Source organism: Streptomyces sp. NPDC111507, from assembly GCF_055638955.1.
The window spans coordinates 113960-227196 of record NZ_JBVKBU010000013.1; the positions used below are offsets into that span (position 1 = coordinate 113960).

Consider the following 113237-nt stretch of genomic DNA (forward strand, 5'->3'; position numbering starts at 1 on the left):
GCACGGTCGTCCTCAACGGGCGGGACGCCGACCGGCTCACCAAGGCCGCGTCGGAACTGCCGGGCGACGTCCACACCGCGGTCTTCGACGTCACGGACGGCCCCTCGGTGGCCGCCGGAATAGCCGACGTCGAGGACCGGGTGGGCCCGCTCGACATCCTCGTCAACAACGCGGGCATGCAACTGCGGGCGCCGCTCCTGGAGTTCACGGACACCGACTGGCACCGGATCCTGAACACCAACCTGACCAGCGCGTTCCTGGTCGGCCGCGAAGCGGCGCGGCGGATGACGGAACGCGGCCACGGCAAGATCGTCAACATCTGCTCGTTGCAGAGCGAGGTCGTCCGTCCGGGCATCGCCCCGTACGCGGCCACCAAGGGCGCGCTGAAGATGCTCACCAAGGGCATGTGCGCGGACTGGGGGCAGTACGGGGTGCAGGTGAACGGGCTCGGCCCCGGTTACATCGAGACGGAGCTGACCCAGCCCCTCGTCGAGGACGAGGAGTTCAGCGCCTGGGTGCGGCGGCGCACCCCGGCCGGCCGGTGGGGCCGTACGGAGGACCTGGTCGGCGGGGTGCTCTTCCTCGCCTCGCCCGCGGCGGACTTCGTGAGCGGGCAGGTGCTGTACGTCGACGGCGGTATGACGAGTGTGCTGTGAAGCGGACCGACCGGTGAACGCGGTGAGAGGGGCCTGACGATGCTCGGCTGTGTGATTCACGGGCAGGGTGACCTGCGGGTCGACGAACTGCCGGTCCCCTCCGCCGGGCCCGGCGAGGCACTCGTCGCCGTCCGGTACGGCGGGGTGTGCGGGTCGGACCTCCACTACTGGCGCCGCGGCGGCGTCGGGGACTTCCGGCTGCGCGAGCCGATGGTGCTGGGCCACGAGGTCGTGGGGACGGTGCTGTCGTACGGCGACGGGGCCACCGGTCCCGCGCCGGGTACGGCCGTGGCGGTGCACCCGGCGACCCCGTGCGGGGTGTGCCCGGAGTGCGCCGACGGGCGGGCGAACGTCTGCCGGGACACCCGCTACCTGGGCAGCGCGGCGCGCACCCCGCATGTGCAGGGCGGGTTCGCCGCCCGAGTGGTGGTGCCCGCCCGGCAGTTGCGGGAGCTGCCCGCGGGGCTCCCGCTGCGGCGGGCGGCGCTCGCCGAGCCGCTGTCGGTGGCGCTGCACGCCGTCCGACGGGCCGGTGCGGTGAAGGACCGGCATGTCCTGGTGACGGGGGCCGGGCCCATCGGCTGTCTCGTGGTGGCCGCCGCGAAGGCCGCGGGCGCGGCCCGGGTGACCGTGACGGACCTGCTGCCGCAGGCGTTGTCGTACGCCGTCGCGGCGGGCGCGGACGCGGTGGTACTGGCCGACGATCCCGCCGATCCCGGGTGGCCGACCGAGGTCGACGTGGCCGTCGAGGCGTCCGGGGTGGCCGCGGGCCTCGACACCTGCCTGCGCCTGGTGCGGCGCGGCGGGGTCGTCGTCCAGCTCGGCATGCTGCCGCCGGGCCAGAGCCCGTTCGCTGGGAACCTGGTGGTGAGCCGGGAGATCGAGCTGCGGGGCGCGTTCCGCTTCGACGAGGAGTTCGACGACGCGCTGGTCCTGCTCGCGGCCGAACCGCGCTTCGACTCCCTGGTCAGCGCGGTGGTCCCGCTCGCTGCGGCGGAGTCGGCGTTCACCCTGGCCGCGGACCGCAGCCGCTCGTGCAAGGTGCTCCTGGACTTCGAGGTCGAGCAGGGCCAGGCGGTGTGCCGGGGGCCGCAGCAGTCCCCCGGCACACCCGACAGGGCCTAGGCCCTGTCGTCACATTCCCGTCTGCCCTGCGACGACAGGGCCTAGGGCCGCCAGAGGGGATGCTCGCGCTCCGCCCACTCCCGGCTCACCGAGCCCGTGCGCAGGCCGCGGCGGGCCTCCGGGTCGCCGAGGGCCATGCCGATGTGGCCCGCGAGGACGACACCGATCGTGAGCGCCAGCCAGTCGTGGACGAAGGTCGCCGAGGTGCGCCACATCAGGGGGGTGAGATGGGTGAACCACATCAGCAGCCCCGTGGCGAGCATGACCAGGGTCGCGCCGGCGATCCAGGCGGCGTAGGTCTTCTGGCCCGCGTTGAACTTGGCCGCGGGTCGGGACGAGGGGCGCCGGTCCCGTCGTAGCGCCGCGCGCAGCCATGTACGGTCGTGCGGGCCCCAGCGGTTGAGGCGGCCGAGGTCCGCGCGGAAGGCGCGGGAGACCAGGCCCGCCAGGACCGGTACCGGGAGCATCAGGCCGGCCCACTCGTGGATCCTGACCACCAGCTCACGGCGGCCGACGAGCTCGGCGAACATCGGCAGGTACAGGCACGCCGCCGTCGCCACGCAGATCCCCATCAGCAGGGCGGTCACGCGGTGCACCCAGCGTTCGGCGTGGCTGAAGCGCCGTACGCGCGGCGCGGGCGCGGCGAGGGTCGGGGTGTCGTCAACTCGTGGGTGCATCGTCGCGTCCGTTCGAGCGGCCGACCCACGCGTCCACGTCGTAGCCACGGTCCTCCCAGTACCCGGGACGGACGTCCTCGGTGACGGTGATGCCGGAGAGCCACTTGGCGGACTTGTAGAAGTACATGGGGGCGACGTAGAGGCGGACCGGGCCGCCGTGGTTGTGGCCGAGGGGTTTGTCCTGCATGCGGTGGGCCACGAGGATGTCGGGGCGCAGGGCCTGCTGGAGCGTGAGGCTCTCGGTGTACGCCCCGTCGAAGCAGGTGAAGCGGATCGCTCGGCCCTTGGTCTGGACCCCGGCGGCGTCCAGGAGATGGGACAGCCGTACGCCTTCGAAGGGGGTACCGGGCACCCGCCAGCCCGTGACGCACTGGACGTCGTGCACGATCCGGGTCTGCGGCAGGGCCTTGAGGTCGGCCAGGGTGTAGCTGCGGGGGTGGTCGACCAGGCCGTCGATGGTGAGGCGGTAGTTCGACGCGTCCTTGTGCGGGACGGAGGAGGTCACCGAGTAGTAGCGGAAACCGCCGCCGTTGGGGAGCAGGCCGGTCAGCCCCGTGGGGTCGTCGGCGAAGAGGGACTCCAGGCCGCGCTGCAGGGTGGGCGCGGCCAGCACGCCGAAGGCGCCGAGTCCGAGCGTGCCGAGCAGGAGCCGGCGGCCGATGGGCGCGCCGGAGGCTTCCGGGTCCTCCGCCGGGCGTTCCCGGGACCGGTCCGGTCCCCGCCGTGGGGGCTGTTCAGGGTTCACACACCCATACGAGCACCCGCGACCCCCTTGAGGCCAGCGGCAGCGGGTGCTCGTCAGACTTCCGTAACCACTTCTCACACACTTCTCAGAACAGGAGTCCCGGATCGGGGCTCCGAATCGGGGCTCCGGATCAGGCGGTGGACTCCGCCGCCTTGTCCAGCTGGAACGCCTCGTTGCCCAGGCCGATACGGGCGTGCGCCTCAGGTTTGCGGGAGCGCAGCACCAGGCCCTGCACCAGGCCGACGACCAGGGCGGCCGCGATCAGGGCGGGCAGCAGCCAGCTGAGCGTGGAGTCCGGACCGGCCCCGACCAGGATGTCGAAGTCCTTGACCGTGTAGCCCGCGATCACGAGGAGGGCGACTGCCGCGATCGCCGAGGTGGCCAGGCGCCAGGCCTGGGCGCGGGCGGCGCCGCGGCGGGCGAAGAAGACGATCACGGAGAGCGAGGCCGCCGCCATCAGCAGGATGACGCCGAGCGCGCCGACGTTGCCGGCCCAGGTGAACAGGTGCAGCACGGGCGCGGTCGGGTCGCCGGTGGGCTTGTCGTCGGTCACGGCGAACGCGATCAGCACGATCGCGGAGACGCCGGTCTGCAGCAGCGAGCCGGTGCCGGGCGCGCCGCTGGAGCCGGTGGTCCGGCCGAAGGCGGAGGGCAGCAGTCCTTCCCTGCCCATGGCGAAGGCGTACCGCGCGACGACGTTGTGGAAGCTGAGCAGCGCCGCGAACATGCCGGTCACGAAGAGGACGTGCAGGACGTCGGTGAAGGTGCCCCCGAGCCGCGACTCGGTGAGGAAGAACAGCAGTCCGGCGCTCTGCTTCTGCGCCGCCCCGACGATCCCGGAGGGGCCCGCGGCGACGGTCAGCGCCCAGGAGCTGAGCGCGAAGAAGACAGCGACGAAGCCGATCGCCAGGAACATCACGCGCGGGACGAGGATGTGCGGGCGGCTGGTCTCCTCGGCGTACACCGGTGCCTGTTCGAAGCCGGTGAACGCCGCGATGCAGAAGCACAGCGCGGTGCCGACGCCCGCCCCGGTGAGCGTGTCCGGGTTGAAGGCGTGCAGGGAGAGGCCCTCCTTGGCGGGGTCGGCGACGGCGGCGATGTCGAAGATGACGACGAGCGCCACCTCGACGACCAGGAGGACGCCGAGTACCCGCGCGTTGACGTCGATCTTCAGCCAGGAGAGCGCGCCGACGGCGAGGACGGCGATCAGCGCCGGTATCCACCAGGCGACCTCGACGTCGGCGTAGGTGGCGAACAGCCCGGAGACCTCGAAGCCGAAGATGCCGTAGATGCCGAACTGCAGGGCGCTGTAGGCGACGAGCGCGACCGCGGCGGCGCCGGCGCCCGCGGTGCCGCCGAGACCGCGGGCGACGTAGGCGTAGAAGGCGCCCGCGTTGTGGACGTGGCGGCTCATCTCGGCGTACCCGACGCTGAAGAGCACCAGCACCACGCCGAGGATGACGAAGAGCAGCGGCTGTCCGACGATGCCCATCACCGCGAATGTGGTGGGCATGACACCCGCGACCACCATGAGGGGCGCGGTCGCCGCGAGGACGGAGAGCAGCAGGCCTCCCGTACCGAGCCGGCCCGCGTGCAGGGCGCGGTCCTGGCCCTTGAAGGTGCTGATGGCGCCACCGGCCGTGGCGGGTCTACCCGTGTTCGAACTGCTCGAGGTGCTCGAACTGCCCGTCGTCATCGCGGGGCCGTCCTTTCGGGTTTCTCGACTTCTTGTGGGTGGGGTCACACCGTGCCGAGGGCGCTGTCGCGGGCGGCACGGAAGGCTTGGTACGGCTCGCGGTCCGGGTACGACCACGGCTCCGGGGTGGCGTGCGGGCCGATGCGGTGGAACAGGGCGGCGGCCTCGGCGCCCCGGCCCTCGCAGAACTTGGCGTGGGCGAGGAAGTTGAGGTCGAGATGGCGGCGGGGATGGTCCTCGCGCTCCCACTCGAGCCACCAGTCGAAGGCGGCCTTCATCACCTGTCGGGCCCGGCGTCCGACCCAGTGCCCGGAGGCGGCCGGGTCGGTGGACTCGCTGCCGGCGCCGGCCAGCACGCGATAGCGCTCGGCGTGCGCGACGACGGGCAGCATCGCGAGCGGAGAGTCGGCGGGCGCCTGTTCGGCCGCCCAGTTCGCGAAGTCGTAGACCTCGTGGAGGGGGTCCTGGCCGGCCTCGGCGCGGCGCTCGGCGAGGCGGGCGACCATCAGGTGGTGGGCGTGGTGGTGCTCGGGGTAGCGGTGGCGCACCTCGTCGAAGAGCCGCACCACGTCGCCCTCGCTGCCGCGCGCACGCTCCAGTATCAGCAGGCCCAGCCAGGGGGTCGGGTCGGCGGGCGCGAGCGCGGCGGCGGTGTCGCAGGCCTCGCGGGCCCGCTCCGGGCGGTCCTTGCCGTGCAGGGCGCGCTGGACGGTGGCGCAGGCGAGGAGCACGGCGGCGTCGGCGGACTCGGGTTCCGCGAGCTGCCAGTCACGGGCCCAGGCGAGGGCGGCGGGCTCCTGGGCGAGGACGGTGACGCGGTGTCCGCGGCGGTCCCAGTCGTCGCCGGTGGCGGCGAGCAGTGTGCGGACCGCGGTCCATCGTCCCTGGGCCAACGAGGCGCGCGCGGCGACGAGTTCGGAGTCGTCGAGCGCGGCGTCGAAGGCGTGGACCGCGCGTTTGCGGCCACGGCCGAGGGGAGGAGGGGGTGGCGGGGGTGGCGACACCGCGGGGCTTCCTCACAGACGCGGCTAGTCAAGGGGAGATCACGCACAGCAAACCCTTGGCTGAGGGTTTACGTCAAGGCCCGATCAGTCCGCTGCACGCTACAACTACCCGTGAATGGCGCAGAGTTGATGTTCCCTCGCATGCACTCCGGGACGGGAACGGGCTGGTGGGACGGCTCTCTCCGGGGGCGAGCTCGACTCCCCGCGGGGGCCGGGCCGCGCCCGTGCCCCGGCTCCCCGCGATCCGGGGCACGGCTGAAACCCGACCACGGAACGGTCCCCTGCGGAGCCGGGCCCACCGGAGCGGAACGCGGGCACACCTCCGAGGGTCAGCTCACCGCCTCGGCGGCCGCTCGTCCCGCTGTGCGGCCGGAGAAGAGGCAGCCCCCGAGGAAGGTGCCCTCCAGGGAGCGGTAGCCGTGGACCCCGCCACCGCCGAAGCCGGCCGCCTCACCTGCCGCGTACACACCGGAGAGCGGGTCGCCGCCCTCCGTCAGTACGCGCGAGGACAGGTCGGTCTCCAGGCCGCCCAGGCTCTTGCGGGTGAGGATGTGGAGGCGGACGGCGATGAGCGGACCCGCCTTGGGGTCCAGGATGCGGTGCGGGGTGGCCGTACGGATCAGCTTGTCCCCGAGGTAGTTGCGGGCGCCGCGGATCGACGTCACCTGGAGGTCCTTGGTGAACGGGTTCGCGATCTCCCGGTCGCGGGCGACGATCTCGCGGCGCAGTGCGGCCTCGTCGATCAGCGGCTCCTTGGTGAGAGCGTTCATGCCGCGCACCAGGGCGCCCAGATCCTTCTCGACGACGAAGTCCGCGCCGTTGTCCATGAACGCCTTGACGGGGCCCGGTACGTCGGCGCGTGCCCGGCCGATCACGTCCCTGATCGACTTGCCGGTCAGGTCCGGGTTCTGTTCCGAACCGGAGAGCGCGAACTCCTTGCCGATGATCTTCTGGTCGAGCACGAACCACGTGTACTCGTATCCGGTCTTCATGATGTGTTCGAGCGTGCCGAGGGTGTCGAAGCCGGGGAAGAGCGGTACCGGAAGCCGGTTCCCGCGGGCGTCCAGCCAGAGGGAGGACGGGCCCGGCAGGATGCGGATGCCGTGGTTCTCCCAGATGGGGTTCCAGTTCTGGATGCCCTCGGTGTAGTGCCACATGCGGTCGCGGTTGATGAGGCGCGCGCCCGTCTCCTCGGCTATCGCGAGCATCTTGCCGTCGACGTGCGCGGGGACGCCCGCGACCATCTTCTCGGGCGGCGTACCGAGCCGCTCGGGCCAGTTCGCGCGGACCAGGTCGTGATTGCCGCCGATGCCGCCCGAGGTGACGATCACCGCCTGCGCCTTGAGCTCGAACGCCCCGGCGACCGTACGGCTGCTGGCCTGCCCGCGTGCGATGCCGGACGGCTCCAGGATCTCCCCGGTGACCGTGTCGACGGTTCCCGCGCTGCGGGACAGCCCGGTCACCCGGTGGCGGAACTTGAGCTGGACGAGCCCCCGGGCGACCCCGGCGCGTACCCGCCGCTCGAAGGGCTCGACCACTCCGGGCCCGGTCCCCCACGTGATGTGGAAGCGCGGCACGGAGTTCCCGTGGCCGTTGGCGTCGTAGCCGCCGCGCTCCGCCCAGCCGACCACCGGGAAGAAGCGGACCCCCTGCTGGTGCAGCCAGGACCGCTTCTCACCGGCCGCGAAGTCCACGTACGCCTCGGCCCAGCGGCGCGGCCAGTGGTCCTCGGCCCGGTCGAAGCCGGCCGTGCCCGTCCAGTCCTGGAGGGCGAGCGCGTGACTGTCCTTGATCCGCATCCGGCGCTGCTCGGGCGAGTTCACGAAGAAGAGTCCGCCGAAGGACCAGTGGGCCTGGCCGCCGATCGACTGTTCCGGCTCCTGGTCGAGGAGAATCACCTTGCGGCCCGCGTCGACGAGCTCCGCGGTCGCGGCGAGCCCCGCGAGGCCCGCTCCGATCACGATCACATCTGCGTCGTAGGCCATGGGCCCGTCCTCTCGGCCTGCCGACGTTTCCGGTCGGCTTCTGTCGGCTTCGTCACGAGCCGGCGGCATCGTCGTTGGTTGATGAGACAGTGGTACGGAAGACATCAGGCACCGGTACCGGTCGAACTGGCAGGGACGCCGCTCGACCAGCCGTTGTTACTGATCGGTCAGATCCTTCGGCAAGAAGAGTGACCGAGTCAACTGCCCGGTTCCGGTTACTCCCGTGGGCAGGGCACGGTCGATGGCACTACAGTCGGCGGCAATACGCGCCCGTGACCCGTGCTCACCCGAACGTATCGAGGTACCCAGCGTGTCGGTTCTCGTTCTGATCCTCTCGGTGAGCGCGGCCTGCTGTCTGGGCTTCGGTTTCGTGCTCCAGCAGAACGCCGCCTCGCACGCCCCGCTGAGCGACTTCCTCTCCCCGCGCCTGCTGCTCGACCTCATCCGGGTGCCCCGCTGGCTGGGCGGCATCGGACTCATGGTGTGCGGCATGATCCTCGGCGCGGTCGCCCTCGGCAAGGGCGAGATCTCCCAGGTGGAACCCCTCCTCGCGACCAACCTGCTCTTCGCGCTCGCGCTCACCCGCCACCAGACCAAGCACCCCCTGGGCCGCCAGGGCTGGGCGGGCCTCGTCCTGCTCGCGGGCGGGGTCACGGCGTTCATCGTGGCGGGCAAGCCCAAGGGCGGCGACTCGGTGACCGATCCGCTGCGGCACTGGCTGATCATCGGGATCATGATCGGGCTCGCGCTGCTGCTCACCACCTACGCCAAGCGTTCCCGGATGACCGCGGCGCCCGTCCTGCTCGCGCTGGCCGCGGGGCTGCTCTACGGCGTGCAGGACGCGCTCACCCGGGTCAGCGGGGAGCGGTTCGGAGCCGGCGGCTGGAATGAGCTGCTGACCGGCTGGCAGCCGTACGGGGTGCTCGCGCTCGGGGTGACGGGCCTCGTACTGGTGCAGAGCGCCTTCGAGACGGCGGAGCTGCGGATGTCGCTGCCCGCGCTCACCGCCGCCCAGCCGCTCGCCGGAATCGTGTGCGGCGTGGGTTTCCTCGGGGACAAGCTGCACACGGACGTGGGGGCACTCACCTGGGAAGCGGCGGGGCTCGCGGCGATCGTGGCGGGAATCGTCCTGCTGGGCATGCACCCCGCGATGCCGACGGGCACCCCCAGGACCGAGTCGGTACGGGACCTCCAGCCGCATTGAGGGCGTACGGCGGCGCCGGGCCGCACGGACGGCACGCACCGCACCCGGTGCCGACGGCTGCTTGGATGGGGCCATGAGCGCCGCTGACGAGATCCTCGACATCGTGGACGAGAACGACGTGGTCGTCGGGCAGTCCCCGCGCGGCGAGGCGTACGCGCGCGGTCTACGCCACCGCTGCGTGTTCATCCAGGCCCGGGACGCCCGGGGCCGCCTCTTCGTCCACCGCCGCACGCCCACCAAGCTCGTCTTCCCCTCCCTGTACGACATGTTCGTCGGCGGGGTCGTGGGCGCGGGCGAGTCCTACGACCGCGCGGCCCTGCGCGAGGCCGAGGAGGAACTCGGGGTCTGCGGACTCCCTCAGCCCGTCCCCCTCTTCAAGTTCCTCTACGCCGACGGCTCCGCCCGGACCTGGTGGTCGGCCGTCTACGAGGTCCGCTGTGAGCTCCCGGTGAACCCCCAGGCGGAGGAGGTCGCCTGGCACGACTTCCTCACCGAGGAGGAGGTCGAGCGGCGCCTGACGGACTGGACGTGGGTGCCGGACGGCCTGGCGGCGTACGAGCGCCTGAAGGACTACCGGGCGACGGGCACCGACTGAGCCCCCGCCGGGCCCCCGGTAGGGTCGATGGCGTGATCGAATTCGTGCGGAACGTCCGGCTGTGGTTCGCACCCGAGGAGGTCCGGCAGGAGGGCGTCACGCCCGACTACCGGTTCTCGCTGGCGAACGAGCGGACCTTCCTGGCCTGGCTGCGCACCGCGCTGGCGCTGATCGGCGGCGGCTTCGCCGTGGATCAGTTCCTGCCGGACCTGCGCTGGGGCTGGCGGGTCGGCCTCGCGCTGGCCCTGCTGGCGGCGGGCGTGCTCTGCTCGCTGCGCGCCGTCAATCACTGGGTGCGCTGCGAGCGCGCGATGCGCCGCGGGGAGGACCTTCCCGTGTCGCGCTTCCCGGCACTGCTGAGCATCGCCGTCGCGATCGTGGCCGTCGCGATGGTCGTCGTCGTCCTCGTCGGCTGGGAAGGGTGACCGTGCCCGGCCCCCAGCACCGTCCCGAGCGGGACCCGGGGCTGCAGCCGGAGCGTACGCGGCTCGCGTGGCGGCGTACGACCCTGTCGAGCACCGTCGCCGCGGTCCTCGCGGCGAAGGCGGCGCTGCACGGCGGTCCGTCGGCGATCGATGTGACGGCCTGCGCCCTGTGCTGCGCGCTGTGGCTGGGCTTCCTGGCGCTCGCGCACCGGCGCATCCGGGTGCTCGCGACACCCGGCCCCGGCGGTCCGCCCGCGCTTGCACCGCGGCACGCGACGGCGGCGACCCTGTGCACGGTCGCCCTGGCCGTGTGTGCGGTAGCACTGGTGTTCTGATCAGGATCAAATGGGGCGTAAGGGTGCAAATGACGATGAATGCGGTTCTTTCTGGCGCTAGCCTGAGCCGTCATTTCACGCCACTCACGAAGGCGAGCACCATGACCACCCTTCACGTGGAGCATCCGACCCACGCGCACACGCACGGCCCGGACTGCGGGCACACCGCCGTGCCGCACGGGGACCACGTCGACTACGCGCACGACGGACATCTGCACCGGGAGCACTCCGGTCACTGGGACGAGTGCGAGCCGAGCGGCCACACGGCGCACGGCGAGCACGGCCACCGGCACGGCGAGGGCTGCGGGCACCCGGCGGTCGCGCACGGCGACCACGTCGACTACCTGCACGACGGTCACCGCCACGCCGAGCACGACGGCCACTGGGACGACCACTAGGGCCCGTCCGGGACAGCCACCGGACGCAAGCGCGCCCCGGCGTCTCCCCCCGGCTCCCGGAGGGAGACGCCGATCACGTTTCGTCCGGGCGCTGGACGACATACCGACTGGTCGGCATCATGGTCACGTCCCGATTTCCCGGCGTGCAGGAGAAGTGATGAGTCCCGACCACCCGCCAGGTCTCGACCTCGACCGACTGCGCGGCCTGCTCGACGGCGAGCGGCCCGGTCTGGTGCACGGCCCGCTGACCGGCCGGCTGATCGAGGGCGGACGGTCGAACCTCACGTACGCGGTCACGGACGGCACCACGAGCTGGGTCGTCCGACGGCCCCCGCTCGGGCACGTACTGGCCACCGCGCACGACATGAAGCGCGAGCACCGCGTCATCAGCGCGCTGCACCCGACCGCCGTCCCCGTACCGCGTCCGGTGCTGCTGTGCGAGGACGAGGAGGTGCTGGGCGCGCCCTTCTACGTCATGGAGTTCGTGGTCGGCACCCCGTACCGCACCGCCGAGCAGCTCGCCCCGCTTGGCCCGGAGCGCACCCGGGACGCGGTGCTCGGGCTCGTCGACACACTCGTCGAACTGCACGCCGTCGACCCCGCAGCCGTGGGCCTCGCGGACTTCGGGCGCCCCGAGGGTTTCCTCGACCGGCAACTGCGCCGCTGGGGCAAGCAGCTGGACGCCTCCAGGAACCGTGAGCTCGCCGGGATCGACGAACTGCACGCCGCCCTCGGCCGTGAGCTGCCGCACTCCCCCGCGCCCTCCGTCGTGCACGGCGACTACCGGCTCGACAACGTGTTGATCGGTGAGGACGACCGGATCAAGGCGATTCTGGACTGGGAGATGTCCACGCTCGGCGATCCGCTCACCGACCTGGGCCTCCTGGTGATGTACAGCGCGCCGTTGGACCTGCCCGACTCCCCCATCAGCACGACCGCCTCGGCCGCCGGGCACCCGGACCCGGCCGAGATCATCGAACGGTACGCCGCGCGCTCGGGGCGCGACGTGTCCGACGTCGCCTGGTACACGGCGTTCGCCTGGTTCAAGCTCGCCGTGATCCTGGAGGGCATCCACTACCGCTACACGCTCGGCCAGACGGTCGGCGCCGGCTTCGACCGCATCGGTGAACTGGTCCCGTTCTTCATCGAGCACGGTCTGACCACTCTTCAGGAAGGCTGATCCGAGATGGACTTCGCATTCGACGCGCGTACCGAGGAACTGCGCGGGAAGCTGCTCGCCTTCATGGACGAGTACGTCTACCCGGCGGAGGCGGTGGCGGAGGAGCAGCGCGCCCGGCTGGCCTCTCCGTGGGACACGCCCGCCGTGGTCGGGGAGTTGAAGGCGGAGGCCCGCAGGCAGGGCCTGTGGAACCTCTTCCTGCCCGACGCGGAGTACGGCGCCGGGCTGACCAACCTCCAGTACGCGCCGCTCGCCGAGATCACCGGCCGCAGCCCGCACTTGGCACCCACCGCGCTGAACTGCGCCGCGCCGGACACCGGCAACATGGAGGTGCTCGCGCAGTTCGGCGACGAGCAGCAGAAGAAGCAGTGGCTGGAGCCGCTGCTCGCCGGTGAGATCCGCTCGGCGTTCGCGATGACCGAGCCGGAGGTGGCCTCCTCCGACGCCACCAACATCACCACGCTCATCGAACGCGACGGTGACGACTACGTCATCACCGGCCGCAAGTGGTACATCTCCGGGGCGATGAACCCCGACTGCAAGATCTTCATCGTGATGGGCAAGACGGAGCCGGACGGGCCGGACATCCGCCGCCAGCAGTCCATGGTCCTGGTCCCGCGCGACACCCCGGGGCTCGAAGTCAGGCGCGCCATGCAGGTGTACGGCTACGAGGACCACTCCCACGGCGGGCACGCGGAGGTCGTCTTCGACCATGTCCGCGTCCCGGTGAGCAACCTCGTCGGCGAGGAGGGCGGCGGTTTCGCCATCGCCCAGGCGCGGCTCGGCCCGGGCCGCATCCACCACTGCATGCGGCTGATCGGCATGGCCGAGCGGGCGATCGAGCTGATGTGCCGTCGGGCCGTGTCCCGTACGGCCTTCGGTAAGCCGCTCGCCCAGCAGGGCGTGGTCCAGAACTGGATCGCGGACGCGCGCGTCGCCGTCGAACAGCTGCGTCTGCTGGTCCTGAAGACCGCCTGGATGATGGACACCGTCGGCAACAGGGGCGCCCACACCGAGATCCAGGCCATCAAGATCGCCACCCCGCGCACGGTCGTGGACATCCTCGACAAGGCGGTCCAGCTGCACGGCGCGGGCGGTGTCAGCCAGGACTTCCCGCTGGCCGAGCTGTGGGCGAGCGCGCGGACGCTGAAGCTCGCGGACGGCCCGGACGAGGTGCACCAGCGGTCGCTGGCGCGACGGGAGATCAAGAAGTACGTGTGACCGTCCGGTCCGGTGGGGCGGTGACGGGCTCTTTCGCCCCCACCGCCCCTACCCGTTCCCGTCCCCTGGGGGCTGCGCCCCCAGACCCCCGCAGAAGATCGCGCGGTTCCCTCCCCGCGCCCCTGAAAGGGACTACGGCCGCAGCGCGCGCAGCAGCAGGTCGGCCAGGTGGTCGGCGACCTCCTGGGGGGTGAGGGGGCCGTCGGGGCGGTACCAGGTCGACAGGTGGTGCACCGAGCCGAAGTGGTAGTCGACGACCAGGTCGGCCGGGGTGGCGGTGGAGAAGACGCCCTTCTTCTGGCCCTCCTCCACGAGCGCGCGGAATCGTTCGTGGTAGCGGCGGCGCTCGGCGCGCACCTGCTTGTCCTTCTCGGGGCTGAGGTGGTGCATGGAGCGGAAGAAGATCGCCGCGTCGTCGAGGTTGTCGATCGTGGTGACGACGACGTCGGCGGCGGCACCCCGCAACCGCTCCTCGACCGGCGCGTCGGCATCGGCGAACGCGTCCAGCCGCTCCTGCTGAAGCCGCAGCACACGCGCGTACACCTCGTGCAGGAGGTCGTCCTTGGAGCCGAAGTAGTGGTACAGCGCGCCTTTGGTGACGCCCGCCGCCTCCACGATCTCCTGCACGGATGTGCGGTCGTAGCCCTGCTCGGCGAAGAGCCTGGTGGCGGCGGCCAAGAGCCGCTGCGGGACGGGCGTACCGTCTCCGTCCGTCGTCCTGGGCACTGCCGCCACCTGCCTTTCGAGCGTTGTCCGGTGAAACGCGTCGTCTACTGAGAGTCCTGGGGACGGGAACGCAGTTCCCGACGGAGGATCTTGCCACTCGCCGTCTTCGGCAGCTCGGGCAGGATCTCCACATGCCGCGGATATTTGTAGGCGGCCAGTCTCTCCTTGCAGTACGCGGCGAGCGCGTCGGGGTCCTCGTCCGCGCCGGGCCGCAGGCTGATGTAGGCCTTCACGGTCTCACCGCGGTAGCCGTCGGGGATGCCGACGACGGCCGCCTCCCGGACCGAGGGGTGCGTGTAGAGCACGTCCTCGACCTCGCGGGGCCACACCTTGAAGCCGGACGCGTTGATCATGTCCTTCTTGCGGTCGACTACGTAGAGCCAGCCTTCGGGGTCCATGAATCCGATGTCGCCGGTGCGCAGCTCACCGTCCGGGAAGGTCTCGGCGGTGGCCTCGGGGCGACGCCAGTAGCCGGGCACGACCTGGGGGCCTCGTACGAGGATCTCGCCCTGTTCGCCGAAGGGCACCTCCTGGCCCTGGTCGTCGACGATGCGTACGACCGTGTCGGGGCCCGGCACACCGACGGCCAGCGTGCCCGAGACCGGGTCGACGGGAGCCTCCCGGCCCGGCGGTACGGAGGCGCAGGGCGCGGTGCACTCGGTGAGTCCGTAGCCGTTGCGGATGTAGGGCCCGAAGCCGGCCCGGAACTTCTCCACCAGAGCCGGCGGCAGTGGCGCGCCGCCCGAGGAGATGTTCACGAAGGAGGCGAAGTGGTCGGGCGTGACCGCCGGATGCGCCGCGAGTGCCATGAAGGCGGTCGACGGGCCGACCGTGTACAGCGGCCTGTGCTCGGCGAACGCGTCGAGGACGACCCCCGCCTCGAAGCGGTAGGCGAGGACGAGCGTGCCCACACTGTCGAGGCAGGCGGCGAGCTGGCAGACCATCCCCGTGATGTGGAACAGGGGCGCCATCGCGAAGTAGACGGGCGCCTCCGGCAGCCCGAGGCCCGTCCGCTGCCGCTCGGCGTTGTACATGATGTTGCCGTGCGTGTTGGTGGCCCCCTTGGGGGTGCCGCTCGTCCCCGAGGTGTAGCTGATCAGCGCGATGTCGGAGGGCTCCGCGTCACGCCCCGCGGGGGCCTTGTGGCCCGCCCGGGCGACCGCCACCAGATCGTCGGCGTCCGCGGCCTGCGGCAGCCGCTCGAAGGTCAGCACTCGCGCGTCGCCCCGAGTCTGGAAATCCAACTCGCATGCCGTGAGGACGACGCTCACGGCCGAGTCGGCGGCCGTCTCGCGCAGATACGACTCCCACGCGCGGTCGGAGCACACCAGGGCGCGTACGTCCGCGTCGTGCAGGACGTGGCGCACCTCGCCGGACTTGTACATCGGGTTGACCGGCACGACGGTCGCGCCCGCCTTCCAGGCGCCGAGCAGCGCGAGCACGAAGTGCGGGGAGTTCTGGAGCAGGATCGCGACGCGGTCGCCGCGCTCCAGACCGCGGGCGGCGAGATGCCCGGCGACGGAGTCGCTCAGCTCGTCCACCTCGCGGTAGCTCAGCCGCCCGTCGAAGTAGGCGAGCGCGGCGCGGTCCGGAGCGTCCGCCACGGCGCCGCGCAGGGCGTGCACCAGGGAGTCGGCCGGGCTCACCGGGCCACTCTGGGCGTCATTGAGGAGGGCCACCCAGGGCCGGTCGGCGTAGGTGGTCACCGGGTCGCCTCCCACTTCTGCTGGAGGTGGTTCATGTTCGTCAGCCAGCGGTCCGGTTCGGCGGCCCGCACCTGGTAGTACCCGGCGACCTCGGGGTGCGGCAGGATCAGGAAGCGGTCCTCCTCGATCCCCGCGAACAGCGCGTCGGCGACGGCCTCGGGCTCGATGGCGGTGGGCTGCAGGACCAGGTCGCCCGCGCTGCCGGTGGCGTCGAGCATGTCGGTGCGCACGCCCTGCGGACAGATCGCGTGCACCTTCACGCCGCGGTGGCGGTACGTCAGCGACAGCCACTCGGCGAAGGCGTACGCGCCGTGCTTGGTGACGCTGTAGGGCGCGGCGCCGATCATGGTGAGCAGTCCGGCGGCGGAGACGGTGGAGACGAACCGGCCGCTGCCGCGCTCCAGCCAGGCCGGGAGCAGCTCCTGGGCCGCCCGGACGTGCGCCATCACGTTGACGTCCCAGGCGAGCGCCCAGACCTTCTCGTCGGCCGACTCACTGCCGGCCGAGGGGAGGCCCGCGTTGGCGCAGTAGACGTCGATGGTGCCCCCGAGGGCGTCCCGGGCCTCGGCCACGATCGCGGACGCGTCGCCGGGAACCGCGATCGCCCCGATCTCCTCGGCCACGGCCTTCGCCTTGGCGGCGTCCAGGTCGTTGACGACGACCCGGGCCCCCTCGGCGGCGAAACGACGGGCCAGCGCGGCTCCGATACCGCCTCCGGCCCCGGTGACGACCACTCCCGCATCCTGCACGGCTTCCACCATCGGTCTCCTTCGACACGACGCGACGCAACACGGCTCAGCTGCGACCCCAGACTAACCAGTCGGTATGTAGTGAGGGAAGGGGCGCCCTCACGGGGGCGCGGGGCCGTGCCGTGTATGCGGCTCCGCCGCGTGGGCGCGACCGGCCACATACGGCCCGCCGCTTACGAACTCTCCGCGGGAGCGCCTAACGTGCCGGTGCCAGCCTTCCGCGATCACGGAGGTCCCCCCATGCGCCCTTCCCGCCGAGCCCTCCTCACCGCCACCGCCACGGCCACCGCCACCGCCGCCTTCGCGGCGACCCCCACCACCCGCACCACCCCCACCAGGACGACATCCCATACCGACCCCCTCCGTACCGGCTTCGAGCAGCTCCAGGCGTCCGGCTACGCCGCCCTCCACGGCCGGCGTGTCGGCGTCGTCACGAACCCCACCGGTGTCACCAGAGACGTTCGCCACATCGTCGACGTGATGCACGCCGACCCCCGCGTCGAGCTGACCGCCGTCTTCGGCCCGGAACACGGTTTCCGCGGCACCGCGCAGGCCGGCGGCTCCGAGGGCCGCTACGACGACCCGGCGACCGGACTCCCGGTCTACGACACGTACCTCAAGAGCGGCAAGCCTCTCGCCGACGTCTTCACCGCCTCCGGCGTGGACACCGTCGTCTTCGACATCCAGGACGTGGGCGCGCGTTTCTACACGTACATCTGGACGCTGTACGACTGCATGGAGGCGGCCCGGCTCGCGGGCAAGCGCTTTGTGGTGCTGGACCGGCCGAACCCGGTGACCGGACGGGCCGCCCAGGGCCCGGTGCTGCACAAGGAGTTCGCGACGTTCGTCGGGCGGCAGCCCATCGCGCAGGCGCACGGGATGACGGTGGCGGAGCTCGCGCGGCTGTTCAACGGGGAGTTCCTGGCGGCGCCGGTGGAGCTGACCACCGTACTGATGTCGGGCTGGAAGCGGTCGGACTTCTACGACGCCTCCGGCCTGCCGTGGGTGCCTCCGAGCCCGAACATGCCGACGGCCGACACCGCCCTGGTGTACTCCGGAACGTGTCTCTTCGAGGGGACGAACCTGTCGGAGGGGCGCGGCACGACCCGTCCGTTCGAGCTGCTGGGCGCGGAGGGCATCGACGGCCGATGGGCTCTGGAGGCGAACCGACTCAAGGTCCCGGGCGTGCGCTTCAGGGAGGCGTACTTCGCTCCGACCTTCTCCAAGTTCCAGGGAAAGACGATCGGCGGCGTACAGATCCATGTGCACGACCGGGCCGCGTACGACCCCGTCCGCACCGGAATCGCCCTCCTGGTGACCGCCAAGAAGGTCTGGAGCGGCTTCGCCTGGCGCTCGGACAACTGGATCGACAAGCTGACCGGCTCCGCCAGGGTGCGCACGATGATCGACGCGGGGGCGACGACCGACGAGGTCGTGGCCGCCTGGCAGGACGAGCTGAAGGCCTTCCAAAAGATCCGGAAGGAATATCTTCTCTACGGATGAGCGGAAAGAATTTCTTTTCCGCGGTTGAGTCGTGACGTATGGCCAATCCTCGCCCCCGGTAGGACGATGCGCCCACATCGCACCGCCTTCGGGGGACGAGGGGGCTTGCCATGGCGGATCCGGCAGTCAGTGTTTCTCCCTACTGGGAGCTGACCTTCGACGCGGACGGGGACGTGGACGGCCGGGAAAGGGACCGGCTGCTCGCGGAGGTGCCCGGGCGCGCAGTGCGTGACCTGATCGTCTTCGCGCACGGCTGGAACAACGACCGCTCCGGCGCGACGCGCCTCTACAGCCAGTTCTTCGCGCCCGTGCCGGGTCTCGCGCCGCACGCGCGTCTGGGCTACGTCGGTGTGGTGTGGCCCTCGATGCGGTTCTCGGACGAGCCGATCCCCGGCTTTCCCCGGTCGGTGGCCGCCGACGTGCCCGCGGCCGCCCGCACCGCGCTCGACAAGGACACCCGGCACGCGCTCCTGGAGGTGTTCCCCGGCCGGGCGACGGTCGTCGAGCAGATCGCGCGCCTGCTGGACCAACAGCCGGACGAGGGAGCCTCGTTGGAGGAGTTCGGGCGCCTGGTGCGGCTGCTGGTGGAGGTGCCACCCCAGGGACCGCAGGCCGCTTTCGCCGCGGACACGCTCGCGGAGGGCGGCCCGCAGGGCGACCCGGCGATGCTCTTCGGGGACACGGCCACGGTGTGCGGCGAGTTCGCCGAGGCGCTGGCCGGGATGACGGCCTCCGGCGAGACCTTCTCCCTGCCGCGGCCCTGGGACGGGGCGCGTGAACTGCTGCGCCAGGCCACCTACTACGCCATGAAGCGGCGCGCAGGCACGGTGGGCGAGCGTGGGCTCGGGCGCGCGCTCGGGCGGCTCGCGGCCGCCGCGCCCGGGGTGCGGGTGCACCTGGTCGGACACAGCTTCGGCGGACGGCTGGTCTCCTTCGCGCTGCGCGGACTGCCCGAGGGCGTACGCACGGTGAAGTCCGTGACGCTGCTCCAAGGGGCCTTCTCGCACTACGCGTTCGCCGCGCAACTGCCCGGCGACCCGGGGGCGAGCGGTGCGCTGCGCGGTCTGCAGAGCCGCGTCGACGGCCCCCTGGTGTGCTGCTACTCCCACTTCGACACGGCGCTCGGCACGATCTATCCGCTGGCCTCCCGGATGGCGGACGACGACCGTTCGGTGCTGGGTGTCGACCTCGACCCCGGGCACCTCCTGGGTGCCCGCTGGGGCGCGATGGGACACGACGGGGTGCAGGCGGTGGAGGGCACGAAGTCGTTCACGCTCGCCGACGCGCTGCGCGGGCAGCTGCCGGTGTCGGGGTGCGTGAACGTCGACGCGTGCGCGGTGGTGAACCGCGGCGGGCCCCCGAGCGGGGCCCACAGCGACATCTGCCACCGGGAGCTGGCCCAGGTGGTGCTGGCGGCGGGCCGTGTTCGATGACCCGCCGCCGGGGGTCCGCGGCGCGCTCCGGGGTCACCGGTGCGACGTGTACTCCACCACCTGCTGGTAGGTCGGCCGGTTCTGCCAGGTGATCTTGCCGTGCTTGATACCGCCGAGCGTCCGCTGGACGATCGAGTCGGCACACCACTGGTCGCCCGCCGAGCACTGGTCGTCGCCCGGGTAGACCTGGGCGGCGGTCAGGGCGGCCGCCGTCTTGAGTGTGCTGATCAGGGCGTCCCGGCAGGCGCTGAGGGTGCCGCCGCCGCAGTACTTCTGCGACAGTCCGCCCTGCACCGACTCACCGAGGACCGCCCGGATGTCCTTGTCGACATAGCTCCACCAGCCGTACTGGAAGGAGCTTCCGGCGTGCGCGCCGGTCGGGCCGTGCGCGGCCGACGGGGACTCGTCGATGGGCAGGTTGTTGGAGAAGGCCGTGTACAGGTCGGTGCCGAGGCCGGGTTCGAACTCGGCCTTCACCAGCAGCGGCCACCAGGCGTCCAGGATGCGGATCGCGTCGGCGTTGGCGTAGGCCTTCGAACCGGCCGAGGTCTCCTTGCGCTTGGCGCCGGCCGTCACCCAGTCGGACAGTTTGGTCACCGCCGCCGCGGCCGTGGTGTCCGTGACCGTCGAACTGTTGATGACCTTCAGCAGCTTCGGCAGCACGTCCTCGGCCCGCAGATCGGCCAGCGCGGCGTCGGCCATCGCCTTGGTGAGCGAGGACCTGGTCACCCCGCCCGCGGCGACCAGCTTCTTCACCCGGTCCTCCAGGAGGTTCCCGCGGTGCACGGAACCGTCTCCCCAGGGGGCCGTGGTGTAGTCCTTGGCCTGCTTGTTGTTCCAGGAGATGTAGTAGTCCTGGTCGATGGAGTTGGGGTGCGCGGACGGCGGGGTGTACGAGGCGGTGTTCGTCGTCGGGTCCCAGTTCCGCCACTCGTACGCGGCCTGCGCCCAGACAGGGAACTCGGCGTCGACGCCGGCCGCCCGCACCGGGTTGTCACCGCTGTTGTAGTACGCGGTGTGCGAGGAGTCGGCGTAGAACCAGTTGAAGGTGTAGTTGATGTGCTGCACCGCGCCCTGGAACGTCTGCGGGCTCTTCACGTAGTCCGGATCGTTGAGCATCTGGAAGCCGATGATCGAGTCGGCCTCGTGCATGTAGGAGGAGCGCAGGGTCGTGTACGCGACCTTCTTGCCGCCGACCGTCGCGCGGTACTCCACGGGACCGTACTTGGTCCGGTAGACCTGCATGCGGTACGAGCCCGCCGCGGTGCCGTCGGCCGTGGTGGGCTTCCAGGAGTTGGTCCGCTCGACCTTGTCCATGGCGGTGCAGGTGCCGTGGTACAGGTAGTGGTAGTCGTCCTGGCACAGCTCGACGGCGTACGTGTCGATGATGTCCTGGCCGGAGGTCGTCGCGCTCCAGGAGTAGTCCTGGCCGCGCCCGAGTTCGACGTACATGCTCAGGCCCGCGAAGGAGGCGCCGCGCGCGCTGAGGCCCGGCCCCTGGATCTCCTGGAGCATGAGGAGCTGTGGCGCGAAGTAGCCGGTCTGCGGCCCGAAGACGGCGATGGGGTGGCCGCTGGCGGTGTACTTGCCGCTCACCACGAGGGCGTTGGACATCCCGCGCTTCGCGGAGGTGAGGGTGGTGGCGGCCGCCGTCGCCGAGGCACCGGTGGCGGTGGCGGTGGCCGCGCTGCCGGTGCGGTCGTAGACCAGGGGCTCCTGGGTCACCGAGCCGGCGTCGGGCAGGGCCTCGCCCTGCGCGGTGTCGGGCTTCGAGGCGTACGGGAAGCTCTCGCCGTTGTGGACGGTGAGCACCGCCTCGGGGTCGTTGCGCTCGCGGAAGGACTCCCAGACCTTGGTGCCCTCGGTCACGCCGTACTTGGACTGGGCGGCCAGCAGCGAGAGGGCGTTGTTGACCTCGCCGCCGCCTCCGGAGCCGAAGAGCGAGCCGATGACGGAGGCCAGCGCGACCAGGTCGGTGATCTTGAAGTGGTCGATGGTGCCGGCGTTGGTGATGGAGTCCTTGTGGCCGGTCAGGACGTACTCACCGGGGAAGTAGCGGCCGCTGTCGGAGGCGTCGATGTAGGCGTTGATGCCGTCGATGTAGGCGTTGGCGTCGGCGAGGGCCTGCTGGCCGCGGGCACCGTTGTTCGCGATGGCGTTGTCGATCTGGGCCTGCAGATCGGCCTCGGTGTAGGGCGCGTTGCGCCAGAACTCCTGCTCCAGACCCTGGTTGGAGGAGGCCCCGCCGGCGAAGGAGGTCAGCTGGCCGCGGCCGACGTGCCGGAAGACGTCCATCAGCCACAGCCGGTCCTGGGCGGCGGCGTACCCGGCGCCGTACTCGGTGCCGTAGCGGGTGGTGCCGGTGATGTGCGGCACACCGGTCTTCTTGTCGCGGACGATCGTCACGTCGGTGCGTCCGCCGGGCGCGGTGGCGGAGGCGACCTGATCGGAGGCGACCCCGAAGGACGCGTCGTTGAAGAAGTCGTTGATCTTGGCGTCGGTGAGCGTGGCGGCACCCGAGGCCAGGTTGCTGTACGAGCCGAGCTGGTCCTCGGCATGGTCGGGCTGGACGCCGAAGGCCTGGTTGAGCAGGATCTGGGCGAGGGTGGCGTTGCCGTTCTGACCGGGCGGAAGGATGTCGGAACACTGGCCGCCGCAGTAGTCGTTGGCGGCGAGCGCGGTCGTGGTGTCGGCGGCCGCCGCCTGGGTCAGCGGGGACAGCAGGGCGGCTATGAGAGCACAGATGGATGCCGCCCCCAGGAACTTGGGGAATCTGCGGGGAGTTCTCTGTCTGTCGAGTGCGGTGCGTGGGGTGCGCCGTGGCATGGCTGCTCCTACCGACGGGGGTGGGCCGGACGTTACCGCCGGTATCCCCGAGTTGGAAGATGAACATGCGTCAACTTTTCAACGATCACTGAGCAGTTCGGACGTCACGAGCCGTTTAGAGATCGACGGGCCATGCGGATCCGGCGACACCCCACTCATCCCGGCCCACAGGCTTTTCAACAGGTCGCTGACAGCGAGGGGAGGTAGGCCGGAGGTAGTTCGGCCGGTGACTTATGGCGCTCATCGGAAATTGGATGGAGCCGAATCGCGTGTCGATACGTCTACTCGGCGACGTCCCTGGGACGGCAACGCCGAAGTGACCGAAGTACAGGTGCAGGTGTGACGGAGGTGCAGGGCGATGGCGGGTTTTCGGAGTCTGGCGAGACAGGTGCGAGATCCGAGGAATGATCTGGCACTGCGACGCTATTCACTGCGCAAGTGCCTGGAGAGGTTCGCCCCTTACGGGCATCGGGCTACCTGGGACCATCTCTGCTCCCGGGCCGGGTTCGGCCCCGAGGACCGGTCCCCCGATCCAGCGCGGCTCGTGGCCGCACTGGACGAGTTGGAAGAGGCCCGCTCCGTCTGGCTCGCCTACGAGGTCGAGTTCGCCGAGCGCCGCAAGAAGGAGAAGCACGACGGGCTGCGCCGGCCGGGCAGCGTGGACGACTGGCATCGGCTGACCTGGGGCGGATTCGGCGTCGCGTGGTGCGACGATCCGCGGATCCACCCCCGTGAACCACTGGCCGAGGTGCTGCGCCGGCTGATCGCCGCGCTGGAGCGCGAGCCGGGCACGGTCTGCCCGGTCTGCACCGGTGAGCGCCTCACCTGGAAGTACGACCTGGCCCACGAACCGTCGTCGGGTCCCGTCTGCACGGATTGCGGAATCGTCGTACCGCGGCCCGTCCTCACGCCCGAGGCACTGGTGGAGGCCAGGCGCGGGCGGTTGCTCGTCTCCGCGTGAGCGCTCCGCCGGGTTGAACGGGGGGCAGGGGGTCGGCGGTCGGCGGTCGGCGGTCGGGGTCGGCCGGGTTACGGGGACTGCGGGTGAGTCGTCGGCTGCGGGATCGTCCGTGGCTGGGCGCGCAGTTCCCCGCGCCCCTTGGGGGCGCCGACCTCGGCGGGGGCGCAACCGAAGACACCCGGTGGGCCGACGCTAGCAGGCGCAAATCCGCTCGCTCCACCGCTTTCTCCTCGGGACAGTTGGGCTCGATGAATCCCCGATGAGGTACCCGCGCTCCCCGCGGAACCCGAGGAGTCCCGATGTCGACGCTGCGCGTCACCGCCGAAGTGCTGACCGTCCACGAGCATCCGAACGCCGACGCGCTCGAACTGGCCCAGGTGGGCCTGTACCGAGCCGTCGTCGCCAAGGGTGCCTACCGCACCGGCGAGAGTGCCGTCTACATCCCCGAGCAGTCCGTGCTCCCCACCACGCTCATCGAGGAGCTGGGCCTGACCGGACGCCTCGCGGGCCCCGGCTCGGACCGCGTCAGGGCCGTACGCCTGCGCGGTGAGCTGTCGCAGGGCATCGTCTGCCGCCCGAAGGCGCTGGCCGACGTCGACCTGGCGCGGGCCGCCGCGGACGGCACCGACTTCGCCGAGGCGCTCGGCATCGTCAAGTGGGTGCCGCCGATCCCGCCCACCATGAACGGCGACGTCGAGTCCGCGCCCGATCTGCTGCCCTGGGTCGACATCGAGAACATCCAGCGGTACCCGGACATCTTCGCGCCGGGCGAGAACGTCGTCCTGACGGAGAAGCTGCACGGCTCGGCCTGCCTGCTGACCCACCTCGCCGACCAGGACCGCGTGTACGTCTCCTCCAAGGGCTTCGGCGCCAAGTCCCTCGCCCTCAAGGAGGATTCCCGCAATCTGTACTGGCGTGCCGTCCACGCCCACGGCGTCGCGGCGGCCGCGGCCCGGCTCGCCGAACGGCTCGGCGCCCGCCGGGTCGGCATCTTCGGCGAGGTGTACGGGGCGGGCGTGCAGGACCTGTCGTACGGCGCCGACGGCCGCCGCGCGTCCCTCGGCTACGCCGTGTTCGACGTGTCCGCGGAGATCGCCGGCGAGGTCCGCTGGCTGGACGCTGCCGTGCTCCTCGACGGCGAACTGCCGCTGGTGCCACGGCTGTACGAGGGCCCGTACGACATCGACCGCGTCCTGGAGGTCGCCTCGGGCCGGGAGACCGTGTCCGGGCGCGCACTGCATCTGCGGGAGGGCGTCGTGATACGCCCTGCCGTCGAGCGCTACAGCCCCGTGACCGGCGGCCGGGCCATCGCGAAGGCGGTCAGCCCGGCGTATCTGACGCGCAAGGGCGGCACGGAGTACGAGTGACGGTGCGTGCGGTCGCGGAGCGGGCCGGGCAGTGCCCTCAGCAGCACTCTTCGGCCGCGCGCGGCGACTCCTGCGCCCCCTGTGACCGCTGCGGCTCCGGCCGCGCGGTGACGCGCTCCACCATGAGCCGGGAGCCCGTCTGACGCTCACCGAAGACGTCGTCCGGGTTGGACAGCACACAGTTCTCCAGGGACAGACAACCGCACCCGATGCAGTCGGTCAGGTGATCCCGGAGTCGGCTCAACTGTTTGATCCGCTCGTCGAGTTCAGAACGCCAGGCCTCCGACAACCGGGCCCAGTCCTCGCGCGTCGGGGTGCGCTCCTCGGGGAGTTCGGCGAGCGCCTCGCGGATGGTGGCGAGGGGGATGCCGACGCGCTGGGCGGCCCGGACGAAGGCGACACGACGCAGGGCGTCACGGTGGTAGCGGCGCTGGTTGCCGGTGGTGCGACGGCTGCTGATCAGGCCCTTGGACTCGTAGAAGTGCAGGGCGGAGACGGCGGCGCCACTGCGGGCCGACAGCTGGCCGACGGTCAGCTCGTGGATCTTCTCAGGGATCTGGGGCACCCCTCCAACCCTACCTACTTCGTCATCCGCCCTACCGCCTTCGTCACACGCCCGGTCCGTTGACATGCGCCCCGTACCCGACCATGCTAAGCAGTTGCTTAGACATGGAGACGTGGGAGGTCGGGAAGATGGCAGAGCCGAGGACGTTCGCGACGGTCGACGAACTGCGGGCCGCGGTGGGCGAACAGCTGGGGTACAGCGACTGGGTCGAGATCGAGCAGAAGCGGATCGATCTCTTCGCGGAGGCGACCGGCGACCACCAGTGGATCCACGTCGACCCCGAGAAGGCCGCGAGCGGCCCCTTCGGCACGACGATCGCGCACGGCTACCTCACCCTGTCGCTGCTCCCGCTCTTCGGCCCGCAGCTGATCAAGGTCGAAGGCGTGAAGATGGGCGTCAACTACGGGACGAACAAGGTCCGTTTCCCCGCCCCCGTACCGGTCGGCTCACGACTGCGCGCCACCGCGAAGATCACCGGCGTCGAGGACGTACCCGGCGGTGTCCAGGTGTCCGTGGCCTTCACCGTGGAGCGCGAGGGCGGCGACAAGCCGGTGTGCGTCGCCGAGTCGGTGTCGCGCTACTACGTCTGAGCACCCCGCACACACCCCGGGGCCGCTACTCCTTGGCCCCGACCATGCGCAGCACGAGGTCGGCGTAGAGCGCGCCGACCTCGTCGGGCGTACGGGGTCCGTCGACGTTGAACCAGCGGGCCACGTCGATGCAGAGGGAGAGCACGGCGAGCGTGGTGCCCGGCACGTCCGGCACGTCGAAGTCGCCCGCCGCCACGCCGTCCGCGATGATGCCGCGCACGGCCGCGTCGGTCTGCCGTCGCAACGCGACGATCTCCGCCCGCGCCTCGGGCCCGAGAGCTTCCAGTTCGTACTGCACGACCCGCGCGGTGGTGTGCTGCCCGGCGTGCCACCGTACGAAGGACCGCACGGCGTCGGTGAGCCGCTCGGCGGCGCTGCCGCCACCCTGCGCCGCGCTGCGCACGATGTCGAGCGCCTTGTCGTGCCCGATCCGGCTGATGCGGTGAAGCAGCTCTTCCTTGGTCTTGTAGTGGATGTAGAGCGCTGCGGGGCTCATGCCCGCGCGGCCCGCGATGTCCCGGGTCGTCGTCGCGTGGTATCCGCGCTCGGCGAAGGCCTCCACGGCGGCGACGAGCAGCCGCCGGGCCGCGTCCGGGGTGACCTCGGCCCACGGCTGCATCTCGCCGCCGGCCGTCTCCTCCGCCGTACTCATCGCTGGTTCGCCCCTCTCGCTGACAGGAGGTACACCATACCGCCGAAGCTGAGCGGGCGCTTAGCGTGCCCGCTCAGCGCCCGCGTCCTGACGGTCCCGGATCACCTTGGCCAGCGTGAAGGACGACGTCACCAGGTAGAGGACGGCGATGGCGAGAAAGGCTCGCACCCAGGCGTCGGCGTGCAGCCTGTAGATACCGACGGCGGTCGCCACCATGGCGACGGAGAAGGAGGCCACGGCCTGCCCGTAGAAGGCCGCCGTGTTCTGATGCTTGACGGGTGTCTCACTCATGGGAACAAGGGTCGGCGGACGCGACCGACGCCGCATCCGCCCCCGTACTCAAGTCCGCGTGCCGGCGTACTCAGAAGGCGGAGACCCCCGTCAGCGCCCGCCCGATGACCAGCTTCTGTATCTGGCTGGTGCCTTCGTAGAGGGTCATCACGCGGGCGTCGCGCAGCAGCTTGCCCGCCGGGTACTCGTCGATGTAGCCGTAGCCGCCGAAGACCTGGAGCGCGTTGTTCGCGGCGCGCACGGCCGCCTCGGAGGCGAAGAGCTTGGCCTTCGACGACTCCGTGGCGAAGGGCAGTCCGCGGTCGACGAGATCGGCGACCCGCCAGGTCAGCAGCCGTGCCGCGTCCACGTCGACGGCGATGTCGCTGATCAGTTCCTGGACGAGCTGGTGGTGCGCGATGGTCTTCCCGAACTGCTCCCGCTCGGTCGCGTACCGCACGGCGACGTCCAGGGCCGCCTGGGCGATGCCGACACACCCGGCGGCGACCGACATCCGCCCCTTGGCCAGGGCGGACATGGCCACGGAGAACCCCTTGCCCTCGGGCGCCAGCATGGCGCTCGCGGGTACGCGCACGTCTTCCAGAACGAGTTCGGCGGTGGCCTGGCCGCGCAGGCCGAGCTTGCCGTGGATGGTGCGGCGGGTCAGGCCGGGGGTGTCGGTCGGCACGAGGAAGGCGGAGACGCCCTTGTGGCCGGGCGCGTCGGTGGAGCGGGCGAAGAGCAGGACGACGTCGGCCCAGGTCCCGTTGGTGATGAACATCTTGGTGCCGTTGATGACGTAGTCGTCGCCGTCGCGTACGGCCTTCGTCGTCAGGTTGCCCGCGTCCGAGCCGGTGCCGGGCTCGGTGAGGCCGAAGCACCCCACGTAGGCGCCGGAGGTCAGTCCCGGCAGCCACTGCCGCTTCTGCTCCTCGCTCCCCCATGACGCGATCGTCTTGGCCACGAGACCGAGCGAGACGGAGACGATGCCGCGTACGGAGGAGTCACCGCGGCCCAGTTCCTCCGTCACGAGGCAGTACGCGAGGTGGTCGCCGCCGCTGCCGCCGTACTCCTCGTCGACGGTGAGCCCGAGGAAGCCGACCTCGCCGAGCTTCTTCACGAGCGAGCGGTCGACCTCCTCCGCCCGGTCCCACTCGACGACGTGTGGGGCGATCTCGCGGTCCACGAAGTCCTTGGCGAGTTGCCGGACGGCGGTCTGCTCCTCGCTGAGCTCCAGGTTCATGACGGTCACCCCATGTGAAAGCTGTACATTCGAAAAGCTAAATTAGCACTGCTAGTTTAAGTCCGCAGCCCTACTATGTGCGCCATGGCCCGACCGCGCAAGCCCCTCCTGAGCACCGACCGGATCGTCGACACGGCACGGGCCCTGGTGGACGCGGAGGGTCTGGCCGCCGTCTCCACACGGCGGCTGGCCGCCGAACTGGGTGTGAGCGGGCCCTCCCTCTACAACCACTTCCGCACCAAGGACCAGATCCTGGAAGCGGTCGCGGACTCCGTGAGCGCGCAGGTCGACCTGTCGATGTTCGAGGACGGGCGGGACTGGCGTACCGCCCTGCACGACTGGGCCGTGTCCTACCGGGCGGCGCTGCGCGACCACCCGAACATCGTCCCGGTCCTCGCCCGCGGTCCCGGGCGCCGACCCGCCGGGCTGCGCCTCGCGGACGCCGTCTTCGGCGCGATGGTCGACGCCGGCTGGCCACCGGCCCAGGCCACGTCGATCGGCGCTCTGATGCGCTACTTCATCATGGGCTCCGCCCTCGGGTCCTTCGCCGGGGGCTTCGTCGACGACGAGAGCGCGTACGATCCCGCCGACTATCCCCACCTCGGCCAGGCCCACCTGCTCGCCGAGCAGCAGGAGAAGGTGGACGAGCGGGCCTTCGAGGTGGGACTCGGAGCGTTGCTGGACGGGCTGACGGAGCAGTTCGGGAGGGCGACGGGCGAGGACTGACGGCGCCGAGGCGATGAGCCCCCGGGCGGGTTCGTTGACTGCGGGTGGGTGGGGGCTTGGCGCGCAGTTCCCCGCGCCCCTGGGGCACGGGGCTGCGCCCCGGCGCCCCATCGCTTCGGCCCCATGGGGTTCGTCCTCGCACGCCGGACGCACTGGAGGACTTGAGGGGCGCGGGGAACTGCGCGACCAGCCCCCACCCACCCGCAGCCCAAGATCCCCCCTCGGCCCGGACCGTTCGGCTGGGGCCGAAATGTCGAGGGCGGATGATGAAAGGCATGACGAGGTCGACGAATCCGGTCGCACCGGGACTCGCCACGCTGGCGGCGATGTTCGCGGACGAGACCCGCGCCACCTTCCTGCTCACCCTGCTCGACGGCCGCGCCTGGACCGCGGGAGAACTGGCCAGGCACGCCCACGTCGCCCCCTCGACGGCCAGCGAACACCTGGGCAAGCTCGTCGCCGGCGGCCTGCTCACCGAGGAACGACAGGGCCGACACCGCTACGTACGGCTCGCGGACCCCCACGTCGCCCAACTCGTCGAGGACCTCGCCTCCCAGGTCGCACCCGACACCACCCGACGCCCCCGCACCCTGCGGGAAGCCGACACGGGCTGCGCGATGGCCCGCGCCCGCACGTGCTACGACCACCTCGCGGGCCGCCTCGGCATCACCCTCACCGACGCCCTCACCCACCGCGGCCTGCTCCGCCAGGACACCGGGTTCGCACTCACGGACGCGGGCCTGCGATGGTTCGACGAGGCAGGCATCGACCTGAACCGCACCGGCCGCCGCCCCCTCACCCGCGGCTGCCTCGACTGGACCGAACGCCGCCCCCACCTCGCGGGGATCGCCGGCGCGGCCCTGTGCCGCCACGCCCTGGACGCCCGCTGGTGCGTACGCATCGGCTCGGAGCGCGCGGTCAGGGTCACGCCCGACGGCGAGCGGGCCTTCGCGCAACTCCTGGGCATCGAGGCGACGGCACTCCTCTGACCGGCCATGTCCCACCGCGGTGTCCGAAAGCCGCGAGCACCCTGCCCCGTACCCCACCTAGCCTCGGGACCATGATGAACGCCACCTCCCCCGCTTCCGCCCGCCGCGCGGACCTGCTCGCCGCGGGCGCCGCGACCGTCACCATCGTGCTGTGGGCCTCCGCCTTCGTGTCGATCCGCAGCGCCGGCGCGGCGTACTCGCCGGGCGCGCTGGCACTGGGGCGGCTGCTGGCGGGATCCGTCGCGCTGGGCGCCCTCTGTCTCGTACGCCGCGAGGGGTGGCCGCCGCGCGCCGCCTGGCGCGGGATCGCGATATCCGGCCTGCTCTGGTTCGGCTTCTACATGGTGGTGCTCAACTGGGGTGAGCAGCAGGTGGACGCCGGCACGGCGGCGCTGGTCGTGAACATCGGCCCGATCCTCATCGCACTCCTCGGCTCCCGGCTCCTCGGCGACGCGATGCCGCCGCGGCTGCTCGCGGGCATGGCGGTGTCGTTCGCGGGGGCGGTCGCGGTGGGGCTGTCGATGTCCGGCGGGGGCGGGTCCTCGGTGCTGGGAGTGGTCCTGTGTCTGCTCGCCGCCGTCGGCTACGCGGCGGGGGTCGTCGCGCAGAAGCCGGCGCTCGGGCGGGCGAGCGCTCTCCAGGTGACCACGTTCGGATGTCTGGTCGGGACGGTGGCGTGCCTGCCGTTCGCGGGGCAACTCGTCCACGACGTGGCGAACGCGCCCGCCACCGCCACCCTCAACGTGCTCTACCTGGGCGTCTTCCCGACCGCGCTGGCGTTCACGACCTGGGCGTACGCGCTGGCCCGGACCACCGCGAGCCGGATGGGCGCGACGACCTACGCGGTGCCCGCGCTCGTCGTCGCGATGTCCTGGCTGTTCCTCGACGAAGTACCGGCGCTGCTCACGCTCGCGGGCGGCGCACTGTGCCTGGCAGGCGTCGCGGTGTCCCGCTCCCGCCCCCGGTCCACAGCTTTCCGGGACACGGAGAACCCCGCGACCAACCCCCACACACCCGCCGACAGCCAAGCCACCCGGGGCTAGAACACCACCAGCGCTCGTCCGCCCTTCCCCGCCACCATGTTCTCGAACGCCCCCGCGATCCCGTCCAGCCCGATCCGCTCGGTCACCAGCATCCCCAGATCCAGACGCCCCGCGCGCACATGCTCCGCCAGCACCGGCAGGTCCCGCGCAGGGTCGGAGTTGCCGTACACGCAGCCGGAGAGCGTACGTCCCCAGTGGAAGATCTCCAACGCGTTGAAGGTGACCTGCTGGTCCTTGCCACCGATGCCGACGACCGTCGTACGCCCGCCGCGGCGGGTGGAGTCCCAGGCCGCGCGAATGGTCACGGCACGGCCCACACACTCGACGGCGACGTCGACACCCTGCTTGCCGGTGAGGGAGCGGATCTCGCGGGCGGTGGTGTCGGAGGCGACGACGTAGTGCGTGGCACCGGCCTCGCGTGCCAGTTTCTCCTTCTCGGGAGAGATGTCCACCGCGATGACCTGCGACGCGCCCGCGATCCGCGCCGCCTGGAGCGCCGCGAGCCCGACCCCGCCCACCCCGAACACGGCGACGGTCTCACCGGCACGCACCCGCGCCGAGTGGTGGACGGCGCCGTACCCGGTGAGGACGGCGCAGCCGAGGAGGGCGGCGTCGGTGAGGGGGACGCCGTCCGGGACGGGCAGGACGCAGCCGGCGGCCACGACGGTCTCCTCGGCGAACGCGGCGACGTTCAGGCCGGGATGGAGGTCGCTCCCGTCGGAGGCGCGCCGCGCGTACACGTCGCCCGCGCCGGTCAGCGCGTTGGCGCACAGCCACACCTCCCCCAGCGAGCAGGCATGGCAACTTCCGCAGGAGGGCGCCCAGTTGAGGACGACTCCGTCGCCGGGCGCAACACCTGTGACGCCCTCCCCGACGGAGACGACGGTTCCGGCACCCTCGTGCCCGAGGACGGCGGGGACGGGCACCCGCATGGTGCCGTCGGACAGCGAGAGGTCGGAGTGACAGACCCCGGCGGCGGCCAGCCGGACACGGACCTGACCGGGACCGGGCGCCGGGAGGTCGATCTCAACGATCTCCAGGGGGGCGCCCACGGCGGGAAGTACGGCAGCGCGAACCACGTAAAAGCTCCTCGGCCCAGAACTCTGGAACTGACTGGAATGGAGTGGAACGGAGTGGAGTGGAGTGGAGTGGAGCGGGCTAGAACTGGAGGGACTTCGTCTGGAGGTACTCGGACAGGCCGTGCGCGCCCAGTTCCCGTCCGACCCCGGACTGCTTGTAACCGCCGAACGGGGCACTGGGGTTGAACCGGCCGCCGTTGATGTCGACCTGCCCGGTGTCGAGCCGTCGCGCGAAGGCGACCGCCTCGGCCTCGTCACCCGCCCACACCGCGCCCGCGAGCCCGTACACCGTCCCGTTGGCGATCCGGACGGCGTCCTCCTCGTCCTCGTACGGGATCACCGCAAGCACCGGGCCGAAGATCTCCTCCTGCGCGATCGTCATCTCCGGGGTGACGTCCGCGAAGACGGTCGGCTGGACGAAATACCCCTGCTCGCGCGGGGATTCGGGGCCGCCCGCGACGAGCCGGGCGCCCTCGGCGACGCCCTTGCCGATGTAACCGCGAACCCGTGCCTGCTGCTTGGCGTTGACGACCGGGCCGATGCGGTCTGCGTACTTCGCCGCGGCGGTCGCGGCGAGTGCGACCGCCTGCTCGTACTGGGCGGCGTGCACGAGCATGCGGGTCCAGGCGCTGCACGTCTGGCCGGAGTTGGACATCACGTTGGCGACGCCGACGTTGACGGCCTTGGCGAGGTCGGCGCTCGGCAGGATGACGTTGGCGGACTTGCCGCCGAGTTCGAGGGCGACCCGCTTGATGGCGGCACCGGCCGTCGCTCCGATCCGCCGCCCCACCGCCGTGGAGCCCGTGAAGGAGACCAGGTCCACGTCCGGGTGTTCGGCGAGGGCCTGGCCCGCGACCGGGCCGAGGCCGGTGACGAGGTTGAAGACGCCGGCCGGCACGCCCGCCTCCTCGACCGCCTCGGCGAACAGCTGGGCGGTGAGCGGGGTGTCCTCGGCGGGCTTCAGGACGACCGTGCAGCCCGCCGCGAGCGCGGGGGCGACCTTGGCGACGATCTGGTGCAGCGGGTAGTTCCAGGGCGTGATCGCGCCGACCACACCGATCGGTTCCTGGTAGACGGTCGAGTTGCCGACCTTCTCCTCGAAGGCAAAGGTGGCCGCCAGTTCGGCGTACGAGCCCGCGACCATGATCGGTACGGCCGCGTGGACCGCCTGCGAGAAGGACAGCGGGGAGCCGAGCTCCGCCGTGACCGTCTCGGCGATCTCGTCCTTGCGTGCGGTGAGGACGTCGCGCAGGGCAGCGAGCCGCGCGGCCCGCTCGGCGGGCGGGGTCGCGGCCCAGGCGGGGAAGGCGGCGCGGGCGGCCCGTACCGCGGTGTCGACGTCCTCGGCCGTGCCCGCCGGAACCCGGCCGAGAACCTGTTCGTCCACCGGGTTCACGACCTCGATCGTCTCCGTCCCGGCGGCGGGGCGCCAGGCACCGTCGATGTACATGCCGTCATGTGCCTTCATCGTGTTCCTCCCGGGCGGGGGCGTACCGTCCGCCTCGCGGCGTCGTCCGACCCACAAACTAGCGGTGTTAGTTTTCAGGCGCCAGACGTCTTCCCGCGACTCACCCTGCTCAGCTCACTCGTCCAGGTCCGGCAGCCGCGCCGGAGCGGGGCAGATGCGTTCGCCGTGCCGGTCGAAGACGAACAGATGGGCGAGGTCGACGAGGAGGGGCACCTGCATGCCGTGACGGAGGTCGAAGTCGGGGGTGGTGCGGACCACCAGGTCGCCGGGGAGCCGGCCCTCCGGCGGTGTCTCGTCGTCGCGCGCGGGACCCACGTCGGCGGGGTCGCCGAGGTCGACCACCGGGCCGGCCCGCAGACCGGTGCGGCGGTCCCGGAGACGGTCGAGGAGCGAGCCCTCGCGACGGCGGCGCCTGACCGGGCGGACCGGGCGCGGTGCCTCCAGATCCGGGACGAACGCGGGCCGCGAGCCGGTGTTGAAGTGGACGAGCACCTCGTGCCCCTGGAACTCCACATGCTCGACGAGACCGCTGATCGCCACCTCGCCGGGCCGGGCCTCCGACGGCTTGGCCAGGCGGACGGCCTCGGAACGCAGCCCGACGATGACCTCGCGGCCCTGCTGCACCCGCAGCAACCGCTGATCCACCGACCAGGGCTCGCGCAGCGGCAGATACTGCTTGCCGAGGCTGATCGTCATGGCCCCGTCGAGCGGGGCCCGGACCAGGCCGCGCAGCAGATTGATGCGCGGGGTGCCGATGAAGGCGGCGACGAAGACGTTCGCGGGCAGCGCGTAGACCGTACGGGGTGTGCCCACTTGCTGGAGGACGCCGCCCCGCAGGATGGCGACCCGGTCGCCGAGCGACAGCGCCTCGGCCTGGTCGTGGGTGACGTACACCGTGGTGACACCCAACTTCCTGGTGAGCGAGGCGATCTCGGCGCGCAGGTGGTTGCGGAGCTTGGCGTCGAGGTTGGAGAGCGGCTCGTCCATCAGGAAGGCGGAAGGGTGGCGGGCGATCGCTCGGCCCATCGCCACGCGCTGGCGCTCGCCGCCCGACAACTGGTGAGGGAAACGTTCGAGGAGGTCCTCGATGCCGAGCATCCGGGCGGTGGCGTCGACACGCGGACGCGGGTCCTCGCCGGGGGCCTCGATGCGCAACGGGAAGCCGATGTTGTCGCGGCCCGTCATGCTCGGGTAGAGGGCGAAGTTCTGGAAGACCATCGCCATGTCCCGCTCGGACGGCGGCAGATCGCCCGCGTCCTCACCGTCGAGACGTACCTCGCCCTCAGTGGCGTTCTCCAGGCCGGCGATCATCCTGAGCACGGTCGACTTGCCGCAGCCGGAGGGACCGAGCAGGACGAGGAACTCGCCCGGCCGGATGTCCAGCGACAGCCGCTCCACCACGCGGACCCCGCGCGTATACGACTTGCTGACCTGGTGCAGGGAGATGGCGCGTGTCATGAAGGGTGCCCCCGGGGGCTCAAAGGGCGCTGTCGCTCCGCGGTCGAGACGCCCCGAGCGGGCCGCAAGGGACGTATGAGTCACGGAAGTTAACGGACCGCGACCACCCGGGGGAAGACACCCGGCGGGATCCGGCGTGTCGGTTCCCGCCCCTGTTCGGGCGCGGCGGAAACGGACGATCGCCTACCGGCCCGACGGACACGTCGCGGCACCCTCGTCGGGCCGGCCGGGAAGGTCAGATGTCGCTCTTGCGACGCAGGGGCACTCCGGCCCGTACCGGCTCGGCACGGCCTGCCGGCGCCTTCCTCGGCGAGCGCAGCGCGACCCCCGAGGACAGCACCAGCAGCGCGCCCAGCATCACGAACGGCGCGGCCACACCGGCGACCCCGGCGACCAGCCCCGCCGCGGCCGGGGCGGCCACCTGCCCGAGACGGTTGCCGGTAAGCCGCAGGGCCAGAGCCGTGGAGCGGGCCTCGACCGGGGCGGCCTGCACGACCGTCGTCATGGACAGCGGCTGGCCGACACCCAGACAGAAGCCGAGGACCAGCAACATCGCGGCCAGCACCCACACCGGCACGGGCAGCGCGAGACCCGCGCACAGCACACCCGCCACCAGACAGGTCACGGTGAGCAGCGCCGCCCTGCCCAGCAGTCGCAGCATCGGCGTCATGACCAGTCGGCAGGCGATGGTCGCCGCCGCACGCAGACTGAGCAGCAGACCGATCACGGACGGCGCGATGCCCCGGTGCTCGCCGACCACGGGCAGATACGCGGTCAGGATGTCCGTCGCGGACAGCACGGAGAGGCTGATGAGGATTCCGGCGGGTACGCCCCGGGCCCGCAGAATGCGGTGCACGGGCACACGGTCGCCCTGAGCCGTACGGGACTCGGCGGGCGTACGGTGCTCGATGCGCCAGAGCGAGGTGAACGACACCGCGGCGAGCGCACCCGCCACGAGCAGGGCCTGCGCGCTGCTGCCCGCCCTGTCCGGGCCCCCGATCAGAAGGCCCGCGACGATCGGCCCGACCAGTTGGCCCAAGGAGGCGCCGATGGTGAAATGGCCGAAGTTGCGGTCCTGTTCGTGCGGCGCGGACTGCCGGGCCACGATCGACTGGGCACCGATGACGAAGCAGAGGTGCCCCAGGCCCATCACCCCGCTCCAGGCAGCCATCGCCCCCAGCGAGTCCGCCGTACCGCTGAGCGCACAACCGCCCGCGATGAGGATGACCCCGACGGGCAGCAGCGGCGCACACCGTCCGTGGTCGGTACGGCGGCCCAGCGGTACGGCGGCGAAGAGGGGCAACAGGGCGTACACACCGGCGATCACACCGATGGCGCGTTCGTCGGCGCCCAGGGCAAGGGCCCGGTAGGAGACGGCGGGCCGGGCCATCGACACCGCCCCCTGCGCGAAGCCGAAGGCGATGACGAGGCGCAGCAGCCAGCCGCGGTTCCGACCGGGCCCCACGGGGACACCCCTCCATCCGATGACGGATTACAGATGACGGATTGCAGAGAACAGTTGGCAGATGACGGGTATCGACTGGCCGCTATCGACCGACAGATAACAGATGACGGTTTTCAGATAACAGATAACAGAAACTGTCAGTCGTCATCCGCCCGTCAGATGATGCCGAACAGGATCCCCGCCCCCAACACCACCAGCGAAGTCAGCGCCGCCCACTTCACCACGAACCTCGTGTGGTCTCCGAATTCGACCTTCGCCATGCCGACAAGGACGTATACGGCGGGCACCAGCGGGCTGGACATGTGCAGCGGCTGGCCGACGAGCGAGGCGCGGGCGATCTCCAGGGACGAGACTCCGTGTGCCTGGCCCGCTTCGGCGAGGACCGGGAGGACGCCGAAGTAGAAGCCGTCGTTCGACATGAAGTAGGTGAGCGGGATGCTGAGGACACCGGTGACGAGGGCCATGTGCGGGCCCATCCCGTCGGGGATGTTGGAGACCAGCCACTTGGACATGTGGTCGACCATGCCGGTGCCCTGGAGGACGCCGGTGAAGACGGCGGCGGCGAAGACCATGCCGGAGACGTTGAGGACGTTCTCGGCGTGGGCGCCGAGGCGGGCCTTCTGGTCGGGCATGTGGGGGAAGTTGACGGTGAGCGCGAGTGCGGCGCCGAGCAGGAAGAGGACCGGGATCGGCAGCCACTCCATGATCATGGCGGTGAGCAGCGTGACCGTGAGGAGCGCGTTGAACCAGTAGAGCTTGGGGCGCAGGGTGGCGCGGTGGGGGTCGAGACCCTGGAAGTCGTCGTCCTCTTCGGGCAGATCGGCGCCGGTTCCGGTGCCGGAGCCCGAACCACCCGTGCGCGCCGCCTTCTTCGTGAGGGTGGTGGCGCCGTCGCCGGAGGCGCCCGCACCCGTGCCGACGAGCACCGTCTCGGTCTCCGGCTCCAGGACCTCGTCCAGCGTCAGCACGCCGAGCCGCTTGCGCTCGCGGCGTCCGAGGACGTACGAGAGGGCGAAGACGCCGAGCAGGCCGACGGCGAGGGCCGGGATCATCGGGACGAAGATGTCGCTGGCGTCGAGTTTCAGCGCGGTCGCGGCGCGGGCCGTAGGGCCGCCCCAGGGGAGCGTGTTCATGACGCCGTTGGCCATGGCGGCGACGCCGGTCATCACGACCAGGCTCATCTTGAGGCGCTTGTACAGCGGGTACATCGCCGAGACCGTGATCATGAAGGTGGTCGAGCCGTCGCCGTCGAGGGAGACGATCGCGGCGAGGACCGCCGTGCCGACCACGATCCGCAGCGGGTCGGCCTTGCAGAACTTGAGGATCCCCCGGACGATCGGGTCGAAGAGACCGACGTCGATCATCACACCGAAGTAGACGATCGCGAACATCAGCATCGCCGCCGTGGGGGCGAGGCTGGTGACGCCGTCGATGACGTAGTCACCGAGCTTGGCGCCCTTTCCGACGAAGACACAGAAGAGTGCCGGGATCAGCACGAGCGCCGCGATCGGCGACATCTTCTTCAGCATGATCAGGACCAGGAAGGTCGCGATCATGGTGAAGCCGAGGATGGTCAGCATGAGTTGGATTACCTAACGTTCGCCCTTGAACTCCCACCAGGGACGGCGGTGCGATGACGTTAGGTCGCGCAAGATTGCGTTAACAAGATGTTGACACGCGAGCAATAAGCGCAAAACTCCAGGTCACAGGCTTGTCTCGGTGAGCGGAGGCCCGCTACGGGCACGCCGCGAGCTCCACCGGCACCCCGTTGAGCACCGCCGTACCCGACAGCGGGTCGAGGAGCGAGCCGTCGAGGAGCTGGTTGACGTTGACGCCCGGGTCGAGGGCCGCATGGCTCATCCGGGTGCCTGGGCGGTCGTGTCCCCAGCCGTGCGGCAGGCTCACCACCCCGCGTCGTACGGTGTCCGTGACCTCGGCCGCGGCGATCACTTCTCCCCCGGCGCCCTTGACGCGCACGGCCGCTCCGTCGGCGAGGCCGAGGCGTGCCGCGTCCTCGGGGTGGATGTGCAGGGTGCAGCGGTTGGTGCCGCCGGTGAGGGCCGGGACGTTGTGCATCCAGCTGTTGTTGGAGCGCAGATGGCGGCGGCCGACGAGGACGATCGCCGCCGGGCGCTCGCGCAGGGCGGCGCGCAGCCGGGGAAGATCGTCGACGATCGGTGCGGGCAGCAGCTCAATCCTTCCGCTGCGCGTCTTCAGTGGCCGCGGCAGACGCGGGCGCAGCGGTCCGAGGTCGATGCCGTGCGGGTGGGCAAGCAGTTTCTCCAGGCTCAGGCCGTCGGGCCGGGCGCCGAAGCCCTCGCCGTAAGGGCCGAGGCGCAGCATCATGTCGAGCCTGCGTTCGGGTCCGCTCTCGCCGGTGAGCCGCGTGGCGAGTTCCTTCGGGTCGCGTTCGTGGACGGGTCCGTGCGGGTCCTGGACGGCCTTGCCGAGGGTGGAGTCGATGACCATGGCGTCCACTGCGGACGGGTCGGCGCCGTGCATGCCGGTGACGGCGAGCACCAGCCGGGCGAGGATCTCGGTCTCGGCCATGCGGCCCGGTTCGAGGGGGACGGCGGGGCGGTTGTAGCGGACCTGGTTGCGTACCGCGAGGGTGTTGAAGGCGAAGTCGTGGTGGGCGCTCTGGGAGGGCGGGGGCGGCGGCAGCACGACGTCGGCGTGGCGTGCGGTCTCGTTCAGGTACGGGTCGACGCTGACCATGAAGTCGAGGGAGTCGAGGGCCTTGTCGAGGCGGTTGCCGTCGGGTGCCGACAGTACGGGGTTGGCGGCGATGGCGATGAGGGCGCGGACGGGGCTGCCCTCGGGTGTGGCGGTGTCGATCTCCTCGGCGAGTGCGGCGAGCGGGAGTTCGCCCTTGGCTTCGGGGTGGCGGCTCACCCGGCTGTGCCAGCGGCCGAGCGCGAAGCCGTGGCCGGGTCCGGCGGGGCGGGGGGTCTTGTCGGTGGCGGCCTGCGGGAAGAGGGCGCCGCCGGGGCGGTCGAGGTTGCCGGTGAGGATGTTGAGGACGTCGACGAGCCAGCTGGCGAGGGTGCCGTGCGGGACGGTGCAGCTGCCGATGCGGCCGTAGACGGCGGCGGTGGGGGCGGCGGCGAGTTCGCGGGCGAGCGCGCGGATGGTGTCGGCGTCCACGTCGCAGGCCTCGCCGGCAGCCTCGGGGGTGAAGTCCTGTACGGCGATGGCAAGTTCTTCGACGTCCTGGACGTGCGGGGCGAGGTCGCGCAGGTCGACGAGTTCCTCCTCGAAGAGGACGTACGTCATCGCGGCGAGCAGCAGGGCGTCGGTGCCGGGGCGGATGGTCACGTGGCGGTCGGCGAGTTTGGCGGTACGGGTGGTGCGCGGGTCGATGACCGTCAGGGTGCCGCCGCGGGCGCGCAGGGCCTTGAGCTTGCCGGGGAAGTCGGGGGCGGTGCACAGACTTCCGTTGGATTCCAGGGGGTTGGCGCCGATGAGGAGGAGGTGGTCGGTGTGGTCGAGGTCCGGGACCGGGATCGCGTTGGCGTCGCCGTAGAGCAGGCCGCTGGAGACGTGTTTGGGCATCTGGTCGAGCGTGGAGGCGGTGAAGACGTTGTGGGTGCGCAGTGCGGTGAGCAGGACGGGCGGGTAGAGGGCGCCGGCCATGGTGTGCACGTTCGGGTTGCCGAGGACGATGCCGAGGGCGTGTGGGCCGTGCTGCTCGACGATCGGGCCGAGGCCCGCCGCGATCGCGTCGAAGGCCTCTTGCCAGGTGGCCTCGCGCAGTTCGCCGTCCGTGCGGACGAGGGGGGTGCGCAGCCGGTCGGGGTCGCCGTCGGCCGCACCGAAGGAGGCGCCCTTGGGGCAGATGAACCCCTTGCTGAAGACGTCGTCGCGGTCGCCGCGGGCGCCGGTGACCCGGGTGCCCTCGATGGTGAGGGTCAGCCCGCAGGTGGCCTCGCAGAGGGGGCAGACGCGCAGGGCGGTGCGGGCGTCGGGGGTGGCGCCGGAGGTGCGGGACACGGGTCCTCCCGGAGGGCGGTGGCGGCGGTGGCACACGGACCGGGCCGAGCATACCGACCGGTACGGATGGGAGGGAGTGCTTTGCGGGGGTGAGGTCGGGAAATCGCGTGCCTCTCCCCCGGGTCCGCGCGCTTCGGCGGTGGAGCATGAGAGCGGTGGAGCGGTTCAGTCCAGAACCCTGGCCAGATACGCGCGCAGCAGCTCCCGCGCCTCCACGATGATCCGGTCGTCCCCCTCCGGGGCGATCCGGAAGGCCAGGTGGACCAGGCTGTCGGCGGCCTCCACAGCGACCAGGAAGGTGCGCCGGAGGTCCTCGTCGGGGGTGCGGTCGAGGTAGTCGGAGAGGAGGTCGGTGAGGCGGTCGGCGACGCGGGTGTTGGGCTCGGCGTCGCGGGTGCCGACAGGTATCTGGTTGCCGAAGTCGACGAGGGAGAAGCCGGGGGCGGTGCGCTTCATGGCGAGGTACTCGTCGAGTACGGCGTCCATGGCGGCGCGCCAGCCCTGTGCGCCTGTCGCGCGGAGGCGTTCGATGACGCGTTCGGTGTAGCGCTCGAGGTTGCGCTGGGCGAGTGCGTCGGCCATGGCGCGCTTGTTGCCGAAGAAGCGGTAGACGGAGCCGATGGGGACGCCCGCGCGCTGGGCCACGGCCCGGGTGCTCAGGGCGTCGTAGCCGACCTCGTCGAGGAGGTCGGCACAGGCGTCGAGGATCCTGGTCAGTCGTTCGGCGCTGCGCCGCTGAACGGGCGCGCGGCGCAGCGAGGTCGCTTGGGGCACAGGCTTCATGATGCCTTTCCGCCGGGATCCGGTGAACCTCCGGTGCCGGTACGGCCCGCGACGTCGTTTCCGTTCGGTGTCGATGTCGGTGTGGAGGCGGGGGTCGACGGGCTCGACGGGGGCGGCGAGGCGGCCGTCGACGGCTGGGCCGATGCGGCGGCCCCGGAGGCGGTGATGTCCGCCGTGCTCTCGACGGGCTTGCCGTGGACGGCCCACGCCGTGCGGTCGTCGGCGTACAGGCGCGCGGTGACGTGGTGGGTGCCGCGTGGGACCAGGATGTCGGCGAGGTGGTACTCGGCGGTGCGCAGGGTGGCGAGGGTCCGGCCGTCCAGGGACAGCAGCGCGACGCCGCGGCCGGCCACGGCTTCCGCCTTGGCGGCGGCGGGCGAGAAGCGGAAGCGGTGGACGGTCAGGCGGACGTCCCAGCCGTCGTCGGAGGCCGGTTGGACCTCGATGGCGACCTCGGGTGCGCTCTTCTTGTCGACCTCACGGTAGTGCCGTCCTTCTTTGTCCGTATCGTCCAGGATTTTGCCCACGGGTGAGGGCGACACCGCGTCCCTCCGCTCGTGTGCGGCGCCGGTGCCGCAGCCCGCCGATCCGCCGAGCAGGGCGCAGACCGCGAGCGCGGCGAGCACTCCACGCTTCCACGACATGCCGGGGACATTAGAACAACGCTCTGACAGGCGGATCCCCCTGGAGTCGGGTTCTTGGGCCGTACCGCCGGCCCTGGGATGTACTCCGCACGGAGGTTCCGTCGCCGCGCGTTCGTCGGCCACGCGCCTCGGTGTACCTCTTGCGCGCGAAAAAACTGAATCCTACGGTGAAGCATAGGAATCAGGCGCAAGGGAGCGATCATGAGCGGGGACGCGAGGAAGACGGCCGAGGGGCTGACCTACCTCACCGGATTCGGCAACGAACACAGCTCGGAGGCGCTCCCCGGGGCGCTGCCGCACGGCCGCAACGCGCCCCAGCGCGCCCCTCTCGGGCTGTACGCGGAGCAGCTGAGCGGTACGGCGTTCACGGAGCCGAGGGCGCACAACCGGCGTTCGTGGCTGTACCGGATCCGTCCCTCGGCCGCGCACCCCGCGTTCACGCGGACGGACAACGGGGCGCTGCGCTCGGCGCCCTTCACGGAGACCGAGCCCGACCCGAACAGGCTGCGCTGGAACCCGCTGCCGGAGCCGGCGCGGGGCACCGATTTCCTCGCGGGCCTGTGGACGCTGGGCGGCAACGGCGACGCGACCCAGCGCACCGGCATGGCCGTGCACCTGTATCACGCCGACTCCTCGATGGACCGCGTCTTCAGTGACGCCGACGGGGAGCTGCTGATCGTGCCGGAGCGGGGCGGGCTGCTGCTGCGAACCGAGTTCGGGCTGCTGCACGTGGAGCCGGGCGGGGTGGCGCTGATTCCCCGTGGGGTCCGCTTCCGGGTGGAGCTGCTGGACGCCGCGTCCGAGGGCGGGCAGAGCCCGGCGGCCCGCGGCTATGTGTGCGAGAACTACGGGGCGCCCTTCCAGTTGCCCGACCTCGGCCCGATCGGCGCCAACGGACTCGCCAACGCGCGGGACTTCCTCGCTCCCGTCGCCGCGTACGAGGATGTCGAGGGCCCGGTGGAGGTGGTCAACAAGTTCTGCGGCAACCTCTGGACGGCGACGTACGACCACTCGCCGCTGGATGTCGTCGCCTGGCACGGCAACCATGTGCCGTACGTCTACGACCTGCGCCGTTTCAATGTGATCGGCACGATCAGCTACGACCACCCGGATCCGTCGATCTTCACGGTGCTGACCTCGCCGAGCGACACCCCGGGCCTCGCCGGGGTCGACTTCGTGGTGTTCGCGCCGCGCTGGCTGGTGGGCGAGGACACCTTCCGGCCGCCGTACTTCCACCGGAACGTGATGAGCGAGTACATGGGGCTCATCGAGGGGGCGTACGACGCGAAGACCTCCGGTCCAGGGGGTTTCGTTCCGGGGGGCGGTTCGCTGCACAACATGATGTCGGCGCACGGGCCGGACCGGGAGACCTTCGACCGGGCCAGCGCCGCCGAGCTGCGGCCGCAGAAGATCGACGACGGGCTGGCGTTCATGTTCGAGACCCGGTGGCCGGTGACCGCCACGGCGCAGGCGGCGCACGCGGATCATCTGCAGCGCGGGTACGACGACGTGTGGCGGGGCCTCCAGCGGCATTTCGGCCCGTTGCACTGAGCGTCGGCGACCGGTACGGATATCCCTCGTGACCTCCTTCGCCCCGGACTCGATCGTCCTGAACCGCAAACTCCCGCTCTGGTACCAGGTGTCGCAGTCCCTGCGCGCCTCGATACTCGGGCGCTCGCCCCAGGAACCGCTGCGCCTGCCGACCGAGGAGCGGTTGGCGGGCCACTACGGGGTGAGTGTGCTCACCATGCGGCAGGCGCTCAAGGAGCTGGAGGACGAGGGACTGATCACCCGCCATCGGCGGCGGGGCACGTTCATCGAGCCGAGCGCGCAACGGGGCGCTCCGGTGCGGTTGCTGGGCTCGGTGGACACGATCGTCGCTCAGCAGTCGGGCATGACGACCGAGCTGCTGGACCACGGGAGCGTGCCGGTGCCGGCCGAACTCGCCGAGTACTTCCCGGATCTGGCCGAGGTGGGGACGTACCACCGGCTGCGCGGCGACGAGAAGACCGGTGAGCCGACGAACCACGCGCGCAACTACGTCCGTCCCGAACTGGCCGCGCGGATCGACCCGCAGGACCTGGTGCGCTGGCCCATGACCAAGGTGCTGCGGGACGTGGTGGGTGTGCGCATCAGCCGGATCACCGACACGGTGGAGGCGCGGCTCGCGGATCCGGAGACGGCCCGGCTGCTCCAGGTGCCGCTGCTCAGCCCGATCCTGCACTACACGGGCATCGTGCACGGCGAGGACGGCCGCGCCCTGGACGTGGCCCGCATCCACTACCGCGGTGACCGCTTCTCCTTCACGGTCACCCTCGACGCCCACTGACGATGGCGTACGAGACCGGTGCGCGGCGCCCACGTCGTACGATGCCGGGCGTGACGCACGACGACGCTCCGCTGCTCGCGGACCTCATGCCGTGGTCCGTCGCACCGCCGAGGCTGGGCCGGGGGTGGCCGACGGCGCCCGACGCGGCGTCCCTGAAGGCGCGCTGGGACACGCTGATGAAGGCCGAGGGGCCGGCCCGCGAGGCCTTGTTCGGCCCGACGCGCTCGCGCACCACGCACTCGGCCGTCGGACAGCTGCCGGGGCAGGCCGGCGGGACGGCCCGGCTGGAGCGGGAGTCGGGACCCTGTCCGGAGCCGGTCCGCGTCCTGCACGGCCCCTTCGACGAGCAGTGGCTGATCCCGGACCACCGGCTGATCGACGCGGCGCGCCCCGAGTTGTGGCGGGTGGCCGACGAGCGGCAGATGTTCGTGGTGGAGCAGACGGCGGTGCCGGACACGTCGGGGCCGGTGCTGCTGGTCGCGTCCGTGCTGCCGCTGAGCGCCGGTCGTGGCGGCCGTGTCCGCCCCCTCCACCGGCGCCCCGGGGGCCGCGAACCGAATCTGGCGCCCGGCCTGTTGGAGCACCTCGGCACTCGCCTCGGCCACTCCCCCGACCCCGTCGACGTCCTCGCCTGGACGGTCGCGGTCGCTCGGTCGGGCCGTGACGGGTGTGCCGTCCCGCTCACCGCGGACCCGCAGGCGTGGGCACACGGCGTCGGGCTGGGGCGCCGGATGCTGTGGCTGATGCGCCGCGACGGCGAGCGCCCCAAGCTCCCCGGGGGCCGCCGCCCCTACGTCCGCGCCCCGCTCCCGTCGCGCCCCGTCGACGTGCGCTACGACCGCGACGAGGAGGCCCTCCTCCTCGACGAGGGCCGCATCTCGCCCGTGCCGCCGGAGGCCTGGGACTTCGAGGTGGGCGGAGTGCGCGTCCTGGAGCAGTGGTTCGCGGCCAGGACCGACGCGGTGGAACCACCCGAGCCGGGCACTCTGGAGGCGATCCGGACCGTTGGCTGGCCGCAGGCCTGGACGTCCGAGCTGCTGGAAATCGTCACGGTACTGACACTGCTCGCGGAACTCCGCCCCCAGCCTGCCGAGTTGACGACCGGCACGCCGATCACGCGGACCGAGCTGCGCGAGGCGGGCGTGCTGCCGGTTCCGAAGGCGGCGCACCGGCCCGCGTCCGTCCTCGATCATCACGAAGAGGGCCCAGAAGGGCAGTTCGCGCTCATCTGACCCCGTAGGTCCGACAGCCGCGTAGATCTACCCCTTCGGTTCGAACGCGTCCAGCATCCGTCTCAGCGCCCGCTCGAACACCGCCTCCAGGTCGATCGGGCCCGCGTCCTCGGTGAAGGCGGCCGCCATCCGCGGATACGCGCCGGTCGCGATCCGGCTGCCGAGGTAGGCGCTCCGCATCGCCTGCTCCTGCTCCGCGGACCAGGGCAGCGAGCGGGTGCGCTCGGCGGTGGCCAGTTCGTTGCCGACGTACGTCGTCACCACGCCGTTGAGCATCGCGATCAGCTCCATCTTCGTGCCGTACGACGCGTCCAGCGGGTCGAGGCAGACGAGGCAGTGCTCCAGGTAGCGCAGGGCGTTGGGGCTGAAGCCGTAGACCGGGGACATCAGGCGCGGCAGCCACGGGTGGCGGTGCATGAGGGCACGGGTCTGATGGGCGACCCGGAGCATGTCGGCGCGCCAGTCGCCCGTCGGCTCCCAGGAGTCGTGCTCACCGCTGATGGCGTCAACCATCAGCTCGTACAGGTCCTCCTTGCGCGGGACGTAGTTGTACAGCGACATCGTGCCGCAGCCCAGCTCGGTGGCCACATGCCGCATCGAGACCGCGTCGAGCCCGTCCGCGTCCGCGATCCGCACCGCGGCGGACGCGATGTCCGCCCGGCTGTAGGCCGCCCGCGGACCACGACCCGCGCGCTCGGGGCGGGCCCAGATCACTTCGGGTACGGCACTGCGCCCTGTCATGTCGTCGATCACCTCGCCACCATCCTAGTTACGTACAGCGTACGTAGTGCGCTATGGTCGCCCCATGACAACTACGTACGCCGTACTTAGTGAAGGTCTGGAGAAGAGCTTCGCCACCAAGGGGGAGGTCGTCCACGCGGTGCGCGGGCTCGATCTCGCGGTGGCCGAGGGCACCGTCTGCGGGGTGCTCGGACCGAACGGCACGGGCAAGACCACGGCGGTGCGCCTGCTCACCACGCTGCTGCGACCCGACGCGGGGTCCGCGCGGGTCGCCGGGCACGACCTCGTACGGGAGGCGGCCGCGGTGCGCGGCGCCATCGGGGTCACCGGGCAGTACGCCTCCGTCGACGGCGACCTCACCGGCCGGGAGAACCTGCGGCTGTTCGCGCGGCTGCACCGGATGCGGGACGCCGCGGCACGCGCCGGTGAACTCCTCGAACGCTTCGGGCTCGCCGAGGCCGCCGACCGGCCCGCGTCCACCTACTCGGGCGGTATGCGGCGCCGCCTCGACCTCGCGGCGAGCCTGATCCGCCGCCCCGAGGTGCTCTTCCTCGACGAACCCACCACCGGGCTCGATCCGGCCAGCCGCAACCAGATCTGGGAGGCCGTGCGCGCCCTGCGGGGCGAGGGCACGACCGTGGTGCTGACCACGCAGTACCTGGAGGAGGCCGACCGGCTCGCCGACGACATCGCGCTCGTGGACCACGGCCGGGTCGCGCACACCGGATCACCCGCCGAACTCAAGGCGCTCATCGGCTCGTACGCGGAGGTCGTCGTCGCGCACACCGACGCGATGCCCGGCGCGGCGGCCGTGCTCGACCGGCTCACCGGCTCCGAACCGGCGTTCGCCCCGGAGCGGCACGCGGTCGGGGCGGTGACCACCGATCCGACACTGACCCTGCCCCGGCTCGTCCGTGAACTCGACGCCGCGGGGGTGCCACTGCTCGACGCGAGCCTGCGCCCGCCGACGCTCGACGACGTCTTCCTGCGCCTCACCGGAGGCCGCACCGACCGCAAGGAGCTTGTGACATGAGCACGTTGGCGTACGACGGGACCGCGATGCTGGGGCGCCACCTGCGGCGGATCCGGCACAATCCCGGGCTGCTGATCCTCACCCAGTCCATGCCGATCACGATGCTGCTGTTCTTCGGCTATGTCTTCGGCAGCGCCCTCGCGACACCCGGACAGGAGTACCGCGCCTTCCTGCTGCCGGGACTGCTGGTGGCGACCGCCGCCAACGGAATCATGACCGGCATGTTCCAGGCCGCCCAGGACTCGCACCGGGGCGTGATGGACCGCTTCCGCACCCTGCCGATGAGCCGGGCCGCCGTGCCGCTCGGACAGGCGCTCGCGGACCTCGTGGTCACCGCCGTGGGCACGGTGCCGCTGATGCTGGTCGGGCTGGCCGTGGGCTGGCGGATCGAGGGGTCGGCGCTCCGGGCGGTGGCCGGCGTCGGACTCCTGCTGCTCTTCCGGTTCGCGACGACATGGATCGGCATCGTGCTGGGGCTCGCCTCACAGAGCGAGGAGGCGGCCGGGCAACTGGGCGGCGCGACATTCATCCTGCCGCTGCTGTCGAACGCGTACATCCCCACCGACAACCTGCCCGGCTGGCTGCGCACGGTGGCCGAGTGGAATCCCATCAGCGCGGTGACCACGGCACTGCGGGACCTCTTCGGGAACGCACCGGTGCCGGACGAGGGGGCCTGGCCGGTGACGCATCCGGTGGCCGGGGCGCTGACCTGGTGCGCCGTCATTCTCGCGGTGTTCGTGCCGCTCGCCGTGCGCCGGTACGCGACCGGGGCGCGATGAACCCCAACGGGGGCTCGGACATCCGGGGTTGACGACGACCGAGGGCCGGGAGGAGGGGAAGACGAGAGCCATCGCGCGCCGCCGGGTGGGAACGAGGCGCACGAAATGACGAACGGGGGTGCACCCGCGCTCCGGGAACACACCGGGGCGGCGCTGCGTGCCGTGGGGACGACGGGCGGCGAGAACGCAGCGCTTACGCCGGGGCGGTGTGGTCGCCCGAGCGCGGGTTCGAGTACCGCGCGACCGTACTAGTGGCCGCCGAACAGCGAACGACGCAGCCGCTTCAGGGGGGCGAAGAGCGAGACCCGCCGTACGCGCGCGCCCCTCCCGCTGCTGTCGCGCGCGGTGTCACGCGCGGTGAGCTCACGCATCAGCGAAGTCGCCTCGGCCGTCTCGCGCTGCGGGACGGCAGGGCCGCCCAGCACCGCCAGATGGCGGTCGAGGCGCGAACTGGTCGCGCTGCTCCCGCAGGTGATCGCAGGGACACGTGCCCTGCTGCGCACTGTTATCTGTTCCATGTCTCTCCCCACCCGTACGAGTCCACCCGGCCCGGGCAGGCTAACCCTATCGCTCCCGCGTGGCACTCGTGTATCACGGTGGCAGGATTCACCTTCCCCGTAAGGGTGTTGACGGTTACTCTCCGAATCCAACCGATTTCAGGGCGAGTTGCGCAACTGGCGTGGTGGTGGGCTGTGCCGAGCCCCCCTGCGGCTCGACGGTGACAGCGAGTGACGTGGCGTTGGTGTTCAGTCCGTCGGCGATCAAGGGCGTGTCGCCCTCGAAGAGCCCGAGGGAGCGCGGTTGCACGTTGGGGCGCATGAGCCACAACTGGTGCACGCGCCCCCCTGACGGAGTGGCAAGTCCGCTCAAGGTCACGACGGCGCGCCGCTCCGATGCGGAGGCGACCACTCCGATTCCGCGGCCCTGTGCATCCCGGTCGCTCGTCGCCCGGGCGTCGGGGGCCGCCAGAACGTGGGCGATCTCACGTGCCTGGGCCCGCTCCTGGTCCAGCTTGTCCTGGGTCTGTGTCGCCTGCACCGCGAAGAGGGACGCCACGACGAGCGCCGCGGCGGCGGTGGCGGTGGCGAGCGGGGCGAGCAGCGACCGGAAGCGCGGAGTCCGGCCGCGCGCCGCGGGCCCGTGCGCCGCGGGCCCGTGCGCCGCGCGCCCACGGGGCACTCCGTTCGGCAACGCCTGCGACGGGTGGGCGGGGTGCGACGGGTCCGGCGCCTCTTGAGGAGTCGTGCGTACGGCGGTCAGGACCCGGTCGCGCAGGGCGGCCGGGGCGGGTGCCGTGGTGGACCAGGCGAGCCGGACCGCGTCCTCGCCCAGCTCCCGCACCTCGGCCGCGCACCGGGGGCAGCCCTGCAGATGACGCTCGAACCGACGGCGTTCGTCGGGTTCCAGCGCGTCGAGGGCGTAGGGGGCGGCGAGCGAGTGCAGATCGCGGCGCAGCAGACGGTCGAGGACGCTCATACGACGCCTCCCTGGGGGTGCGGGGCGCGGCTGGGCAGTTCCAGGGCGCGGATACGGGGGTGTCGGGAGCCGGGGGAAAGGCGCCGCGGGTGTGGAGCACGGCCCTGGCGAGCGAACTCGGGGTCCGGCACGGCAGGCCGGGAGATGAACTCTTGATCCGGCGCGGCCGACTGACGGGCGAACTCTTGAACCAGCGCCGCAGACCGATGGGCGAACTCTCGATCCGGCGCCGCAGGCTGACGGGCCGGCACGCCGTCCCCGTGGCGCGGTGTTCGACGCGCGCTCATGCCACACCCCCCAGGCAGTGGCGCAACCGTGTCAGTCCGTCGCGCATCCGTGTCTTGACCGTGCCGAGCGGCAGGGAGAGGCGTTCGGCGACTTCGCGATAGGTGTAGCCGTCGTAGTAGGCGAGGGTGACGGACTGCCGTTGCAAAGTGGTCAGCCGCTCCAGGCAGCGGCGCACCCACTCGCGTTCGAGCCCGGCCTCCACCTCCTCGGCGACCTGGTCGAAGGCGGGATGATGGGCGCGCTGCCCCTCGCGCTGCTCGCGTTCGGTGGCCGCGCGGGCGCTGCGGACCCGGTCGACGGCCCGGCGGTGCGCGAGGGTGAGGATCCAGGACAGGGCACTGCCCCGGCCGGGGTCGAACCGCGCGGCGGAGCGCCAGAGTTCGAGCAACACCTCCTGGGCCACCTCCTCCGACTGGGCCGCGTCCCGCACCACACGGCGTACGAGTCCGAACACGGGCCCGGACACCTGTCCGTACAGCTCCTCGAATGCCTTCTGGTCGCCTCCGGCCACGAGCACCAGAAGTTCGTCCGCCTCCACTCGTTCCCCCCTCTCCGGCCGCGCGCGGCCTGTCCCTGCACCTACATGTTCGCAGCGCGAGCGCCTCCGGATGGGTTACGGATCACGACAGTCAAAACGCGGGTCGGTTGCCAAAGAGTGATGAGGGGTCTCTGAGAACGCCGTGAAAGAAACCGGCCCGACGATGAAACGAGCCGCGAAACCCGCCGTAAGAACGTTTGGGATTCGACCAATCCACCCCGGCGACCGCTCCGAATGGCGTGCGTCAGGCAATTGGGAACTGAGGACGGACGGCATGACACCTATCTCCAGGAGTGGCTTGGGACGCAGGAGTCTCGCGACCCTCGTCTGCGGTGCGCTGGCTGCCGGGGGGCTCGTAGCCGCCGGCGTAGCCGCGCTGGACCCCGGGGCGGCCTCCGCCTCCAGTCACCGGGAGGCCCCGCTCATCTCGGGCACTCCCCAGTACGACAACACCGACCTGTACGCCTTCGTCAGCCCGGACAAGCCGGACACAACGACGGTCATCGCGAACTTCATACCCTTCGAGGAGCCGGCCGGCGGGCCGAACTTCTACACGTTCGCCGACGACGCCCAGTACGACATCCACATCGACAACAACGGTGACGCGCAGAGCGAGCTGGTGTACCGGTACACCTTCAAGACGCACCGCAAGAACGGCGACACGTTCCTCTACAACACGGGCCCGGTCAACAGCCTCGACGACCCGGACCTGAACATCACGCAGACCTACGACATCGATCTGCTGCGACTGCACAACCAGAAGCTGGTCTCCAAGACGAAGGTCGCGGACGACATCCCGGTCGCGCCGTCGAACGTCGGCAAGGCGTCGATGCCGGACTACACGAAGCTGCGCAACCAGGCCGTGTACAAGCTCGCGGGCGACTCGACGACCTTCGCCGGCCAGGCGGACGACCCGTTCTTCGCCGATCTGCGGGTCTTCGACCTGCTGTACGGCGGCAACCTGTCCGAGGTCGGGCGTGACACGCTCAAGGGCTACAACGTCAACACGCTGGCCCTGCAGGTGCCCAACTACATGATCCAGGAGTCGTCGCACCAGCCGATCGTCGGCATCTGGTCCACCGTCCAGCGCAAGGACGCCCGCGGTTACTACACGCAGGTCTCGCGTCTGGGCAGCCCGCTGGTCAACGAGGTCGTCAACCCGCAGAAGGACAAGGACAAGTTCAACGCGTCCTCGCCCTGGGACGACGCGCAGTTCCTGAAGAACGTGACCAACCCGGAACTGCCCAAGCTCATCGAGGCGATCTACAAGATCAAGGCGCCCGCCGAGCCGCGCAACGACCTGGTCGACGTGTTCCTGAAGGGCGTGAAGGGCCTCAACCAGCCGCCCAAGGTGCGCCCGGCGGAGGAGCTGCGACTCAACACCTCGATCAAGCCCAGCATGCACCCCAAGCGGCTCGGTGTGCTCGACGGCGACAACGCGGGCTTCCCGAACGGGCGTCGGCTCGCCGACGACGTGATCGACGCTTCGCTGCGGGTCGTCGAGGGCGAGCTCCTCGGCCAGAAGACCGGCCTGTCGGACTCGGTCGACAAGAACGACAAGAGCTTCGAGAAGTCGTTCCCCTACGTGGCCGAGCCCACCTCGGGTTCACGCGGACCGCTGGCGAAGGGCGCCGGAAGCAACGTCAAGAACCAGCTGGGTGACGCCCTGCAGACGGGCTCCGGCAGCACGAACATCATGCTGATCGCGGGCTCCGCGGCGGCGGGCGTGGCCGGGGTCCTGCTGATCGGCGCCGGCGTCATGTGGTGGCGCCGCCGCATGTACAACCGGGCCTACTGACCGGCCCTGCCGACCGGGCCCCTTGACCGGGCCCGGTCCACCGACTGGCGCGGCCCGCACCCCACCACCCCCCACACCGCGGGCCGCGCCGCCCCACCCCCACGACGACCGTTCACCCCCAGGACTTTGAGGAGAGGGCATGTCCCCGCGTACGAACGAGGGCGCGCCGGAGGGCGAGCCCGACGAGGTGACGACGGCCGCCGACGAACAGGGGCCTGGGCGGAGCGCCCCTTCAGGGGCGCGGGGAACTGCGCGACCAGCCAAGGCCGGTCCGCCGCCTCCACAGGACGCTGGTGCCCCCGAACCCGAGGAAGACCTGCCCGTGGCCGACGAACGCGTCGCCGCCGTCCGGCGGGTATCCGCCTCGACACGTCGCTGGCGGGCGGTCCAACTCGGCCTCTGCGCCGCCTCGTTGGCCCTCGCTCTCACCGCCGGGGCCGTGATCGTCGGGGCTCTGCGGGACGGCTCGGGCACCGCGGTCGCCGCCACGACCGGCGCCGTGTCACCGGAGTTGCTGGCCGGCGGGAACCTCGACGCCAGCATCACCTCGCTGCAGGCCCATCTCCGCACCCAGCCCAAGGACTTCGACAGCTGGGCCACCCTCGGACTCGCCTACGTCGAGCAGGCCCGCACCAAGGGCGACCCCTCCCGCTACCCCCAGGCGCAGCAGGCACTGGACCGCTCCCTGAAGCTGCGTCCCGACAACGAGTCGGCGCTCGCCGGCCGTGCCGCCCTCGCCGCGGCGCGGCACGACTTCACCGGCGCCCTGACCTACGCGGACAAGGTGCTGAAGGAGAACCCGTACAGCGAGCGCGCCCTCTCCTCCCGTATCGACGCGCTCGTCGAACTCGGCCGCTACGCCGACGCCTCGAAGGCCGCCGACCTGGCCGACTCGCGCCGACCGGGCGTCCCCGTCTTCACCCGGTACGCCTACGTCCACGAGCTGCGCGGCGATGTGAAGACCGCCCGCCGCGTCCTTCAGCAGGCACTCGGCACGGCGACGAGCCGGGGCGACGTCTCCTACGTGGCGGCGGCGCTCGGCCAACTCGCCTGGAACCAGGGCGACTACGACTCCGCGCTGAAGTACTACGCCCGAGCCCTGGCCGCCGACGACAGTTACCTCCCCGCTCTCGAGGGCCGCGCCCGCGCCCAGGCCGCGCTGGGCGACCAGGCGGCGGCGATCAAGGGCATGGAACAGGTCGTGGAGCGCTATCCGCTCCCCCAACCGCTCGTCGAACTGGGTGAGTTGTACGAGGCGCGCGGCCGGGCCGGCGACGCACAGAAGGCCCACGACCAGTACGCCCTGGTGACCGCCTGGGTCTCGCTGGCCCACTCCTACGGTGTCAACGCCGATCTGGACACCGCCCTCGCCGCCGCCGACCACGGCAACCGGGGGGACGCGCTCAAGGCGGCCCGCGCCGAGTGGGCGCGCCGCCACACCGTGCACACCGCGGACGCGCTCGCCTGGGCGCTGCACGTCAACGGCCGCGACAAGGAAGCTCTGCCGTACGCCCGTCAGGCCACGGTCACCGGCTACCGCAACGCGTCCTTCCTCTACCACCGCGGCATGATCGAGCGCGCCACCGGTCATGAGAAGGAGGCCCACGCCTCGCTGAAGTCGGCCCTCGACCTGAACGCGGGCTTCTCACCCCTGGGTGCCCGTGCGGCCCGCGAGGCTCTGGGGGAGGCCAAGTGAAGCCCCTTCGCACGCGCGGCCGGCGGGCGAAGTCCCCGGGGGTGAGGTCGCGTCGGCTGTTCGCCTCCTGCGCGGCCGTCCTCACCGCCGCCTGCGCCCTCGTCCTCGTCCCCACCGGGGCCGCGAGCGCGCATCCGCTCGGCAACTTCACCGTCAACCGGTACGACGGACTCGTCGCCGCTCCCGGGCAGCTGCGCGTCGACCACGTCGAGGACCTCGCCGAGATCCCGGCCACCCAGGCCAAGCCCGACCTCGAGAAGCTCGGTATGACGGACTGGGCCCGGCAGCGCTGCGAGACGGCCGCGAACGGCAGCAAGGTCACCGTCGACGGACATCCCGCCGCGCTCTCCGTCGCCACGAGCCGGGCGAAGCTGCGCCCCGGACAGGCCGGACTCAACACCCTGCGCGTGGAGTGCCGGTTGACGGCCGCGCTGCCCGCGCAGGGCACGGTCTCGCTCGGCTTCCACAGCGCCGGTGCCGACCGGGGACCCGGCTGGCGCGAGATCACCGCGCGCGGCGACCGGATGACGCTGACCGCCTCGGACGTACCGACCAAGTCGGTGTCGCACGAACTGACCAGCTACCCCAAGGCGCTGCTCTCCTCCCCCGCCGACACCGCGACCGCGTCCCTGCGGATTCGCCCCGGCGGCCCCGCCCTCGTCGAGGAGCGGTCGCAGGCCCCCGGCGCCTCCATACTGCCCCGGGGCGCCGACCGCTGGACCGAGGCGCTGAACAACCTGGTGGCCCACCATCACCTCACCGTCGGCTTCGCCGCGCTGGCCCTGCTCATCTCCGTGTTCCTGGGCGCGATGCACGCGCTCGCGCCCGGTCACGGCAAGACCCTGATGGCCGCGACGGCCGCGGCGCGCGGCGGCAAGGCGGGGCTGCGGGACGTACTGCCGCTGGCCGCCTCCGTCACGGTCACCCACACCCTGGGCGTGGTCGCCCTCGGCCTCCTGGTGACGGCCGGTTCGGCCGCGGCGCCCTCCGTGATCGCGTGGCTCGGCATCGCCAGCGGCGTCCTGGTGACCTTCGCGGGTGCCACGCTCGTACGCCGGGCCTGGCGCAACCGGCCGCGGCGACCCGGAGTTGAGCACGCCCACGACCACACCCACGGACACGCGCACGATCACGCCCATGACCACCACGTGCACAGCCACGCTGACGAGCACGAGCACGAGCAGGGCCACGAGCACGCGGAAGAGCGCGAACGCCCCCTGGTCCTCGCCCACGCCCACGCTTCCGCCGCGACGGCAGCGACGGACAGCAGGCCGCACCCCCACGGGCACGAGCGCGGACATTCCCACGACCACGGCCACGACCATGCTCACGGCCACCACCACGATCACGCGCACCCCCACCCCCACTCGCACGACCCCGCCGTCTCCCCCACCCTCGAACACACCCACGGCGGCTTCACCCACACCCACGAGGTGGCCCCCACTCTCCGCGGGACGATCCTGCTCGGATTCGCCGGCGGACTCGTGCCCAGCCCCTCCGCCGTGGTCGTCCTGGTGGGCGCGGCGGCGCTGGGACAGGCGTGGTTCGGCCTCCTTCTCGTCCTGGCGTACGGCGTCGGTCTCGCCCTGACGCTCACGGCGGCCGGGTTCGCCGTCGTCAAACTGGGCGACGGGATGAACCGGGCACTGGCGAAGCGTCCCCGGTGGGCAGGGGGACCGAAGGCGGCCCTGATCCGCAGGACCGCCCCCCTGGGCTCGGCGTTGATCGTCGTCGCTCTTGGGGCTGGATTGGTGTTCAAGGGGGCGGCATCCGCACTCGGCTGAGCTACTTTTGTGGGGAAATCACGCGAAGAGACATCGCGAAGAGACATCACGCGGATGCACAGCGGATACGAATGGGGGACACCCGTGTCCGAAGAGCCGGGCAGTGAACGTGTGATCGCGGGCCGCTACCGCCTCCTCTCCCCCTTGGGCGAGGGCGGTATGGGGACCGTGTGGCGCGCCCGTGACGAGGTGCTGCACCGCGAGGTCGCCGTCAAGGAGGTCCGTGCGCCCGCCGGGATCCCGGCGCACGACGTGGAGCGGATGTACGCCCGGCTGGAGCGCGAGGCGTGGGCCGCGGCCCGGGTCGCGAACCGCAATGTGGTGACGGTGTACGACGTGGCGACGCAGGACGGCCGCCCCTGGATCGTCATGGAACTCGTCCGTGGCATCGCCCTGTCCGACCTGCTGGACTCCGAGGGCCCGCAGTCGCCGCAGCGCGCCGCCGACATCGGCGCCGAGGTGCTCTCCGCCCTGCGGGCCGCGCACGAGGCCGGGGTGCTGCACCGCGATGTGAAGCCGGCGAACGTGCTGCTGTCGAACGAGGGCCGGGTCATCCTCACGGACTTCGGTATCGCGACGGTCGAGGGCAGTTCTGCGCTGACGATGACGGGCGAGGTCATCGGTTCGCCCGAGTTCCTCGCCCCCGAGCGGGCGCTCGGCCGTACGCCCGGGCCCGAGTCCGACCTGTGGTCGCTCGGCGTCCTGTTGTACGCGACGGTCGAGGGCAACTCGCCCTTCCGTCACAACACCCCGCTGAGCACTCTGCGGGCCATCGTCGACGAGCCCCTGCCGCCGCCGCGCCGCGCGGGGCCGCTCGCGCCCGTGATCGAGGGTCTGCTGAGGAAGGACCCGGCCGAGCGGCTGAGCGCCGCGCAGGCGGAGAGCGATCTGCGGCTCGTCGCCGCGGGCGGCTTCCCGGCCGCGGGACCGCCGTCGCCGACCACCCAGTCGCCGACGATCTCCTCGTTCTCCCAGCCCGCGCAGCCGCCGCCGGGATTCGGACCTCCCACGCAGCCGTCCCGGACCTCTCCGCAGGGACCGCAGCCGGGTTACACGCCGTATCCGCCGCACACCGACACCCCCACCTCCACGGAGCCCGTACGCAGCCGGCGCGCGGCCGCCGCCGTGATCGCGGGCGTGATCGCGCTCGCGCTCGCCCTGGGCGGACTGACGTACGCCTTGATCAACCGTGACAACGGCGGCGGGAGCAGCAACGACAGCAGCAGCGGGAGTGGCACCAAGAGCGGTTCCGGCGGCGGGAGTTCGCCGTCCGCGAGCAGCAGCAAGGGCAACACGGCCGCCCCGGGCGGCTCCACGCCCTCGGCCAGTCCGTCGAGCAGCGCTCGTACGAGCTCGCCGCCGGCGCAGTCCGTGCAGGTGACGGTCGCGGGTGCGCACACCGACTACTCCGGTTCCTGCCCGCCGCCCCAGGCCCAGGCGCCGACCTTCACGGCGACCTTCAGGGTGGGCCGTGTACCGGTGGACGTCCAGTACCGCTGGGTGTTGAAGACGGGCGAGGTGTCCGACCCGGGCTGGAAGACCCTGTCGTTCTCGTCGGACGGTGACAGGACCAAACAGAAGTCGATCTTCTTGACGACGTACAACGCGAGCGGGACCTTCCAGAACGAGATCAGCGTGGAGGTGCGCAGCCCCGTCCGGACGACGTCCAACTCGGTGCCGTTCTCGGTGACGTGTGTGACGGAGACCCCGTCGGACGAGGCCTCCGCTTCCACGTCTCCGTGAGGGGCGGTCAGACGGCCGAGGTGAAGACCGGCAGGTAGCCGCCGGAGTGGCCGGCCGCGGTGGGGTGGTACGACTCGGTGATGTTCAGCAGGTTCAGGCTGTGCAGCCAGGCGCTGCCGGAGCAGAGCTCGTGACCGGTGAAGGTGCTCCTGACGTCGCCGAAGGTGAAGCCGTGGTCGGCGGCGCGCTTGGCGATGGCGCTGTCCAGGTAGTCGGCGGCGCCGTTGATCGCGGCGCGCTTGGTGTCGGAGAGGCCGAGGCAGGTCGCGCCCAGTTTGTAGAACCTGGGGTAGCCGAGGACGACCACATGGGCGGCGGGCGCCTTCGAGCTGATCGCGGAGTAGACGGAGTCGAGTTGGCCGGGGAGCGTGGAGTCGACGTATGCCTTGGCGGTGGCGATGCGGGACAGGCAGCCGCTGTCGGACTGGAGCACGCACGTCGTCATGACGTCCGCGAAGCCCGCGTCGTTTCCGCCGATGCTGAGGGAGACGAGGCCGGTGGAGGAGCTGAGCGGGCCCAGCTGGTTCGCCAGGACATCACCCGTACGGGCGCCCGAGCAGGCCGTGAAGTCGAACGACGACGGTGAATGGGCGGCGGCCCAGAGGTAGGGGTACGCCTTGGTGCTGCGCAAGCAGTCGCCGCTGGAGCTGATGTAGCTGCCCGCGCCGACACCGGACGAGTAGGAGTCGCCGAGGGCCACGTAGCCGGTGGCCGCGACGGTTCCGGACGCCTGCGCCGTCGCGGCCCCGGTGAGGGCGACGCCGACGGCGAGGAGGAGTGAGGTCACGTATGCCGTAATTCGGGAACGTCTCATGGAACCTCCCTTTAGCAGGATCTCTGCCACAACTGTCGTAGCAGCTACGCGTGTTGACAGGAAGTGTCCATGCCAAGACTTTTCGACCTCTACGGCCTTCGCCCACTGTTTTGACGGAGCGTCAACTCCCTTGCACCGAAGCCTGGATGACTGCCCCATGCCGCGCATCGATACGGGTCGCGCCGAAGATCACCCCGCGCGACACCTCAACCCGCTTGCCCCACAACGCTTGTTCCCCGGAAGCGGCCGGCGCCTCCGGGGAACAAGCGGTGAACACTCGCGCTCCATGTTTGAAGTCGACCAAGAAGGCCCCATGAGTGCCCACCGCGTCTTGACGGCCCCCAGCCCGCTGCGCGACATTGAAGCCCGGCATCCGGCGCTTCAGGGGGCAAAGTCGCCAATGCAGACCATAGGCATCAAGTCACCTTCATCAGACAGTGACCAGCGGTCGGGACAGGATCCGGGGAGGGACCTGGTCCCGCTGCTCGCGGGCATGGCGGTGGCCGTCGCGGGGGTCGGCGCGGTACTCGCGCTCGCCGACGTGGGCTCTTCCCTGCGCGGCCCGTTCACGCTCTTCTTCCTGCTCGCCGCACCAGGAGCCGCCATCGGGGCCGCGCTGCGCGGGCTGGATCCCTTCGCCCGCACGGTGACGTCCGTCGCGGGAGCGATCGCCGTCGACCTCCTTGTCGCCCAGGGCATGCTGGCGGTGCACCGGTGGTCGGTCCATGGCGGAATCGTGGCCGTGACGGCGATCAGCTCTCTTGTTCTCCTTCTGGTGGTGGCACGACGACTGCGCAAGCGGACGGGGAAAATCAGTTCGAGTCATCAGGTAACGGCCAAACCAACAAAAACGTGAGACGTCGTTCCAGGCCTTGCCATATGGACGCAATCGTCAATACCGTCATACATCTCACCCGCATCGGACCATCACGCACATGCGATCTAGGGGAGGGCTCAAGATCGCGAAGAGGGTCCGGCGCGGGGCGCGGTAGGGGGGTGCCGTGCTCGGTGACCACACTTGTGCCGAGTCGTGCCGCGCGACCGGTTTCCGCATCCGGAATTCCGTCCTCGGGGTTCCGTCTTCGGACTTCCGCCTTCGGAATCGGCCAGCTTTGCCAGCTCACCCGGCATGCACGGAGATCCATTTCGTCATGCCGTAAGTGAGAACCCCCCTTTCGAACCGGACTAAAAGCCGGACCGCCCAGGGGCGGGCGGTCCACCGGACGAGAGGGACCAGACTCATGAGCTCAGTCCTGCGCCCAGCCGTATCGGGCGAAGATCCGTTAATGGCCGGCAAATACCGGCCGATCTCCTCTCACCTGGCCATCGCGCCACCGGTGAGTGTCGTGATCCCCGCCATGAATGAGGCGGAGAACCTCCCGTACGTCTTCAAGACCCTTCCCGCCTGGATACATGAAGTGGTTCTTGTCGACGGCAATTCCACCGACAACACCGTCGAGGTGGCCCGTGAACTGTGGCCCGACGTCAAGGTCGTCGAGCAGCAGGGAAAGGGCAAGGGCGACGCCCTGATCACCGGATTCGAGGCGTGCACCGGCGACATCATCGTGATGGTCGACGCGGACGGCTCGGCCGACGGCCACGAGATCGTGTCGTACGTGTCCGCGCTGGTGTCGGGGGCGGACTTCGCCAAGGGGTCACGGTTCGCCAACGGCGGCGGCACCTCCGACATGACACCGATCCGCAAGCTGGGCAACCGGGTGCTGTGCGCGGCCGTCAACGCCAAGTTCGGCGCCCGCTACACCGACCTCTGCTACGGCTACAACGCGTTCTGGCGGCACTGCCTGGACCAGATCGAACTCGACTGCACCGGCTTCGAGGTCGAGACCCTGATGAACATCCGGGTGGTCAAGGCCGGGCTCAAGGTGCAGGAGATACCCAGCCACGAGTACCTCCGCATCCACGGCACGAGCAATCTGCGGGCCGTGCGGGACGGGTTCAGGGTGCTCAAGGTGATCATGGGTGAGCGTTCCAACCGGCGTGCTCTGCGCCGCAGGCCGCACGCCGCCCAGCTCGACTCGGGCCAGGGAGAGGTGTCTTGAGCAGTCCCGACATCTCTGTGGTGATCTGCGTCTACACCGAAGACCGGTGGGAGGACATCCTCGCGGCGGTCTCCTCGGTGCGGGCGCAGTCGCTGCCCGCCCTGGAGACGCTCCTCGTCGTGGACCACAACGCCACCCTGCTCGACCGGCTGAGCAGGGAGTACAAGGAGACCGACGCGGTGCGGGTGCTCGCCAACGCGGGCCCGCGCGGCCTGTCCGCGGGCCGCAACACCGGGATCGCCGTCGCGCACGGCGAGATCATCGCGTTCCTCGACGACGACGCCGTGGCCGAGCGCGACTGGCTGCGCCACTTCGCCTCGGGATACGCCGACCCACGGGTCATGGCCGTCGGCGGCCGTACGATGCCGATCTGGGCGTCGGGTCGCCGGCCCGCCTGGTTCCCCGAGGAGTTCGACTGGGTGGTGGGCTGCACGTACAAGGGGCTGCCGCCGGGCCGGGTCCAGGTCCGCAACGTCCTGGGCGGAAACGCTTCTTTCCGTCGTACGGCGTTCGACGCGGCGGGCGGCTTCGCGACCGGCATCGGACGCGACGGCGACAAGCGTCCGCTGGGCTGCGAGGAGACGGAGCTGTGCATCCGCCTCACCCGCGCCCGCCCGGACGCGATCCTGCTGATCGACGACCGCGCGGTCATCCACCACCGGGTACCGGAACCACGCGAGCACTTCGCGTACTTCCGCACCCGCGCCTATGCCGAGGGCCTCTCCAAGGCCCTGGTCGCCCGGAGCGTCGGCGCCGACAAGGGCCTCGAGTCGGAGCGCCGCTACGCGACCCGCGTCCTGCCGGCCGGGGTGGCCCGCGGGCTGCGCGACACCCTGCTCGCCCGCCCGGGCGGCGCGGGCCGTGCGGGCGCCATCGTGGCCGGTGTCCTGACGGCGGCCGGCGGGTACGTACTCGGCACCGTCCGGGCCCGCAGGGGCGGCGCCACGTTCACCGTGGCCGAGATCGGGAACGGGACCGAGAGCGGTCCGGGACGCGAGGGGGCGGCGGGCCGGGTGCGCGAGGGAGGTGCGGGCCGGTGAAGGACGCTCCCGTACCCATCCTCATGTACCACTCCATCGCCGCCGCGCCCAATGACGCGACGCGTGAGCTGTCCGTGGGGCCCGAGGCGTTCGCCGAGCAGATGGCACTGCTCGGGGACCAGGGGTTCACCCCCGTCGACACGGCGGCGCTGGCAGCGCGTTGGCGGTCCGGCGGACCGCTGCCGGAGCGACCCGTGCTGATCACCTTCGACGACGGTTACGAGGGCGTGCACCGGCACGGACTGCCCGTGCTGGCCAAGCACGGCTTCGCCGCCACGCTGTTCGTCTCGACGGGGTGGATCAAGGGCGCGTACGACACCGGAGGCGGCCTCGACGCCATGCTGAGCTGGGCTCAGGTGCGCGAACTCGCCACCGAGCAGGTCGAGATCGGCGGGCACAGCCACACACACCCGCAGCTGGACCAGCTTTCCGACGACGCGCTGCGGTTCGAGGTGCTGCGCTGCAAGGAGATCATCGCCGACGAGCTGGGCAGCCGCCCGGCCTCGTTCGCGTACCCCTACGGCTACTCCAGCCGCCGGGTGCGCCAGGTGGTGCGGGAGACGGGCTTCGCCCAGTCGCTCGCCGTCGGCAACGGCCTGGCGCTCCGCCGCCAGGGCCCGTACGCCCTGCAACGCGTGACCGTGCGCCGCACCACCGGTATCGAGGAGTTCGAGCGGCTCGTCGAAGGCCGCGCGATCGCTCGCAATTTCGTCCGGGACCGCGCCCTGACCAAGGGGTACGCCATGGTCCGAAGAGCACGACAGGTCCGCCGGAAGGCCATCCGTTCCCGTGTCTGACACGACGACCACAGCCCAGGCCTCATCGCCCACCGCCGAGGCGCCCGAGCAGCGGCCCGGGCGCCGCCTCCGCCTGCCCGGCCGGGGCCGCAAGGACGGCGGCGGCGGAGGCAACCAACTCTTCCGCAACGCCTACGCCCTGATGCTCAACACCGGGATCTCCGCGGTGCTCGGGCTCGGCTACTGGCTGGTCGCCGCCCGCTACTACTCCGACGCCGCGGTCGGCCAGGGCTCCGCCGCGATCGCCGCGATGAAACTCCTCGCGGGCCTGACCGCGGTGACCCTGACCGGCGCCCTTGCCCGCTTCATCCCCGTCGCGGGCCGCGCCACCGGACGCCTCATCTTCCGTACCTACGCGGGAAGTTCGGTGGTCGTGGCGCTGGCCGCCGTGGTCTTCCTGCTGACGCTGAACGCATGGGGACCCTCGTACCGCTTCCTGCACGGCCCGCTCAACGGCCTCGGCTTCATCCTGGCGGTCGTCGCCTGGTCGCTGCTGACCCTGCAGGACGGCGTGCTGACCGGACTGCGCAGCGCGCTCTGGGTGCCGGTGGGCAACACCGTGTTCTCCGCGGTGAAGCTGGCGCTGCTGGTCGGGCTCGCCGCCGCGATCCCGACGACGGGTGTCTTCGTCTCCTGGGTCGCCGCGATCGCCCTGTCGGTGGTACCGCTCGGCCTGCTGGTGTTCCGGCGGCTGGTCCCCCGGCACATCAAGGCGACCGAGGAGCGCGCGAACCCGCCCACGCTCAAGGAGGTCGGACGCTTCCTCGCCGGCGACTACACCGGCTCGCTCTTCTCGCTCGCCGTGGTCTATCTCGTCCCGGTGATCGTCGCCTCGCAGGTCAGCTCCTCCGACAACGCGTACTTCTACATCACCACGACGATCGGCGGCACGGTCAACCTGCTCGCCATCAACATGGGCGCCTCGCTGACCGTCGAGGGCTCGCACGACCCCGCGCGGCTCGCCGCGAACACCCGGGCCGCGATCAAGCGCATGGCCCGGATCATGCTGCCCGTGTGCGGACTGCTGTTCGTCGGGGCTCCGTTCATCCTGCATGTCTTCGGCGACGGCTACGCGCACGCGGCGACCCCGCTGCTGCGCTGGTTCGCGGTCGGCGCGCTGCTGCGGGTCGTCATGGAGACGTACTTCGCGGTGCTGCGCGCCCAGAGCCGCACCTCCGGACTCGCCTATCTGCAGGGCCTGCTGTGCGTCCTGGTCCTCGGCCTGACGGTGATCCTGCTGCCCCGGATGGGCCTGACCGGGGCGGGCGTCGCGGAGATCTCCAGCCTCGCGGTGATCGTGTCGATCGCCGCGCCCAAGCTGTTCAAGATCGTACGGACCGCTCCGCCCGCCGAACTCCCGGCGGGCGCGGCGCCGGACGGTGACCTCGCCGACCTGGGGGCACGCGACGTGGCCGCGGCGGGGCTTCGCGAGGCGAGGCGGGGACCCGCCTGGGCTCTCGACTCCGACACCCTCGCCCTCGGCGTGCACGTCGACTTCGACCACCAGGAACGCCGCCCGGACGTCCGCCCGGGCCCCGGCACCCCGCCCACGGGCACGCCCAAGGCACGCCCCGACCACCGCCCGACCTGGGCGCTCAAGCCGCAACTTCCCTCAGTGGGGCTGCCGGTGGAGGCGCGGGAGCCGGGCTCGGAGGCTTCCCTGGGCCCGGCGGAGGCCCCGGAGGTGGACGCCCCCTTCGAAACGGCCTCCTATGAATCAGAGGGCACGGACAGCGCCCCGTCCCAGGCGCGGGGACCTGCGCGCCCGGCCCCGGACGACCCGCAGCCGCCGGACAACACCACGCCACCCCTGCGCGAACGCCTACGACACCCTTCCAAACCCGGCGTGCTCCTCGGCTTCCTGCTGATCTCCGCACTGCTCCTCTACTGGGTCCCGGCACTGGGCCTCGACGACGCCTCCCTCGACAGGATGGGCGGCCTCGGCCTCATCTCCGTCCTGCCGCTGCCCACCCTGATCGGCGCGGCCCTCCTGATCACGGTCTTCGCCTCGCTGCTCTGGATGAACCGCGAGCACAGGGGCCTGCTGCTCATCACCCTGCTCGCCACCGTGATCTCCCTGCACGCGCTCCCCGCGGTCATCGAGACCGAGCCACGGTTCGCCACCGCCTGGCAGCACCTCGGCTTCATCGACTACATCGACCGCACCGGATCCGCGGTACCCGACCTGGACGCCCGCTGGAGCTGGCCGGGCTTCTTCGCGGGGGCCGCCTTCGTCGCCAAGGCCTGCGGTGTCAGCGACCTCACCGAGGTGATCCGCTGGTGGCCGCTGACCATGCAGCTGCTCTACCTGGCGCCGATGTTCCTGCTCGTGCGTTCGATGCGGGCGAGCTGGCGCGCCAAGTGGACCGGCATCTGGATCTTCGTGCTGAGCGGCTGGGTGGGCCAGGACTACTTCTCCCCCCAGGGCTTCACCTACCTCCTCTACCTCGTCTTCGTGGCGATCCTCCTGGTGTGGTTCCGGGCGCCGCGTGTGCTGTGGGCGAAGGTGCGCCCGGGCGAGGCGGAGGTCGAGCCGACCGACCGGCGCCAGCGGGCCGTGCTCCTCATGGTGCTGATCGGCCTGTTCGCGGCGAGCGTCCCGGCACACCAGCTCACCCCGTTCGTGATGCTCGGGGTGCTCGCGGTCCTCGTCCTCGTGGGCCGCTGCGAACTGCGCGGGCTGCCGATCCTGTTCGCCGTGCTGGTCTCGGTCTGGATCGGCTTCATGGCCGAGCCGTACTGGTCGGGGCACTTCAACGACCTGTTCGGCGGGGTCGGCGGCGTCGGCAGCAATGTGTCGACCTCCGTCTCCGGCCGTATCCAGGGCGGCAGTTCGACGCACAAACTCGTTCTCTACGCGCGCGTGCTGCTCGCCGGCGGTGTGATGGCCTTCGCCTGCTGGGGCTGGTGGCGGCGGCGCGACCACAAGTACCGCGAGCGGTCGCTGATCGTCCTGACCTTCGTCCCGTTCCTGGGCTTCGGCATGCAGTCGTACGGCGGCGAGATGGCCCTGCGGGTCTTCATGTTCGCCCTGCCGGGGGCGGCGCTGCTGGCCGGCCTCGCCCTGTTCCCGCGCACCGGCGTCACCGCGAAGGAACGGGAGAAGGACCGGGTGAGCCTCGCCCCGCTGGCCGCGCTCATGGCGGGTCTGCTGCTCATGGGCGGCTTCCTGGTGGCCCGTTGGGGCAACGAGTCCTTCGAGCGGATCCGGCCGGGCGAGGTCACGGCCATGAACTACGTGTACGCCCACGACAAGCCGACCGTACGGCTGCTGTGGCTGAGCAACGACACGGTCAACAACGTGACGCCCGCGATGCCGTGGGGCACCCGGGACATGGAGAAGGTGCAGTACGTGCCGACGCTGGCGCCGAGCGACCCGGTGCTGGTGTCCGGGCTGGTCAAGTCGCTCAGGGACGCCGGCCCGAACTCGTACCTGATGATCAACCGCAGCCAGGTGGTCTACCTCCAGATGGACGTGGGCTACTCGGCGACCTGGGAGTCGCGGCTCATCCGCAACCTCGACGACCGGCAGGACCTGAAGAAGGTCCTCGTCAACGACGACGTGACGATGTACGCGCTGCGCAAGCAGCCCGCGGGCAAGGTGCTCGAGCCCAGTCCGGGGCCGATCGGTCCCCTGGTCACCTGGACACCGTGGTCGGTCATCGGCGCGCTGGCGGCGGTGGCGCTCATCATCATGCTGGCGGCACGGGAGGTCGTACGGGTCGCGGTGCGGCCGGGTGTGCGGCAGCTGCGGTGGCTGCAGAGCAGCTTCTGGTTCTCGCTGCCGCTGCTGGCGGTGCTGCTGGCCTCGCTCGTACAGCGGTTCCTGACCATGAAGTAGGACGGCAGGACGACGCCCAGCCGGGCGAAGTGGCTCACCCGGATCCGGGATCACGGGTTCAGCGGGTGAGCCACTTCACTTCGTAGGCCTTCATGTCGAACCGCTTGCCGTCCACCTGCGCGTTGATGGACCGGTTCAGGGTGTTCACGACCAGGACGGCCTTGTCGGTGGCGAGCACGCGGACATTGGGCACGTCGTCGGGGGCCACGGACACCGTCGCGTACGTGGAGCCGGGGGCGAACGCCCGGCTGAAGCGGGAGACGAGGTCGAGCATGGGCAGGGCCGCGCCGCCGCCGGCACGGTCGGTCGGCGTCCACAGGCAGCCCGCGCAGTCGGTGCCCTTCTCCTTCTCCGGGTTCCAGTAGAAGCCGGAGGTGGCGCCGCCGCGGGCCATCGCGATCAGGCCGGCGGCCTGGACGGCGACGCGGTGGGCCTCGGACCAGCCCGTGCGCTCGTCGTTGCCGTCGGCGGGCTCGACGTAGTACTCGGCCCACCACAGAGGCAGTCCGTGGGTCTGCTCGCGCACCCACCGGCTGACGGCGGTGAACTTGTCGGTGGCCGCGAACTCGTTCGGGAGCAGGTCGTCGTCCTTGGTGTAGCTGGAGCCGTCGACGACGACGAAGTCGGCGCCCACCTTGTTCTTGTTCCAGTAGTCGAAGGCGTCGAGGACCCGCTGGTCCATGGTGCCCCAGGTGCCTTTCAGGGTCGTCGACGCGTCCTCCGTCTGGCGCGGGTCGACGCTGTCCATGACGAGGTAGGGCCCGCCGACCAGGATGTCCTTGTCGACCTTCTTCAGCGCCTTGTAGACGAGGTTGTAGAGCTCGGTGTAGCCCTCGTAGTCCCAGCGGGCCTTGCCGTCGTTCCAGAAGCCCTTGAACTCGTTCCAGACGATGAAGTGACGGACGTCCGGATAGCGCTTGGCGACGGTCGCGGCGAGCGCGGCGAAGTCCGCGTAGTGGGCGCGGTCCGGGGCGGTCTCCAGGGCGGCCTGGCTCCAGTTCGTGTTGTTGGCGCCGGCCTTGCCGCCCTTCATCCAGTCCGGGGAGCAGCACAGGGTGACGACCGGGGTCCCGCCGGACTTCCGCATGAAGTCGATACGGCGGTCCATCTCGGAGAAGTCGTAGCGCCCCTTGGAGGGTTCGGGGTTGCCCGCCCCCCAGCCCATGATGTGCTGAATCTGCGGCAGCGACTGCTTCTGCAGCAGCCCCTCGACGCGCCGGGTGGCCGTGTCACTGCTCTGGTCGGCGCTGTACTGGGTGTGGGTGAAGCCCCAGCCCACCTCGGGTTGCGGCGTTTCGGGCGGGGTGACGGGGGTGCCGTGCACCTTGTCCCCGTCGCGGGTGGTGCCCGCGGTGCTCGCGCCGCCTCCGGGCAGGGTGTTGAGCAAGGTCACCACCAGGGCCAGAGCGGCCACTCCCACGCCGAGCAGCGCGGTGAGCCGCCACCGCCGTGCCCCCGAATTCCACCCATGACGTCCCATCAAGGGCAACAGTAACGGCGGGGATCGGCCGTGGGACAGGTCTTGTAAGACCACAGCCGTGTAACAGGACGGAGGGGATACGGGCAGACACAGCCGACACACAGGACGCACCGCGGAAACCGGGTGCACGGGGCGCCCGCGTGACGGATCATGGCGGCATGTCTGCCAACCCACACGACGCACTGCCGATCCGGCTCAACGTCGACGACAGCGACTCGCCGTCGGACGTCGTCGACGCGCTGTTCCTCGGCCGCTTCGCGACGGGCGAGCAGCCGCACTCGCACGCGGCGAACATCGACCGCGTACGGTCCGGGGCGACGCTCCTCCCGCCGGGCGCCCGCGTGCTGCGCTCGGCCCGCGACGACGACCGCAGCGCCACGCTCGCCGAGGGCGACGGCTGGACACTGCTGGTGTCCCGCTGGAACCGCGGCGCCGACGTCACGGTCACCGCGACCAGCACCGAACTGGCCGCCAAGATCCTCGACCAGGCCACGGACGGCGCGGCGGACGAACCCGAACCCCAGCCGGAGAACGTGACGATGGGGTTCTGGTACGTCTCCCCGCGCCGCGGCCCGCACCGCACCACCCGGCAGATCTCCGCGGGCACGTGGGAGGAGGTGCGGTCGAACTACACCGGGCCGGTGGCGGACGCCATGGACCGGCTGATGAAGACGACGCCCGAGGACATCGCGGGCCGACTGTTGCTGCTGCACGGCCCGCCCGGCACGGGCAAGACCTCGGCCCTGCGCACCCTGGCCCGTTCCTGGCGCGACTGGTGCCAGGTGGACTGTGTCCTCGACCCGGAGCGGCTCTTCTCCGACGTCGGCTATCTGATGGACATCGCGATCGGCGAGGAGGACGGCACGGGCAAGGGCCGCTGGCGGCTGCTCCTGCTTGAGGACTGCGACGAGCTGATCCGCGGCGAGGCCAAGCACACCGCGGGCCAGGCGCTCTCGCGGCTGCTCAACCTCACCGACGGCCTCCTCGGGCAGGGCCGCAACGTGCTCGTGGGCGTCACGACCAACGAGGACCTCGAGCGCCTCCACCCCGCCGTGGTCCGTCCCGGCCGCTGCCTCGCCCGGATCGAGGTCGGCGCGCTGACCCGCCCGGAGGCGGTGAGCTGGCTGGGCACGGAGGAGGGTGTCGGCCGCGACGGCGCGACCCTGGCCGAGCTGTACGCGCTGCGCCGGGGCACGACGCCGACATCGGTGCCGGACCAGCGGGAGGGCGCGGACGCGGGGCTGTATCTGTAGCTGCCCGGCACCGCGCGCGGTGCTTTGATGGTCGTATGACCCTGTTCGTCGGCACGTCGGGGTGGCAGTACAAGGACTGGCGCGGCGTCCTGTACCCGGACGGGGTGCCGATGCGGCTGTGGCTGGCGGAGTACGCGGCACGGTTCGCCACGGTCGAGATCAACAACGCGTTCTACCGGCTGCCGTCGCGGGAGACCTTCGAGAGCTGGCGGGAGCGCACCCCGCCCGGCTTCGTCGTCGCCCTCAAGGCGAGCCGCTATCTGACGCACATCAAACGGCTGCGCGACCCGGCGGAGCCGGTCGACCGACTGCTGGGCCACGCCGCCGGGCTCGGCGACCGCCTGGGCCCGGTCCTGCTCCAGCTCCCGCCCACACTGCACGCCGACCCCGCCCTTCTCGACGAGTGCCTGCGCCGCTTCCCCGCCGGCGTCCGGGTCGCGGTCGAACCGCGCCACGACTCCTGGTGGACACCGGAGGTGCGCAAGGTGCTCGAGTCACGGGGCGCCGCCCTGTGCTGGGCCGATGTGCTGGCCCGCCCCGTGACACCCCTGTGGCGGACCGCCGACTGGGGCTACGTCCGCTTCCACGAGGGCCGCGCCCAGCCGTGGCCGCGCTACGGCCGGCAGTCCCTGACGACTTGGGTACGGCGCGTCACGGACGCCTGGTCCGACGACCACGACGTGTACGCGTACTTCAACAACGACCCGAACGCGGCGGCGATCCACGACTCGGTGGCCTTCGCCCACGCGGCAAGGACAACGGGCCTGACGGTGACCCGCACGCCGGCCGACAGGCCCTAGCCCAGACCTAGGGCCTGTCTGACAATTCCCGCCGGGCCCGCGACGCCTGGCACCGCACCTCGCTGCGTTGTCGGGCACGCCCAAGTACGCCCAGTACGAGGGCGACCCTCCGCCTTGCGATGCACGGCACCAGACGCCGCGGTCTGATCCGACGCGAATTGTCAGACAGGCCCTAGTCCCCGTAGGCCGCCCGCAGGGCATCCCGTACGGCGTCCAGCGCGGCGGACTCGGAGAGACCGAGGCGGTGCACGCGCTCGGCGTAGGCCTGTGCGGCCGACGCCGCTTCACGCTCCGCCGCCGAGCCCGCCGCGGCGACGAACGTCCCGTTGCGGCCGCGCGTCTCGATCACCCCGTCCGACTCCAGCGCCCGGTAGGCCTTGGCGACCGTGTTGGCGGCGAGGCCGAGCTCCTCGGCCAGCCCCCGCACGGTGGGCAGCTTGTAGCCGACCGGCAGCGCGCCGGACCGCGCCTGCTCGGAGATCTGGGCACGCACCTGTTCGTAGGGCGCGGCCCCCTCATCGATGTGGATCTTCAACGTCACGCAGCGATTGTCCCGTACGGAACGGAAAATGAGAGGCACTCGAACACACCTCGCGCGTAGCGTTCGACTCCATGACTGTGATCATCAGCGATGTCCGCCCGGACGACCGGCGGCACACCGAGGGCTTCGCCCACATCCGCAACCGCGCCCTCCCCTTCGTGCTGTACACCCCCGAATCCATCGCGTACGACGTCACGCACGCGCACCCCGACGCCCACTACCGCCCGCTGCTCGCGGAGCAGGACGGCGAACCGATCGGCACGGCCCAGGTCGGCATCGCGCACGACAGCGCGGAGCCGAATCAGGGCTATCTCAACGTGTACGTCGACCCAGGCCGCGCGCGCCGTGGCGCGGGTTCGCTCCTGGTGCGCACCGCCGAGGAGCACCTGGCGGCCCTGGGCGCGACCAAGCTCTTCGCCTGGGTCCTGGACGAGCCGGGCAACCGCGCATTCGCCGAGAAGCACGGCTACCGCGCGAGCCGCTCCGCCCACTTCCTCCGCCTCGACCTGGCGGGCGGCACCCTGCCGCCGCTCCAGGGCCCGCCGCCGGGCGTCGAACTGCGCAAGGGCTCGGACTTCGCCGACGACCCGCGCCCCCTGTTCGCCCTGGACGCGGAGACGATGGCGGACGAACCCGGCGACATCCCCCACGAGTTCACGGACTACCAGGCCTGGCTCCGGGAGACCTGGCACCACCCCCTGTTCAGCGCCGAGCTGACCACGGTCGCGCTCGTCGACGGCCGCCCGGCGGCGTTCAGCGCGGCCCGCACGGACGGCGGCACCCGCTACGGCACGGTGATGACGGGCACCGCCGCCGCGTTCCGCGGTCGCGGCCTCGCCAAGCTCGCCAAGAACGACTCGCTGCACCGTGCCCGCGCCGCCGGGTGCACGGAGGCGTTCACGGGCAACGACGCCGGCAACGAACCGATGATCGCGATCAACAAGTGGTTCGACTACGAGATCTGCGGGACGGAGGTGCGGTATGTCCGCGAACTCTCCTGACGCACCTCGCACTGTGGAGGTCGTCCTCGTCAAGTCCGGTCGCACGAAGATCCGTTACCCCGCCGAACTGCTCGCCGACGACGGCACCCGCGTCACCGTGCGCGCGCCGTGGGCGGGCGAAGGCGTCCGTGACTTCGGCTTCGTACGGTTCGAGCCGGGTGATGTCTTCACCGAGTACTACTGGCGGGACCGCTGGTACGCGGTCAAGGAGGTCCGGGACGCCCAGGGCGTGCGGAAGGGCTGGTACTGCGACATCACCCGCCCGGCCACCCTCTCCGGCGGCGAACTGGTCGTCGAGGACCTCGACCTGGACCTGTGGCGCTCCGCGGACGGCACGGACGTGCTGCGCCTGGACGAGGACGAGTTCACGGCGAGCGGCCTCGCGACCACCGATCCGCGGGCCGCGACCGCCGCGCGGAACGCCCTCGACACACTCGAACTCCTGGCCCGCGAGGGCGACTTCGAGGCGCTGCTCGGCTAGGGCCGGTACCCGGCGGATGCCCGCTCGGCGACCGCCGCGTATCCGGTGGTCAGACGTGGGCCACCACCGCGTACCGCTCGTCCGCCACCTCGCGCCCCCACAGCCGCGCGTCGTCGGACAGCCGCTCCACCCGCAGGTCCGAGGCCAGGGGTTCCAGCAGGGCGGCCAGCCGGTCCGCGGGAATGCCGACGGGGCTCAGCGTTCCCCACACTCCCTCGACCAGGACGAGCCGTCCTCCGGGGCGCAGCAGCCCGCGCCAGTGCCGCAGGACGCGCCCGGGGTCGGGCAGCGCCCACAGGACGTGCCGCACGAGCACGACGTCGAACCGCTGCTCTCCGACGGGCGGTGCCGTCACGTCACCGAGGAGGAACACCGCGTCACGTCCGGCGAGCTTGGCGCGGGCCAGCTCGATCATGCGCGGCGCGCGGTCGATCCCGGTGACACGGTGGCCCCGCTCGGCCGTGAGGAGCGCCAGGCTGCCGGTGCCGCAGCCGAGGTCGAGCACGTCGGACGGGGTCTCGGGCAGCCAGGCGCGCAACCGCTCCGCCCAGGCCTCCCGCACGACGGCATCGCGCAGCCCGTGGTCCGGCTGGTCGTCGAAGGTGTCGGCCTCGGCGTCCCAGTCCACCCGGTCCGCGTCGGCCACCGCCGCCGCGCCCCCGCCCGTGCCGCCGAGCTCCGGCCTCACCTCGCTCGGACAAGATGTGACACGGCTCTGACCTGGATTCATTTCGTTGTAACCCGTCATGTGCCCCAGGGTGACACCCGCCACTGACAGTCGAATCGTGACAGCCGCCACAGACAGATCCCGACTGATGAGCAACTCTCCCGGAAAGGGTCTACCTCCGTACAACCGCGGATCCCGGTAGGCACAAGGAGGCAGCCATGCGCCGTGTGACCGTGCAGAAGCCCCTGAGAAAGTCGGAGTCCCGCCGAGTGCGGGACAAGGCCGACGAGCGCCCGGCCGAGCGTCCGGAGGTCCGCAAGGACATCCACCGCACGTGGTGGCCGGACGAGTGAGCGGCCCAGGCCGCGCGCCCCGGCACCGAGACACGCCCCGGCGCGGAATCCGTCAGTCGAGCCGCTTTCGGTAGTGGATCCGGTCGTACCGGCCGTCCACGCGGCGTTCCACGACCTCGTACCCGTACTTCGGGTAGATCTTCTGGTTCTCCCACATCATCGCGTTCGTGTAGAGCCTGACCTCGGACAGCCCGAGCGCACGCGCGTGTGCGTCCACGAACGCCAGCAGCCGTCGCCCCACGCCCTCGCCATGGGCGTCGGGGTGGACGGCGATGCTGTCGAGGAAGAGATGGTCCTCGTACGCCTCGATCACCACGAGGCCCGTCAAGGGCTCTCCCGTGACGAACACCCGCCCCGCGGCCACGTTCGCCGCGTGATCCGCCTCCATGGGCCCCGGCACCACTCCGATGCGCTCGATGTAGTGGTGGTACGCGGCGTCGGTCACCGCCTTCACGGCGGCCACGTCGGCGGCGACGGCCGGGCGGATCTCCGGTTCGTCCGGGGCATCTGTCATGGCCGGAACGGTACCTACCTGAGCGCAGGCTCAGCACTCCCTTAAGCCGACCATAAGGATCTCTCTCACCCGCCTCCGACAGGCGATTTCGCGGTTTCTTCGGGCTAGCTTGCTGATCACCCCCACGGGGTCCGCCGTACGCCCGAAGGTCCGCTTCAAGGAGTTCCCCCATGCCCGCTCGCCGCAAGGCCGTCGCAGTCGCCGTCGGTGTCGGTGTCGCCCCGGTCGCCCTGACCGCGCTCGCCGCGGGGCCCGCCGTCGCGCACGGCACGATGGGCGACCCGGTCAGCCGGGTCTTCCAGTGCTACGCGGAGAATCCCGAGAGCCCGAAGTCCGGCGCCTGCAAGGCGGCCGTCACGGCCGGCGGCACCCAGGCCCTGTACGACTGGAACGGCATCCGGATCGGCGACGCGAACGGCGGACACCAGCGGCTCATCCCCGACGGGAAGCTGTGCAGCGCGGGCAACGACGAGTTCAAGGGCCTGGACCTGGCCCGCACCGACTGGCCGGCGACGAGCGTGAGCGGCGGCGCGTACACCTTCAGGTACCGGGTGACGGCCCCGCACAAGGGCACCTTCGACGTCTACCTCACCAAGGCGGGCTACGACCCGTCCAAGCCGTTGGCTTGGGCCGACCTGGACCTGGCTCACCCGGTCGCCACGAAGACCGACCCGACCGCGACGAACGGCTACTACACCTTCTCCGGCACCCTGCCGCAGCGCTCGGGCAGACAGCTCCTCTACGCGATCTGGCAGCGTTCGGACAGTCCGGAGGCGTTCTACTCCTGCTCGGACGTCACCTTCGGTGGCGGGGGTTCCGGCAACACCGGTGCCGGTGGCGACGGTACTGGCAGCACCAGTACGGGCACGGGCAGTACCGGAAGCGGTACCACCCCCGCGCCGACCACCCCGGCACCCACCGCCTCCGCGCCCTCCGAGCAGCAGATAGCCGACGGTGCCGACAAGTCGACGGTGCGGCACGACCACCACGACGGCACGGCCACTCCGGCGGCCGGCACGAACACCTCCTACGCCGCTCCCGGCGGCTCCGCCGACCGGCCCGAGGCCGCGGGTGTCTCGGAGCGGCACCTCGCCGAGACCGGCGGTGACTCCTCCAGCTCATATCTCGCGATCGGCGGGGCGAGCGCGCTGGCGCTGGGCGCGGCGGCGCTGTTCTCCTCGGTCCGCCGCCGCGCGACGAGCGACGGCCGGCGCGGCCGCTAGTTCCCGGTGCACTCCGGGGCCTGTCCGGCGGCTCAGGTCGGACAGGCCCCGGCCGGGGCGGTCAGCTGAAGACGGAGGCGCAGTTCGTGGGGGTGGCGTGTGCCGGGTCGAGGGCGTTGGCCGCCTCGTGGAAGGCGATCCGGTCGAGGAGGCCGATCGCGGCGTGCTCGGAGAGGTCGACCGGGCACAGGTCCTGCAGCAGCACGTTGTGGACGTCGGATCCGGTGAGGAACTGTGAGCGGTACGGCGTGACCACCTCGTCGTACTTGGTGGCGATCACCGTGTAGTGCACGCCCGGGACGGTGTCGCCGCCGGCGTTGAGCTTGGCCAGGAAGGCGGAGCCGACGATCTGGTCGGCGAGCGCGGGTGTGGCCGCCGACAGCAGGTCCTCGGCGCCCGGGAAGTACGGCAGCAGGTTGGTGAGGCCGTCGAGGGTGGTGCCGTGGTTGTCGGGCGCGATGCCGACGAAGGTGTTCACCTTGGCGGCTCCGCCGAGGAACTTGAGGTAGTAGCGGGGCATCAGGCCGCCCTGCGAGTGGCCGACGAGGTCCGCCTTGGCCGCGCCGGTCGCGGCGAGCACCTTGTCGACGAACACCTGAAGCTGTTCGGCCGATTTGTCGATGGGGCCGAGGGCGTTGAAGAGGGGGACGCCGGGCAGTTGCCCGTAGTCGAGGGAGAAAACGCAGTACCCGCGGTCCACCAGGTAGGGCGCGAAGGCCAGCCAGTTGTCGGTCGAGTTGGCGAAGGTGCCGTGGACGAGGACGACGGGGTGGGGATGGGTGGCTGAGGGCTTGCAGGAGTAGTCGTTCCAGCCGCTGCTCGGCGCGGCGGCGTGGGCGGTGGCGGCGGGGACCACGGCGACCACCGCGGTCAACAGCAGTGCGGTGAGGGGTCTGAGCAGGCGCTTCCAGGGCAGCATCGGGTGATCTCCTTGCGGCTCAAGGGAGTTGCGACGACGTACGCCCTGTGATCCGGATCACGAGGATGCTGTTCACTCGTCAAGTTACGGGCGAGTAGCCCAAGTGTGAAGTTACGCGTCAGTAAAAAACTTCCGGCGAGAAACGGCGGCGGTCTCGGTCGCCACCTCACACTTGACCAACCATCACCAGGTGGGCCTGATGGGACCATAGGGTGCGATGCGCAGCAAACGGTCGCGCAACGCGCGCATTTCACTCTCACCGAGCAGCTCACCCCAGGCCCGCACCGCGTCAGCGGCCGCCTCCTCCGCCGCGCGCGTACAGGCCCGGCCGAGCTCGGTCAGCACGATCAGCCGAGCGCGCGCGTCGGCGGGATGCGGCCGCCGCTCCACGTACCCCTTGCGCACCAACTCGTCGACAAGCTGGCTCGCGGCCTGCTTGGTGACCCCCAGATGCGCGGCGAGGTCGGTGACCGTCGCGCCGCCAGGGGCGAGCCGTGCGAACGCGAAACCGTGCGCGGGCCGCACCCCCTCGAACCCCCGGGCGACGACGCCCTCGTGAATACGTTGCGTCAGCTCGCCTGCGGCGGCGAGCAGGGCGGCGGACAGGGCTATGGCCTCGGAGTTGTGCACGCACGCATTGAAACACCCTTGACGAATTGGTCAAGCGGCTTGACCATGAGGTCAGCTATTTAGTCAAGCAGCTTGACCATCTGGCCTGGAGGCACCCATGCCCGTCATCCGCCTGTCCGAAGCCGTCGTCCACGAGATCCACGGCGCCCGTTTCGTCTCGTACGCCACTCCCCTCAGCGGGAGCAAGGAGCTGTGCGCCTGGCGCGGCGAGATACCCGCGGGGCACAAGGCCCCCGTGCACACCGTCAACCGCGAGGAGATCTTCCACCTCCTCACCGGCGAACTGCTGATCACCCTCGATGGCCGCACCGAGCGGATCACCGCGGGCGACACGGTGATCATCAACCCCGGCGTGCCCCTGGGCATCGAGAACCCGACCCAGGAGGCCGCCACCGCCTGGGTCACCACGTCCATCGGCCTCCAGGCGGAACTGGCCGACGGCTCGGTCCTCACTCCCCCGTGGGCGAACTGATCCCCGTAGCGGATCTACGCCGCCAGCGTCCCCGGCATCACCGCACGCGGGCCGAACTTCGCTCGCGCGCGGTCCGCGACCTCCTCGATGCGGCGGACCTTCTCGTCCACGGGGTCGAAGGTCAGCTGGTGGGAGGCCTGTTCGGCGGGGGTGAGGCCCTCGGCGCGCAGGCCGATCGCGCGGACCCGGGCGCGCTGGAGGCCGAGCGCCTCGTACAGGGCGTACGCGGTGGCGCTGAGCGCCGAGGAGTGGGCGGTCGGCTCCTTGAGAGTGCGGCTGCGGGTGGTCGAGGAGCGGTCGGCGTAGCGGACGGTGAGGGTCAGGGTGCGGCAGACCTTCTCCAGGGCGCGCAGCCGGGTGCCCAGTTCCTCGGCGCCGGAGAGCAGCGCGCGGCGGTGCAGGGACGGGTCCAGCTCGTCGCGGGAGAAGGGGCGTTCGGTGGCGAGGGAGCGCGAGGTGGCGTTCGGGACGACCCGGCCGCGGTCGATGCCGGACGCCTTCTCGTGCAGTTCGCGGCCGGTCCGGGCACTGGTCAGGCGCTGGAGCGTGGACAGGGGCGCGGCGGCGACCTTGCCGATGGTGTCGAGGCCGTACTCGCACAGGGTGCGGGCGGTGGCGCCGCCGACCCCGGGCAGCGCGCCGACGGGCCGCTCGGCGAGGAACTCCGCGACGGCGTCCGGCTCTCCGGGCACCACCCGGGTCACTCCGGGCACGGCCTCCCGCAGTGCCATCCGCGCGAGCATCGGCCCAGGTCCGGCGCCGATCGCGCAGTCGATCCCGTACCGGGCGAGTGCCCGCACCCGGATCAGCGAGGCGAACTCCACGGCGGTCCGCCCGAAGTACCGTTCGGCGCCCCGTAGATCGACCAGCACGCGATCGGGCGGCAGCGCCTCGATGACGGGGGTGAACTCCTCCAACAGCCCGAGGAGCCCCGGCAGGGCGGCCTCGTACATCGGAGGCAGCTGGAAACGTACGCAGAGGATGGTCATCCCGCACTCCCCGGACTCTGGTGCCACAACTTCTTTCCTCCCGCGGGCCCTTCGCCCGCCGGACGCAGATCGGCCCAGGGGTGCATCTCGTACCCCGTGGGCATCCGGATCTTCCGGCCCTCCTGCGCGCCCTCCCCCTCCGGCAGGGGCTCCGCTGCGGGCTCCGCCAGCCGCGCCGCCACCACGTCGAGGCCGCCCTCGGTGCGCAGCTCGACCAGTTCGGCGAGGTTCCAGGCCGCCGCGCCCACCACGCTGAGGCTGCGCGGGCCCCGGCGCTGCACCACTCCGCGCACCAGCAGCAGCCAGGAGTGGAAGACGGTGTGGGCGCAGGCATCGTGCGAGTCGTCGAAGAAGGCGAGGTCGACCAGGCCGGTGCCGTCGTCCAGGGTGGTGAAGATGACGCGTTTGCCGGAGCGGATCGGCGGGGTCTGGGTGGCCGCCTTGGCGCCCGCGACCAGGACCGTCTCTCCGTGCCGCGCCTCCCGCAGCCGACGTGCCGTCACCACGCCCAGCTCCCCCAGGAACTCCCGGTGGTCGTCCATCAGATTGCGCGAGGCGTCCATCGACAACACGCCCAGTTCGGCACTGAGCCGCTCCGCCGAGGAGAGGTCGGGCAGCCCGGCGGAGGCGGTCTGCCGTCCGCCGGAAAGCGGGAGTTGGCCGCCGCCCGCACCCCGGGATCCCCGGTGCAGTTCGGTCAGGTGCAGTTGCAGGTCACGCCGGTTGGCACCGAACGCGTCCAGCGCGCCGACCTGCGCGAGCCGCTGTGCGAGCGGCCTGCTCGGCCGGGCCCGCTCCCAGAAGTCGAGCAGGGAGGCGTACGGCTGTCCGTCCGCGATCCGCGCCGCCTCGGCCTCGCTGATGCCGTGCACGTCGCAGAGGGCGAGGCGGACACCCCAGCGGCCGGCAGAGCCGGCAGATTCAGACACCAGTTCGATACGGTGGGCGACCGCCGACCGGTTCACGTCCAACGACAGGATCGGCACTCCCCGCCGCCGCGCGTCCGCCAGCAGCAGCCGCTTCGGATACATCCCGGGGTCGTGCGTGAGCAACCCGGCGTAGAAGGCGGCCGGGTGATGGGCCTTCAGCCACGCCGACTGGTACGTCGGTACGGCGAAGGCGACCGCGTGCGCCTTGCAGAAGCCGTACGACCCGAAGGCCTCCACGATCTCCCAGGTCCGCGCGATGGTCTCGGCGTCGTACCCCTTGGCCGCCGCGTTCTGTGCGAACCAGAACCGGATCCGCCCCTGCGACTCGGGGTCGGAGAGCCCGCGCCGCACCCGGTCCGCCTCGTCGCGTCCGCAGCCGGTCATGATGTCGACGATGTCGATGATCTGCTCATGGAAGACCACGACGCCGTATGTCTCCTTCAGCGGTCCCTCCAGGTCCGGGTGCGGATAGCGGATCGGCGCCCGCCCGTGCCGCGCCTCGATGAACGGCCGCACCATGTCGGCGGCGACCGGTCCCGGCCGGAAGAGCGAGATGTCGACGACGAGGTCGTGGAAGGTCGCGGGCTGCAGCCGCCCGACCAGGTCGCGCTGTCCGGGCGACTCGATCTGGAAGCAGCCCAGCGTCTCGGCGGACTGGATGAGCCGATAGGTCGCCGGGTCGCCCGGCTCCACCGCGTCGATGTCCGGCCGGTCCCCCGTGGCCCGCTGCACCTCGGCCACCGCATGCGCCATCGCGGACTGCATCCGCACGCCCAGCACATCGAGCTTGAGCAGCCCGAGGTCCTCGACGTCCTCCTTGTCGAACTGCGACATGGGGAAGCCCTCACCGCTGGTCGGCACGACCGGCGTACGGGCGAGCAGGGAGGCGTCGGAGAGGAGCACCCCGCACGGGTGCATGGCGATGCCGCGCGGGAGGGCGTCGAGAGACTCGACCAGCTCCCACAGCCGTCCGTACTTCTCCCCTTTCTGCTGAAACTCCCGCGCCAGCTCCCGCAGTTCGGGCAGCTCGTCCATCGCCGCGCGGGCGTCGCGGGCGCGGATGTGCGGGAAGGACTTGGCGATCCGGTCGATGTCGGCCGGGTCCATGGAGAGGGCGGCGCCCACATCGCGGACGGCGTGCCGGACCCGGTAGGTCTCGGGCATCGAGACGGTCGCGACCCGCTCGGTGCCGAACCGGCCGATGATCGCGCGGTAGACCTCCAGCCGGCGCGCGGACTCCACGTCGATGTCGATGTCGGGCAGCACCGAGCGGCGCTTGGACAGGAAGCGCTCCATCAGCAGCCCGTGCTCGACCGGGTCGGCGTGCGCGATGCCGAGGAGATGGTTGACGAGGGAGCCCGCGCCGGAGCCGCGCGCGGCGACCCGGATGCCCATCTCCCGTACGTCGTCCACGACCTGGGCGACCGTCAGGAAGTAGGAGGCGAAGTCGTGGTGGGCGATGATGTCCAGCTCGCGGTGCATACGTTCCCAGTAGTCCCGCCTGCGGTCGTAGCCGCGCAGCACCATGCCCGCCGCCGCCCGGGAGGCCAGGACGCGCTGGGCGGTGCGCCGGCCCGCGCCGACGAGATGCGGTTCGGGGAAGTGGACGGTGCCGATGCCGAGGTCGTCCTCGGGATCGACGAGGCACTCGGCGGCGGTGGCCTGGGTCTGTTCGAGCAGACGGTACGCGGTGTCACGGCGGTAGCCCGCGGCCTCGACGATCCGCTCGGCGGCGCCCAGCATGGCGGCCTCGCCCTTGAGCCAGGCCTCGCCGGAGTCCAGCTCGCGCCGGGGGTCGACGGGGACGAGGCGGCGGGCGGCGTCCAGGACGTCGGCGACCGGACCGAGGCCCGGGTCGGCGTACCGGACCGCGTTGCTGAGCACCGGGCGCACCCGCTGTTCGGCGGCGAAGCCGACGGTGCGGGCGGCGAGCCGCAGGGACCCGGGTCCGGTGCCCTCGCGGCCGTGCCAGACGGCTTCGAGGCGCAGGGCGTCGCCGTAGATCTCCCGCCAGGGCGCGAGCAGCTTCGCGGCGCGGTCGGGGCGCCCCGCGGCGAGTGCGCGGCCGACGTCGGAGGCGGGGCCGAGCAGTACGGTCAGTCCTTCGGCGTGGTTGTCCGGCCGGAGCAGCAGGGGCTGCCGCCCCGGGCCGCTGTCGGGACTGCCGCCCGCATGCGCCGCCGTGACGATTCTGCAGAGGTCGGCCCAGCCGGCCGCGCCGTCCCGGGCGAGGAAGGTCACCCGGGGAGTCGACTCATCGATGAAGGCACCGCCACGGACCGGGGCGCGCCGCCGCTCCCCTCGTACGGGCTCCCCGGCCGCTCGGGCGGAAGCCGAGCCCGTCGGCGCAAAGGCCCCGGCCGCCCGGGCGAAGGACCCCGCCGTTCGGGCGGAAGCCCTCGTCTCCCGGGCGGGAGCCTCGACCGCGAGCTCCGCCCCGAACAGCGGACGGACACCCGCCTTCGCACAGGCCTTGGCGAACCGGACCGTGCCCGCGAGGCTGTCCCGGTCGGTGAGCGCGAGGGCGTCCATGCCCCGCTCCGAGGCACGCTCAGCCAGCCGCTCCGGGTGCGAGGCGCCGTAGCGCAGGGAGAACCCGGAGACGGTGTGCAGATGCGTGAACCCCGGCACACGCACCTCCCGTACCCGTCCGTATCCGTTCGTGTTCGAGGGCCCTCTCACCCGGCTCTCGAACATTCGTTCCCAATGACCTCACCCCCACCATAGACCAATTTCCGAACACGTGTGCGACATCCGTTCGAGCCCGTCCCACCTGCGCAAACACCGGTCCACCCGGCCCTGACCAGGCAGGACGGGAGCGCGTCAGCCGATCTGGGCGCCGAAGGCCGACAGCGCCTCGGTGACCGGCTGGAAGAAGGTCTCGCCGCCCGAGGTGCAGTCGCCGCTGCCGCCCGAGGTGAGGCCGATGGCCGTGGAGCCCGAGAAGAGCGAGCCGCCGCTGTCACCGGGCTCGGCGCAGACATCGGTCTGGATGAGTCCGTCGACGATGTCGCCGTTGCCGTAGTTCACGGTGGCGTCCAGGCCGGTGACCGTGCCGCTGTGCACCTGGGTCGTCGAACCGCTGCGCGTCACCGACTGCCCCACGGTCGCCGCACCCGCCTGGGTGATGGGCTGCGCGGAGCCGTTGTAGAGATCGACCTCGCTCGGGTGGTCGACCGTCGAGGTGTACTTGACCAGACCGAAGTCGTTGCCGGGGAAGCTGGACTGCTCGTTCGTGCCGATCTCCTTGCCGCTGGAGTCCGACCAGGTGGAGATCGCCCGGGTGCAGTGTCCGGCGGTGATGAAGTACGGCTGGCCGCCCTTGACCACGTTGAAGCCGAGCGAGCAGCGCCCGCCGGAGCCGGTGATCGCGTCGCCGCCCGCGATGAAGGGCTTGAACTCCCCCTTCGTGCGCTGGAGTTCGGCCTTGGCGCCGAGACCGTCGACGACCTTGGTCAGCCGGGCGAGGGTCGCGCCCCCGACCGTGCGGTCGGCGGTGACGACGACCTTGTTGGTCCCCGGGTCGGTCGCCCAGGACGTGCCGGGGATGGTCGCGTCCTTCTTGAGGGTGGTACGGGCGCTCGTCAGCTCGGCGAGGGAGTTCTCGACGATTCTGGCCTGGGCGCCGGCCGCCTCGACGACACTCGCCGCGGCCCGGTCGAGCACGTTGACGACCAGGTGCCCGGCCTTCGCGTCGTAATACGTTCCCGCCGCGTCGGGACCCAGGTCCTTGCCGAGCGACGAGGCGAGCTTTCCGGCCGCCGTGATCGAGAGCGGCCGGGGCGCCGCGCTCTTGTGCGTCTCGCTCGCGTTCGCAGTCTGGAAGGTGACTCCCGCGGCGACCAGGGCGGCGACACTCGCGCCTGCCACGGCTGCGCGCCGCCCGGATATACGTCGGTGCTTCACTTCGCGTCCTCCTGTGGGGGGCGGCCCGGGAGGTCGTGGGGACCTCCGGGGCCGGAAGGCGTACGGAATCGAAAGGCGTACGGGCGCCCACTATTCCGAGACCCACAGGTGGCTCACAAGGTCGACTTCAGGACGCGCGCACAGCAACGGGTGTACGCCCCCGGCGCCTTGACCCTGCGTGATCGCACCCTGTGCGTTCGCAGTGCAAACACCGCGTGCGAGTGACCCATGTGCAGTCCGTGAGGTCTACTCCTGTCTTGTTTTCGATCCTTCAGGGTCCGATCCCAACGGGGGCGCGAGGGAAGACGGTTGCTCCTGCACCGATTGCTCCACCGATTCCCGCACCGGCTGCTCCACCGATTCCCGCACCGGCTGCGCGGTCGACGACCCCGCCTGCTCGGGTGCCGGGGCGGCCGGCTGCTGCGCCCGTTCCAGGAACCGCAGCAGTTCCACCGGGAAGGGGAGCACCAGGGTGGAGTTCTTCTCGGCGGCGACCGCCACCACGGTCTGCAGCAGCCGCAGTTGGAGCGCCGCGGGCTGTTCGGACATCACCCCGGCGGCCTCCGCCAGCTTCTTCGACGCCTGGAGTTCGGCGTCCGCGTTGATGACCCGCGCGCGCCGTTCACGGTCGGCCTCGGCCTGCCGGGCCATCGACCGTTTCATCGTCTCCGGCAGCGACACGTCCTTGATCTCCACCCGGTCGATCTGCACACCCCAGCCCATGGCAGGACTGTCGATCATCAGCTCCAGACCCTGGTTGAGCTTCTCCCGGTTGGAGAGCAGATCGTCCAGGTCGCTCTTGCCGATGATCGAGCGCAGTGAGGTCTGCGCCATCTGCGAGACCGCGAACTGGTAGTCCTCGACCTGGATGACCGCGTCGGCCGCGTCGACCACCTTGAAGTAGACGACCGCGTCGACCCGCACCGTGACGTTGTCCCGCGTGATGCCCTCCTGCGCGGGGACGGGCATCGTCACGATCTGCATGTTGACCTTACGCAGCTTGTCGACGAAGGGCACCACCATGGTGAACCCGGGCCCGCGCACGTCCGAGCGCAATCGGCCCAGGCGCAACACCACACCGCGTTCGTACTGTTTGACGACACGGGCCCCGGCCATCGCGTAGACGATCCCCACGGATGCGACGGAGACTCCCGCCGCCACCAGTTCCTCGACCATCACGGCCCCCCAGGATCCGAAGTGGGCGCATCGGGCAAGTACCGCATCAGGCGCGTACCCGGCGTGTACTTCGACGGTAACTCCGTCACCCGAGCAAGGGCGAGCCCCCGCACGACAGTTGCGTACGGGGGCTCGCCTGCTGCTGGCCGCAGGTCCGGTCGTGCGGGTGTTACGGGGTACCGTCGGTCAGCCGACGCTCACGCCGTAGTAGCTCAGCGCCTCGGTGACCGGCTGGAAGAAGGTCGTACCGCCGGAGGTGCAGTCACCGCTGCCGCCGGAGGTCAGACCGTAGGCGACGGAACCCCCGTAGAGCGGACCGCCGCTGTCGCCGCCCTCGGCGCAGACCGTGGTCTGGATCATCTGGTAGACCACGTCGCCGCTGCCGTAGTTGACCGTGGCGTTCAGCGCGGTGACCCGGCCGCTGTGCGTGCCGGTGGTCGAGCCGCGACGGTAGACGGTCGTGCCCACGCTGGGCGTGGCGGCGCTGCTGATGGTCTGGCTGCCGACCGCGCTCGGGTGCGCGATCGAGGTGTTGGTGTAGCGCACCAGCGCGAAGTCGTTCGTCGGGAAGCTGTAGCTGACGTTCGTGCCCAGCGTGGTGGTGTGACCCGAGTTGGAGTACCAGGTGGAGGCGACCTGACCGCAGTGCCCGGCGGTCAGGAAGTAGTAGGTGCTCCCGCTGTGCACGTTGAAGCCGAGCGAGCAGCGGTAGGCACCGCCGTAGATGGCGTCGCCGCCGGTGATCAGCTTCTTGAACTTGCCCGGGGTGTGCTTGATCGTGAGGGCCGCGGCGTTGCCGCCCGCGTCCTTCTTGATCTTCGCGATCTCGGCCTTGGAGACCGTGCTGTCGACGGTGACGACGACGCGGTTCGTCTTGGCGTCGACCGCCCAGGCGGTTCCCGCGACGTCGGACTTGAGTACCGACTTGTTCACCGTGCTCAGCTGGGTGGCGCTGAACGTATGGACGTCGGATGCGTTCGCGGTGGGGACGGAGAACGCTGCGGCGGCCAGGAGTCCGGTGGTCACGGCGATCAGCCGGGTCCGTCTCGCTATACCGCTGCGGGGGGTGGTGCGCTTGATCCTCACTTGTCGTTCCTCCCGAGGGAAGTAGGGGGCCCGCGTGGGGTCGGGGCCCGTGAGGCGCAGCCCGGAGCCGCCCGACCGGATTCCGGACAAGCCGTGCTCCTGACAAGCGCTGTGGGGGAGTATTCGGCCGCACGGCCGACGGGCGCAAGGGCGCCTTTCGGCCGTGCAGCGTTCAACTGACGTACCGCCAGCGGTAGTTGATCTTCCCAGATTCGGGTGTGCGGATTGCGTGTGGATCGTCGGGGCACTCGAAGCGCCTGGAGAGCTCGGAGGGGCGAGTGAAGGGCGCGGAGGGCGCGGCGGAGTGAACCGTCAGAGCAGCGTGCGCTCCCCCGCCGGGACGGCCACGGCCAGGGTGTTCCCGGGCGGCGGGAAGGGGCAGATGAAGTGGTCGGCGAACGCGCACGGCGGAAGCACGGCCCGGTTGAAGTCCACCGTCGTACGCCCCTCGCCGTCGGGTGCCGCGGGGCGCAGGAACCGGAAGCGGTAACTGCTGTCCCCGCTGGTGGTGTCGGCGAACACGGCCCACAGCGAGCCGTCGCTCTCCACCGACACCTGGAGCGTGAGGTCCTCGCCGTCCAGGGTGAAGGCGAGGATGCCGCCGAGCCCCAGACCGCGGGCGACTCCGTCCGCGTTCTCCACACGGACGGTCCGGCTCTCGCCGTACGGCGTGAAGTGCCCCGGCACCGACCAGCGCGGGTCGTACGGCGTCGCCTCGACGCCCTTGAAGGCCGCGCGCGCCTCGGAGGCGGGGTCGAAGTCGCGTACGCCCCAGATCCCTTCGCGCACCAGGACGACGAACCGGCGCTCGCCGAGCCCGACCCGGGACTCGACCGCGGGCCCGGGGTCGGCGTCGAGCCGGACCTCGCCGGTGAAGGGCTTCCCGTCCAGGCTCAGACCGTCCTCGGGGGCGGCCGTCAGCAGGACCCCGGCCTCCTGGTCGGTCCACAGCCCGGGGATGTCCGGAAGTCGTCCGTCCGGATAGTCCTCCAGCCAGTGCGTGCCGGTGAGCGCCAACGGGCCGTAGGAGGCGGACACCGTCTCGACGCGGCGCTCATGCCACCGCTCCCATTCCTCGGATGCGTCTTTCGTCATGTGATCAACCCTTCCATATGGGTTCCGGCAACCCGAGGTGTGAGCGCAGCGTCGTGCCCGTGTATTCCGTGCGGAAGGCGCCCCGCTCCTGGAGCAGCGGGACCACCCGGTCCACGAACTCGTCCAGTCCGCCCGGGGTCAGATGGGGGACGAGGATGAAGCCGTCGGCGGCGCCGGCCGTCACGAACTCGTCGAGTTCGGCGGCGACCGTCTCCGGCGTGCCGACGAAGGACTGCCGCCCGGACGCCTCGATCACGGTCTGCCGGATGGACAGCCCCTTCGCCCGCGACAGGGCCCGCCACTTCTCCGCCACCGCGAGGGGGTCGGCGACGCGCACCCGCCCCTGCGCGAGGGCCGGCTCCGGCTCCGGATCGATGTCGGGCAGGGGCCCGTCGGGGTCGTACGAGGAGAGGTCGACGCCCCAGATCTGCTCCAGCGCGAGGAGCGCGTTCTGCGGGGAGACCTGCCGGCGGCGGATCTCGGCGGCCCGCTCCCGCGCGTCGGCCGCGGTGTCACCGAGCACGACGGTGACACCGGGCATGATCTTCAGGTCCTCGGGCGACCGCCCGTACGTCGCGAGCCGCCCCTTCACATCGGCGTAGAACTCCCGGCCGGCCTCCAGGGTCCCGTGCCGGGTGAAGACCACGTCCGCCGTGGCCGCGGCGAACTCCCGGCCCTCGCCGGAGTCCCCGGCCTGGATGACGACGGGCTGCCCCTGCGGTGAGCGCGGCAGCCCGAACTCCCCCGCGATGTCGAAGTGCTGCCCCTGGTGGGCGAAGGGGCGCGCCATGCCTTCCGGGGTCCAGGAGTCCCACAGCTCTCGTGCGGTGGTGACGAATTCGGCGGCGCGCGCATACCGGTCGGCGCGGTCGAGGAAGCCGCCGCGGCGGAAGTTCTCCCCGGTGAAGGCGTCGGAGGAGGTGACCACGTTCCAGGCGGCCCGGCCCCCGCTGAGGTGGTCCAGCGTGGCCAGTCTGCGGGCGAGTTCGTAGGGCTCGTTGAAGGTCGCGTTGACCGTGGCGGCGAGCCCGAGCCGTGCGGTGACGGCGGCGAGCGCGCCCAGGACGGTGATCGACTCCGGTCGCCCCACGACGTCCAGGTCGTGGACGCGTCCCTTGTGCTCGCGCAGCCGCAGCCCCTCGGCGAGGAAGAAGAAGTCGAACAGGCCGCGTTCGGCGGTGCGCGCGAGGTGTTCGAAGGAGGCGAAGTCGATCTGGGACTTCGAGCGCGGGTCGGTCCAGACGGTGGTGCTGTTGACGCCCGGGAAGTGCGCCGCCAGATGCATGCGTTTGCGTACGGTCATGACGCTCCCCCTGTCACGGCGTACTGGTTGGCGGGCCGGGCCAGCCCCAGGTGCTCCCTGAGCGTGCTGCCCGGATAGAAGGTGCGGAACAGACCGCGGTGCTGGAGCAGCGCCACCGTTCCGTTCACGAGCCGCTCCAGGTCACGACGCGGCTCGACCGGGGTGAGGTGGAAGCCGTCGACGGCCTCGGACGCGTGCCAGGCGGCGATCAGCTCGGCCAGGTCGACCGGGCCGCCCCGGTACAGCGGCCCCTGCGCGGTCTGCCGGGGACCGCCACCGCCATGGCCCCGCTCCGCCGCGTGCTCCCCGTCGCCGAGGTCGACGACGAGTGAGCCGAGGACCCGCAGGGTGTCGGGGTCGCGGCCGAACTCCGCTGCCGCGTGCCGGAGTTTGGCCCGTACGGCCCGGGCCTGCGCGGGTCCCACGACCCGGACGAGCGCCACGTCGGCGTACCGGGCCGCGACCCGTCGGGCCGGCCCCTCGGTGGCGTCGACGACCCGGACGGGGTGGCCCTGCGGGGGCCGCGGCACGATCGAGGGGCCCTTCACGAAGAAGGTGGCGCCCCGGAAGTCGACGTGGTGCAGTTTGTCCCGGTCGACGAAACGGCCGGTGGCCTCGTCGCGTATCTCGGCGTCGTCCTCCCAGCTGTCCCAGAGCCGGGCGGCCACCTCGGCGACCTCGCCGGCCTCCCGCCACAGCGCGTCGGCGGGTGCCGCGTGCCTGCGGCCGAAGAGGCGGGCCTCGCCCTCGGTCGTCGACACCTCGAGCCGCCAGCCGGCCCGGCCGTGGCTGACCCAGTCGAGGGTCGCCACCGCCGCCTGGACGTGGAAGGGCTCGGTGTGGGTGGTGGTCACGGTCGGCACCAGGCCGATCCGGCGGGTGGCGGGCGCGACACGGGAGAGTACGGCGAGCGCGTCGGGCCCTGGGCGCGCGAAGGTGTCGCCGAGGGTCACGAAGTCGAGCCCGCCACGCTCCGCGAGCTGCGCCGGCCCGACGTACGAGGCGGCGTCGAAGGCCGCCTGTTGATCGAGGGCGGCGGCCAGGTGCAGCAGTCCCCGGCCGTGCGGTGCGGTCATGTCGGGTGAAACCTTTCTCCGGTAATCCGATCAGAACCCTCTGGAGAGGGGTCAAAGAACCTTGGACAGGAACGACCGCGTCCGTTCGTGCCGCGGCCGGTCGAGTACGTCACCGGGGGCGCCCTGTTCGACGATCCGTCCGTCGTCCATGAAGACGACGGTGTCGGCGACCTCCCGGGCGAACCCGATCTCGTGTGTGACGACGATCATCGTGGTGCCCTGGTGGGCCAGGTCCTTGATGACGTCGAGGACTTCGCCGACCAGCTCGGGGTCGAGCGCCGAGGTCGGCTCGTCGAAGAGCAGCAGCTTCGGCTCCAGGGCGAGCGCGCGGGCGATGGCGACGCGTTGCTGCTGGCCGCCGGAGAGCTGCTTCGGGTAGGAGTCGGTCTTGTCCGCGAGCCCCACCCGGTCGAGCAGCGCCCGCGCCGCCTCGACGGCGTCCTTGCGCGGGCGCTTCAGCGCGGAGACCGGGGCCTCGACGATGTTGTCCAGCACGGTGAGGTGCGGGAAGAGGTTGAAGTTCTGGAAGACGAACCCGATGCGGGTGCGCTGCCTCAGGATCTCGCGCTCGCGCAGCTCGTACAGCTTGTCGCCGGAGCGCCGGTAGCCGACCAGCGAGCCGTCGACGCTGACGCGGCCCCGGTCCACCTTCTCCAGGTGGTTGATGGTGCGCAGCAGCGTGGACTTGCCGGAGCCGGACGGGCCGAGGATCACGGTGACCTCGCCGGTGCGCACCGCGAGGTCGATGCCCTTGAGCACTTCCAGTGGGCCGAAGCTCTTGTGGACGGACCTGATGTCGACCATGAAGGTCATCGTGTGAATCCCTTGTGCTGGCAGTGGAGTTGACGGTCGGGGGTCACGCGGCGGCCCGATACGCGAGATCGCGCAGGAACGTCAGCGCGGCTCGCGCGGTGGCGTCGTTCTGCCGGAACGCGGGCCCGCCGGTGCGCGGCCTGGTGAAGGCGCCGGGGGTACGTACGTCGGTGTAGGGCCCCAGCGCGAAGCGCCGCGGATGCGGCCGGCCGGCCCGGTCGAGGATCCGCCCGTCGGAGCGGTCCACCCGCAGCAGCCCCTCCGGGGTCTCGACCGCCCCGTCGGCGTGCAGTTCACGCAGCAGCGGGTCGAGGGCGCGCCCGACGGTGGGCTCGGGCAGCCGCGCCTCGACGAGCGCCCGTGCCTCGACCGTCTCACCCGGCACGGTCGCGCTCGACGCCCGGAACACCCCGTCCTCGGCGACCACGGCCATGTCCGCGCCCACGAACCTCACGACGCCGGCCCGGGACAGTGCGAGCAGCTGCCGCAGCCGGGGTCCGGGCGGCCCTGAGGCGAGGTAGCTGAAGAAGCCGTGCCACCAGGCTCCGACGTCTCCGAGTCGGATCAACTGCCCGTAGACGGAGAGGAGTCCGAGAAAGACGGCGAGGTCAGGGCTGTTTCCGGGATCATGACGACGACTCAGATCCGACTCGACGTATGCCCGCAGACCCTCCTGGAACTCCTCGTGCGACGCGTACCGCACCCCGTCCAGCGGACGGTCGAGCGCCGCGAGGTCGAGCCGGTCGGCGGGGTCGGGCACGGCGGATGCCACGAGGGCCTCGCGCTCCGCCGCCTCCCCGACCGCGTACTTCTCCTCGAAGTCGCTCCAGGCGATCGCCGTCCGCTCGGGGTGGACGGTGAACAGCCGGTGGTAGTGCGCGAACCCCAGCTCCTTCTCGATCGACGGCCACACGTCCCGCCGGAAGTCGAAACCCTCCGGCCGCGCCAGCAGCGCGTCGACCTCGGCGGGCCCGAAGAACCGTGGCAGCGGCGGCCGTTCACCGGTCCAGTCGTAACCGATCTTCGAGTGGTACGGCACTCCGCGCCGCGACCCGACATGCAGCACCGGTTCCTGCCCCGACGGAAGGTAGGTGTCACCGTCGTACCGCCCGCCCCGCCCCTCCGTGAGCAGCACCATCAGGTCGACGAAGGCGAGCCCGAAGCCCCGCACGAGGACGGGTTCGCCGGGTGCGAGCGAGGACAGATCACTGTCGGCGGTGAAGTCGGGCGGCAGATGGACCAGGTCGTGGGCATGGGCGTATGTCGCCAACTCGCCCTGCTCCTGGTCGAGTTCGGCGTCGAGATGGCCGAGCGCGAGAACGACGAGGTCGGCGAGGAGGGGACGCGGGCGGCCCTCCAGCCACACCTGCTGGCGCCCCTCGCGCGGGCCGCTGACACGCAGGGCCCTGCACGGATGATGGTGGACGGTGACGTCCGGCGGCAGGGCGGCCACGGCTTGCTCGTGCACCCAGCTCAGGTAAGCCCCTTGCAGCTGTCGGCCGGCGAAGGTACGGCCGTCGACGGCCGCCCATTCGTGCAGCGTGGGACCGGGGCGCACGGGCCCGTCCATGACCACCGTCTCATCGGTGAACATGGTGACGTCCTCGGCGTGCGAGTTCATCCACAGCAGCGGCGACTGCGCCTCGCGCCAGATGCGTCCGGCGCCCGGCGGATGGGGGTCGACGAGATGGATGTCGAGTCCCGAACCTGCGTACAGCTCGGGCGCGTTGGCGGCGATGCGCTCGATGAGACCGGTCCCCCGCGGCCCGGCCCCGACGATCACGAGAGTGGGCGTCACCGGGTGCGCTCCGAGCCGCGCGCGTAGTGCTTCTCGACGTAGTACTGGCCGAGGCCGAGGACCGAGGTGACGACGGTGTACCAGAGGGTGGCGACCATCAGCAGCGGGATGACCTGGTAGGTGCGGTGGTAGACCAGCTGTACCGAGAAGAGCAGGTCCTGCACGGCGATGACGCTGATGATCGAGGTGCCCTTGAGGGTGCCGATCAGCATGTTCCCGGCGGGCGGCACGATGGAGCGCATCGCCTGTGGCAGCACGATCCGCCACCAGCGGCGCCACCGGCTCAGACCGAGCGCCTGCGCGGCCTCGATCTGCCCGCGGTCGACGGAGAGGATGCCGCCGCGCACCACCTCGGCGGCGTACGCGGCCTCGTGCAGGGTGAGTCCGATGATCGCGACCGCGATCGGGGTGAACAGATTGACCGTCTTCACGCCGAGGAGCTCGGGATACAGCGCCCCGATGTTGAACCACAGCAGCAGCTGCACCAGGATCGGAATCGACCGGAACAGCCACACATAACCCCAACTGACGCCGCGCAGCACGGGATTGCCGGACAACCGGGCCGCCGCGAGCAGTGTCCCCAGCGCGAAGCCGAGCACCATCACCGCAGCCGTCAGCCACAGGGTGAGCCACAGGCCGCGCAGCACGGAGTCCGAGGTGAAGTAGTCACCGACCACCCCCCATTGGAACGCCTTGTTGCGAACGACGGAGGTGACGGCGAGCCCGAGCAGGACGAGTACGGCGACGGCGGCCGTCCACTGGCCCAGACGGCGCTGCGGAACGATCCGCAGGGAGTCTGCCTGCTCCGGTAGGTCCGGTGCGGCGGATGTTGTGGCGAGGGTGTCGGAAGACATGCGAAGACTCCGTGACGTAGTCGAACACGGGTGGATGCCTTCACACGAAGCGCCTCACGGCGCAGTACGGCCGAGCCCCTCAGCAGGGCCGTCCACCGAGAGTACGGGCCCGTTTCCCCCCGCTGTCAAGGCTGTCCATACTGTGAGCCGTACGTCTCAAGTCGGTTGACGCACAACCGGATGCCTGTTCCACTTGGCCCATGCATCCACAGCAGTGGCTGGTCAAGCGCTCCCACATCGACTTCGGTCGCGTGTGGTCCTCTTCCTGTTGAGCTGACCCACTGCGCGCCCCGATCGCTTGATCCCTTGATCAATCCGATCGCCTGATCCCTTGGCCGACCGGGCGCCCTTCGCGTTCTCCCTCCCTTTCGCCTTCACACGCGCACCCTCCCCTCGGGTTCTGCTCACTCTTGCTCTCAGGAGACCGCACACCATGCGTACGTCCACGCGTACCCGTTATCGGCATTTTGCCCCCTTTGCCATCATCACCTCGGCGGCCCTGCTCCTCACGGCATGCGGCTCCGGCTCGGACGACACGACCGGCACCGCCGCGCATGCGGCGGCCAAGGCCGACAAGATCCCCACCACGGACGTCGTCTCGGACATCCCGAAGGACGAGGCCGCCGCCAAGCTGCTCCCGTCCGGCGTCACCCACCTCACCGTGGCGGTCGCCGTCGGCGGTACGCCACCCGGCACGACGTATCTGGACGACGGCAAGACGCTGACGGGCCAGGACGTCGACTTCGCGGACGCCGTGGCCAAGGCGCTCGGCATCGAACTCAAGACGGAACAGGCCGGCTTCGAGGCGATCCTGCCGGCCCTGGACAGCGGCAAGTACGACTTCGGGGCCAGCAACTTCGGCGTCACCGACGAGCGGCGCAAGACGATCGACTTCGTCACCTACATCAACGACGGCCAGGGCTTCGCCACGCGCTCCGACAGCAAGCTGGCCAAGATCACCGACCTCGGGCAGCTGTGCGGTCTGAACGTCGCGACCGGAGCGGGCACCACCTTCGAGGCGACGCTGGAGGAGAACAAGAAGGTCTGCACCGACGCCGGCAAGAAGGCGTACAAGGTGCAGACCTACAGCGAACAGGGCGCGATCTGGTCCTCACTCCAACAGGGCCGCAGCGACCTCGTGATGAGCACCATCAACGGACTGCGCTACGCCGTCGCCCACCAACAGGGCGTCAAGTTCCTCAACGAGTACCACCGCCTGGACGTCGGCTTCGCTTTCAAGAAGGGCACGAAGCTGGCACCGGCCTTCCGGGCAGCGGTGAACAAGCTGATCGCGGACGGCACATACGACAGGATCCTCAAGAAATGGGGGACGACGGGTTCCGCGATAGAGAAGTCACAGATCTCGCCGCCGGAACTGAAGAACTAGAACCCTTCCCGCCACGGACACGGCCGCCGGGCACACGCCCGGTCGCCGCGCGCCGCCGTATACGAGTTCTGTCACAGTCCGCAGTCGCAGCACGAGCAGCATTCACAGCACTCGCAGATCTCACAGGCCTCGCAGCAACTGCAGTCACAGTCGCAGTTGCCGAGGCAGCCCTCGCGCCTCCTTCGCGACCACGGCCCCTCGAACTCGTCGGCACAGCACGCCTTGCAGGTGCAGCACACGCCGATCGCGGCCGCGCACCCGGCCCAGAAGCCTCGCCTGCCGGGCCCGGGCGGCGGGAAGGAGGGAGCGCCACCGAAGGGGTTGCCGCCACCGCCGTAAGGATTCCGCCCGTCGTACGGGCTCTGCGGGTTGTACGGCTCACCGTGCTGCGGCGGCCCGAAAGCCCCCCGCGCGCCGTCCGTGTGGTCCTGGTGCCCGCACCCTGAGGTCCCGAACGCGCGGTCCACCGACCGCCCCAGCTCGTGCACGAGCAGCAGATGCGCCAGGTTGCCGTCCGTATCGTGCTTCTCCGGGGTGACCCCGGACCTCCAGGCCACCTCGCGCAGCGCGAGCCGTATCCCGTGCAGCGCGTCATCGGCGAGCCGGCGCGCCTCCACGAGCGAGGTGCCGGTGGCCGTGAGCGGGTTCCACGCTCCCGACGCGGCGTCAGTCTCCCGGTCCTCCACGGCGTCCAGCAGATGCGCGAGCCGACCGAAGAGCCGGCCGGCCTCGGCGAGCGGCTCGGCGTTGTCCGGCCGCCCGGCCAGGACGGCCGTGTGCGCGAAGGCGGCGGCGGTCGCGGTCTCGGTGGGCTCGGTGACCGTCAGCAGCGGCGTCCCGGGACCGGCGAGCGCCTCGATGCCGACCTGCCGGTCGACGGCGTCGACGAGTACGGCGGTGTCGAAGCCCACGTCGGATCCGGTGCGGGCCCCTGCGCGCCCCCAGCTCGCGGCGACCCGGCGGGCCGCGAGCGCCACCGGCCTGCGTGCCAACAGCCCGTCCCCGTCCGCCACGTGGTCGCGCACCTTGGCCGAGGCCAGCACCAGCGAGACGGCGGCGGCGAGGCGGGCTCCCTCACCCTGCGCGACGGACGCGGTCCGCATCCCGCGCAACGGGCACGGCCCCGCCGTACGCCGCCACCCGGTGGCGCGCTCGGCCTGAGCCTCCGTCAAAACCGATATCAGCAGCCCGTCGTAATTGGTGACAACCCGAGCGAACTGTCCGTGGTCTCCGCGCAACGCGAGACAGAGTCCGCACAGATGCGCCATCCACTGCGCTTTGAGCCCCTCACCGAGGCGGTGGCTGCAGGGCCTCACGATTCCGAACATGACACTCCCCCGTGCCTCGTACGACGTTGAGCTGCGGCATCGTACCGACCCCTTCGTTCACCCGTACGCCCTACCCATCACCCGAACGCCGTCGAGAATCATATTTCACTCACAGTCAGCAGCCGTACACGGCAACACCCTTGGGGCACCCGGGCTCTCGACGAATTCGCTGTGCACCAGTACCGTCACGAAACCCCCGCGCGGCGTCTATCCACTTGGCGCGACATCCGCATCATGGACGACCATGGGGATGCGGAAAGCAAGAAAGACCGCTGTGAGAGGAGGCGTCCATGGGATCGGTGCGCAAGGCGAGTGCCTGGCTTGGCCTCGTCGACGACAACGATGACGAGCGTTACTACGACGACGACAACTACGCCGAAGGACAGGACTCCGGCGATGCCTGGGTCACGGACCCGCGCGTGAAGGTCGCGTCCGAGACGGCGGAAGAGACAGGCCGCCGGATCGGCACGGTCACCCCGGACAGCTTCCGGGACGCACGAGGCATCGGCGAACTCTTCCGGGACGGCGTCCCGGTCATCATCAACCTCACGGCCATGGAGCCCGCCGACGCCAAGCGCGTGGTGGACTTCGCGGCCGGCCTGACCTTCGGCCTGCGCGGCACCATCGAGCGGGTCGCCACCCGGGTCTTCCTGCTGACCCCTGCCAACACCGAGATCGTCAGCGGCGAGGCCCCGGGACGCCCGACGGACGGCTTCTTCAACCAGAGCTGAGGCAGGGCCGCTCACCGGCCCTGCTCTCCGGTGCTCGACTCACCGAAAGGCGTCGAGTCCGGTGAGCGCCTTGCCCAGCACGAGTTGATGCATCTCGACGGTGCCCTCGTAGGTGAGCACCGATTCGAGGTTGGTCGCGTGCCGCATCACGGGGTATTCGAGCGAGATCCCGTTGGCGCCGAGGATGGTACGGGCGGTCCGGCAGATCTCGATCGCCTCCCGTACGTTGTTGAGCTTGCCGAAGCTGATCTGCTCGGGACGGAGCCGTCCCGCGTCCATGCGCCGCCCCAGATGGTGGGCGAGCAGAATCCCCTTGTGCAGTTCCACCGCCATGTCGGCGAGCTTGGCCTGGGTGAGCTGGAAACCGCCGATGGGGCGTCCGAACTGCTCGCGCGTCTTCGCGTACTCGACGGCGGCCTCGAAACTGGCCCGCGCGGCGCCCATCGAGCCCCACACGATCCCGTACCGCGCGTGCGACAGACAGCTGAGCGGGCCCTTGAGCCCGGTCACGTCCGGCAGTACGGCGTCGGCGGGCAGCCGGACGTCGTCGAGTACGAGCTCACTGGTCACGCTCGCCCGCAGGGACCACTTGTGCTTGATCTCGGGAGCGGAGAACCCGGGGGCGTCGGTGGGCACGACGAACCCCCGGATCCCGTCCTCGCTCTGCGCCCAGACGACCGCGACCCCGGCCACGGACCCGTTCGTGATCCACATCTTGCGCCCGTTGAGCACCCAGTCGCCGCCGTCGCGCTTCGCGTACGTCCGCATGGCGCCCGGGTCGGACCCGTGGTCGGGCTCGGTCAGCCCGAAGCACCCGATGACCTCACCGGCGGCCATGCCCGGCAGCCACCGCTGCTTCTGCTCCTCGCTCCCGAACCGGTGAATGGCGTACATGGCGAGGGAGCCCTGTACGGAGACGAGGGACCGGATGCCCGAGTCGGCGGCCTCCAGTTCCAGACAGGCGAGCCCGTACTGCACGGCGGTCGCGCCCGCGCATCCGTACCCCTCCAACGACATCCCGAGCGCCCCGATCCCGCCCAGTTCGCGCGCCAGCTCCCGGATCCCGGGCAGCTCGCCCTTCTCGTACCACTCGGCGACGTACGGCAGCACGCGGTCCGCGGCCCAGGTCCGTACGGTGTCCCGGATCGCCAGGTCCTCCGGGTCCAGAAGGTCGTCGAGGCCGAGGGGGTCGGTGGGGTCGAAGGGCGGGAGCTTCGGGGACGCGGACATGGGGGCAGCCTCCGGCACGCTAAAACTAGCACCGCTAGTTACGGTCTCGCCCCGACGGTACGACCCAGCGTCCCGCACGTCCAGTACCTCCCTCTCCCACGCACCACCCGTTTCCACCACGCTGACAAGTACGGGTCCCCCGCGGGGGTGAAGCGCCATCGACGGCTTCCGGTTCGATCCAGGGCGCTCGGCGGTCCCCGAGAAGCCGCAGCCGCCGACGGACGGGCAACCCCCACGGGAGACCCGCACGTATCGACAGGGTGGAAACGGGTGGTGCGTGGGCGGAGAACCCTTCGCTACGCCGAGACGCGCGACTCCGCGACCCCCCGGGGCGCCGGAATCTCCGCCGAGCCCGCCGCAGGCGCCCCGCACTCCATGACCCGAGGCAACCGCAACGCCATCCCCGCCCCCAGCAACAACAACCCCGCACTGACGAGCAACGTCACATGCAGCCCGTGCACAAAGGAGTCCCGAGCCGCATGACGCAGGGCCGCCCCCCGCCCCCCGCCAAGCCGCGCGGCGACGTCGTACGCCTCCCCCAACGAGTGCCCCGCCGCAGCGGAGTCCCCCGGCGAGATCCCCGGCACGGACGACAGTCCAGGCGCGTACGCCGCGTTCATCACGCTCCCCAGAAGCGCGATCCCGATCCCCGCCCCCAGCTGGTACGAGGTCTCGCCGATCGCCGCGGCCCCACCCGCCTGCGCCGGCGGCGCCTCGCTCAGCATCGACTCGTACGCCCCGAAGAGCGTCGTCTCCAGCCCGAACCCGAGCAGCACGAACCCGAACAGCAGCAGCCCGGTGTTGTCGTTCCCTCCCATCGCGGTGAGCGTGACCACGGCCACCGCCGTGACACAGAACCCGAAACAGACCATCGCGCGTGGCCCGAACCGCCGCAGCAGCCGTGCCCCCGCGAGCCCCGCGGCCATCGCCGCGAAGGTGAGCGGCAGCAGGCGCAGCCCGGTCTGCAGGGGCGAGAGCCCGAGGACCAGTTGCAGGTACTGCGCGGCGATCAGCTCAAGCCCGACCAGCGCGAGCATGGCGAGGACGATGCAGCACACGGACGTACTGAACGCGGGCCGCGAGAACATCCGCAGGTCCACCAGCGGATGCGTACGGCGTCGCTGACGCCGTACGAAGGCGAACATCAGCGCGCCGCCCACGAGCAGCGGCGCGAGCGTGAACGGACCGAACGGCGCCTCACCACCGCCGAGCCGCTTGACTCCGAGCACGAGCCCGAAGAGCCCGGCGGCGGCCATCAGGGCACCCACCACGTCCCAGGGACCATCGCGGTCGCCGTAGGACTCGGGCAGCAGCAGCCGTCCGATCGGCAGGCTGATCAGCATCAGCGGGATGTTGACGAGGAAGACCGATCCCCACCAGAAGTGTTCGAGGAGGAACCCGCCGAGCAACGGCCCGACCGCCGCGCCCACCGCGGCGACCGCGCTCCAGATGCCGATCGCGAGCGCCCGCTCCCGCCGGTCGGGAAAGACCTGGCGCAGGATCGACAGGGTCGCGGGCATGATCATCGCGCCGCCGACGCCGAGCAGGGCGCGCGCGCCGATGAGGACCTGGGCGCTGTCGGCGAGCGCGGCGATCCCGGAGGCGATGCCGAAGAGTCCGTATCCGAGGAGGAGCACACGTCTGCGGCCCACCCGGTCACCCAGCGTGCCGAAGAGGATCAGCAGCGCGGCGCAGACGAGCGGGTAGACGTCGACGATCCAGAGCAGTTCTATCGCGCCGGGCTTGAGGTCCTCGGTGACGGCGGGCACCGCGACGTGCAGCACGGTGGCGTCGAGGGCCACGAGGAGCAGGCTGACGCACAACACCACGAGGACGACCCAGCGGTTGGCACCGGCCCCGGCCTCCCGACGGCGACGCGCGGCGGCCGTGGTCGTCCCGGACATGTACGTACCTCCCAGATGTTCCCTCGCGTTCGGCGATCCGCTGGGTGGGGACTCCCTGCGGCTGCGGTCCAGGAGGAGCGGGGTCCCGGACGCACGCATCAAAGGCGAGTGAGCGGCCAGCGTACGCGAGTTCCTGTCGCATACACGTGGCGGACCTCTCACGTTCTCCTTGCCGAGCATGTGGCGTACGACACGCTCCCCCTGGGGCACCACGCCCCGGACGGCCGTCCGGTTCCGCCCGCCGTCGATAATCGAGCCCGTGACCGATCTTGAGACGCCCCTCGCGACGCCGCCCGGCGCGAGCGCGCCACGCCGGGCCGCGCCCGCCCTCCTCGGGTACGCCGCGGTACGGGCCCTGGGCGTCCTCACGCTCGCCCTGTGGAGCGCGGCGAACGGCAAGAGCGCCCACAAACTGCTGACGGCCCGCTGGGATTCGCTCTGGTACACCCGCGTCGCCGATCTCGGCTACGGCTACGAGGTGCGGCTGCCAGGCGGTGACGTGCACTCGAACCTCGCGTTCTTCCCGCTGCTGCCCTGGCTGGAGCGGCTCGTCTCGGCGCTCACCCCTCTGTCGTACGCGGATGCCGGGCTGCTGGTCAGCATGCTGGCCTCGCTCGCCGCGGCCTGGGGCATCTTCGCCGTCGCGGACCACGTGTACGGCCCCCGCGTGGGCGTCTTCGCGGTGCTGGTCTGGGCGGTGCTGCCCGTCGGCATCGTGCAGTCGATGGCGTACAGCGAGTCCCTGTTCACGGCGCTCGCCGCCTGGTCGCTCTACGCGGTGCTGACCGGCCGCTGGGTGACGGCCGGTCTGCTCGCCGCCTTCGCCGGCCTGACCCGCCCGGTGGGGGCCGCGGTGGTCGCGGCTCTGTGGGTGGCGGCCATCGCCTCGTTCGTGCGGGATCGGAGCGCGCACCCCGCGCACGGCGCGCCCGTGCTCCGACGCGCCCTCGGCATGCTCCTCGCGCCGCTCGGCGCCGCCGGATATGTGCTCTGGGTCGGCCACCACACAGGCAAGGGGCCGCTCGGCTATCTCGACGTCCAGGCGGGCTGGCGCAACGGATTCGACGGCGGGTACGCGTTCGCCCGCTTCGTGGGCGACAAGTTCACGTCATTTCCGTCCGCTCTGGCCGGCGTCGGACTGATCGTCGGAGTCGCACTGATCGTCTGGCTGTACGTGACGTGTGTACGACAGGGCCAGCCACCGGCGCTGCTGGTGTACGCGGGGATCGTCGTCGCGCTCGCCCTGTGCGCGTCGAGTTACTTCGGCTCGAAACCGCGCCTCCTGCTGCCCGCTTTCCCCCTCTTGCTCCCCCTCGCGCTGGCCCTCGCCCGACTGCGTACGTCCAGGTCAGCGCTGATTCTCGGTGGCGTGGCGCTCGCCTCCGCGCTCTACGGAGCGTTCTGGCTGAACGGCTCCGGTCCGCCATGATCCACCCGCTGACGCTCGGTGAGCGGCTGGAGAATTTCACCCCAGGATTCGGTGAACGAATTCAAAAGTGGCATAAAACAGAAGCCCGAGCCGATCAATGGAATTGAAGGATCGGGGCGTCGATGATTAGAGAATCATTGGAATTAAACGTCACCCTGAGAGGAATCCCACATCACATCGTCATCACAAAGCGAGTGATTCGGCCTGGAACGCAGCTCACTCGCTGTAACGTCGATTGAGTGCGTACCGAACGAAACCTCACCCGTCTGGACCGGGTCTTCGCCCGGTTGGACCGTGAGCCGGAACGGCCGGCGAACATCGATGTGCCGAAGATGAGCAGGCACAGGGTTGTGCTCTTCGGAGCCACCCTGGCCTTCTACGTGGCCATCGTGTGGGCCGTTGCGATCACCTCGTGGCTGGTCCGGTTCGACTGGCAGGTCATGTTCTTCCGGCCCTATCAGCAGTGGCCGGAGATCCACGCGTTCCTCGACTACTACGTGGTGCTGGGCCAGCGCGGCCCCACCGCCGTGATGGTCGCCGCGTGGCTCGGCTGGCGCTCCTGGCGGCAGCACACCCTGCGCCCGATGCTCACGCTGGGCGCCTCACTGCTGCTGCTCAACATCACGGTCGGCGCCGCGAAGCTCGGCATGGGCCGCCTCGGCCCGCACTACGCCATCACGATCGGCTCGAACGAAATGGGTCTGGGCGGCGATATATTCCCTTCGGGCCACACCGCGAACGCCGTCGTGACCTGGGGAATCCTCGCCTATCTGGCCTCCACCCCGCGGGCGAGGCGCTGGCTGTCGGCGCTGTCCGCCGTGACCTCGCTCGGCGTCGGCCTCACCACCGTCTACCTCGGTACGCACTGGCTGAGCGATGTGCTGCTGGGCTGGGCCGCCGGTCTGCTGATCCTGCTGGCGCTGCCGTGGTGCGAGCCGCTGATCGCCCGCGCCGAGACCGGTCTGTTCACCCTGCGCGACGCCTGGCGCGCCCGCCGCGGCCGTGCGGTGCCCGTCCCGGCCGAGGCTCCGGTCGGCGCCCCGGTCGGTGCGCCCGTGCTGGTCAAGCAGTCGGTCCCGGTGGACGAGGAGGCTCCGGCGCGGGGTGCGGTGCCCACCGCCCGCCCGCCCCGGGCGCCGGTCTACCTGGCCCCCGGACCCCACACGGCCCGCTCGGAGCGCACCCCGGTCACCCCGGTCCGCAGCCGCCGTCCACCGCACGCGGACCGCGTGGCGCGCACCACCACGACGTCGTCCGCCCGGCCGCTGACAGGCGGCTGAGGCACAACGGGCGGATCATGGAGAACAGCGGGGCCGGTACGCACAACCTCCCCGCACGGCGAAGGCCCCCGGCTCGTGAGCCGGGGGCCTTCGCGCATTCCGTGGACTCTTCGGCCTCCCGGCCCGCCTGGACCGGCCTTCCTGGACCGGCCTGTCCGGATCCGCCCCCGTGGATCGGCCTCCGTGGCCTCAGCCCTTCCAGCAGCGAGTCACCCGACCGTCGGTGACCTCGAAGTTCAGCCGCCCCGTGCGGTACTCCATGGTGATGATCGCGCCGGGCGGCAGCGAGCGCACCGTGGACCAGCCGTGCTCCCGGGCGCGGTGCTCGGCGCTCCTCGCCTCCAGGCCGACATAGGCCTCCGGACTGTCCTGGGGCTCTGCGGGCGGGCTGGGAATGGGTGCCATGACCGCCACGTTAGGCGGACGACCGCGGCGGGGGAAGTCCGGGCCGCGGACCATGCGTCACCCGCGCCCCTCCGGTCACGCTTCTGTCACAGGATCACGACACTCGTTTCGGCCGAACTCCGTCACACGTACGAGGGGTTCCCTACGTGTCCCGCACACCTTCGAACGTAATTCGGGACTACCTTGACGCCGTCCCGAATAACCCAATGGAAAGTGCGGAGTCACCCGTCGAGATCCCGTGGGGGACGCCTTTCCATTCCGATTCCGGGGCATGTCGCGGAAGCTGACACCGCATAGGAAATGCACGGTTCCAGCACAGAACCCCCGCACACCCTCTGTCGGAGCGCGGAGCGATGCGAGCACCACGGCGTGAGCTTCAGGCAGGCCCACGGCGCGACAGCGAAGGGGCGAGCAATGGGCACGGAGACCGCGCAGGCGACGGCGCGACCCGTACACAGGAGGCAGCGACCGGGGCGGGTCGCCGTGGACTGGCTCACCACGACGGACCACAAGAAGATCGGCCACCTCTACCTGATCACGTCTTTCGCCTTCTTTCTCATCGGCGGTCTGATGGCGTTGGTGATGCGCGCCGAACTCGCCCGGCCCGGTCTGCAGATCGTGGACAACAACCAGTTCAACCAGCTGTTCACCCTGCACGGCACGATCATGCTGCTGCTGTTCGCCACTCCGACCTTCGCCGGCTTCGCCAACGAGATCATGCCGCTGCAGATCGGCTCCCCGGACGTCGCCTTCCCCCGCCTGAACATGCTGTCGTACTGGTTCTTCCTCTTCGGCGGCCTGATCGTCCTCGGCTCGCTCATGGTGCCCGACGGGCCCGCCTCCTTCGGCTGGTTCGCCTATGCCCCGCTCAACAGCCTGGAGCGCTCGCCGAACATCGGCGCCGACATGTGGATCATGGGCCTGGCGCTGACGGGCTTCGGCACGATCCTCGGCGCGGTGAACTTCATCACGACCATCGTCGGGATGCGGGCCCCCGGCATGACGATGTTCCGGCTGCCGATCTTCACCTGGAACATCCTCTTCACCTCGATCCTCGTCCTCTTCGCGTTCCCGGTGCTCGCGGCGGCGCTGCTGGTCCTGGAGGCGGACCGGCGCTTCGGGTCGGTGGTGTTCGAGGCGGCCAACGGCGGCGCGCTGCTGTGGCAGCACCTGTTCTGGTTCTTCGGGCATCCCGAGGTCTACATCATCGCGTTGCCGTTCTTCGGGATCATCACGGAGATCCTGCCGGTCTTCAGCAGGAAGCCGGTCTTCGGCTATCTGACGCTGGTCGCCGCGACGATGGCCATCACCGGTCTGTCGATCGTGGTGTGGGCGCACCACATGTTCGCGACGGGCGCGGTGCTGCTGCCGTTCTTCTCCTTCATGTCGTTCTTGATCGCGGTGCCCACGGGGGTGAAGTTCTTCAACTGGAGCGGGACGATGATCAATGGTTCGCTCTCGTTCGAGACGCCCATGCTGTGGGCCATCGGTTTCCTGGTGTCGTTCCTGTTCGGCGGTCTGACCGGAGTGATCCTGGCCTCGCCGCCGATGGACTTCGAGGTCACCGACTCGTACTTCGTGGTCGCGCACTTCCACTACGTCGTCTTCGGCACCGTCGTCTTCGCGACGTTCGGCGGCTTCTACTTCTGGTGGCCCAAGTTCACCGGCAAGATGCTCGACGAACGGCTCGGCAAGATCCATTTCTGGACGCTCTTCGTCGGCTTCCACACGACGTTCCTGGTGCAGCACTGGCTGGGTGCCGAGGGCATGCCGCGCCGGTACGCGGACTATCTGGCCGCCGACGGCTTCACCGCGCTCAACACCGTCTCGACGATCGGCGCGTTCCTGCTGGGCATGTCGACGCTGCCGTTCCTCTACAACGTCTGGAAGACGTCCCGGTACGGCACGAAGGTCGAGAGGGACGACCCCTGGGGTTTCGGCCGCTCCCTGGAGTGGGCGACCTCGTGTCCGCCGCCCCGGCACAACTTCCTCACGCTGCCCCGGATCCGCTCCGAGAGCCCGGCGTTCGACCTGCACCATCCCCAGTACGGGGCGATCCCCCAGGGGAGCGCTCCAGCGCCCGGGACAGCCGGTCCCGGGCCGTCCTGATCGCTTCGGTGAGTCCGGCCGGCTCCAGGACCTCGAACTCGAAGCCCGTCAGCATCACGTGAATCACCATCACGTCGAGGCCGGCGGCGCCGGTGCGCAGGACGCAGCTGTCCTCCCCGGAGGCTTCCAGCGTCCCCGACGAGGGGGAGATCCGCTCGGCCGCCTCTTCCAGGGGCACGAAGAGCCGGACGACCGCCTGCGAGGCGTAGGCGCGCGTGGAGACCCCTCGGGAGACGTACGCCGCCAGATCCTCGGCCGGTGGCGTACGAGGGGTGAAGCGGGGTCCGTGCGGCGGCCTGGGGGTGATGCGGTCGGCCCGGAAGGTGCGCCAGTCGTCGCGGTCGACGTCCCAGGCGACCAGGTACCAGCGGTGTTCGGTGCAGACCAGACGGTGCGGTTCGACGGTCCGGCGGGTCGGGGAGCCGCCGTGGTCGCGGTACTCGAAGCGCAGCCGCTCCTCGTCGCGGCAGGCGTTGGCGAGTTCCGTGAGCACACTCGGGTCCACGGCGGAGGGCTGGGGGCCGCGCAGCATCGGCACGGTGAAGGCGTTGAGGGCGCTCACGCGGCGGCGCAGTCGGCTCGGCAGGACCTGTTCGAGCTTGGTGAGGGCGCGTACGGAGGTCTCGCCGATGCCCTCGATGCCCTGCCCGGCGGCCGTGCGCAGCCCGACCGCGACGGCCACCGCCTCGTCGTCGTCCAGGAGCAGCGGCGGCAGCTCGGCTCCCGCGCCGAGCTGGTAGCCGCCTCCCGTGCCCGGGCTGGCGTTGACGGGATAGCCCAGCTCGCGCAGCCGGTCCACATCGCGGCGGATCGTGCGGGGCGTCACGCCCAGACGGTCCGCCAGGTCGGCCCCGGACCATTCGCGGTGGGCCTGCAGCAGTGAGAGCAACCGCAGCAGCCGTGCCGATGTCTCCAACATGCCGTCGAGTCTGCCAGCCCTTGCGGACAACGACTGTCCGCAAGGCGCTCCTGGGCGCCGGGGGCGATCAGCCGGCCGCGGTGACCGTCACGGACAGATCGTTGTCCCGCGTGTAGGAGGGCCCGGCCTCCACCGGGCCGTACAGGGTCTTCACCGGCACCCTCGGGTGGATGAGGAAGGGGCGCTTGTCGGCGATGGCGTCGAGCAGCCGCGCGATCCGTACCCGGGGCCCGCCCTCCCCCGCCGGGCGCAGCCACAGGTCCCAGACGCCGGGCCGCAGGGCGTCGTATGCCACCGTGAAGCCGAACTCCGCCTGCTCCACGGCCACTTCCGCGCGGATCAGCGGACCGGCCGCGTCCCGGTGGCCGACCTCGGCACAGGCGTCCGGCGCGAGGGGAACGCCGTACACCCGGCCTCGTACGCCCAGTCCCCGCTCCCCCCGGTACAGCTCGACGGCCTCCGCGTGCGGGGCCCGCAGCCAGCTGCGCACGGAGAGGTTGCCGTGCCGGGTCGCGTACGGGATACGGACGGCGACCTGACCGAGGGAGCCGCTGGGGACCCGGTCGACGAGCGAGCGCAGGTCGTTGACACCCGGGGCCAGCCGTCGCGGCTCGCCTCCCGCGATCTGGGCGTAGGCGTCCCAGCGACCCTCGGGCAGGGCGACGCCGCTGGGCAGCGCGGCGCGCAGCCGGCCGTCCCCGGTGGGGGTCAGCGGCAGGCTGACCTCCTCGTGGCCCTCGCGGCGGCGCAGCACCAGCAGCGCGGCGCCCGGCTCGCCGGTCTCGGTGACGTCGAAGGTCAGTCCGCCCGCGGAGTCGGCGATGCAGTCGGCGCACGGGGGCGCGGCGGCGTCCGTGGGCACGGCGGCGTCCGGGTCGGCGCGGTGCCGAGCGGTCCGCGGGACCGGCGTCATCATGCGAGCGCCCTTTCGTGCGGGGCGGCACCACCAGGTCCTCCGTCGGATCCGCCTCCTGTCGGGATAGACCCCAGGCACGGGTGATGGGTTGCTTCTCATGTGCACATCAGGGCGCGCAGGACAGTCGAGGCACGTCAGGGCTCGTACGACAGTTGCGGTACCTCGAAGCAGTCGCTGTTCATGTCGCCCTGGGAGACCCAGCCCCTGCCGTCCTCCCAGCGGGCCACCGAGACGCAGGTCCGGCGGGTCTTCGGAGGCGTGGGCAGGCGCTCGGAGGTGACGGGGATGAGCAGGCCGTCGGCGGTGTACGGGGCGCCGCGGTTCATGAAGCGGTCGACACACGCGCGTGTGACACCCGTTTTCGCGCAGGACTTCGCGGCGTCCGTGAACCACATCGCGGCCGCCCAGCCCTCCAGCTGCCACTGGGAGTGCGCGGGCAGGCCCTTGGTGGCGTCCCGGAACGCGCGGACGGCGGCGTCGGAGGTGTCCTCGTAGTTCCGGCTGGATCCGGTCGCCCACAGGGCGTTGCGGCAGCGCGGGGCGTCCTTGTAGTCCTCAGGGACGGTGGAGATCCAGTTCTGCACGTTGGTGACCTTGGCGATGACCTTGGCACCGACGTCGTCCATCGCCTTGCACAGCTGGGCGTTGCCGTGCGTGTCGAGGGCGTCGAAGACGAGGTCGGCGCCCTGGTCCTTCAGATCGGCCGCGGCGGCGCGGAAGTTGGGCAGCGCGAAGTCGACCTGTTCGGTGACCACCTGATAGCCCTCGGCCTTCAGACCCCGGGTGACGAGCCGGGCGTACGCGGCCGACGCGGACTGGTTGTAGGAGATCACGGCGGCCGTACGGGCGCCCTGGACGCGCTTGAAGTAGCGGTAGACCTCCGTGCCGCCGTACAGCTTCCCGCCCCAGCCCGGTGTTCCCTCGCGGGGCGCGAGGCTGCCGTAGATCCCGTAGAGGTGCGGATAGGTGTCGTAGGCCGCGCCGATGGGCTGTCCGCCGATGTCGGGCACCCCGGCGGCGGACACGCGGGAGGCGCCCGCGTAGTCGAGGGCGGTGGTGGCGACGAGGGCGACGACCTTGTCCTCGTCGATGAGCCGGTGCACGCACTCGTTGTCGCCCACGCCGCTGCCGCCGTCGTCGCAGGTGCGCACCTCGACCGGGCGGCCGCCGATGCCCCCGCGTGCGTTGAGGCGGTCGAAGTAGGCCTTGGCCCCGTCGCGGGGGCCGGTGAAGGCGGAGCCTCCGACGGGGCTGGTCGCGCTGGTGACGATGCCGATACGCAGCGGGGCGGTGCTCTGCGGGGCGGGCGCGGTCCGGTGCTCGAAGTCGCTCTCGGGCAGGCGGCTGCCGCAGGCCGCCGTGCCCAGGACGAGTGCCGTGCCCAGCAGGAGCGGCAGGACCGCGGCGAGGACTCCTTCGGGAACTCCCCCGGGGCGCACGGCGGGTCAGCAGCCGGACGGGGTCGCGGATCCGTCGCCGCTCAGCGCGACCAGGGCGCAGAGGGTGTTGTCGGAGACCTTCCAGGTGCCGTTCTCGTAGACGGCCGTCCCGGAGGCGTTCGGCAGGGCGGTCGCGCCCTTCAGGGTCAGCGCGTACGTCACCTCGGCCACGGCCGGCGCGGTGAACACGACCTTCTGGACCTGGGCGGCGACCTGCTGACCGCGCTTGTCGCCGCTGAAGCCCTGGACGACCGTGGTCATCCTGTCGCCGTTCTCCAGGTAGTTCAGTTTGTCCTTGACGGGGACGGACGGGGAGAAGAACTTCTCCCAGTTCCGCCTGACCTGGTTCTCGGCCGCCGCCGGGTCGTCCGGCCCGGTCGGGCTGGGCGACGCGCTGCTGGGCCGCTCCACGGTGGGGGTGGGCACGGGAGTCGAACTCCCGCCGCCGCTGCTGTCGCCGCACGCCGTGAGGGCCCCGGCGAGGACGAACACGACCAGCGCCGCCACCCCCCGGCCGTTGTCCCGCCTGAGGTCGCTCCCGAGAACCATGCTGGCTCACCACCGGGTGTCGGTCCGGGCCGACCGCGCCCGGAGGTTTCAGGGTCAGCTTCCAGAAGGCATAGTGCAAGTCCATTGGCGGACTTGGAAGACAGACAGCCACACGACGTCTGGGAGCCAGGATGCGGACAACTCGACTGCGGACCGTGCACCCCGTGCTGTGGGCCGGGTGCGCCGCGCTGGCCGCCGGGGCGGTGCTGTGCGTCATCGGCTGGTACGGCGTCTCGGGCGAGCGGTACGCGGAACGGCAGTTGCCCTTCCTGGCGTCCTGCACGGTTCCCGGGGCCGCGCTGATCGTCGCGGGCGCGGTGCTGCTCACGCACGGCAGGAGCGCCCTGGCGGCGGCGCGCGTCGAGGAGTTGTACGGGCTGCTGGTGGCGGCCGAACCCGCCGACGCGGAGCGGTCCGGACAGGCCGTCGTCGCGCCGCTCGCGGTCAGCGGGGAGCTGTTGATGGTCCCCGGGGGCACGCTGTGGCACCGCGCGGACTGCCCGCTGGTCGCGGGGAAGCCGGCCGCCGTGCCGGTGGACTCCCGGGTGCTGGCGAGCGGGGAGTTGGGCCCGTGCCCGATCTGTGAGCCGCCCGCGGCCGAGCGGTCGCCCGCGCCGGAGCGGTGATGAGCGGTTCCCTGACGTACGACCTCACGCTGGCCGGGCTCTCGGTCGGCGGCGCGGCGGCGCTCACCGGGATCGGGCTGGTCGTCACCCACCGGGCGACCGGGGTGCTGAACTTCGCGCACGGCGCGATCGCGATGGTGTGCGCGTATCTGCTGCGGCAGTTCACGGTGGTGTGGGGCTGGCCGCTCGCGCTCGGTGCCGCGGTGACGCTGTTGTTGGTGGCCCCCGCGATCGGCGTGGCCCTGGAACGGTTCGTCTTCCGCCCCCTGTCCGTCCTCGGCGGCGACCCGGCGCAGACGCTGGTCGCGTCTCTCGGCGTCTTCGTGCTGCTGGTCGGCGGGGCCGCGCTGGTGTGGGGCACCGGGGCGCTCGCGGACGCGCCGACGCTGGTGCCGGCGGACCCGTGGGGGCAGTTGGCGGTCGCCGTCGCGCTGGCGGCCGGGGTGGGGGGTGTGACGCGCTGGACGCGCTTCGGCACGGAGCTGCGGGCCGTGGTCGACGACCGCTCGCTCGCCGTGCTCGGCGGCATCGACGCGGACCGGGTGGCCGCCGCGGGCTGGGCGTTCGGCTCCTTCACGGCGGGCCTGACGGGCGTGCTCCTGGCGCCGTACATACGACTCGATCCGTACGGCATGCCGTTGCTCGTCATGGAGGTGATGGCGGTGGCCGTCGCCGCCCGGATGCGCAGCCTGCCGGTGGCCGTCGTGGTGGCGCTGGGTCTCGGGGTCGCGCAGAGTCAGCTGACGCGGCTGCATCCGTCGGGCTGGGCGGAGCCGCTGCTCCAGGCGGTGGGCGCGAACCTGTTCGTGGTGGCCCTGTTGGTCGCGGCGCTCGTCCTGCCGGGGATCGGCGACCGGGACGCCCTGCCGCGTACGGCGACGGCCCGGGTGGCGACGCCGCCGGGCGCGTGGCTCGTCGCGGTCGTGCTGTTCCTGCTGCCGCTCGGCCTCGCGGGCTCGGACCTGCACACGTCGGTGCAGGTGCCCGCGCTGGGTGTGGTGCTCCTGTCCCTGGTCGTGGTGACCGGCCGCGGCGGTCAGATCTCCCTCGGGCAGGCGGCGTACGCGGGTCTGGGCGCCCTCTTCACCGCGCTGCTGGCCGCCGGCCGCTTCCCTGGACTGCCCCGGCTGCCCGAACTGGCCGCGCTGGCGGTGGCGGTGGTGCTGGTCGCCCCGCTCGGGGTCCTGACCGGCTGGCCGGCCATCAGCCGCCACGGCCTGGCGCTGGCCCTGGCGACGTTCGCCGTGGGGGTGGGCGTCAGCCGTTTCGTCTTCGCCCAGCCCTACGCGACCTCGGGGCTGTCCCTGGACCGCCCGGCGGGCTTCGACGGCGACCGCGCGTACTACGTGCTCGAACTGGGGCTGCTGGCGGCCGCGCTGCTGGCGACGGGGGCGCTGCGCCGGGGCCGTACGGGCCGTGCCCTGGCCGCGATGCGCGACCACGCGTCGGGCGCCTCCGCGGCGGGTGTACGGGTCCCCGCGCTGAAGCTGACGGCCTTCGTGGCGGGCGCCGCCCTGGCCGCGCTGGGTGGGGGAATGCTCGGCATGGGTGTGCGCGCCTTCGACGCGACGGCGTACGACCCGGTGCGCGGGCTGCTCTGGTTCGCGGCGGTCGTGGTCCTCGGCGCCGACAGCGCCCTCGGCGCGCTGGCCGCGGCGGCGTTGCTGGTGGGGCTCGACGCGGGAGCGCGCGGCGGGGTCGCCGCGGCGCTGATCGGGGTCCTCGCCGTGTTCGTCGGCCGCTTCCCCGGTGGCCCGTACGAGGCCGTGCGCACGGCGACGTCCCGGCTCCGGCCGCGCCGCGGGGCGACGCCGACCCCGCTGGGGGCGCGGGTGCGGCGGCGCCTGCGGGCGGTGGAGACGGGGCCCGCCGCCGGACGGCCGGACGGCACCGAACCGCAACCCGCCGCCGCGCCACCGGGCGTCGGTGACCGTCCGGGTCCCGACGGACGCACGAGGACGGCCCGAGGCCGGGGAGCCGCACCATCCGGGCGGGACACGACAGCACGCAGGCCGAGCGCCCCGCACACTCCGGCCGTGCCGATGCCCGGATCCCTGTTCGCCCGACGGATACGGGTCGCCTACGACGGGTTCACCGCGCTCGACGGGGTCGATCTCGAGGTCCGGCCTGGGTGGGTCACCGCTGTCGTAGGGCCCAACGGGGCCGGCAAGAGCACCCTGTTCCACTGCCTCGCCGGAACACTCCGGCCCTCGCACGGCAGGGTGCTGTTCGGCGAACGGGACATCACCCGGCTCACCGCGCACGCCCGGACCCGGCTCGGCATCGCGCGGACCTTCCAGCAACTGGCCGTCTTCCCCTCGTTGACGGTGGCCGAGAACGTCCAGGTGGGGGCGGAGCAGGGCCGGATCGCCGATCCCGCCGCGGCGGAACGGGCGTTGCGGCTGTTCGGGCTCGACGGGCCGGTCCGCGCGCTGCCCGCCGGGGGACTGCCGACCGGGACGCTCAGACGCGTCGAGCTGGCGCGGGCCCTCGCGGGAAGTCCGCGTGTGCTGCTGCTCGACGAGCCCGCCGCGGGCCTGGACACCGCCGAAGTGGCCGCGCTGGCCCGGGTGCTGCGCGCGCTCGCCGCGGACGGCACGGCCCTGCTGGTCGTCGAGCACGACCTCGATCTGGTCGCCGGCCTCGCCGACGTCGTCCATGTCATGACCGCCGGACGCGTCGTCACCTCCGGCCCCGCCGGCCACGTACTGGAACGGGGGCGCGGATGAACATCTCCCTGCGCCACGCGCGCGTGCGTTACGGCCCCCTGGAAGCCCTGCACGGCGTGACGCTGGTCGCGCCCGGCCCCGGCCTCACCGTGCTGCTCGGCCGCAACGGCTCGGGCCGTACGACCGCCCTGCGCGCCCTCGCGGGAACCGTGCCGCTGTCCGGCGGCACGGTCGTCTGGGACGGGGTGGACGTGACCCGGCTGCCCGCCTTCGAACGGGCCCGGCGCGGGTTGTGCCTGGTCCCGGAGCGCCGGGCCGTCTTCGGCTCGCTCACGGTCCGCGAGCACCTGGAGCTGACCGCGCCCGACTTCGCTCCCGTCCTCGTCGCCTATCCGCAGTTGGAGCCCCTCCTTCCGCGCCGCGCCGGCACCCTCTCCGGGGGCGAGCAGCGCATGCTCGCCCTCTCCCGCGCCCTGCTGGCACCCGCGCGCGTGGTGCTCGTCGACGAGCCCGCGCAGGGCATGTCACCGGCGGTCGCGGCCCGCACGTACGAACTCCTCGGCGGCCTCGACGCGTGCGTGGTGGTCGCCGAGCAGCGGCTGCCGCCCGGTCTGCGCGAACGGACGGGCCGTACGACCTACGTCCATGAACTGAGCCGGGGCTCGGTCGCGTTCAGTGGAGAGGCGGCCGAAGTGCGCCGCCGGCAGGCCTAGAACGTCCGACCGGGGTTCACCACGCGTGTGCGGTCCCGGAGTTTGTACCTCTTGGCACAGACGGGCCAGGCATCCCACCCCTGGGCGTCCACCACCAGTCTGGCGATCTTGATCTGTTCCTCCCGCCGGGCCAGATCCGCGCGCGGGACGCGACGGCCGCCCTCGCGGGAACGAGGGCGGCCAGGGTGGCGGCGACCACGGTCGCGGCCACGTACCGCATGCGCTTGTTCAACAGGGGCGCCGGCGTCGGCTCGAGGTGCATCGGGTCACGCTGGACAGCACACCGGGCACGTCCGCCCCGCCGCGCCCGGGACCCCACCCGGTCGGAGGACCGGGTGGGGCGGCGGGGTGGAGCCGGGGCTCAGAGGTCGAGCCGCTGGCCGGGCATGATCAGGTCGGGGTCACCACCGATGACCGCCCGGTTGGCGGCGTAGATCTTCCGCCAGGTCGTTCCGTGCCGCTCCGCGATGCCGCTCAGGGTGTCGCCGCCGCGGACGGTGTAGTCACCGCGGGACGCCGCGCGGTTCGTGTGGCCGGATGCGCGCGCCGGGGCCTCGGACGCCTGTGCGGGGGCCGACTTGGTCGTCGACTTGGTGGGAGTCGACTTCGATGTCGACTTGGGTGCGGCCTTGGGTGCCGACTTCGTGGTGGCCGACCCTCCGGACGACCCGGCACCCGAGGACGCGGGCGCGTTGCCGTACGCTCCGGCCCGCGCCGAACAGGTGGGCCAAGCGCCCCATCCCTGTGCGTTCTGGACCTTGGTGGCAACGGCTATCTGGGCACCCTTGGAGGCCTTGTCGGCGGTCGACGCGTAGGCCGTACCGCCGTACGCCCGCCAGGTGCCGGCGGAGAACTGCAGTCCTCCGTAGTAGCCGTTGCCGGTGTTGATGTGCCAGTTCCCGCCGCTCTCGCACTGGGCGATGCGGTCCCACACTCCGCTGTCGGCCGCGGCGGCGTTGCCGGTCGCGGCGAGCAGTCCGAGCGGGGCGAGCAGAGCCGCCCCGGTGAGGACCGCCGTCGTACGCGTCGTACGAACCTTACGAGTGTTATCGGCACATGCGGACATGTAGTTCCCTCTCGAAACACCCGGGATCCCCCAAGGCGGGGCGCGACTTCCTGCGCGTAGGACGCGGTCGTCGTGCTCCGCCCCGTCCGCCGGAGGTGGTGCTGCGAACCAGTCGTACGGTTCGGCCGGCGGACGTACCCGAGCGGTGCTCTGTGCACACGGCCGAGAAATCTATGGACACGGTCGCCCCGATATCAACCAACTCCATGTCATTCGAGGCCAGTTCACAGTTACCGCGAGTATCGGCGATTTTCGGCCACCCACTTCATAGGCTGATTTCAGGATTTGTCGACCAGCCGCTCAAGTGACCTGTGACCCACTTCACGGAACCAACTTCCTTGAACACGAACGAAGTTGGCTCGGAGTAACAGATTCCGCACAAGGGATCACCCTGCGCGTCGGATGGTTCGATTCCGTTCGCTCCCGGGCGTGACTCCGGCCACAGATCGCCCGTTGTCATCTTCATGAGCCGGGACCCCCGGATTCATGGGCCGGGAGCCACCCGGCATCGCCACGCACCGCATCCCGAGGAGCCACCCGTGCCGCGCATGCTCGACGTCAGCGACGACGTACGCGCCGAGATCGGCGACGAAGAAGCCGACCGGCTGCTCGCCGGAGAGAACACCCCGGGCAGTTACGACTGCACGTCCTGCCGCACCCCGGGCGACTCGGAACAGGAGCGCACCAGCACCGTCCTGTTCATCGGCGACGAGACCGCCGTCCTCGCCTTCGCCCACGCCACCTGTCTGCCCTCACAGGTCGTCCAGGTCACCGAGGAGCAACTCCAGGGCGCCGTCCGCTCGATCAACCCCGACGGTGTGCCCGCCCAGGCCGCGCCCGAGCAGGCCGTGCTCGGCGTCACCAGCGGACTCGTCCTGATCAGCGGCGAGTTGCACCCCGCGCTCGTCGTCGAGCCCACGGGGCCCATCGTGCGGCCCGGCTCGACGGACATCGGTGACGACTTCCTGCCGCTCCTCATCGAACAGGGGTTCATGCCGGTGACCGAGCTGAGCTCGGTGCCGCCGGTGCTGCACGGGTGGTCCGTACTGCTCGCCATGGGGCAGCTGCACGCCGTGCTCCAGCCGGGCACGGGGGGCGGCTCGCCCGTCGCCTGGTGGCAGGCACACCAGGCGCTCCAGGTCGCGGAGAGCTGGCGGGCCGCCGCCAACAAGCACCAGCAGGTGCTGCTGTTCGCGGCGCCGGTCGGGTCGATCGGGCGGCAGCCGCGGGAGGATCTGCTGCGGGACGCGCTGGACAAGGCGGCGGCGAACGGGAAGTTGGTGGCTGCCGCGATGCCGCTCGCCGGAACGTGAGCGTTCCACCGGGTTGAGCCGGGTGCGGGGGTGCGTGGTCGGCTGCGGGTCGTGTGCGGCTGGTCGCGCAGTTCCCCGCGCCCCTGAAGGGCCCCGCCCCTGGCAGGGTGGGGGGAAGCAAAGGTGTGACCGCATCTGTTGGGCTGTGGGGTCGTTGGCACATACGTGCACACCTACGACGCCCCCCGCCGCCAGCCCTTCCAGCCGATCCCGGCCGCGCGAGCGGCTCAGGATCCTCCGGGCGGCCCCTCGGCCACGCCGATCTATGACGCGCTCTACGCCGAGTGGGTCAGATCGTTCAGGGCCCTGCCCGGCGACCGCCACGGTGAGGACCAGCTCGGCTTCACGGCCTTCGGGATCCTGACACAGGGTTCCAGCGCGTACGGCGGAT

100 protein-coding genes and 1 pseudogene (2 of these 101 running past the window's edge) are annotated in these 113237 nt (G+C 71.1%); 48 read left to right on the plus strand and 53 right to left on the minus strand.

The annotated features are described in order from the left end of the window. Positions 1–656 carry the 3' portion of an SDR family oxidoreductase gene (locus tag ACZ7M2_RS37690; RefSeq protein ID WP_060902269.1) on the plus strand. Its footprint begins 103 nt before the window's first position, so 656 of the gene's 759 nt are visible here — the last part of the coding sequence; its start codon lies beyond the left edge, outside the window; its stop codon occupies positions 654–656. A gap of 39 nt (positions 657–695) precedes the next feature. Then, positions 696–1781: an L-idonate 5-dehydrogenase gene (locus ACZ7M2_RS37695; protein ID WP_471599103.1), complete on the plus strand. Its 1086-nt coding sequence runs from the start codon at positions 696–698 to the stop codon at positions 1779–1781. A gap of 41 nt (positions 1782–1822) precedes the next feature. On the opposite strand, the gene ACZ7M2_RS37700 is transcribed toward ACZ7M2_RS37695, so the two are convergent. The 5 genes from ACZ7M2_RS37700 to ACZ7M2_RS37720 form a co-directional block, all read right to left on the minus strand. Then, positions 1823–2458, minus strand: a complete 636-nt coding sequence (locus ACZ7M2_RS37700) for a cytochrome b/b6 domain-containing protein (RefSeq protein ID WP_054231115.1) — start codon at positions 2456–2458, stop codon at positions 1823–1825. Further along, a complete protein-coding gene (locus tag ACZ7M2_RS37705; protein WP_471599104.1) occupies positions 2442–3203 on the minus strand; it encodes a molybdopterin-dependent oxidoreductase in 762 nt (253 codons plus the stop codon). The genes ACZ7M2_RS37700 and ACZ7M2_RS37705 overlap by 17 nt, the downstream gene beginning before the upstream one ends. A gap of 130 nt (positions 3204–3333) precedes the next feature. Further along, complete coding sequence (locus ACZ7M2_RS37710) at positions 3334–4899, minus strand: APC family permease (RefSeq protein WP_471599105.1); 1566 nt, start codon at positions 4897–4899, stop codon at positions 3334–3336. Positions 4900–4943: 44 nt separating this feature from the next. Continuing rightward, complete coding sequence (locus ACZ7M2_RS37715) at positions 4944–5903, minus strand: hypothetical protein (protein WP_471599106.1); 960 nt, start codon at positions 5901–5903, stop codon at positions 4944–4946. 329 nt (positions 5904–6232) lie between these two features. Beyond that, positions 6233–7888, minus strand: a complete 1656-nt coding sequence (locus tag ACZ7M2_RS37720) for an FAD-binding dehydrogenase (protein WP_471599107.1) — start codon at positions 7886–7888, stop codon at positions 6233–6235. Positions 7889–8198: 310 nt separating this feature from the next. On the opposite strand from ACZ7M2_RS37720, the gene ACZ7M2_RS37725 reads away from it, so the two are divergent. The 7 genes from ACZ7M2_RS37725 (at position 8199) to ACZ7M2_RS37755 (ending at position 13246) form a co-directional block, all read left to right on the plus strand. Continuing rightward, positions 8199–9092, plus strand: a complete 894-nt coding sequence (locus ACZ7M2_RS37725) for a DMT family transporter (RefSeq protein ID WP_471599108.1) — start codon at positions 8199–8201, stop codon at positions 9090–9092. 73 nt (positions 9093–9165) lie between these two features. Beyond that, positions 9166–9687 carry an NUDIX hydrolase gene (locus ACZ7M2_RS37730; protein ID WP_471599109.1) on the plus strand — a complete coding sequence of 174 codons (522 nt, stop codon included), beginning with the start codon at positions 9166–9168 and terminating at the stop codon, positions 9685–9687. 32 nt (positions 9688–9719) lie between these two features. Then, on the plus strand, positions 9720–10112 hold the full coding sequence (locus ACZ7M2_RS37735) for a YidH family protein (protein WP_054231108.1): 393 nt from the start codon (positions 9720–9722) through the stop codon (positions 10110–10112). Continuing rightward, a complete protein-coding gene (locus ACZ7M2_RS37740) occupies positions 10109–10447 on the plus strand; it encodes a DUF202 domain-containing protein (RefSeq protein ID WP_471599110.1) in 339 nt (112 codons plus the stop codon). The genes ACZ7M2_RS37735 and ACZ7M2_RS37740 overlap by 4 nt, the downstream gene beginning before the upstream one ends. Positions 10448–10548: 101 nt before the next feature. Next, a complete protein-coding gene (locus ACZ7M2_RS37745) occupies positions 10549–10845 on the plus strand; it encodes a hypothetical protein (protein ID WP_403701772.1) in 297 nt (98 codons plus the stop codon). A gap of 157 nt (positions 10846–11002) precedes the next feature. After that, the gene (locus tag ACZ7M2_RS37750) at positions 11003–12025 is read left to right on the plus strand and encodes a phosphotransferase family protein (protein WP_352050919.1); all 1023 of its coding nucleotides are present in this window, start codon (positions 11003–11005) and stop codon (positions 12023–12025) included. A 6-nt stretch (positions 12026–12031) separates the two neighbouring features. Continuing rightward, positions 12032–13246 carry an acyl-CoA dehydrogenase family protein gene (locus ACZ7M2_RS37755; protein WP_471599111.1) on the plus strand — a complete coding sequence of 405 codons (1215 nt, stop codon included), beginning with the start codon at positions 12032–12034 and terminating at the stop codon, positions 13244–13246. A 132-nt stretch (positions 13247–13378) separates the two neighbouring features. Here the strand turns inward: ACZ7M2_RS37755 and ACZ7M2_RS37760 are convergent, their stop codons facing one another. From ACZ7M2_RS37760 to ACZ7M2_RS37770, 3 genes are read right to left on the minus strand one after another with little or no spacing between them, the layout of a single operon-like run. Further along, entirely contained in the window at positions 13379–13972 is a 594-nt protein-coding gene (locus tag ACZ7M2_RS37760; protein ID WP_054231210.1) for a TetR/AcrR family transcriptional regulator, read from the minus strand. Positions 13973–14016: 44 nt separating this feature from the next. Next, positions 14017–15678 carry a class I adenylate-forming enzyme family protein gene (locus ACZ7M2_RS37765; protein WP_352050921.1) on the minus strand — a complete coding sequence of 554 codons (1662 nt, stop codon included), beginning with the start codon at positions 15676–15678 and terminating at the stop codon, positions 14017–14019. Next, a complete protein-coding gene (locus tag ACZ7M2_RS37770) occupies positions 15675–16439 on the minus strand; it encodes an SDR family oxidoreductase (RefSeq protein ID WP_352050922.1) in 765 nt (254 codons plus the stop codon). The genes ACZ7M2_RS37765 and ACZ7M2_RS37770 overlap by 4 nt, the downstream gene beginning before the upstream one ends. A gap of 228 nt (positions 16440–16667) precedes the next feature. On the opposite strand from ACZ7M2_RS37770, the gene ACZ7M2_RS37775 reads away from it, so the two are divergent. Further along, the gene (locus ACZ7M2_RS37775; RefSeq protein ID WP_471599112.1) at positions 16668–17930 is read left to right on the plus strand and encodes an exo-beta-N-acetylmuramidase NamZ family protein; all 1263 of its coding nucleotides are present in this window, start codon (positions 16668–16670) and stop codon (positions 17928–17930) included. Positions 17931–18040: 110 nt separating this feature from the next. Further along, positions 18041–19363 carry a serine-threonine protein kinase gene (locus ACZ7M2_RS37780; RefSeq protein ID WP_471599113.1) on the plus strand — a complete coding sequence of 441 codons (1323 nt, stop codon included), beginning with the start codon at positions 18041–18043 and terminating at the stop codon, positions 19361–19363. Positions 19364–19396: 33 nt separating this feature from the next. Here the strand turns inward: ACZ7M2_RS37780 and ACZ7M2_RS37785 are convergent, their stop codons facing one another. After that, on the minus strand, positions 19397–22189 hold the full coding sequence (locus ACZ7M2_RS37785) for a penicillin acylase family protein (protein WP_471599114.1): 2793 nt from the start codon (positions 22187–22189) through the stop codon (positions 19397–19399). A 358-nt stretch (positions 22190–22547) separates the two neighbouring features. Between ACZ7M2_RS37785 and ACZ7M2_RS37790 the strand changes: the two genes are divergently transcribed. Both ACZ7M2_RS37790 and ACZ7M2_RS37795 read left to right on the plus strand, forming a co-directional pair. Next, positions 22548–23150: a hypothetical protein gene (locus tag ACZ7M2_RS37790; RefSeq protein ID WP_471599115.1), complete on the plus strand. Its 603-nt coding sequence runs from the start codon at positions 22548–22550 to the stop codon at positions 23148–23150. 299 nt (positions 23151–23449) lie between these two features. Next, entirely contained in the window at positions 23450–24517 is a 1068-nt protein-coding gene (locus tag ACZ7M2_RS37795) for an RNA ligase (ATP) (RefSeq protein WP_352050927.1), read from the plus strand. Positions 24518–24554: 37 nt separating this feature from the next. Here the strand turns inward: ACZ7M2_RS37795 and soxR are convergent, their stop codons facing one another. Next, positions 24555–25082 carry a redox-sensitive transcriptional activator SoxR gene (gene soxR / locus ACZ7M2_RS37800; RefSeq protein ID WP_471599116.1) on the minus strand — a complete coding sequence of 176 codons (528 nt, stop codon included), beginning with the start codon at positions 25080–25082 and terminating at the stop codon, positions 24555–24557. Between the two features lie 128 nt (positions 25083–25210). Here soxR and ACZ7M2_RS37805 point away from each other — a divergent pair, with 128 nt between their 5' ends. After that, complete coding sequence (locus ACZ7M2_RS37805) at positions 25211–25672, plus strand: MaoC family dehydratase (RefSeq protein WP_352050929.1); 462 nt, start codon at positions 25211–25213, stop codon at positions 25670–25672. A 25-nt stretch (positions 25673–25697) separates the two neighbouring features. Here ACZ7M2_RS37805 and ACZ7M2_RS37810 read toward each other — a convergent pair whose 3' ends face one another. The 3 genes from ACZ7M2_RS37810 to ACZ7M2_RS37820 all read right to left on the minus strand — a co-directional run bounded on the left by ACZ7M2_RS37810 (position 25698) and on the right by ACZ7M2_RS37820 (position 27837). Beyond that, positions 25698–26324: a TetR/AcrR family transcriptional regulator gene (locus ACZ7M2_RS37810; RefSeq protein ID WP_067365121.1), complete on the minus strand. Its 627-nt coding sequence runs from the start codon at positions 26322–26324 to the stop codon at positions 25698–25700. A 60-nt stretch (positions 26325–26384) separates the two neighbouring features. Then, positions 26385–26615 carry a YiaA/YiaB family inner membrane protein gene (locus ACZ7M2_RS37815; RefSeq protein ID WP_471599117.1) on the minus strand — a complete coding sequence of 77 codons (231 nt, stop codon included), beginning with the start codon at positions 26613–26615 and terminating at the stop codon, positions 26385–26387. A 70-nt stretch (positions 26616–26685) separates the two neighbouring features. Further along, entirely contained in the window at positions 26686–27837 is a 1152-nt protein-coding gene (locus tag ACZ7M2_RS37820) for an acyl-CoA dehydrogenase family protein (protein WP_471599118.1), read from the minus strand. Between the two features lie 84 nt (positions 27838–27921). On the opposite strand from ACZ7M2_RS37820, the gene ACZ7M2_RS37825 reads away from it, so the two are divergent. The 3 genes from ACZ7M2_RS37825 to ACZ7M2_RS37835 all read left to right on the plus strand — a co-directional run bounded on the left by ACZ7M2_RS37825 (position 27922) and on the right by ACZ7M2_RS37835 (position 30595). Continuing rightward, on the plus strand, positions 27922–28563 hold the full coding sequence (locus tag ACZ7M2_RS37825) for a TetR/AcrR family transcriptional regulator (RefSeq protein WP_471599119.1): 642 nt from the start codon (positions 27922–27924) through the stop codon (positions 28561–28563). A gap of 275 nt (positions 28564–28838) precedes the next feature. Further along, positions 28839–29552, plus strand: a complete 714-nt coding sequence (locus tag ACZ7M2_RS37830) for a metalloregulator ArsR/SmtB family transcription factor (RefSeq protein WP_471599120.1) — start codon at positions 28839–28841, stop codon at positions 29550–29552. Positions 29553–29626: 74 nt separating this feature from the next. After that, complete coding sequence (locus tag ACZ7M2_RS37835; protein WP_471599203.1) at positions 29627–30595, plus strand: DMT family transporter; 969 nt, start codon at positions 29627–29629, stop codon at positions 30593–30595. Here ACZ7M2_RS37835 and ACZ7M2_RS37840 read toward each other — a convergent pair. The 8 genes from ACZ7M2_RS37840 to ACZ7M2_RS37875 form a co-directional block, all read right to left on the minus strand. Beyond that, positions 30592–31674 carry a Zn-dependent alcohol dehydrogenase gene (locus ACZ7M2_RS37840; RefSeq protein ID WP_471599121.1) on the minus strand — a complete coding sequence of 361 codons (1083 nt, stop codon included), beginning with the start codon at positions 31672–31674 and terminating at the stop codon, positions 30592–30594. The two genes, ACZ7M2_RS37835 and ACZ7M2_RS37840, sit on opposite strands and share 4 nt — an antisense overlap. A gap of 79 nt (positions 31675–31753) precedes the next feature. Beyond that, positions 31754–33142 (minus strand): aldehyde dehydrogenase family protein, encoded by a 1389-nt coding sequence (locus ACZ7M2_RS37845; RefSeq protein ID WP_471599122.1) that lies wholly within the window; start codon positions 33140–33142, stop codon positions 31754–31756. Positions 33143–33256: 114 nt separating this feature from the next. Further along, a complete protein-coding gene (locus tag ACZ7M2_RS37850; RefSeq protein ID WP_471599123.1) occupies positions 33257–34600 on the minus strand; it encodes an ABC transporter ATP-binding protein in 1344 nt (447 codons plus the stop codon). Between the two features lie 235 nt (positions 34601–34835). Next, complete coding sequence (locus tag ACZ7M2_RS37855) at positions 34836–36065, minus strand: MFS transporter (RefSeq protein WP_471599124.1); 1230 nt, start codon at positions 36063–36065, stop codon at positions 34836–34838. Positions 36066–36220: 155 nt separating this feature from the next. Further along, positions 36221–37645, minus strand: a complete 1425-nt coding sequence (locus ACZ7M2_RS37860; RefSeq protein WP_471599125.1) for a CitMHS family transporter — start codon at positions 37643–37645, stop codon at positions 36221–36223. Between the two features lie 154 nt (positions 37646–37799). Beyond that, entirely contained in the window at positions 37800–40058 is a 2259-nt protein-coding gene (locus ACZ7M2_RS37865) for a molybdopterin oxidoreductase family protein (protein WP_471599126.1), read from the minus strand. A 165-nt stretch (positions 40059–40223) separates the two neighbouring features. Further along, a complete protein-coding gene (locus ACZ7M2_RS37870; RefSeq protein WP_471599127.1) occupies positions 40224–40841 on the minus strand; it encodes a TetR/AcrR family transcriptional regulator in 618 nt (205 codons plus the stop codon). Further along, entirely contained in the window at positions 40838–41485 is a 648-nt protein-coding gene (locus ACZ7M2_RS37875; RefSeq protein WP_471599128.1) for a nuclear transport factor 2 family protein, read from the minus strand. The genes ACZ7M2_RS37870 and ACZ7M2_RS37875 overlap by 4 nt, the downstream gene beginning before the upstream one ends. Before the next feature lie 201 nt (positions 41486–41686). On the opposite strand from ACZ7M2_RS37875, the gene hmgA reads away from it, so the two are divergent. From hmgA to ACZ7M2_RS37890, 3 genes are read left to right on the plus strand one after another with little or no spacing between them, the layout of a single operon-like run. Beyond that, a complete protein-coding gene (gene hmgA, locus ACZ7M2_RS37880) occupies positions 41687–43036 on the plus strand; it encodes a homogentisate 1,2-dioxygenase (protein WP_471599129.1) in 1350 nt (449 codons plus the stop codon). Positions 43037–43064: 28 nt separating this feature from the next. Next, positions 43065–43814: a GntR family transcriptional regulator gene (locus ACZ7M2_RS37885; protein WP_054231081.1), complete on the plus strand. Its 750-nt coding sequence runs from the start codon at positions 43065–43067 to the stop codon at positions 43812–43814. Positions 43815–43855: 41 nt separating this feature from the next. Further along, positions 43856–45046, plus strand: a complete 1191-nt coding sequence (locus tag ACZ7M2_RS37890; protein WP_471599130.1) for a type ISP restriction/modification enzyme — start codon at positions 43856–43858, stop codon at positions 45044–45046. A 27-nt stretch (positions 45047–45073) separates the two neighbouring features. Here ACZ7M2_RS37890 and ACZ7M2_RS37895 read toward each other — a convergent pair whose 3' ends face one another. Continuing rightward, positions 45074–45787, minus strand: a complete 714-nt coding sequence (locus ACZ7M2_RS37895; protein WP_471599131.1) for a TetR/AcrR family transcriptional regulator — start codon at positions 45785–45787, stop codon at positions 45074–45076. A gap of 64 nt (positions 45788–45851) precedes the next feature. On the opposite strand from ACZ7M2_RS37895, the gene ACZ7M2_RS37900 reads away from it, so the two are divergent. Beyond that, positions 45852–46820: an ATP-binding cassette domain-containing protein gene (locus tag ACZ7M2_RS37900; RefSeq protein WP_471599132.1), complete on the plus strand. Its 969-nt coding sequence runs from the start codon at positions 45852–45854 to the stop codon at positions 46818–46820. Further along, the gene (locus ACZ7M2_RS37905) at positions 46817–47599 is read left to right on the plus strand and encodes an ABC transporter permease (RefSeq protein WP_471599133.1); all 783 of its coding nucleotides are present in this window, start codon (positions 46817–46819) and stop codon (positions 47597–47599) included. The genes ACZ7M2_RS37900 and ACZ7M2_RS37905 overlap by 4 nt, the downstream gene beginning before the upstream one ends. 248 nt (positions 47600–47847) lie before the next feature. Here ACZ7M2_RS37905 and ACZ7M2_RS37910 read toward each other — a convergent pair whose 3' ends face one another. From ACZ7M2_RS37910 to ACZ7M2_RS37920, 3 genes are all read right to left on the minus strand, one after another. Next, the gene (locus tag ACZ7M2_RS37910; RefSeq protein ID WP_471599134.1) at positions 47848–48117 is read right to left on the minus strand and encodes a hypothetical protein; all 270 of its coding nucleotides are present in this window, start codon (positions 48115–48117) and stop codon (positions 47848–47850) included. A gap of 115 nt (positions 48118–48232) precedes the next feature. Beyond that, on the minus strand, positions 48233–49075 hold the full coding sequence (locus ACZ7M2_RS37915; protein ID WP_471599135.1) for an anti-sigma factor: 843 nt from the start codon (positions 49073–49075) through the stop codon (positions 48233–48235). Between the two features lie 283 nt (positions 49076–49358). Next, positions 49359–49901: a sigma-70 family RNA polymerase sigma factor gene (locus ACZ7M2_RS37920; RefSeq protein WP_352050947.1), complete on the minus strand. Its 543-nt coding sequence runs from the start codon at positions 49899–49901 to the stop codon at positions 49359–49361. A 274-nt stretch (positions 49902–50175) separates the two neighbouring features. Here ACZ7M2_RS37920 and ACZ7M2_RS37925 point away from each other — a divergent pair, with 274 nt between their 5' ends. The 4 genes from ACZ7M2_RS37925 to ACZ7M2_RS37940 all read left to right on the plus strand — a co-directional run bounded on the left by ACZ7M2_RS37925 (position 50176) and on the right by ACZ7M2_RS37940 (position 56922). Continuing rightward, on the plus strand, positions 50176–51699 hold the full coding sequence (locus ACZ7M2_RS37925; protein WP_471599136.1) for a DUF4331 domain-containing protein: 1524 nt from the start codon (positions 50176–50178) through the stop codon (positions 51697–51699). Positions 51700–51838: 139 nt separating this feature from the next. Further along, positions 51839–53395, plus strand: coding sequence for a tetratricopeptide repeat protein (locus ACZ7M2_RS37930; RefSeq protein WP_471599137.1), 1557 nt, complete (start codon positions 51839–51841; stop codon positions 53393–53395). A gap of 41 nt (positions 53396–53436) precedes the next feature. After that, on the plus strand, positions 53437–55179 hold the full coding sequence (locus tag ACZ7M2_RS37935) for an urease accessory protein UreH domain-containing protein (protein ID WP_471599204.1): 1743 nt from the start codon (positions 53437–53439) through the stop codon (positions 55177–55179). An 84-nt stretch (positions 55180–55263) separates the two neighbouring features. Then, the gene (locus tag ACZ7M2_RS37940; protein WP_471599138.1) at positions 55264–56922 is read left to right on the plus strand and encodes a serine/threonine-protein kinase; all 1659 of its coding nucleotides are present in this window, start codon (positions 55264–55266) and stop codon (positions 56920–56922) included. Between the two features lie 7 nt (positions 56923–56929). On the opposite strand, the gene ACZ7M2_RS37945 is transcribed toward ACZ7M2_RS37940, so the two are convergent. Beyond that, positions 56930–57736, minus strand: coding sequence for an SGNH/GDSL hydrolase family protein (locus tag ACZ7M2_RS37945; protein WP_471599139.1), 807 nt, complete (start codon positions 57734–57736; stop codon positions 56930–56932). Between the two features lie 286 nt (positions 57737–58022). Here ACZ7M2_RS37945 and ACZ7M2_RS37950 point away from each other — a divergent pair, with 286 nt between their 5' ends. The 5 genes from ACZ7M2_RS37950 (at position 58023) to ACZ7M2_RS37970 (ending at position 65474) form a co-directional block, all read left to right on the plus strand. After that, positions 58023–58592 (plus strand): hypothetical protein, encoded by a 570-nt coding sequence (locus ACZ7M2_RS37950; RefSeq protein ID WP_471599140.1) that lies wholly within the window; start codon positions 58023–58025, stop codon positions 58590–58592. 385 nt (positions 58593–58977) lie between these two features. Then, positions 58978–59796: a glycosyltransferase family 2 protein gene (locus ACZ7M2_RS37955; protein WP_054231071.1), complete on the plus strand. Its 819-nt coding sequence runs from the start codon at positions 58978–58980 to the stop codon at positions 59794–59796. Next, the gene (locus ACZ7M2_RS37960; RefSeq protein ID WP_471599141.1) at positions 59793–60836 is read left to right on the plus strand and encodes a glycosyltransferase family 2 protein; all 1044 of its coding nucleotides are present in this window, start codon (positions 59793–59795) and stop codon (positions 60834–60836) included. The genes ACZ7M2_RS37955 and ACZ7M2_RS37960 overlap by 4 nt, the downstream gene beginning before the upstream one ends. Next, positions 60833–61633, plus strand: coding sequence for a polysaccharide deacetylase family protein (locus ACZ7M2_RS37965; protein WP_471599142.1), 801 nt, complete (start codon positions 60833–60835; stop codon positions 61631–61633). The genes ACZ7M2_RS37960 and ACZ7M2_RS37965 overlap by 4 nt, the downstream gene beginning before the upstream one ends. Next, a complete protein-coding gene (locus tag ACZ7M2_RS37970; RefSeq protein ID WP_471599143.1) occupies positions 61626–65474 on the plus strand; it encodes a lipopolysaccharide biosynthesis protein in 3849 nt (1282 codons plus the stop codon). Before ACZ7M2_RS37965 ends, ACZ7M2_RS37970 begins: the two co-directional genes overlap by 8 nt. 58 nt (positions 65475–65532) lie before the next feature. Here the strand turns inward: ACZ7M2_RS37970 and ACZ7M2_RS37975 are convergent, their stop codons facing one another. Further along, positions 65533–66954, minus strand: a complete 1422-nt coding sequence (locus tag ACZ7M2_RS37975; RefSeq protein WP_471599144.1) for a GH39 family glycosyl hydrolase — start codon at positions 66952–66954, stop codon at positions 65533–65535. Between the two features lie 158 nt (positions 66955–67112). Between ACZ7M2_RS37975 and ACZ7M2_RS37980 the strand changes: the two genes are divergently transcribed. Then, on the plus strand, positions 67113–68207 hold the full coding sequence (locus ACZ7M2_RS37980) for a DUF5925 domain-containing protein (protein WP_054231066.1): 1095 nt from the start codon (positions 67113–67115) through the stop codon (positions 68205–68207). A gap of 35 nt (positions 68208–68242) precedes the next feature. After that, positions 68243–69007: a DUF72 domain-containing protein gene (locus ACZ7M2_RS37985; protein WP_471599145.1), complete on the plus strand. Its 765-nt coding sequence runs from the start codon at positions 68243–68245 to the stop codon at positions 69005–69007. A gap of 172 nt (positions 69008–69179) precedes the next feature. Here the strand turns inward: ACZ7M2_RS37985 and ACZ7M2_RS37990 are convergent, their stop codons facing one another. Continuing rightward, a complete protein-coding gene (locus tag ACZ7M2_RS37990) occupies positions 69180–69548 on the minus strand; it encodes a GntR family transcriptional regulator (RefSeq protein WP_177324034.1) in 369 nt (122 codons plus the stop codon). Between the two features lie 71 nt (positions 69549–69619). Here ACZ7M2_RS37990 and ACZ7M2_RS37995 point away from each other — a divergent pair, with 71 nt between their 5' ends. Both ACZ7M2_RS37995 and ACZ7M2_RS38000 read left to right on the plus strand, forming a co-directional pair. Beyond that, a complete protein-coding gene (locus tag ACZ7M2_RS37995) occupies positions 69620–70549 on the plus strand; it encodes a GNAT family N-acetyltransferase (RefSeq protein WP_471599146.1) in 930 nt (309 codons plus the stop codon). Continuing rightward, complete coding sequence (locus tag ACZ7M2_RS38000; protein WP_471599147.1) at positions 70530–71030, plus strand: ribonuclease FAU-1 family protein; 501 nt, start codon at positions 70530–70532, stop codon at positions 71028–71030. Before ACZ7M2_RS37995 ends, ACZ7M2_RS38000 begins: the two co-directional genes overlap by 20 nt. A gap of 49 nt (positions 71031–71079) precedes the next feature. On the opposite strand, the gene ACZ7M2_RS38005 is transcribed toward ACZ7M2_RS38000, so the two are convergent. Continuing rightward, complete coding sequence (locus tag ACZ7M2_RS38005; RefSeq protein ID WP_471599148.1) at positions 71080–71718, minus strand: class I SAM-dependent methyltransferase; 639 nt, start codon at positions 71716–71718, stop codon at positions 71080–71082. Positions 71719–71915: 197 nt separating this feature from the next. Between ACZ7M2_RS38005 and ACZ7M2_RS38010 the strand changes: the two genes are divergently transcribed. Then, entirely contained in the window at positions 71916–72050 is a 135-nt protein-coding gene (locus tag ACZ7M2_RS38010; protein ID WP_096240005.1) for a hypothetical protein, read from the plus strand. Between the two features lie 52 nt (positions 72051–72102). On the opposite strand, the gene ACZ7M2_RS38015 is transcribed toward ACZ7M2_RS38010, so the two are convergent. Next, complete coding sequence (locus ACZ7M2_RS38015) at positions 72103–72564, minus strand: GNAT family N-acetyltransferase (RefSeq protein WP_471599149.1); 462 nt, start codon at positions 72562–72564, stop codon at positions 72103–72105. 170 nt (positions 72565–72734) lie between these two features. On the opposite strand from ACZ7M2_RS38015, the gene ACZ7M2_RS38020 reads away from it, so the two are divergent. After that, a complete protein-coding gene (locus ACZ7M2_RS38020; RefSeq protein ID WP_471599150.1) occupies positions 72735–73787 on the plus strand; it encodes a lytic polysaccharide monooxygenase auxiliary activity family 9 protein in 1053 nt (350 codons plus the stop codon). Between the two features lie 61 nt (positions 73788–73848). On the opposite strand, the gene ACZ7M2_RS38025 is transcribed toward ACZ7M2_RS38020, so the two are convergent. Both ACZ7M2_RS38025 and ACZ7M2_RS38030 read right to left on the minus strand, forming a co-directional pair. After that, entirely contained in the window at positions 73849–74706 is an 858-nt protein-coding gene (locus ACZ7M2_RS38025) for an esterase/lipase family protein (protein ID WP_471599151.1), read from the minus strand. Positions 74707–74889: 183 nt separating this feature from the next. Continuing rightward, positions 74890–75336: a MarR family winged helix-turn-helix transcriptional regulator gene (locus tag ACZ7M2_RS38030; RefSeq protein WP_471599152.1), complete on the minus strand. Its 447-nt coding sequence runs from the start codon at positions 75334–75336 to the stop codon at positions 74890–74892. A 97-nt stretch (positions 75337–75433) separates the two neighbouring features. Between ACZ7M2_RS38030 and ACZ7M2_RS38035 the strand changes: the two genes are divergently transcribed. Beyond that, positions 75434–75808: a cupin domain-containing protein gene (locus ACZ7M2_RS38035; protein ID WP_471599153.1), complete on the plus strand. Its 375-nt coding sequence runs from the start codon at positions 75434–75436 to the stop codon at positions 75806–75808. Between the two features lie 14 nt (positions 75809–75822). Here the strand turns inward: ACZ7M2_RS38035 and ACZ7M2_RS38040 are convergent, their stop codons facing one another. The 11 genes from ACZ7M2_RS38040 to ACZ7M2_RS38090 all read right to left on the minus strand — a co-directional run bounded on the left by ACZ7M2_RS38040 (position 75823) and on the right by ACZ7M2_RS38090 (position 90833). Continuing rightward, a complete protein-coding gene (locus tag ACZ7M2_RS38040; RefSeq protein ID WP_471599154.1) occupies positions 75823–76797 on the minus strand; it encodes a DNA polymerase Y family protein in 975 nt (324 codons plus the stop codon). Next, positions 76794–80357 carry a DNA polymerase III subunit alpha gene (locus tag ACZ7M2_RS38045; protein ID WP_471599155.1) on the minus strand — a complete coding sequence of 1188 codons (3564 nt, stop codon included), beginning with the start codon at positions 80355–80357 and terminating at the stop codon, positions 76794–76796. The genes ACZ7M2_RS38040 and ACZ7M2_RS38045 overlap by 4 nt, the downstream gene beginning before the upstream one ends. 192 nt (positions 80358–80549) lie before the next feature. Continuing rightward, on the minus strand, positions 80550–81632 hold the full coding sequence (locus ACZ7M2_RS38050) for a S1 family peptidase (RefSeq protein ID WP_471599156.1): 1083 nt from the start codon (positions 81630–81632) through the stop codon (positions 80550–80552). 246 nt (positions 81633–81878) lie between these two features. Then, the gene (locus ACZ7M2_RS38055; protein WP_471599205.1) at positions 81879–82808 is read right to left on the minus strand and encodes a slipin family protein; all 930 of its coding nucleotides are present in this window, start codon (positions 82806–82808) and stop codon (positions 81879–81881) included. 186 nt (positions 82809–82994) lie between these two features. Beyond that, positions 82995–83894, minus strand: a complete 900-nt coding sequence (locus ACZ7M2_RS38060) for a S1 family peptidase (protein ID WP_471599206.1) — start codon at positions 83892–83894, stop codon at positions 82995–82997. Positions 83895–84206: 312 nt separating this feature from the next. Beyond that, positions 84207–84989: a DUF1684 domain-containing protein gene (locus ACZ7M2_RS38065; protein WP_471599157.1), complete on the minus strand. Its 783-nt coding sequence runs from the start codon at positions 84987–84989 to the stop codon at positions 84207–84209. A 4-nt stretch (positions 84990–84993) separates the two neighbouring features. Further along, entirely contained in the window at positions 84994–86292 is a 1299-nt protein-coding gene (locus ACZ7M2_RS38070) for an NtaA/DmoA family FMN-dependent monooxygenase (RefSeq protein WP_471599158.1), read from the minus strand. Continuing rightward, positions 86289–87368, minus strand: a complete 1080-nt coding sequence (locus ACZ7M2_RS38075) for an LLM class flavin-dependent oxidoreductase (protein ID WP_471599159.1) — start codon at positions 87366–87368, stop codon at positions 86289–86291. The genes ACZ7M2_RS38070 and ACZ7M2_RS38075 overlap by 4 nt, the downstream gene beginning before the upstream one ends. Before the next feature lie 51 nt (positions 87369–87419). Next, positions 87420–88181: an amino acid ABC transporter ATP-binding protein gene (locus ACZ7M2_RS38080; protein WP_471599160.1), complete on the minus strand. Its 762-nt coding sequence runs from the start codon at positions 88179–88181 to the stop codon at positions 87420–87422. Between the two features lie 43 nt (positions 88182–88224). Then, positions 88225–89979, minus strand: a complete 1755-nt coding sequence (locus ACZ7M2_RS38085) for an FAD/NAD(P)-binding protein (protein ID WP_471599161.1) — start codon at positions 89977–89979, stop codon at positions 88225–88227. Beyond that, a complete protein-coding gene (locus ACZ7M2_RS38090) occupies positions 89976–90833 on the minus strand; it encodes an amino acid ABC transporter permease (RefSeq protein WP_471599162.1) in 858 nt (285 codons plus the stop codon). Before ACZ7M2_RS38090 ends, ACZ7M2_RS38085 begins: the two co-directional genes overlap by 4 nt. A 433-nt stretch (positions 90834–91266) precedes the next feature. On the opposite strand from ACZ7M2_RS38090, the gene ACZ7M2_RS38095 reads away from it, so the two are divergent. Then, a complete protein-coding gene (locus tag ACZ7M2_RS38095; protein ID WP_471599163.1) occupies positions 91267–92220 on the plus strand; it encodes an ABC transporter substrate-binding protein in 954 nt (317 codons plus the stop codon). Positions 92221–92291: 71 nt separating this feature from the next. Here the strand turns inward: ACZ7M2_RS38095 and ACZ7M2_RS38100 are convergent, their stop codons facing one another. Continuing rightward, positions 92292–93548 carry a DUF5685 family protein gene (locus ACZ7M2_RS38100; protein ID WP_471599164.1) on the minus strand — a complete coding sequence of 419 codons (1257 nt, stop codon included), beginning with the start codon at positions 93546–93548 and terminating at the stop codon, positions 92292–92294. A 290-nt stretch (positions 93549–93838) separates the two neighbouring features. Here ACZ7M2_RS38100 and ACZ7M2_RS38105 point away from each other — a divergent pair, with 290 nt between their 5' ends. Next, positions 93839–94279, plus strand: a complete 441-nt coding sequence (locus ACZ7M2_RS38105; protein ID WP_352051383.1) for a cell division protein SepF — start codon at positions 93839–93841, stop codon at positions 94277–94279. Positions 94280–94318: 39 nt separating this feature from the next. Here the strand turns inward: ACZ7M2_RS38105 and ACZ7M2_RS38110 are convergent, their stop codons facing one another. Further along, positions 94319–95509: an acyl-CoA dehydrogenase family protein gene (locus tag ACZ7M2_RS38110; protein ID WP_403701924.1), complete on the minus strand. Its 1191-nt coding sequence runs from the start codon at positions 95507–95509 to the stop codon at positions 94319–94321. Between the two features lie 296 nt (positions 95510–95805). After that, positions 95806–97413, minus strand: coding sequence for an MFS transporter (locus ACZ7M2_RS38115; protein WP_471599165.1), 1608 nt, complete (start codon positions 97411–97413; stop codon positions 95806–95808). A gap of 259 nt (positions 97414–97672) precedes the next feature. Between ACZ7M2_RS38115 and ACZ7M2_RS38120 the strand changes: the two genes are divergently transcribed. Further along, positions 97673–98842 (plus strand): glycosyltransferase family 39 protein, encoded by a 1170-nt coding sequence (locus ACZ7M2_RS38120; protein ID WP_471599166.1) that lies wholly within the window; start codon positions 97673–97675, stop codon positions 98840–98842. Positions 98843–99081: 239 nt separating this feature from the next. Beyond that, positions 99082–100122 (plus strand): phosphatase PAP2 family protein, encoded by a 1041-nt coding sequence (locus ACZ7M2_RS38125; RefSeq protein ID WP_471599167.1) that lies wholly within the window; start codon positions 99082–99084, stop codon positions 100120–100122. A 189-nt stretch (positions 100123–100311) separates the two neighbouring features. Here ACZ7M2_RS38125 and ACZ7M2_RS38130 read toward each other — a convergent pair whose 3' ends face one another. Continuing rightward, complete coding sequence (locus ACZ7M2_RS38130; RefSeq protein ID WP_352051378.1) at positions 100312–100527, minus strand: I78 family peptidase inhibitor; 216 nt, start codon at positions 100525–100527, stop codon at positions 100312–100314. A gap of 414 nt (positions 100528–100941) precedes the next feature. Between ACZ7M2_RS38130 and ctaD the strand changes: the two genes are divergently transcribed. After that, positions 100942–102636, plus strand: a complete 1695-nt coding sequence (gene ctaD, locus ACZ7M2_RS38135; protein WP_471599168.1) for an aa3-type cytochrome oxidase subunit I — start codon at positions 100942–100944, stop codon at positions 102634–102636. On the opposite strand, the gene ACZ7M2_RS38140 is transcribed toward ctaD, so the two are convergent. The 4 genes from ACZ7M2_RS38140 to ACZ7M2_RS38155 form a co-directional block, all read right to left on the minus strand. Beyond that, the gene (locus ACZ7M2_RS38140) at positions 102518–103555 is read right to left on the minus strand and encodes a helix-turn-helix transcriptional regulator (protein ID WP_471599169.1); all 1038 of its coding nucleotides are present in this window, start codon (positions 103553–103555) and stop codon (positions 102518–102520) included. The genes ctaD and ACZ7M2_RS38140 overlap by 119 nt on opposite strands. Before the next feature lie 67 nt (positions 103556–103622). Continuing rightward, positions 103623–104468, minus strand: a complete 846-nt coding sequence (locus ACZ7M2_RS38145; protein ID WP_471599207.1) for a hypothetical protein — start codon at positions 104466–104468, stop codon at positions 103623–103625. A gap of 137 nt (positions 104469–104605) precedes the next feature. Further along, complete coding sequence (locus tag ACZ7M2_RS38150) at positions 104606–105910, minus strand: ABC transporter substrate-binding protein (protein ID WP_471599170.1); 1305 nt, start codon at positions 105908–105910, stop codon at positions 104606–104608. 6 nt (positions 105911–105916) lie between these two features. Beyond that, positions 105917–106459 (minus strand): MTB12 C-terminal domain-containing protein, encoded by a 543-nt coding sequence (locus ACZ7M2_RS38155; RefSeq protein WP_471599171.1) that lies wholly within the window; start codon positions 106457–106459, stop codon positions 105917–105919. Positions 106460–106590: 131 nt separating this feature from the next. Here ACZ7M2_RS38155 and ACZ7M2_RS38160 point away from each other — a divergent pair, with 131 nt between their 5' ends. Genes ACZ7M2_RS38160 through ACZ7M2_RS38170 form a run of 3 tightly spaced genes read left to right on the plus strand, consistent with a single transcriptional unit; the run spans position 106591 to position 110467 of the window. Beyond that, on the plus strand, positions 106591–107085 hold the full coding sequence (locus tag ACZ7M2_RS38160; RefSeq protein WP_471599172.1) for a hypothetical protein: 495 nt from the start codon (positions 106591–106593) through the stop codon (positions 107083–107085). After that, entirely contained in the window at positions 107085–109814 is a 2730-nt protein-coding gene (locus ACZ7M2_RS38165) for an ABC transporter permease subunit (RefSeq protein ID WP_471599173.1), read from the plus strand. The genes ACZ7M2_RS38160 and ACZ7M2_RS38165 overlap by 1 nt, the downstream gene beginning before the upstream one ends. Next, positions 109811–110467 (plus strand): ATP-binding cassette domain-containing protein, encoded by a 657-nt coding sequence (locus ACZ7M2_RS38170; RefSeq protein ID WP_471599174.1) that lies wholly within the window; start codon positions 109811–109813, stop codon positions 110465–110467. The genes ACZ7M2_RS38165 and ACZ7M2_RS38170 overlap by 4 nt, the downstream gene beginning before the upstream one ends. On the opposite strand, the pseudogene ACZ7M2_RS38175 reads toward ACZ7M2_RS38170, so the two are convergent. Both ACZ7M2_RS38175 and ACZ7M2_RS38180 read right to left on the minus strand, forming a co-directional pair. Next, positions 110464–110619, minus strand: a pseudogene (locus ACZ7M2_RS38175) (transglycosylase family protein); the annotation flags it as partial. The gene ACZ7M2_RS38170 and the pseudogene ACZ7M2_RS38175 sit on opposite strands and share 4 nt — an antisense overlap. A 209-nt stretch (positions 110620–110828) precedes the next feature. Beyond that, positions 110829–111533, minus strand: coding sequence for a transglycosylase family protein (locus ACZ7M2_RS38180; RefSeq protein ID WP_471599175.1), 705 nt, complete (start codon positions 111531–111533; stop codon positions 110829–110831). A gap of 539 nt (positions 111534–112072) precedes the next feature. Between ACZ7M2_RS38180 and ACZ7M2_RS38185 the strand changes: the two genes are divergently transcribed. Both ACZ7M2_RS38185 and ACZ7M2_RS38190 read left to right on the plus strand, forming a co-directional pair. Beyond that, positions 112073–112846, plus strand: a complete 774-nt coding sequence (locus tag ACZ7M2_RS38185; RefSeq protein WP_471599176.1) for a hypothetical protein — start codon at positions 112073–112075, stop codon at positions 112844–112846. A 165-nt stretch (positions 112847–113011) separates the two neighbouring features. Next, positions 113012–113237 carry the 5' portion of a hypothetical protein gene (locus ACZ7M2_RS38190; protein WP_471599177.1) on the plus strand. The gene runs 182 nt beyond the window's last position, so the window shows 226 of its 408 coding nt (coding positions 1–226); its start codon is at positions 113012–113014; the stop codon falls past the right edge of the window.

Bases quoted from the DNA above. Each gene is read 5' to 3' on its own strand.
- ACZ7M2_RS37695 (WP_471599103.1), top strand. From the start codon at position 696: ATGCTCGGCTGTGTGATTCACGGGCAGGGTGACCTGCGGGTCGACGAA.
- ACZ7M2_RS37700 (WP_054231115.1), bottom strand. From the start codon at position 2,458: ATGCACCCACGAGTTGACGACACCCCGACCCTCGCCGCGCCCGCGCCG.
- ACZ7M2_RS37710 (WP_471599105.1), bottom strand. From the start codon at position 4,899: ATGACGACGGGCAGTTCGAGCACCTCGAGCAGTTCGAACACGGGTAGA.
- ACZ7M2_RS37720 (WP_471599107.1), bottom strand. From the start codon at position 7,888: ATGGCCTACGACGCAGATGTGATCGTGATCGGAGCGGGCCTCGCGGGG.
- ACZ7M2_RS37730 (WP_471599109.1), top strand. From the start codon at position 9,166: ATGAGCGCCGCTGACGAGATCCTCGACATCGTGGACGAGAACGACGTG.
- ACZ7M2_RS37745 (WP_403701772.1), top strand. From the start codon at position 10,549: ATGACCACCCTTCACGTGGAGCATCCGACCCACGCGCACACGCACGGC.
- ACZ7M2_RS37750 (WP_352050919.1), top strand. From the start codon at position 11,003: ATGAGTCCCGACCACCCGCCAGGTCTCGACCTCGACCGACTGCGCGGC.
- ACZ7M2_RS37755 (WP_471599111.1), top strand. From the start codon at position 12,032: ATGGACTTCGCATTCGACGCGCGTACCGAGGAACTGCGCGGGAAGCTG.
- ACZ7M2_RS37770 (WP_352050922.1), bottom strand. From the start codon at position 16,439: ATGGTGGAAGCCGTGCAGGATGCGGGAGTGGTCGTCACCGGGGCCGGA.
- ACZ7M2_RS37775 (WP_471599112.1), top strand. From the start codon at position 16,668: ATGCGCCCTTCCCGCCGAGCCCTCCTCACCGCCACCGCCACGGCCACC.
- ACZ7M2_RS37780 (WP_471599113.1), top strand. From the start codon at position 18,041: ATGGCGGATCCGGCAGTCAGTGTTTCTCCCTACTGGGAGCTGACCTTC.
- ACZ7M2_RS37785 (WP_471599114.1), bottom strand. From the start codon at position 22,189: ATGCCACGGCGCACCCCACGCACCGCACTCGACAGACAGAGAACTCCC.
- ACZ7M2_RS37790 (WP_471599115.1), top strand. From the start codon at position 22,548: ATGGCGGGTTTTCGGAGTCTGGCGAGACAGGTGCGAGATCCGAGGAAT.
- ACZ7M2_RS37795 (WP_352050927.1), top strand. From the start codon at position 23,450: ATGTCGACGCTGCGCGTCACCGCCGAAGTGCTGACCGTCCACGAGCAT.
- ACZ7M2_RS37805 (WP_352050929.1), top strand. From the start codon at position 25,211: ATGGCAGAGCCGAGGACGTTCGCGACGGTCGACGAACTGCGGGCCGCG.
- ACZ7M2_RS37810 (WP_067365121.1), bottom strand. From the start codon at position 26,324: ATGAGTACGGCGGAGGAGACGGCCGGCGGCGAGATGCAGCCGTGGGCC.
- ACZ7M2_RS37815 (WP_471599117.1), bottom strand. From the start codon at position 26,615: ATGAGTGAGACACCCGTCAAGCATCAGAACACGGCGGCCTTCTACGGG.
- ACZ7M2_RS37820 (WP_471599118.1), bottom strand. From the start codon at position 27,837: ATGAACCTGGAGCTCAGCGAGGAGCAGACCGCCGTCCGGCAACTCGCC.
- ACZ7M2_RS37825 (WP_471599119.1), top strand. From the start codon at position 27,922: ATGGCCCGACCGCGCAAGCCCCTCCTGAGCACCGACCGGATCGTCGAC.
- ACZ7M2_RS37830 (WP_471599120.1), top strand. From the start codon at position 28,839: ATGACGAGGTCGACGAATCCGGTCGCACCGGGACTCGCCACGCTGGCG.
- ACZ7M2_RS37835 (WP_471599203.1), top strand. From the start codon at position 29,627: ATGAACGCCACCTCCCCCGCTTCCGCCCGCCGCGCGGACCTGCTCGCC.
- ACZ7M2_RS37845 (WP_471599122.1), bottom strand. From the start codon at position 33,142: ATGAAGGCACATGACGGCATGTACATCGACGGTGCCTGGCGCCCCGCC.
- ACZ7M2_RS37850 (WP_471599123.1), bottom strand. From the start codon at position 34,600: ATGACACGCGCCATCTCCCTGCACCAGGTCAGCAAGTCGTATACGCGC.
- ACZ7M2_RS37860 (WP_471599125.1), bottom strand. From the start codon at position 37,645: ATGCTGACCATCCTCGGCTTCACCATGATCGCGACCTTCCTGGTCCTG.
- ACZ7M2_RS37870 (WP_471599127.1), bottom strand. From the start codon at position 40,841: ATGAAGCCTGTGCCCCAAGCGACCTCGCTGCGCCGCGCGCCCGTTCAG.
- ACZ7M2_RS37875 (WP_471599128.1), bottom strand. From the start codon at position 41,485: ATGTCGTGGAAGCGTGGAGTGCTCGCCGCGCTCGCGGTCTGCGCCCTG.
- hmgA (WP_471599129.1), top strand. From the start codon at position 41,687: ATGAGCGGGGACGCGAGGAAGACGGCCGAGGGGCTGACCTACCTCACC.
- ACZ7M2_RS37890 (WP_471599130.1), top strand. From the start codon at position 43,856: ATGCCGGGCGTGACGCACGACGACGCTCCGCTGCTCGCGGACCTCATG.
- ACZ7M2_RS37895 (WP_471599131.1), bottom strand. From the start codon at position 45,787: ATGACAGGGCGCAGTGCCGTACCCGAAGTGATCTGGGCCCGCCCCGAG.
- ACZ7M2_RS37900 (WP_471599132.1), top strand. From the start codon at position 45,852: ATGACAACTACGTACGCCGTACTTAGTGAAGGTCTGGAGAAGAGCTTC.
- ACZ7M2_RS37905 (WP_471599133.1), top strand. From the start codon at position 46,817: ATGAGCACGTTGGCGTACGACGGGACCGCGATGCTGGGGCGCCACCTG.
- ACZ7M2_RS37910 (WP_471599134.1), bottom strand. From the start codon at position 48,117: ATGGAACAGATAACAGTGCGCAGCAGGGCACGTGTCCCTGCGATCACC.
- ACZ7M2_RS37915 (WP_471599135.1), bottom strand. From the start codon at position 49,075: ATGAGCGTCCTCGACCGTCTGCTGCGCCGCGATCTGCACTCGCTCGCC.
- ACZ7M2_RS37925 (WP_471599136.1), top strand. From the start codon at position 50,176: ATGACACCTATCTCCAGGAGTGGCTTGGGACGCAGGAGTCTCGCGACC.
- ACZ7M2_RS37930 (WP_471599137.1), top strand. From the start codon at position 51,839: ATGTCCCCGCGTACGAACGAGGGCGCGCCGGAGGGCGAGCCCGACGAG.
- ACZ7M2_RS37945 (WP_471599139.1), bottom strand. From the start codon at position 57,736: ATGAGACGTTCCCGAATTACGGCATACGTGACCTCACTCCTCCTCGCC.
- ACZ7M2_RS37950 (WP_471599140.1), top strand. From the start codon at position 58,023: ATGTTTGAAGTCGACCAAGAAGGCCCCATGAGTGCCCACCGCGTCTTG.
- ACZ7M2_RS37955 (WP_054231071.1), top strand. From the start codon at position 58,978: ATGAGCTCAGTCCTGCGCCCAGCCGTATCGGGCGAAGATCCGTTAATG.
- ACZ7M2_RS37975 (WP_471599144.1), bottom strand. From the start codon at position 66,954: ATGGGACGTCATGGGTGGAATTCGGGGGCACGGCGGTGGCGGCTCACC.
- ACZ7M2_RS37980 (WP_054231066.1), top strand. From the start codon at position 67,113: ATGTCTGCCAACCCACACGACGCACTGCCGATCCGGCTCAACGTCGAC.
- ACZ7M2_RS37985 (WP_471599145.1), top strand. From the start codon at position 68,243: ATGACCCTGTTCGTCGGCACGTCGGGGTGGCAGTACAAGGACTGGCGC.
- ACZ7M2_RS37995 (WP_471599146.1), top strand. From the start codon at position 69,620: ATGACTGTGATCATCAGCGATGTCCGCCCGGACGACCGGCGGCACACC.
- ACZ7M2_RS38000 (WP_471599147.1), top strand. From the start codon at position 70,530: ATGTCCGCGAACTCTCCTGACGCACCTCGCACTGTGGAGGTCGTCCTC.
- ACZ7M2_RS38010 (WP_096240005.1), top strand. From the start codon at position 71,916: ATGCGCCGTGTGACCGTGCAGAAGCCCCTGAGAAAGTCGGAGTCCCGC.
- ACZ7M2_RS38015 (WP_471599149.1), bottom strand. From the start codon at position 72,564: ATGACAGATGCCCCGGACGAACCGGAGATCCGCCCGGCCGTCGCCGCC.
- ACZ7M2_RS38020 (WP_471599150.1), top strand. From the start codon at position 72,735: ATGCCCGCTCGCCGCAAGGCCGTCGCAGTCGCCGTCGGTGTCGGTGTC.
- ACZ7M2_RS38025 (WP_471599151.1), bottom strand. From the start codon at position 74,706: ATGCTGCCCTGGAAGCGCCTGCTCAGACCCCTCACCGCACTGCTGTTG.
- ACZ7M2_RS38035 (WP_471599153.1), top strand. From the start codon at position 75,434: ATGCCCGTCATCCGCCTGTCCGAAGCCGTCGTCCACGAGATCCACGGC.
- ACZ7M2_RS38040 (WP_471599154.1), bottom strand. From the start codon at position 76,797: ATGACCATCCTCTGCGTACGTTTCCAGCTGCCTCCGATGTACGAGGCC.
- ACZ7M2_RS38055 (WP_471599205.1), bottom strand. From the start codon at position 82,808: ATGGTCGAGGAACTGGTGGCGGCGGGAGTCTCCGTCGCATCCGTGGGG.
- ACZ7M2_RS38065 (WP_471599157.1), bottom strand. From the start codon at position 84,989: ATGACGAAAGACGCATCCGAGGAATGGGAGCGGTGGCATGAGCGCCGC.
- ACZ7M2_RS38070 (WP_471599158.1), bottom strand. From the start codon at position 86,292: ATGACCGTACGCAAACGCATGCATCTGGCGGCGCACTTCCCGGGCGTC.
- ACZ7M2_RS38075 (WP_471599159.1), bottom strand. From the start codon at position 87,368: ATGACCGCACCGCACGGCCGGGGACTGCTGCACCTGGCCGCCGCCCTC.
- ACZ7M2_RS38080 (WP_471599160.1), bottom strand. From the start codon at position 88,181: ATGACCTTCATGGTCGACATCAGGTCCGTCCACAAGAGCTTCGGCCCA.
- ACZ7M2_RS38090 (WP_471599162.1), bottom strand. From the start codon at position 90,833: ATGTCTTCCGACACCCTCGCCACAACATCCGCCGCACCGGACCTACCG.
- ACZ7M2_RS38095 (WP_471599163.1), top strand. From the start codon at position 91,267: ATGCGTACGTCCACGCGTACCCGTTATCGGCATTTTGCCCCCTTTGCC.
- ACZ7M2_RS38100 (WP_471599164.1), bottom strand. From the start codon at position 93,548: ATGTTCGGAATCGTGAGGCCCTGCAGCCACCGCCTCGGTGAGGGGCTC.
- ACZ7M2_RS38105 (WP_352051383.1), top strand. From the start codon at position 93,839: ATGGGATCGGTGCGCAAGGCGAGTGCCTGGCTTGGCCTCGTCGACGAC.
- ACZ7M2_RS38110 (WP_403701924.1), bottom strand. From the start codon at position 95,509: ATGTCCGCGTCCCCGAAGCTCCCGCCCTTCGACCCCACCGACCCCCTC.
- ACZ7M2_RS38115 (WP_471599165.1), bottom strand. From the start codon at position 97,413: ATGTCCGGGACGACCACGGCCGCCGCGCGTCGCCGTCGGGAGGCCGGG.
- ACZ7M2_RS38130 (WP_352051378.1), bottom strand. From the start codon at position 100,527: ATGGCACCCATTCCCAGCCCGCCCGCAGAGCCCCAGGACAGTCCGGAG.
- ctaD (WP_471599168.1), top strand. From the start codon at position 100,942: ATGGGCACGGAGACCGCGCAGGCGACGGCGCGACCCGTACACAGGAGG.
- ACZ7M2_RS38140 (WP_471599169.1), bottom strand. From the start codon at position 103,555: ATGTTGGAGACATCGGCACGGCTGCTGCGGTTGCTCTCACTGCTGCAG.
- ACZ7M2_RS38145 (WP_471599207.1), bottom strand. From the start codon at position 104,468: ATGACGCCGGTCCCGCGGACCGCTCGGCACCGCGCCGACCCGGACGCC.
- ACZ7M2_RS38155 (WP_471599171.1), bottom strand. From the start codon at position 106,459: ATGGTTCTCGGGAGCGACCTCAGGCGGGACAACGGCCGGGGGGTGGCG.
- ACZ7M2_RS38160 (WP_471599172.1), top strand. From the start codon at position 106,591: ATGCGGACAACTCGACTGCGGACCGTGCACCCCGTGCTGTGGGCCGGG.
- ACZ7M2_RS38165 (WP_471599173.1), top strand. From the start codon at position 107,085: ATGAGCGGTTCCCTGACGTACGACCTCACGCTGGCCGGGCTCTCGGTC.
- ACZ7M2_RS38170 (WP_471599174.1), top strand. From the start codon at position 109,811: ATGAACATCTCCCTGCGCCACGCGCGCGTGCGTTACGGCCCCCTGGAA.
- ACZ7M2_RS38180 (WP_471599175.1), bottom strand. From the start codon at position 111,533: ATGTCCGCATGTGCCGATAACACTCGTAAGGTTCGTACGACGCGTACG.